Annotated in this window: 109 protein-coding genes and 1 riboswitch (2 of these 110 running past the window's edge); of the genes, 40 read left to right on the forward strand and 69 right to left on the reverse strand. The window is 66.9% G+C overall.

Annotation, left to right across the window (positions count from 1 at the left end):
- The 5 genes from CEY09_RS16795 to CEY09_RS16815 all read right to left on the reverse strand — a co-directional run.
- Positions 1–591, reverse strand: partial view of an AraC family ligand binding domain-containing protein gene (locus CEY09_RS16795; RefSeq protein ID WP_088589512.1) — the 5' portion only. It extends 213 nt beyond the left edge of the window; the window shows 591 of its 804 coding nt (coding positions 1–591); the start codon lies at positions 589–591; its stop codon lies beyond the left edge, outside the window.
- A 21-nt stretch (positions 592–612) separates the two neighbouring features.
- Positions 613–951, reverse strand: coding sequence for an EF-hand domain-containing protein (locus tag CEY09_RS16800; protein WP_167390095.1), 339 nt, complete (start codon positions 949–951; stop codon positions 613–615).
- A gap of 102 nt (positions 952–1,053) precedes the next feature.
- Positions 1,054–1,545, reverse strand: coding sequence for a hypothetical protein (locus tag CEY09_RS16805; RefSeq protein ID WP_006222582.1), 492 nt, complete (start codon positions 1,543–1,545; stop codon positions 1,054–1,056).
- On the reverse strand, positions 1,545–2,093 hold the full coding sequence (locus CEY09_RS16810; RefSeq protein WP_088589514.1) for a hypothetical protein: 549 nt from the start codon (positions 2,091–2,093) through the stop codon (positions 1,545–1,547). Before CEY09_RS16810 ends, CEY09_RS16805 begins: the two co-directional genes overlap by 1 nt.
- 109 nt (positions 2,094–2,202) lie before the next feature.
- Positions 2,203–3,171: a LysR substrate-binding domain-containing protein gene (locus CEY09_RS16815; protein ID WP_006222584.1), complete on the reverse strand. Its 969-nt coding sequence runs from the start codon at positions 3,169–3,171 to the stop codon at positions 2,203–2,205.
- 108 nt (positions 3,172–3,279) lie between these two features.
- Between CEY09_RS16815 and CEY09_RS16820 the strand changes: the two genes are divergently transcribed.
- A complete protein-coding gene (locus CEY09_RS16820) occupies positions 3,280–5,580 on the forward strand; it encodes an NADP-dependent malic enzyme (protein ID WP_088589515.1) in 2,301 nt (766 codons plus the stop codon).
- A 146-nt stretch (positions 5,581–5,726) separates the two neighbouring features.
- On the opposite strand, the gene CEY09_RS16825 is transcribed toward CEY09_RS16820, so the two are convergent.
- Both CEY09_RS16825 and CEY09_RS16830 read right to left on the reverse strand, forming a co-directional pair.
- Positions 5,727–6,107, reverse strand: a complete 381-nt coding sequence (locus tag CEY09_RS16825) for a hypothetical protein (protein ID WP_088589516.1) — start codon at positions 6,105–6,107, stop codon at positions 5,727–5,729.
- Positions 6,108–6,296: 189 nt separating this feature from the next.
- Positions 6,297–6,653 (reverse strand): DUF4148 domain-containing protein, encoded by a 357-nt coding sequence (locus tag CEY09_RS16830; RefSeq protein ID WP_088589517.1) that lies wholly within the window; start codon positions 6,651–6,653, stop codon positions 6,297–6,299.
- A gap of 222 nt (positions 6,654–6,875) precedes the next feature.
- On the opposite strand from CEY09_RS16830, the gene CEY09_RS16835 reads away from it, so the two are divergent.
- On the forward strand, positions 6,876–7,694 hold the full coding sequence (locus tag CEY09_RS16835; protein ID WP_088589518.1) for a class I SAM-dependent methyltransferase: 819 nt from the start codon (positions 6,876–6,878) through the stop codon (positions 7,692–7,694).
- A gap of 10 nt (positions 7,695–7,704) precedes the next feature.
- On the opposite strand, the gene CEY09_RS16840 is transcribed toward CEY09_RS16835, so the two are convergent.
- Complete coding sequence (locus CEY09_RS16840) at positions 7,705–7,920, reverse strand: SlyX family protein (protein WP_006222589.1); 216 nt, start codon at positions 7,918–7,920, stop codon at positions 7,705–7,707.
- Positions 7,921–7,995: 75 nt separating this feature from the next.
- On the opposite strand from CEY09_RS16840, the gene CEY09_RS16845 reads away from it, so the two are divergent.
- A complete protein-coding gene (locus CEY09_RS16845) occupies positions 7,996–10,149 on the forward strand; it encodes a TonB-dependent receptor (protein WP_088589519.1) in 2,154 nt (717 codons plus the stop codon).
- 13 nt (positions 10,150–10,162) lie between these two features.
- On the opposite strand, the gene CEY09_RS16850 is transcribed toward CEY09_RS16845, so the two are convergent.
- The gene (locus CEY09_RS16850) at positions 10,163–10,792 is read right to left on the reverse strand and encodes a nitrogen fixation protein NifQ (protein WP_088589520.1); all 630 of its coding nucleotides are present in this window, start codon (positions 10,790–10,792) and stop codon (positions 10,163–10,165) included.
- 211 nt (positions 10,793–11,003) lie between these two features.
- Between CEY09_RS16850 and CEY09_RS16855 the strand changes: the two genes are divergently transcribed.
- The gene (locus CEY09_RS16855) at positions 11,004–13,484 is read left to right on the forward strand and encodes an ankyrin repeat domain-containing protein (RefSeq protein WP_088589521.1); all 2,481 of its coding nucleotides are present in this window, start codon (positions 11,004–11,006) and stop codon (positions 13,482–13,484) included.
- 71 nt (positions 13,485–13,555) lie between these two features.
- Here the strand turns inward: CEY09_RS16855 and cyoD are convergent, their stop codons facing one another.
- From cyoD to CEY09_RS16915, 12 genes are all read right to left on the reverse strand, one after another.
- Entirely contained in the window at positions 13,556–13,906 is a 351-nt protein-coding gene (gene cyoD, locus CEY09_RS16860) for a cytochrome o ubiquinol oxidase subunit IV (protein ID WP_006222594.1), read from the reverse strand.
- A complete protein-coding gene (cyoC, locus tag CEY09_RS16865; RefSeq protein ID WP_006222595.1) occupies positions 13,906–14,520 on the reverse strand; it encodes a cytochrome o ubiquinol oxidase subunit III in 615 nt (204 codons plus the stop codon). The genes cyoD and cyoC overlap by 1 nt, the downstream gene beginning before the upstream one ends.
- Before the next feature lie 3 nt (positions 14,521–14,523).
- Positions 14,524–16,500: a cytochrome o ubiquinol oxidase subunit I gene (cyoB, locus tag CEY09_RS16870; RefSeq protein WP_088589522.1), complete on the reverse strand. Its 1,977-nt coding sequence runs from the start codon at positions 16,498–16,500 to the stop codon at positions 14,524–14,526.
- A gap of 2 nt (positions 16,501–16,502) precedes the next feature.
- A complete protein-coding gene (gene cyoA / locus CEY09_RS16875) occupies positions 16,503–17,411 on the reverse strand; it encodes a ubiquinol oxidase subunit II (RefSeq protein ID WP_088589523.1) in 909 nt (302 codons plus the stop codon).
- Between the two features lie 258 nt (positions 17,412–17,669).
- The gene (locus CEY09_RS16880; RefSeq protein WP_006221322.1) at positions 17,670–18,221 is read right to left on the reverse strand and encodes a response regulator transcription factor; all 552 of its coding nucleotides are present in this window, start codon (positions 18,219–18,221) and stop codon (positions 17,670–17,672) included.
- Positions 18,222–18,226: 5 nt separating this feature from the next.
- On the reverse strand, positions 18,227–19,429 hold the full coding sequence (locus CEY09_RS16885) for a HAMP domain-containing histidine kinase (RefSeq protein ID WP_088589524.1): 1,203 nt from the start codon (positions 19,427–19,429) through the stop codon (positions 18,227–18,229).
- A gap of 216 nt (positions 19,430–19,645) precedes the next feature.
- The gene (locus CEY09_RS16890) at positions 19,646–20,017 is read right to left on the reverse strand and encodes a DUF4148 domain-containing protein (protein ID WP_088589525.1); all 372 of its coding nucleotides are present in this window, start codon (positions 20,015–20,017) and stop codon (positions 19,646–19,648) included.
- Between the two features lie 282 nt (positions 20,018–20,299).
- Entirely contained in the window at positions 20,300–20,797 is a 498-nt protein-coding gene (locus tag CEY09_RS16895; protein ID WP_088589631.1) for a copper chaperone PCu(A)C, read from the reverse strand.
- 35 nt (positions 20,798–20,832) lie between these two features.
- Positions 20,833–21,456: an SCO family protein gene (locus CEY09_RS16900; protein ID WP_088589632.1), complete on the reverse strand. Its 624-nt coding sequence runs from the start codon at positions 21,454–21,456 to the stop codon at positions 20,833–20,835.
- A 76-nt stretch (positions 21,457–21,532) separates the two neighbouring features.
- Positions 21,533–21,964, reverse strand: coding sequence for a DUF2946 family protein (locus CEY09_RS16905; RefSeq protein ID WP_088589526.1), 432 nt, complete (start codon positions 21,962–21,964; stop codon positions 21,533–21,535).
- A gap of 26 nt (positions 21,965–21,990) precedes the next feature.
- A complete protein-coding gene (locus CEY09_RS16910) occupies positions 21,991–23,541 on the reverse strand; it encodes an acyl-CoA-binding protein (RefSeq protein WP_088589527.1) in 1,551 nt (516 codons plus the stop codon).
- Positions 23,528–24,820, reverse strand: coding sequence for an MASE1 domain-containing protein (locus CEY09_RS16915; protein WP_088589633.1), 1,293 nt, complete (start codon positions 24,818–24,820; stop codon positions 23,528–23,530). The genes CEY09_RS16910 and CEY09_RS16915 overlap by 14 nt, the downstream gene beginning before the upstream one ends.
- Positions 24,821–25,111: 291 nt before the next feature.
- Here CEY09_RS16915 and CEY09_RS16920 point away from each other — a divergent pair, with 291 nt between their 5' ends.
- On the forward strand, positions 25,112–25,795 hold the full coding sequence (locus CEY09_RS16920; protein WP_088589528.1) for a peptidoglycan DD-metalloendopeptidase family protein: 684 nt from the start codon (positions 25,112–25,114) through the stop codon (positions 25,793–25,795).
- A gap of 16 nt (positions 25,796–25,811) precedes the next feature.
- On the opposite strand, the gene CEY09_RS16925 is transcribed toward CEY09_RS16920, so the two are convergent.
- The 3 genes from CEY09_RS16925 to CEY09_RS16935 all read right to left on the reverse strand — a co-directional run bounded on the left by CEY09_RS16925 (position 25,812) and on the right by CEY09_RS16935 (position 28,111).
- Positions 25,812–26,567 carry an amino acid ABC transporter ATP-binding protein gene (locus CEY09_RS16925; protein ID WP_006222606.1) on the reverse strand — a complete coding sequence of 252 codons (756 nt, stop codon included), beginning with the start codon at positions 26,565–26,567 and terminating at the stop codon, positions 25,812–25,814.
- Positions 26,564–27,244: an ABC transporter permease subunit gene (locus CEY09_RS16930; RefSeq protein ID WP_088589634.1), complete on the reverse strand. Its 681-nt coding sequence runs from the start codon at positions 27,242–27,244 to the stop codon at positions 26,564–26,566. The genes CEY09_RS16925 and CEY09_RS16930 overlap by 4 nt, the downstream gene beginning before the upstream one ends.
- Positions 27,245–27,328: 84 nt before the next feature.
- Complete coding sequence (locus CEY09_RS16935; protein ID WP_088589529.1) at positions 27,329–28,111, reverse strand: amino acid ABC transporter substrate-binding protein; 783 nt, start codon at positions 28,109–28,111, stop codon at positions 27,329–27,331.
- 203 nt (positions 28,112–28,314) lie between these two features.
- Here CEY09_RS16935 and CEY09_RS16940 point away from each other — a divergent pair, with 203 nt between their 5' ends.
- Positions 28,315–29,391: a P1 family peptidase gene (locus tag CEY09_RS16940; RefSeq protein WP_234818331.1), complete on the forward strand. Its 1,077-nt coding sequence runs from the start codon at positions 28,315–28,317 to the stop codon at positions 29,389–29,391.
- Between the two features lie 67 nt (positions 29,392–29,458).
- Positions 29,459–30,091 (forward strand): PAQR family membrane homeostasis protein TrhA, encoded by a 633-nt coding sequence (gene trhA / locus CEY09_RS16945; RefSeq protein WP_006222610.1) that lies wholly within the window; start codon positions 29,459–29,461, stop codon positions 30,089–30,091.
- Positions 30,092–30,126: 35 nt separating this feature from the next.
- Here trhA and CEY09_RS16950 read toward each other — a convergent pair whose 3' ends face one another.
- Positions 30,127–30,600: an Lrp/AsnC family transcriptional regulator gene (locus tag CEY09_RS16950; RefSeq protein ID WP_006222611.1), complete on the reverse strand. Its 474-nt coding sequence runs from the start codon at positions 30,598–30,600 to the stop codon at positions 30,127–30,129.
- Between the two features lie 137 nt (positions 30,601–30,737).
- On the opposite strand from CEY09_RS16950, the gene kynU reads away from it, so the two are divergent.
- Together kynU and CEY09_RS16960 are read left to right on the forward strand one after the other, a co-directional pair.
- A complete protein-coding gene (kynU, locus tag CEY09_RS16955; protein ID WP_088589531.1) occupies positions 30,738–31,988 on the forward strand; it encodes a kynureninase in 1,251 nt (416 codons plus the stop codon).
- Positions 31,989–32,067: 79 nt separating this feature from the next.
- Positions 32,068–33,474, forward strand: a complete 1,407-nt coding sequence (locus CEY09_RS16960; RefSeq protein ID WP_006222613.1) for an amino acid permease — start codon at positions 32,068–32,070, stop codon at positions 33,472–33,474.
- A 19-nt stretch (positions 33,475–33,493) separates the two neighbouring features.
- Here CEY09_RS16960 and CEY09_RS16965 read toward each other — a convergent pair whose 3' ends face one another.
- Positions 33,494–34,405 carry a LysR family transcriptional regulator gene (locus CEY09_RS16965; RefSeq protein ID WP_088589532.1) on the reverse strand — a complete coding sequence of 304 codons (912 nt, stop codon included), beginning with the start codon at positions 34,403–34,405 and terminating at the stop codon, positions 33,494–33,496.
- 97 nt (positions 34,406–34,502) lie between these two features.
- Here CEY09_RS16965 and CEY09_RS16970 point away from each other — a divergent pair, with 97 nt between their 5' ends.
- Positions 34,503–35,636: a threonine synthase gene (locus CEY09_RS16970; protein ID WP_088589533.1), complete on the forward strand. Its 1,134-nt coding sequence runs from the start codon at positions 34,503–34,505 to the stop codon at positions 35,634–35,636.
- A 66-nt stretch (positions 35,637–35,702) separates the two neighbouring features.
- On the opposite strand, the gene CEY09_RS16975 is transcribed toward CEY09_RS16970, so the two are convergent.
- From CEY09_RS16975 to CEY09_RS16995, 4 genes are all read right to left on the reverse strand, one after another.
- Positions 35,703–36,122 (reverse strand): VOC family protein, encoded by a 420-nt coding sequence (locus tag CEY09_RS16975; protein WP_088589534.1) that lies wholly within the window; start codon positions 36,120–36,122, stop codon positions 35,703–35,705.
- Between the two features lie 69 nt (positions 36,123–36,191).
- Positions 36,192–36,881: a helix-turn-helix transcriptional regulator gene (locus tag CEY09_RS16980; RefSeq protein WP_088589535.1), complete on the reverse strand. Its 690-nt coding sequence runs from the start codon at positions 36,879–36,881 to the stop codon at positions 36,192–36,194.
- 249 nt (positions 36,882–37,130) lie between these two features.
- Positions 37,131–37,991, reverse strand: coding sequence for a hypothetical protein (locus tag CEY09_RS16990; RefSeq protein ID WP_088589537.1), 861 nt, complete (start codon positions 37,989–37,991; stop codon positions 37,131–37,133).
- Positions 37,992–38,177: 186 nt separating this feature from the next.
- Positions 38,178–38,645: a CopD family protein gene (locus tag CEY09_RS16995; protein WP_006222623.1), complete on the reverse strand. Its 468-nt coding sequence runs from the start codon at positions 38,643–38,645 to the stop codon at positions 38,178–38,180.
- A gap of 156 nt (positions 38,646–38,801) precedes the next feature.
- On the opposite strand from CEY09_RS16995, the gene CEY09_RS17000 reads away from it, so the two are divergent.
- From CEY09_RS17000 to CEY09_RS17040, 9 genes are all read left to right on the forward strand, one after another.
- Positions 38,802–39,311, forward strand: a complete 510-nt coding sequence (locus CEY09_RS17000; RefSeq protein WP_006222624.1) for a sigma-70 family RNA polymerase sigma factor — start codon at positions 38,802–38,804, stop codon at positions 39,309–39,311.
- Complete coding sequence (locus CEY09_RS17005; RefSeq protein WP_088589538.1) at positions 39,290–40,291, forward strand: FecR domain-containing protein; 1,002 nt, start codon at positions 39,290–39,292, stop codon at positions 40,289–40,291. Before CEY09_RS17000 ends, CEY09_RS17005 begins: the two co-directional genes overlap by 22 nt.
- Positions 40,292–40,403: 112 nt before the next feature.
- Positions 40,404–43,034, forward strand: coding sequence for a TonB-dependent receptor (locus tag CEY09_RS17010; RefSeq protein WP_088589539.1), 2,631 nt, complete (start codon positions 40,404–40,406; stop codon positions 43,032–43,034).
- A gap of 75 nt (positions 43,035–43,109) precedes the next feature.
- Positions 43,110–44,156 carry a hemin-degrading factor gene (locus tag CEY09_RS17015; protein ID WP_088589540.1) on the forward strand — a complete coding sequence of 349 codons (1,047 nt, stop codon included), beginning with the start codon at positions 43,110–43,112 and terminating at the stop codon, positions 44,154–44,156.
- Between the two features lie 10 nt (positions 44,157–44,166).
- Positions 44,167–45,000: a heme/hemin ABC transporter substrate-binding protein gene (locus CEY09_RS17020; RefSeq protein ID WP_088589541.1), complete on the forward strand. Its 834-nt coding sequence runs from the start codon at positions 44,167–44,169 to the stop codon at positions 44,998–45,000.
- Positions 44,984–45,982 carry a FecCD family ABC transporter permease gene (locus CEY09_RS17025; RefSeq protein ID WP_088589542.1) on the forward strand — a complete coding sequence of 333 codons (999 nt, stop codon included), beginning with the start codon at positions 44,984–44,986 and terminating at the stop codon, positions 45,980–45,982. The genes CEY09_RS17020 and CEY09_RS17025 overlap by 17 nt, the downstream gene beginning before the upstream one ends.
- Positions 45,979–46,767: a heme ABC transporter ATP-binding protein gene (locus tag CEY09_RS17030; protein WP_088589543.1), complete on the forward strand. Its 789-nt coding sequence runs from the start codon at positions 45,979–45,981 to the stop codon at positions 46,765–46,767. Before CEY09_RS17025 ends, CEY09_RS17030 begins: the two co-directional genes overlap by 4 nt.
- A gap of 84 nt (positions 46,768–46,851) precedes the next feature.
- On the forward strand, positions 46,852–47,334 hold the full coding sequence (locus tag CEY09_RS17035) for a YajQ family cyclic di-GMP-binding protein (protein WP_006222631.1): 483 nt from the start codon (positions 46,852–46,854) through the stop codon (positions 47,332–47,334).
- A gap of 12 nt (positions 47,335–47,346) precedes the next feature.
- Positions 47,347–48,252 carry a LysR family transcriptional regulator gene (locus CEY09_RS17040; RefSeq protein WP_088589544.1) on the forward strand — a complete coding sequence of 302 codons (906 nt, stop codon included), beginning with the start codon at positions 47,347–47,349 and terminating at the stop codon, positions 48,250–48,252.
- Positions 48,253–48,272: 20 nt separating this feature from the next.
- On the opposite strand, the gene mntP is transcribed toward CEY09_RS17040, so the two are convergent.
- Positions 48,273–48,848 carry a manganese efflux pump MntP gene (mntP, locus tag CEY09_RS17045; RefSeq protein ID WP_088589545.1) on the reverse strand — a complete coding sequence of 192 codons (576 nt, stop codon included), beginning with the start codon at positions 48,846–48,848 and terminating at the stop codon, positions 48,273–48,275.
- 9 nt (positions 48,849–48,857) lie between these two features.
- Positions 48,858–49,030, reverse strand: a riboswitch (yybP-ykoY riboswitch).
- A 160-nt stretch (positions 49,031–49,190) separates the two neighbouring features.
- On the opposite strand from mntP, the gene CEY09_RS17050 reads away from it, so the two are divergent.
- Together CEY09_RS17050 and CEY09_RS17055 are read left to right on the forward strand one after the other, a co-directional pair.
- Positions 49,191–49,613, forward strand: coding sequence for a CopG family transcriptional regulator (locus CEY09_RS17050; protein WP_088589546.1), 423 nt, complete (start codon positions 49,191–49,193; stop codon positions 49,611–49,613).
- Positions 49,614–49,641: 28 nt separating this feature from the next.
- Positions 49,642–50,766 (forward strand): extracellular catalytic domain type 1 short-chain-length polyhydroxyalkanoate depolymerase, encoded by a 1,125-nt coding sequence (locus CEY09_RS17055; RefSeq protein WP_088589547.1) that lies wholly within the window; start codon positions 49,642–49,644, stop codon positions 50,764–50,766.
- A gap of 19 nt (positions 50,767–50,785) precedes the next feature.
- Here CEY09_RS17055 and CEY09_RS17060 read toward each other — a convergent pair whose 3' ends face one another.
- Entirely contained in the window at positions 50,786–52,231 is a 1,446-nt protein-coding gene (locus CEY09_RS17060; RefSeq protein ID WP_088589548.1) for an AlkA N-terminal domain-containing protein, read from the reverse strand.
- Between the two features lie 145 nt (positions 52,232–52,376).
- On the opposite strand from CEY09_RS17060, the gene ogt reads away from it, so the two are divergent.
- From ogt to CEY09_RS17075, 3 genes are all read left to right on the forward strand, one after another.
- Positions 52,377–52,901: a methylated-DNA--[protein]-cysteine S-methyltransferase gene (gene ogt, locus CEY09_RS17065; RefSeq protein WP_088589549.1), complete on the forward strand. Its 525-nt coding sequence runs from the start codon at positions 52,377–52,379 to the stop codon at positions 52,899–52,901.
- A gap of 110 nt (positions 52,902–53,011) precedes the next feature.
- The gene (locus CEY09_RS17070) at positions 53,012–54,097 is read left to right on the forward strand and encodes a tartrate dehydrogenase (RefSeq protein ID WP_088589550.1); all 1,086 of its coding nucleotides are present in this window, start codon (positions 53,012–53,014) and stop codon (positions 54,095–54,097) included.
- Positions 54,098–54,199: 102 nt separating this feature from the next.
- On the forward strand, positions 54,200–55,183 hold the full coding sequence (locus tag CEY09_RS17075) for a Bug family tripartite tricarboxylate transporter substrate binding protein (protein ID WP_088589551.1): 984 nt from the start codon (positions 54,200–54,202) through the stop codon (positions 55,181–55,183).
- A 9-nt stretch (positions 55,184–55,192) separates the two neighbouring features.
- Here the strand turns inward: CEY09_RS17075 and CEY09_RS17080 are convergent, their stop codons facing one another.
- The 10 genes from CEY09_RS17080 to urtA all read right to left on the reverse strand — a co-directional run bounded on the left by CEY09_RS17080 (position 55,193) and on the right by urtA (position 66,389).
- Positions 55,193–55,798 carry a phosphatase PAP2 family protein gene (locus CEY09_RS17080; RefSeq protein WP_088589552.1) on the reverse strand — a complete coding sequence of 202 codons (606 nt, stop codon included), beginning with the start codon at positions 55,796–55,798 and terminating at the stop codon, positions 55,193–55,195.
- 90 nt (positions 55,799–55,888) lie between these two features.
- The gene (gene arsC, locus CEY09_RS17085; protein ID WP_088589553.1) at positions 55,889–56,317 is read right to left on the reverse strand and encodes an arsenate reductase (glutaredoxin); all 429 of its coding nucleotides are present in this window, start codon (positions 56,315–56,317) and stop codon (positions 55,889–55,891) included.
- Positions 56,318–56,381: 64 nt separating this feature from the next.
- Positions 56,382–57,920 (reverse strand): PepSY-associated TM helix domain-containing protein, encoded by a 1,539-nt coding sequence (locus CEY09_RS17090; RefSeq protein WP_088589554.1) that lies wholly within the window; start codon positions 57,918–57,920, stop codon positions 56,382–56,384.
- A 20-nt stretch (positions 57,921–57,940) separates the two neighbouring features.
- A complete protein-coding gene (locus CEY09_RS17095; protein WP_088589555.1) occupies positions 57,941–60,142 on the reverse strand; it encodes a TonB-dependent receptor in 2,202 nt (733 codons plus the stop codon).
- 197 nt (positions 60,143–60,339) lie between these two features.
- The gene (locus tag CEY09_RS17100; RefSeq protein ID WP_088589556.1) at positions 60,340–60,753 is read right to left on the reverse strand and encodes a DUF2946 domain-containing protein; all 414 of its coding nucleotides are present in this window, start codon (positions 60,751–60,753) and stop codon (positions 60,340–60,342) included.
- A 76-nt stretch (positions 60,754–60,829) separates the two neighbouring features.
- A complete protein-coding gene (urtE, locus tag CEY09_RS17105; RefSeq protein WP_088589557.1) occupies positions 60,830–61,528 on the reverse strand; it encodes an urea ABC transporter ATP-binding subunit UrtE in 699 nt (232 codons plus the stop codon).
- Position 61,529: 1 nt separating this feature from the next.
- Complete coding sequence (gene urtD / locus CEY09_RS17110) at positions 61,530–62,369, reverse strand: urea ABC transporter ATP-binding protein UrtD (RefSeq protein WP_088589558.1); 840 nt, start codon at positions 62,367–62,369, stop codon at positions 61,530–61,532.
- Positions 62,366–63,493, reverse strand: coding sequence for an urea ABC transporter permease subunit UrtC (urtC, locus tag CEY09_RS17115; protein WP_006222649.1), 1,128 nt, complete (start codon positions 63,491–63,493; stop codon positions 62,366–62,368). The genes urtD and urtC overlap by 4 nt, the downstream gene beginning before the upstream one ends.
- Complete coding sequence (gene urtB / locus CEY09_RS17120; RefSeq protein WP_088589559.1) at positions 63,490–65,121, reverse strand: urea ABC transporter permease subunit UrtB; 1,632 nt, start codon at positions 65,119–65,121, stop codon at positions 63,490–63,492. The genes urtC and urtB overlap by 4 nt, the downstream gene beginning before the upstream one ends.
- 14 nt (positions 65,122–65,135) lie before the next feature.
- A complete protein-coding gene (gene urtA, locus CEY09_RS17125; protein WP_088589560.1) occupies positions 65,136–66,389 on the reverse strand; it encodes an urea ABC transporter substrate-binding protein in 1,254 nt (417 codons plus the stop codon).
- Positions 66,390–66,761: 372 nt separating this feature from the next.
- On the opposite strand from urtA, the gene atzF reads away from it, so the two are divergent.
- Genes atzF through CEY09_RS17140 form a run of 3 tightly spaced genes read left to right on the forward strand, consistent with a single transcriptional unit; the run spans position 66,762 to position 73,014 of the window.
- Entirely contained in the window at positions 66,762–68,597 is a 1,836-nt protein-coding gene (gene atzF / locus CEY09_RS17130) for an allophanate hydrolase (protein ID WP_088589561.1), read from the forward strand.
- Between the two features lie 26 nt (positions 68,598–68,623).
- Positions 68,624–72,256, forward strand: coding sequence for an urea carboxylase (gene uca, locus CEY09_RS17135; protein ID WP_088589562.1), 3,633 nt, complete (start codon positions 68,624–68,626; stop codon positions 72,254–72,256).
- Positions 72,253–73,014, forward strand: coding sequence for a GntR family transcriptional regulator (locus CEY09_RS17140; protein WP_088589563.1), 762 nt, complete (start codon positions 72,253–72,255; stop codon positions 73,012–73,014). Before uca ends, CEY09_RS17140 begins: the two co-directional genes overlap by 4 nt.
- On the opposite strand, the gene CEY09_RS17145 is transcribed toward CEY09_RS17140, so the two are convergent.
- From CEY09_RS17145 to CEY09_RS17165, 5 genes are all read right to left on the reverse strand, one after another.
- Complete coding sequence (locus CEY09_RS17145; RefSeq protein ID WP_088589564.1) at positions 72,993–73,808, reverse strand: anti-sigma factor family protein; 816 nt, start codon at positions 73,806–73,808, stop codon at positions 72,993–72,995. The genes CEY09_RS17140 and CEY09_RS17145 overlap by 22 nt on opposite strands.
- 1 nt (position 73,809) lies before the next feature.
- Entirely contained in the window at positions 73,810–74,322 is a 513-nt protein-coding gene (locus CEY09_RS17150; protein ID WP_088589565.1) for an RNA polymerase sigma factor, read from the reverse strand.
- A 33-nt stretch (positions 74,323–74,355) separates the two neighbouring features.
- Positions 74,356–74,724, reverse strand: a complete 369-nt coding sequence (locus tag CEY09_RS17155) for a COG4315 family predicted lipoprotein (RefSeq protein WP_006222657.1) — start codon at positions 74,722–74,724, stop codon at positions 74,356–74,358.
- A gap of 94 nt (positions 74,725–74,818) precedes the next feature.
- Positions 74,819–75,283: a GNAT family N-acetyltransferase gene (locus tag CEY09_RS17160; RefSeq protein WP_088589566.1), complete on the reverse strand. Its 465-nt coding sequence runs from the start codon at positions 75,281–75,283 to the stop codon at positions 74,819–74,821.
- Positions 75,280–76,215: a LysR family transcriptional regulator gene (locus tag CEY09_RS17165; protein WP_088589567.1), complete on the reverse strand. Its 936-nt coding sequence runs from the start codon at positions 76,213–76,215 to the stop codon at positions 75,280–75,282. Before CEY09_RS17165 ends, CEY09_RS17160 begins: the two co-directional genes overlap by 4 nt.
- 61 nt (positions 76,216–76,276) lie before the next feature.
- Here CEY09_RS17165 and CEY09_RS17170 point away from each other — a divergent pair, with 61 nt between their 5' ends.
- Positions 76,277–77,401 (forward strand): 4-oxalomesaconate tautomerase, encoded by a 1,125-nt coding sequence (locus CEY09_RS17170; protein WP_088589635.1) that lies wholly within the window; start codon positions 76,277–76,279, stop codon positions 77,399–77,401.
- Positions 77,402–77,497: 96 nt separating this feature from the next.
- Positions 77,498–78,466, forward strand: a complete 969-nt coding sequence (locus CEY09_RS17175) for a tripartite tricarboxylate transporter substrate binding protein (protein WP_088589568.1) — start codon at positions 77,498–77,500, stop codon at positions 78,464–78,466.
- Positions 78,467–78,515: 49 nt separating this feature from the next.
- On the opposite strand, the gene CEY09_RS17180 is transcribed toward CEY09_RS17175, so the two are convergent.
- From CEY09_RS17180 to CEY09_RS17205, 6 genes are all read right to left on the reverse strand, one after another.
- Positions 78,516–79,895 (reverse strand): DUF1501 domain-containing protein, encoded by a 1,380-nt coding sequence (locus tag CEY09_RS17180; RefSeq protein WP_088589569.1) that lies wholly within the window; start codon positions 79,893–79,895, stop codon positions 78,516–78,518.
- Positions 79,892–81,406 (reverse strand): DUF1800 domain-containing protein, encoded by a 1,515-nt coding sequence (locus tag CEY09_RS17185; protein ID WP_088589570.1) that lies wholly within the window; start codon positions 81,404–81,406, stop codon positions 79,892–79,894. Before CEY09_RS17185 ends, CEY09_RS17180 begins: the two co-directional genes overlap by 4 nt.
- A 101-nt stretch (positions 81,407–81,507) precedes the next feature.
- Positions 81,508–82,212, reverse strand: a complete 705-nt coding sequence (locus CEY09_RS17190; protein WP_088589571.1) for an SDR family oxidoreductase — start codon at positions 82,210–82,212, stop codon at positions 81,508–81,510.
- A gap of 200 nt (positions 82,213–82,412) precedes the next feature.
- Positions 82,413–82,862: an azurin gene (gene azu / locus CEY09_RS17195; protein WP_088589636.1), complete on the reverse strand. Its 450-nt coding sequence runs from the start codon at positions 82,860–82,862 to the stop codon at positions 82,413–82,415.
- Between the two features lie 178 nt (positions 82,863–83,040).
- Complete coding sequence (locus tag CEY09_RS17200) at positions 83,041–84,357, reverse strand: PQQ-dependent sugar dehydrogenase (RefSeq protein WP_088589572.1); 1,317 nt, start codon at positions 84,355–84,357, stop codon at positions 83,041–83,043.
- Positions 84,358–84,423: 66 nt separating this feature from the next.
- A complete protein-coding gene (locus CEY09_RS17205) occupies positions 84,424–84,738 on the reverse strand; it encodes a PepSY domain-containing protein (protein WP_088589573.1) in 315 nt (104 codons plus the stop codon).
- A 170-nt stretch (positions 84,739–84,908) separates the two neighbouring features.
- On the opposite strand from CEY09_RS17205, the gene CEY09_RS17210 reads away from it, so the two are divergent.
- From CEY09_RS17210 to CEY09_RS17220, 3 genes are read left to right on the forward strand one after another with little or no spacing between them, the layout of a single operon-like run.
- Entirely contained in the window at positions 84,909–85,271 is a 363-nt protein-coding gene (locus tag CEY09_RS17210; RefSeq protein WP_006222668.1) for a PepSY domain-containing protein, read from the forward strand.
- Positions 85,271–85,933 (forward strand): response regulator transcription factor, encoded by a 663-nt coding sequence (locus CEY09_RS17215; protein ID WP_088589574.1) that lies wholly within the window; start codon positions 85,271–85,273, stop codon positions 85,931–85,933. The genes CEY09_RS17210 and CEY09_RS17215 overlap by 1 nt, the downstream gene beginning before the upstream one ends.
- The gene (locus tag CEY09_RS17220) at positions 85,930–87,321 is read left to right on the forward strand and encodes a sensor histidine kinase (RefSeq protein ID WP_088589575.1); all 1,392 of its coding nucleotides are present in this window, start codon (positions 85,930–85,932) and stop codon (positions 87,319–87,321) included. The genes CEY09_RS17215 and CEY09_RS17220 overlap by 4 nt, the downstream gene beginning before the upstream one ends.
- A gap of 15 nt (positions 87,322–87,336) precedes the next feature.
- On the opposite strand, the gene CEY09_RS17225 is transcribed toward CEY09_RS17220, so the two are convergent.
- The 4 genes from CEY09_RS17225 to CEY09_RS17240 form a co-directional block, all read right to left on the reverse strand.
- Positions 87,337–87,765 carry a universal stress protein gene (locus CEY09_RS17225; RefSeq protein WP_006222671.1) on the reverse strand — a complete coding sequence of 143 codons (429 nt, stop codon included), beginning with the start codon at positions 87,763–87,765 and terminating at the stop codon, positions 87,337–87,339.
- A 17-nt stretch (positions 87,766–87,782) separates the two neighbouring features.
- A complete protein-coding gene (locus tag CEY09_RS17230; protein WP_088589576.1) occupies positions 87,783–88,208 on the reverse strand; it encodes a universal stress protein in 426 nt (141 codons plus the stop codon).
- Positions 88,209–88,332: 124 nt separating this feature from the next.
- Positions 88,333–89,136 (reverse strand): glutamate racemase, encoded by an 804-nt coding sequence (murI, locus tag CEY09_RS17235; protein ID WP_088589577.1) that lies wholly within the window; start codon positions 89,134–89,136, stop codon positions 88,333–88,335.
- Between the two features lie 45 nt (positions 89,137–89,181).
- Positions 89,182–90,102 carry a LysR family transcriptional regulator gene (locus CEY09_RS17240; RefSeq protein WP_088589578.1) on the reverse strand — a complete coding sequence of 307 codons (921 nt, stop codon included), beginning with the start codon at positions 90,100–90,102 and terminating at the stop codon, positions 89,182–89,184.
- Between the two features lie 140 nt (positions 90,103–90,242).
- Here CEY09_RS17240 and CEY09_RS17245 point away from each other — a divergent pair, with 140 nt between their 5' ends.
- Genes CEY09_RS17245 through CEY09_RS17255 form a run of 3 tightly spaced genes read left to right on the forward strand, consistent with a single transcriptional unit; the run spans position 90,243 to position 92,061 of the window.
- A complete protein-coding gene (locus CEY09_RS17245; RefSeq protein WP_088589579.1) occupies positions 90,243–90,818 on the forward strand; it encodes a chromate transporter in 576 nt (191 codons plus the stop codon).
- On the forward strand, positions 90,815–91,339 hold the full coding sequence (locus tag CEY09_RS17250) for a chromate transporter (protein ID WP_006222676.1): 525 nt from the start codon (positions 90,815–90,817) through the stop codon (positions 91,337–91,339). The genes CEY09_RS17245 and CEY09_RS17250 overlap by 4 nt, the downstream gene beginning before the upstream one ends.
- A 29-nt stretch (positions 91,340–91,368) precedes the next feature.
- Positions 91,369–92,061 carry a DUF1345 domain-containing protein gene (locus CEY09_RS17255; RefSeq protein ID WP_006222677.1) on the forward strand — a complete coding sequence of 231 codons (693 nt, stop codon included), beginning with the start codon at positions 91,369–91,371 and terminating at the stop codon, positions 92,059–92,061.
- Positions 92,062–92,210: 149 nt separating this feature from the next.
- Here the strand turns inward: CEY09_RS17255 and CEY09_RS17260 are convergent, their stop codons facing one another.
- The 7 genes from CEY09_RS17260 to CEY09_RS17290 form a co-directional block, all read right to left on the reverse strand.
- Positions 92,211–93,332: a methyltransferase gene (locus tag CEY09_RS17260; protein WP_006222678.1), complete on the reverse strand. Its 1,122-nt coding sequence runs from the start codon at positions 93,330–93,332 to the stop codon at positions 92,211–92,213.
- 154 nt (positions 93,333–93,486) lie between these two features.
- Positions 93,487–95,154, reverse strand: a complete 1,668-nt coding sequence (locus CEY09_RS17265) for an OFA family MFS transporter (protein ID WP_088589580.1) — start codon at positions 95,152–95,154, stop codon at positions 93,487–93,489.
- 116 nt (positions 95,155–95,270) lie between these two features.
- A complete protein-coding gene (locus CEY09_RS17270; RefSeq protein ID WP_006222680.1) occupies positions 95,271–95,528 on the reverse strand; it encodes a formate dehydrogenase subunit delta in 258 nt (85 codons plus the stop codon).
- 18 nt (positions 95,529–95,546) lie between these two features.
- Positions 95,547–96,368, reverse strand: a complete 822-nt coding sequence (gene fdhD / locus CEY09_RS17275; protein WP_088589581.1) for a formate dehydrogenase accessory sulfurtransferase FdhD — start codon at positions 96,366–96,368, stop codon at positions 95,547–95,549.
- Positions 96,369–96,399: 31 nt separating this feature from the next.
- Complete coding sequence (gene fdhF, locus CEY09_RS17280) at positions 96,400–99,276, reverse strand: formate dehydrogenase subunit alpha (protein ID WP_088589582.1); 2,877 nt, start codon at positions 99,274–99,276, stop codon at positions 96,400–96,402.
- Positions 99,277–99,291: 15 nt separating this feature from the next.
- Positions 99,292–100,872, reverse strand: coding sequence for a formate dehydrogenase beta subunit (locus CEY09_RS17285; RefSeq protein WP_088589583.1), 1,581 nt, complete (start codon positions 100,870–100,872; stop codon positions 99,292–99,294).
- A complete protein-coding gene (locus CEY09_RS17290) occupies positions 100,869–101,426 on the reverse strand; it encodes a formate dehydrogenase subunit gamma (RefSeq protein WP_088589584.1) in 558 nt (185 codons plus the stop codon). Before CEY09_RS17290 ends, CEY09_RS17285 begins: the two co-directional genes overlap by 4 nt.
- 158 nt (positions 101,427–101,584) lie before the next feature.
- Here CEY09_RS17290 and CEY09_RS17295 point away from each other — a divergent pair, with 158 nt between their 5' ends.
- From CEY09_RS17295 to mobA, 3 genes are read left to right on the forward strand one after another with little or no spacing between them, the layout of a single operon-like run.
- Positions 101,585–102,664, forward strand: coding sequence for a substrate-binding domain-containing protein (locus tag CEY09_RS17295; RefSeq protein ID WP_006222685.1), 1,080 nt, complete (start codon positions 101,585–101,587; stop codon positions 102,662–102,664).
- A gap of 34 nt (positions 102,665–102,698) precedes the next feature.
- Positions 102,699–103,814, forward strand: coding sequence for a GTP 3',8-cyclase MoaA (gene moaA / locus CEY09_RS17300; protein ID WP_088589585.1), 1,116 nt, complete (start codon positions 102,699–102,701; stop codon positions 103,812–103,814).
- Positions 103,807–104,421, forward strand: coding sequence for a molybdenum cofactor guanylyltransferase MobA (mobA, locus tag CEY09_RS17305; protein ID WP_272938463.1), 615 nt, complete (start codon positions 103,807–103,809; stop codon positions 104,419–104,421). The genes moaA and mobA overlap by 8 nt, the downstream gene beginning before the upstream one ends.
- Here the strand turns inward: mobA and CEY09_RS17310 are convergent.
- From CEY09_RS17310 to moaC, 5 genes are read right to left on the reverse strand one after another with little or no spacing between them, the layout of a single operon-like run.
- Entirely contained in the window at positions 104,406–105,611 is a 1,206-nt protein-coding gene (locus CEY09_RS17310) for a molybdopterin molybdotransferase MoeA (RefSeq protein WP_088589586.1), read from the reverse strand. The two genes, mobA and CEY09_RS17310, sit on opposite strands and share 16 nt — an antisense overlap.
- A 3-nt stretch (positions 105,612–105,614) precedes the next feature.
- Positions 105,615–106,142, reverse strand: a complete 528-nt coding sequence (gene moaB / locus CEY09_RS17315; protein ID WP_006222689.1) for a molybdenum cofactor biosynthesis protein B — start codon at positions 106,140–106,142, stop codon at positions 105,615–105,617.
- Positions 106,139–106,621: a molybdenum cofactor biosynthesis protein MoaE gene (locus CEY09_RS17320; protein WP_006222690.1), complete on the reverse strand. Its 483-nt coding sequence runs from the start codon at positions 106,619–106,621 to the stop codon at positions 106,139–106,141. Before CEY09_RS17320 ends, moaB begins: the two co-directional genes overlap by 4 nt.
- 5 nt (positions 106,622–106,626) lie before the next feature.
- Positions 106,627–106,878 carry a MoaD/ThiS family protein gene (locus CEY09_RS17325; protein WP_006222691.1) on the reverse strand — a complete coding sequence of 84 codons (252 nt, stop codon included), beginning with the start codon at positions 106,876–106,878 and terminating at the stop codon, positions 106,627–106,629.
- On the reverse strand, positions 106,859–107,347 hold the full coding sequence (moaC, locus tag CEY09_RS17330) for a cyclic pyranopterin monophosphate synthase MoaC (RefSeq protein ID WP_088589587.1): 489 nt from the start codon (positions 107,345–107,347) through the stop codon (positions 106,859–106,861). The genes CEY09_RS17325 and moaC overlap by 20 nt, the downstream gene beginning before the upstream one ends.
- A gap of 137 nt (positions 107,348–107,484) precedes the next feature.
- Here moaC and CEY09_RS17335 point away from each other — a divergent pair, with 137 nt between their 5' ends.
- Positions 107,485–111,051, forward strand: coding sequence for a DUF748 domain-containing protein (locus CEY09_RS17335; RefSeq protein WP_088589588.1), 3,567 nt, complete (start codon positions 107,485–107,487; stop codon positions 111,049–111,051).
- A gap of 64 nt (positions 111,052–111,115) precedes the next feature.
- Positions 111,116–111,987 carry the 5' portion of a dienelactone hydrolase family protein gene (locus tag CEY09_RS17340; protein WP_088589589.1) on the forward strand. 10 nt of this gene lie beyond the right edge of the window, so the window shows 872 of its 882 coding nt (coding positions 1–872); it begins with the start codon at positions 111,116–111,118; its stop codon lies beyond the right edge, outside the window.

Consider the following 111,987-nt stretch of genomic DNA (forward strand, 5'->3'; position numbering starts at 1 on the left):
TTGGTAGCGGCTCAGGCCGCTGACCGCTGCCAGGTCGGCCAGCGACAGCGCGGCGGCAGGGTCGTCGTCGATCAGGGCGCGGGCGTGGCGTATCGCGGCAGGGATCGCGCGGGAGGGCGCCTGCGGCGCATAGGGGCTGTGCGCGGCGGCCACGATGCGCAATAGCAGGGTGTCGCACGCCAACGCGTCGGGCGCCTTGTCCGTGACGTGGGCATAAAGCGCCAGCACGTCGCGCGCCAGGCCTGGCTTGTCCTGCGCGGGATGTTCGAATTCGTAGCGGTGTCCGTCAGCGACCAGCTCGGCCGCGTTGCGCGCAATCACGCCAGGGTCCAGATACAGCATCTGCCAGGCGCGCATGCCGTCGCCGATGGGGGCGCCGTCATGGACTTCGCCCGGATTGACGGTAATGACGTGGCCGGGGCCGGCCTCTACCCGGCCGCGTCCGCTATGCGAGACCTGCGCGCCCGCGCGGATCACGCCGATGCCGAACTGGTCATGCGTGTGGCGCGAAAAGGCGTGCCCGCTGCACGCAGCCACGGCCTGCACGCCGGGGAGCGCGCTGCGCGGCATGATGAATTGGCCTGGCTGCATCAGCGGGCCGATCGCAAGGGCTTAGCCCTTGTATTCCTTCATGACCTGCTGGATGAACTCGGCGCGGCTGATTTTGCCGTCCTTGTTGGTGTCCATGGCGGCGAAGTGTTCCGCGGTCAGATCCTTCGGCAACTCGCTCTTGCTCAGGTAACCGTCGCCATTGGTGTCCAGCTTGGCGAACGATTCTTCCATGAAGGCCTGATATTCGCTTTGGCTGACGACGCCGTTCTTGTCGGTATCCAAACGCTGCATCTGCGCGGGCGACAGGCGGATATTGCCCTGGGAAGACTGTGCCGCGGCGAAGGGCGCCGCGAGAGCCAGCGCCGTGAGTGCGGCGCTCAAGGTAAGCATCTTCTTCATGTCTTTCATTCCCTTGCCGGCCAAGGCCGTGATGATTGCAGCGTAGCCGAAAACCCCTCAACGCGCTGCAACGGAATGCCTGGCTGCCTTTTCCCCGTAGGCCTATTGCAGCCCGTTCCAGCGCGCCACCGAGGGCTCGGCCGCCGCCCACTTCCATTGCCCGCCGGGTTGCCGGCAGATCGTGCTGGTGTAGGCGGGGGCGGGCGCGTCGTCCTGCTCCACGGTGAACAGCACCTCGCGGCAGCGCGCCAGGGGGGTATCGATATCGCGTACCACCTGGATGCCGCCGCGTTCGTTGCCGACGGGCAACGCGTGGCGGATCTGCCATTGCCGCACCTGGCCGATGGGCAATTCGCCTGCCGCGTTGGCCATGACGTTCTGCTGGTCGTTCTTCCATTCGCGCAGCACGTATTTCACGGTGGCGTCGACCGCGGCCTGCACCGTGACGCCGATGGCGTAACCGGCCACCGGATTTGCCGTGGCCGCGCCGCTGACGGTACCGACCACGGCGCCCGTCGCCCCGCCGATGGAGGAGCTTTGGCAGCCGCTCAGGCCCAGGGCCGCCGCCAGCGCCAGCAGGCATGCGCGGCGCATCACTGCAACGATCCCCAGCGCGCGGTGGCCGGTTCGGCATTCGCCCAGCGCCAATGCGCGCCGTCGCGGCAGACCGTCGTGACGAAGAATTCGCGCAGCGGTTCGTCGCCGGCCTTGCTGGCGGGCGTATCGATCGAGAAGACCACTTCTTTGCATTCCAGGCCCGCGCCACCGAAGGCGCGGCTGACGGCGACCTGCCCTTGGGCGTCGCTTTCGATGGGCAGCTGGTGCTTCACGCGCCACGGCGCCACGGAGCCCACGTCGAGCGGTCCGGCAGCGGTGGCAATGGCGTCTTGTTCTTCGCCCCGGGTCTTGCGCTGGGCATAGGCCAGCGCGGCCTTGGCGCCGGCCTGCACGCCCAGGCCGATGCCGGTGGCGACGGTGGCGTTGTCGGTGACTTTGTTGGCGATGGCGGTGCCGGCGATACCGGCCGCGGCGCCGGTGCCTTCGCTAAGCAGCGAGCTGCAGCCGGACAACATGGCCAGCGCCGCAAGGGCAATCAGGGCAAGCGCGCGGCGGCTCGCGTGGGGTGGCGAGATGGTGAACAAACGGCGTGCCCTCCTGCGTGTTGCTTGGCGCCGCAAGTATAGGAGGCGCGGCCACGGCGCGGGCGCGGCCTTTACATTTCTTGGCATTCCGACGCACGCGCGGCAAGGTTCAGGCGCCGGGCCGCGCGCCTTTGGTATAGACCTCGCGCAACGCGGAGGCGAACAAGGCGTCCACGTTGCGGCGCAATCCATCCGCCCGCGTGAACAGCGAGATCGGCGGCAGCGTCCAGTCGAAGGAGTAGGGCACGATGGCCGCGCCAGCGATGCGCACCAGTTCGTCCGCGATGTCGGCGGGCAGGATGGATACGGCGCGGTCGCTTGCCACGATCATTTCCCCGATCAGCTTGGAGGAATCGCTTTGCACCGACGGCGGCGGCGGCGGCAGGCCGGCGCGCAGGAAAATGTCGGCCACCTGTTCCCGGATGGGGCTGCCGGGGGTGCCCAGGATCCAGTCCAGGTCGGCCAGCCGGTTCCACTCCAGCCGCGACCGGCCCAGCCTTGCGGCCAGGCGGCGGCTGGCGATCAGGCGCGGTTGCTGGTGGTACAGCACTTCAAAATCGATATTGCTCAGGTCCACGGACGGCGTGGCCCAACCCACTACGATGTCCAGGGTGTGGTCGCGCAGTTGGCGCAGCAGGGCGGGGCCCTGGCCTTCGTGGATGGTGGCGGTGATCCGGCGGCCTTGCGGCAAGGTGCGGCTGATGGCGGCCGACAACATCTGCCCCGACACGAACGGGATGACCCCGATCTGCAGGTGGGCGGCGTGCCCGGCCGCCACAGCCTCCATTTCCTGCACCAGATGGCCCAGGTCATGGACCAGCCCCCGGGCGCGCGTCAGCACCACGGCGCCCAGCGCGGTGGGCGTCATGCCCCGAACCGACCGGTCAAAGAGCGGCACGTCGAACATGCTTTCCAGTTCGGCCAGGGCGTTCGTCACCGCCGGCTGGCTGGTGGCCATGTGTTCGGCCACCCGGGTTAGCGACCCGTGCTGCTCGATCTGCAGCAGCAGCATCAGATGGCGCATCTTCAGCCGCGAGGTCAGTTTCCGGATGACGGCATCCGGGTCAAAGGCTGTCATAGACAGACCATAAGGTAAAGGTAATGGGACAATATTAAATCCGAATGATCGTCTTATGTCTTGGGGCCTAGAATTTTTGCATATTCAAGACAGCGAGGCTACAGCCCCATGAACAACCCTTCCGACCGCCAGGCAGCCCTGGACTATCACGAGTTCCCCACCCCGGGAAAGATTTCTGTGGTGGCGTCCAAGCCGCTCGTCAACCAGCGCGACCTGGCGCTGGCGTACTCGCCGGGCGTGGCGGCGGCGTGTGAAGAGATCGTGGCCGACCCGGCCAATGTCTACCGTTACACCGCCCGCGGCAACCTGGTCGGCGTGATCTCCAACGGTACCGCGGTGCTGGGCCTGGGCAACATCGGCGCGCTGGCTTCCAAGCCGGTCATGGAAGGTAAGGCGGTGCTGTTCAAGAAGTTCGCCGGCCTGGATGTCTTCGACATCGAAATCAACGAAACCGACCCGGACAAGCTGGTCGAGATCATCGCCGGCCTGGAAGCCACCTTCGGCGGCATCAACCTGGAAGACATCAAGGCCCCGGAATGCTTCACCGTCGAGCGCAAGCTCCGTGAACGCATGAAGATCCCGGTTTTCCATGACGACCAGCACGGCACGGCCATCACGGTTTCGGCCGCCTTCATCAACGGCCTGAAGGTCGTGGGCAAGGACATCAAGTCGGTCAAGGTCGTGACCTCGGGCGCCGGCGCTGCCGCGCTGGCCTGCCTGGACCTGATGGTGGACCTGGGTCTGCCGCTGGAAAACATCTGGGTGACGGACCTGGAAGGCGTGGTCTTTGAAGGCCGCACCGTGCTGATGGACCCGGACAAGGAGCGTTTCGCGCAAAAGACGGAAGCCCGCAAGCTGGCCGAAGTGATCCAGGATGCCGACGTGTTCCTGGGCCTGTCGGCGGGTGGCGTCCTCAAGCCCGAAATGGTTGCGACGATGGGCCCGCGCCCGCTGATCCTGGCGCTGGCCAATCCCACGCCGGAAATCCTGCCGGAAGTGGCGCACGGCGTGCGCGACGACGTGGTCATGGCTACGGGCCGTTCGGATTACCCGAACCAGGTCAACAACGTGCTGTGCTTCCCGTACATCTTCCGCGGCGCGCTGGATGTGGGCGCGACCACCATCACGCGTGAAATGGAAATGGCGGCGGTGTACGCCATCGCCGAATTGGCCGAAGAAGAGCAAAACGAAATCGTGGCCGCCGCCTACGGCACCTACGACATCTCGTTCGGGCCTGAATACCTGATCCCCAAGCCGTTCGATCCGCGTCTGATCGTGCGCATCGCGCCGGCTGTGGCCAAGGCGGCGATGGACGGCGGCGTGGCCACGCGCCCGCTGGCTGACCTGGAAGCCTACGAAGAGCAGCTGCAGCAGTTCGTGTATCACTCGGGCGCGTTCATGAAGCCGCTGTTCTCGGCGGCCAAGCGCATCGTGCGTGGCGGCGGCAAGTCGCGCATCGTGTTCACGGAAGGCGAAGACGAACGCGTGCTGCGCGCCGTGCAAGTGATCGTCGACGAAGGCCTGGCGCGTCCCATCCTGGTGGGCCGTCCCGCCGTGTTGCTGTCGCGCATCGAGAAATTCGGCCTGCGCCTGCGCCTGGGCGAAGACGTCGAAGTGACCAACCCGGAATACGACGAACGCTTCCACCAGTACTGGACCACGTACTGGGAATTGATGTGCCGCCGTGGCATCACCAAGGAGATGGCGCGCGTGGAAATGCGCCGCCGCCTGACCTTGATCGGCGCGATGATGGTGCACCTGGGAGACGCCGACGGCATGGTCTGCGGCACGGTCGGCGCCTATCACGACCACCTGCGTTTCGTGGACGAGGTGATCGGCCGCCGTCCGGGCCACAACGTGTACGCCGCCATGAACATCCTGCTGCTCAACGAGCGCACGGTGGTGCTGGTGGACACGCATGTGAACGACGAGCCCACGGCAGAGCAGATCGCCGAATTCACGGTGATGGCGGCGCAGGAAATGGCTCGCATGAACCTGGCGCCGAAGGTGGCGCTGCTGTCGCGGTCGAACTTTGGGTCGGGCAGTTCGGCTTCGGGCGCCAAGATGCGCCGCGCCCTGGAAATCGTGCGCGAACAGGCACCCGAGCTTGAGGTCGATGGCGAAATGCACGGCGACTGCGCGCTGGACGAAGCGTTGCGCATGCGCATCCTGCCGTCGTCCACCTTGAAGGGCGAAGCGAACCTGCTGGTGTGCCCGAACGTGGACGCTGGCAACATCGCCTACAACCTGCTCAAAACCGCAGCCGGCGGTAACGTGGCGGTGGGTCCGTTCCTGCTGGGCGCGAATGCACCGGTGCACATTCTGACCTCCAGCTCGACCGTGCGCCGCATCATCAATATGACGGCCATGACCGTGCTGGACGCCAACCGGGTGGAAACCTCGGCCTGAAAGGGTAGGGGCCTCCACGCCGCGCACGTTTCGCGTGCTTGCTGCCCCCGAGGGGGCGCTTTTTGCCTTGGGCAGTGCCAAGGCAAAAAAGATGCCCCGTAAGGGGCATTATTTTTGGCTGGGTGGCTGGCTAGCTCGCGAGCAGCTCAGTTGCTGCTGGCCTTCCAGGTGCCGTCGGGCTGCTTGCAGAACCAGAACTGCCATTTCTCGGTGGTGCTGGTGCGTGCGAAGTCGGCGACCAGGAAGCGGCAGACGCGGTCGTCCTTGACCTTGCTGGTTTGCGTGGGCGTCAGTTGCACGGTGATCGGCGCGGCCCTTTTGGGCTGCGCCTTGCTGGTCCATTCGGTGCGCTGGCCATCGGTCGAGCTGTTCAGCGCTTGCGCGATCGCCTCGTGGAACGACGTCAGGTCGCCCTTCGGAATCTGCGTGATGAGCGAGTTGTTCAGCATTACCGGCGGCGCGGCGACCGCCGCAGTCGTCATGCCGGCTGCGACGAGCAATGCGGCGAGAAGGCGGGTGGATTTCAAGATGGGCTCCCTGTCTGATGGATCAGATTATCGTGCTTGTACCTGAGCCGATAGTACGCGAACCCGTTCCTTTTTCAATCCACCCGCCTGCGTGTTCGTTGACCTGAGGCGACCTGCGCCAAAAAAAGCCGCCTGATTGCAGGCGGCCAAGGTACAACAAGGGGAGGGAGTCAAGCGTTGCCGGGCAGATCAGTTGCCGTGGTAGACGCCCGCGAAGGGCATGTCGTTGGGCTCGACGTTGCTCACCAGGCCGGCGGCCTTGGCGGCGGCCAGTTCGGCTTGCACGTCAGCGCGGGTCTTGCCCGACTGGGGGGCGCCGTAGACGCCTTGGAACGGCACGTTGTTCGGTTCGACGTTGGTCACCAGGCCGGCAGCCTTGGCGGCAGCCAGTTCGGCTTGCACCTGGGCGCGGGTCGGGCCTTCATACGGAGTGCCGTAAACGCCTTGGAACGGCACGTTGTTGGGTTCGATGTTTTGCGATGCGTAGGCGCCAGCGCTCAGGGCGGCCAAGGACAACATCAAAGCGGTAGCGAGGGTCTTCTTCATGGTAAATCTCCGATTTCAAGAGCCTAGGGGGCGAATCAGGCGGCCTATCCGTCGTGGTTCGTTGCTGTTTCCCGATGACTGAATTCTGCGCCGATTAGAGATAGGGATAAACCCGTATATCGGTAAAAGATATTTCCATAAATGGGATGAAGATGTTCGATTTATTAGATAGTCACCAATTATGGAATCGATAGCGCAAGAATCGGCCCCTTGGGAGCCCGCATGGAAAAGGTCCATCTAACGCGTGAAAAAGCCACGCTGCTGATCACGCTGTACGCCAAGGCAGAAGAAAGCCGCTTGCCCGGATCTTTGCTGCAGGACCACTACGCCGCCTGTGCCGTGGCACGCATCGACCACGATTTCGCGGCCCTGGGCATGCGCCGCGACGAGATGATCGGATTGGCGATGCGGGCCTACACGCTGGACGCGTGGGTGCGCGAATTCCTGGCCGCGCACCGCGGCGCTACCGTGTTGCATCTGGGCTGCGGCCTGGACAGCCGGGTGTTCCGGGTGGACCCGGCGCCGGACGTCAACTGGTTTGACGTGGATTTCCCCGAGGTCATCGACCTGCGGCGCGCGCTGTATCCGGCGCGACCGGGCTATCAGATGCTGGGTTCACCGATGTCGGATCTGGGGTGGCTGTCGCGGATTCCTACCGACAGGCCGGCCTTGGTGGTGGCGGAAGGGTTATTCCTGTACATGCCCGAGGACGAAGTGCTGCAGTTACTGCGCACTGTTGCCACGCAGTTTCCCTCGGGTGAGATCGCCTTCGATGCCTATAGCCGGATGGGGCTGGCGCTGGCGTCGCGCAATCGCATGTTCCGGGCGACCGGCGCGGTGATGTGCTGGAGCCTGGGCGATCCGCTGGACCTTGAGGCTCAGGTGCCCGGGCTGCGGTTGCGCAGCGAGCAATGGCTGTATGAGGAAAGCGACGCGACGCAGTGGGCCCGGTATTCCTGGCCCGCCCGGGCGGCCATCTGGCTGATGCGGCGGATTGCGCCGTTGCGGCGCCTGGGCAGGTTGCTGCGCTACCGGTACTAGGGGTGCGGCGTCAGTAGTGCGGCGGCAGTTCGTCGCGCAGGCTGCGGAAGGGCGCGGCGCCTTCGGGGGCCTGCTGGCGCAGGTCCGCCACTTCACGCAGCAGCCGGTCTATCTGCTGTTGCTGCCGGACGATGATCTGGTTCAGTTGCTCCAGCAGGTCGTCCGCGAAGCTGGACTTGACCTCCAGTTCGAGCAGGCGGCGTTCGATGTCTTGCGATGGTTCCATAGCGGCTATTAGAACCTATTCCCGCTTTGCGTTTCCAATGGCAATTGCGGGTCCATGGCTCTACGGGAGACGAATTTGACGAAGCAGGTCAGACGGCGCGGCGTGGCGGCGCATCTTGGGGCGCACTGGAGCCTGCGCTGGGCCGCGCGCGGTTCGCTGGCGGCGGGGTTGGCGCAAGGGCTGGCCAACGTCGCGTGGGCGCAGGAAACCGGCCCCACGCTGGCCCCCGTGGTCGTCACGGGGACGCGCCTGGGCTCCGCCGTGCTGGACACGCCCGCGTCGGTGGACGTGGTCGATGGCGCGGCCATGCGCCGCGGGCAGCCCGGGATCAACCTGTCCGAAGGGCTGGCGGGCGTGCCGGGCCTGCAGATCCAGAACCGCCAGAACTATGCGCAGGACCTGCAGATATCCAGCCGCGGGTTTGGGGCGCGATCCACCTTCGGCGTGCGCGGCGTGCGGCTCTACGTGGACGGCATTCCGGCCACCATGCCGGATGGGCAGGGGCAGACGTCCAACATCGACATCGGTTCGATCGACCGCGTCGAGGTGCTGCGAGGGCCGTTTTCCGCGCTGTATGGCAATTCCTCGGGCGGCGTGATCCAGGTCTACACGGAAGACGGCACGCCGCCGCCCACCCTGTCCGCAAGCGGTTGGGGCGGCAGCGACGGCACGTGGCGCTACGGCGTAAAGGCCAGCGGCGGCGAGCCGGACGGGCTGGACTATGTGCTGGACGCCAGCCGCTTCACCACTGACGGCTACCGCGATCACAGCGCGGCGCGCAAGAACCTGGCCAACGCCAAGCTGGGCCTGCAGCTGGATGACGCCAGCCGCCTGACCATCGTGGTCAACAGCGTGGACCTGAAGGCGCAGGATCCCCTGGGCCTGACCTACCAGCAGTTTCGGGACGACCCGCGCGCGGCGCCTTTGGCCGAGCAGTACGACACGCGCAAGACCGTGCGGCAGACGCAGGGCGGCGTCGTGTACGAGCGGCACGTGGACAGCCGCAACACGTGGCGCGTGATGGCCTACTACGGCCAGCGCGACACGACCCAGTACCAGTCGATCCCGCCGGCGGCACAAATGGCGTCCACGCAGGCGGGCGGGGTCATCGACCTGGCGCGCCGGTATGGCGGCGCGGATCTGCGCTGGACCTCCGAGCTGGACCTGGCTGGCCGGCCGCTTACGCTGATCGGCGGTTTTTCCTACGATTCGATGCGCGAAGAGCGCAAGGGTTATCAGAATTTCATTGGTACGGGCGCCGATCAGCAGTTGGGGGTGCAGGGCGCGCTGCGGCGCGACGAGACCAACACCGTGTACAACGCCGACCCCTACGTGCAGGCATCGTGGAAGGTGTCTGAGCGTTGGACGGTGGATGCCGGCCTGCGCTACAGCACGGTCGCCTTCGACTCCAACGACCACTACGTCACGGCAGGCAATGGCGACGACAGCGGCGACGCACGCTATCGCAAGGCGCTGCCAGTGGCCGCGCTGCGCTACGCGGTCAGCCCGGATGTCAGCGTGTATGCCTCCTATGGACGCGGGTTCGAGACCCCCACGCTAAACGAAATCTCGTATCGGCCGGGCGGCCAGCCAGGGTTGAATTTTGGCTTGGCGCCGTCGCTCAGCACCAATCTGGAAGCCGGCGTGAAGGCGCGCATGGCCGGGGGGCTGGCGACGGCCGCCGTCTTCCACACCGGCACCGACAACGAGATCGTGTCGGCCGGCAGTTCAGGCGGGCGCACCAGTTACCAGAACGCGGGCCGCACGCGACGCGACGGGGTGGAGCTGGGCTGGTCGGGCGAGGTTGCGCGCCATTGGCGCACGCAGTTCGCCTATACGTGGCTGAATGCGCGATACGCGGACGACAGTTCCGGCGACATCCGCGCCGGCAACAAGATTCCCGGCATCGCGCGCCAGGCGGTGTACGCGTCGCTGGCCTGGGCGCCGCCCGAAGGCTGGCAGGCGTCGGTGGAAGGGCGCTACCTGAGCAAGATCTACGTGAACGACGCGAACGATCAGGACGCGCCCGGCTACTTCGTGGCGGCGGTGAGCGCCGGCTATGTGAAGCGCCTGGGCGCGTGGGAATTGAATGCCTACGCGCGCGTGGACAATCTGTTCGACAGGCGCTATGCAGGTTCGGTGATCGTCAACGAAAGCAATGGCCGCTATTACGAGCCCGCCGCTGGACGCAGCCTGGGCGTGGGCGCGGGCGTGGCGTACCGGTTCTAGCGGGGGGCGGCTGTCAGTCGGGCGCCTCCGGATAGCAGACGCCGTAGTCTTCGCAAGCCGGGCAGCCGGGCGCGGCGGAAGGCGGCAGCCCGGCGTGTTCACAGGCCGAATACGCCAGGAATTTCTTCCAGCGCAGATTGCGCACGTTGCGTATCACCAGGCCCGGGTAGTGGCGCGCCAGCAGGAAGGTCACGTCTTCGCGGCCGGACAGGCCCAGGTCGCGCCACAGGTGGTCGGGCCGCAGGCAGGCGTGCACCAGCACGCCGGTGACCCAGGGCGTGGTCTCGTGTTCGGGCGCGCGGTAGGCGTCCAGCAGCACGCGCAGCAGCAGGGTGAAGCCGGGTTGCGGATCGCCCCGGCCTTGCAGCGCGTAAACGTCGGCCTGTTCGCGCAAGATGGCCAGCCGCGCGTCATCCGATGCCAGGGCGCCCGGAAACAAATGATCAAGCATCTGCTGCAGTTCGTCGGGGCACAGGCCGCTGCGTGCCAGGTCCTGGTGCGCCAGGCTGGTGCCGATCACGGTGGCGAAAAAGCCGGCGTCGGGATGGCCGGGCGGCGCGTGATGCAACAGGGCGCGGGCAAACCGCTGGGCAGACGGGGGAACGTCGGCCAGGGTGGGGGTGGGGGTCAGCACGGCGTCCATAGGGGGGCGATCGCTAAATTCGTTCAACTGTTAATGAAATCGTTATGTTGCGGAATATATAACGAAAGATCCCCGCGATTCCGTGATGTGGGGCAAATGCGACTCGGGACTTACCCGCGAGACGGGCGTGGCCCGGGGGTATGATCGGTGTCCCTGATTTCCTGGTTTTGTCCTTCGCATGCCGCGCAGCTTCCGTCCCGCAGTCTCCCGTATGTCCGGTGCCCTCCTGTTGGCGTTGGCAGGCCTGGCGGCGCTGCCGCAGCCGGCCGTGGCATCCGATATCGGCGCCACCATCGAATCTATCCGCCTGTCGCGCTACCCGCTGCGCGAGCCCGAGCGGCGCGTCTGGGGCACCGAGAACGTCCGCGATGCGGTGCTGGTCGGCCAGATGGAGAACCGCCTGTACCTGTACCGGTACGTGCGGGGAACGGGCCAGGAGTTCCACCTGGACTTCCGTTCCCAGCCCCTGGCAATCGACCCTGCGGCGTGGAAGGCGTCGCGCGAAGAGAACGTGGCGGTCAGGGCGCCGCGCAACGACGAGACCCTTTATTGGGTGGGCTACACCTACAACGATGCCGATGACACGCGGTCCGATGGATTCCTGGTGGATGCGGCGGGCAACGCGGCGACGGTTCGCGCGGACGCCTACCTGGCCGTCGTGACCGCCAACCAGCCGTGGGACGAGGCCCGCAAGGCACAGGCCCTGGCCACGCTGCGGCAAGTGCTCACGAGCTACCCCGGCCGCCTGAGGGCGTTCCCTGCCACGGTGCGTTTCGAGCATCAGGCGCCGGTGGATGTGACGGCCACGTTCCGCACGCTGCATCAGGTCGCGCGCAGCATCCCGCGCGCCAAGACCGCGGAGTTCGCCCGCGCGCTGGCGGACCTGCGCCGCTTCGTGATGGAGCGGGACTTTCGAGAGATCGATCCGGGCGGCAAGGATCCCGAGATATTGACGGCGCTGAACGACTACGGCTTCTGGCTGGCCGAATCGGGCGACGCCGTGCAGGCCGACCGCGTCTTGAGCGACGTGCTGCGGCGCGACCCGGCGCGCACGGCGGCGTACCTGAACCGTGCGGACGCACGCTGGGCGCAGAGCGCGAAGGCCGGCGACAGGCGCAGCTACTTCGAGACGCTGGCGCGCGAGGACTACCGCCTGTATTGCGCCCAGCGCCTGGCGGCCAAGGAGCCGATCCCCGGCAATATCGCCAGCCGCATCAGCGCCGCCTTGAATGAAAAGACGCTGGATCCGGCGGTCTGCCGGCCTCGGCTGGCCATCTTCAAGGCGATCCGGGCGGATGACGTGGACGCGGTGCGCGCCGAGTTGGCGCGCGGGCAAGACCCGAACGGCGTGAACGAGAACGGCACGTCGGCGCTGGCCGTGGCGGTGTCCGGCAAGCAGCTGGAAACGGTACGGGTCCTGCTGGCAGCCGGTGCCCGCGCCGACGGCCCCAACAACGGCTTCGTGCTGCTGGCCAGCGCCTTGCCCGACGCCAAGGACACGCGACCGGCGGCGGAGCGCTACGCCCTGGCCGACGCCTTGATCGCGGCGGGTGCGCCGCTGGATGCCGGCGACTACAACGGCACGCCGTTGCTGGTGCGGCGCATTTCGTACTACAGCGAAGATAAGGACAGCCTGACCTACCTGCTGGCCAAGGGCGCCAACCCGAACGCGCGTGAAAAGAACGGCCGGTCCGCGCTACACGCCGCCATGGGCTCGCCCAGCCGGTTCTGGTTCGCCGAGCAACTGCTGGCCAAGGGCGCGGACATCAACGCGGCCTATGTCCGGATGTATTACGGTAACCGCGGCATGTGGGAAACGCCTTTGCTGGAAGCGCTGCGCGAATCGAATAGCGGCGAGTTGACGCCGACGGCGGTGTTTCCGGTCTCGGAGCGGGTGACCTTCGCCCTGGCGCACGGGGCGGACGCGGCGGTGGGCGGCTACAGCGCCAGCAAGACGCCCGAACGCAACGGCCTGAACGAAGCCTTCAGCCTGGCGGCGCGCACCCTCCAGCCTGCGCTGGTGGATCAGTTGGCGCAAGCCGCTGGCCAGCCGCGTTTGCCGCTGACGCCGGAATCGCTGTCCAGCTTGCTCAGCGTGTGGAACCAGGTGGAGATCCGCGCGACCATCAAGCAGAACGGCCCTGAATGGGACGGCCAGCGCGCCAAGCTGCGCGCCACCGCCGACCGCCTGCTCGCGGCCGGCGTGCCGTTGACGCGCGCGGACGACGCCACGGGCGTCACCAACAACAACATCGCGCCGCTCAGTTTGCCGTGGCTGCCCGATGACCTGTATCGGGAGTGGCTGGAGAAGGGCGCCGACGCCTCGGACCGGACCGACAAGAGCGTGCGCATCGACGGGGTGGCCGATGCCGACGCCTTGCCGCTGGTGATCATGCTGCGCCTGGGCAAGGAAGCCAAAGCGAAGATGCTGCTGGAGCATGACGCCGGGCTGTACCGCACGCCGTGGCGTTGCGGCATGGCGGTGGCCGATGTGCTGGCGTGGCAGCTGGACGACGGCGGGCCGCTCAGCCCGACGGGCGCGCGTGCCGTGAAACAGGTGCTGGACGGCGCGGCCGGGGCCGCCAGTTGCGATCTGAACCAGGTCTCGCGCGTGCAGCCGCACGTCGGCGTGTCGGCCAACGATTTGATCAGGCAGGTGGGCGTGGCCTTGACGGTGACCGCGCCGAAGTAGGCCTGCAGGCCCCGCAATGCAAAACAGGCGCCCGAAGGCGCCTGTTTTTTTGCTTCAACGGCAAGCCGTCATTACATGGCGTGACCCATGTTGACGTTCATGTTGTACAGCACCCATGCCGAACCGCCGACGATGATGGCGATGATCAGCACGGTGAAGACGAACGCGGCCAGGTTGTCGCGGGCCGACTTCGACGCGCCCATGTGCAGGAAGTACACCAGTTGCACCAGCAACTGGAGCACGCACAGGGCCACCACGCCGATGATGGTGACGGTGTGGGACAGCGCGCCGTGCATCACCAGGCCGAACGAGCCGAAGGTGAGCAGCAGCGAGAGCACGAAACCGATGATGTAGGACTTCAGGCTGCCGTGGTCGGCGGCGTGATCGTCGTGGCCGTGTGCGGCCGCAGCGGAGTGCGACATCAGATGGCTCCCATAAGATAGACGAAGGTGAAGACGCAGATCCAGACGATGTCCAGGAAGTGCCAGAACAGGCTCAGGCACGCCAGGCGACGCTTGTTGATCGAGTCCAGGCCATGGCGGCGGATCATGTCCAAGAGGACGATGATCCAGATCAGGCCGAAGGTGACGTGCAGGCCGTGCGTACCGATCAGCGTGAAGAACGCGGACAGGTAAGCGCTGCGGCCGGGGCCGGCGCCTTCCGTGATCAGGTGATGGAATTCCCAGACTTCCATCGCGATGAAGCCTGCGCCGAACAGGAACGTCACCATCAACCAGCCCATGGCGCGGGACTTGTTGTTGGCGTGCACGTTCAGGTTGGCCATCCCGAAGGTGAAGCTCGAGAACAGCAGCAACAGCGTTTCGACCAGGACGAACTTCAGGTCGAACAGTTCCTTGCCCGTGGGGCCGCCCGCGGTGGCGTTGGACAACACCGCGAACGTGGCGAACAGCACCGAAAAGATCAGCAAGTCGCTCATCAGATAGACCCAGAAACCGAAAACGGTCTTGGATCCATCGTCATGATGCGCGTGATCGTCGTGACCCGCGTGGGGGTGAGTGGCTACGGCTTGAATCATGGCTCAGGCGGCCTTCTGCATTTTTTCAAAGTGGGCGTTTTCGATGCGTTCGACTTCCGCGGCCGGGACCCAGTAATCGACGTCGCGGTCGTAGGCGCGGGCGATGAACGAACCGATCATGCCGACGAAACCGGCGATGGCGAGCCACCAGATGTGCCAGATCAGCGCAAAGCACATCACCAGGCCGAACAGGCCGATGTACACACCGGCGCCGGTGTTCTTCGGCATGTGGATGTCTTCGTACTTGGCCGGGCGCTTGTAGGCCTTGCCGCTTTGCTTGTCTTCCCAGAACTGGTCCAGCTCTTCAACGTGAGGAACGTGGGCGAAGTTGTAGAAAGGAGCCGGCGACGAGATCGCCCATTCCAGGGTGCGGCCATCCCAGGGATCGCCGGTGACGTCCTGGTTTTGCTTGCGCTGGCGGACCGACACGAACACTTGTTGCAGCAGGAACCAGATGCCCAGCATGATCAGCGCGGCGCCAGCCAGCGCGACCAGCAGGTACGGCTGCCACTCGGGGTTGTCGTAGTGGTTCAGGCGACGCGTCATGCCCTTGAAGCCCAGGATGTACAGGGGCATGAAGGCCATGAAGAAGCCGACGAACCAGCAGTAGAACGAGTAGCGGCCCAGGCGCTCATTCAGCGTGAAGCCGAAGGCCTTGGGGAACCAGTAGGTCATGCCCGCGATACAACCGAACACCACGCCACCGATGATGGTGTTGTGGAAGTGGGCGATCAGGAACAAGCTGTTGTGCAGCACGAACGACACGCCGGGGATGGCCAGCATCACGCCGGTCATGCCGCCGATGACGAAGACGATCATGAAGCCCAGCGTCCACAGCACCGGCGTCGTGATGCGCAGGCGGCCGCGGTAGATGGTGAACAGCCAGTTGAAGATCTTGGCGCCGGTCGGGATCGAGATGATCATTGTCGCAATGCCGAAGAAGGCATTGACGTTGGCCCCCGCACCCATCGTGAAGAAGTGGTGCAGCCAGACCAGGAACGACAGCACGCCGATGGCGGCCGTGGCGTAGACCATGGACTTGTAGCCGAACAGCGTCTTGCGGGCGAAGGTGGCAACCACTTCCGAATACACGCCAAACGCCGGCAGCACCAGGATGTAGACCTCGGGGTGGCCCCAGATCCAGATCAGGTTCACGTACATCATGACGTTGCCGCCCATGTCGTTCGTGAAGAAGTGCGTGCCCAGGTAGCGGTCGGCGGTCAGGAGCGCCAGCGTTGCGGCCAGGACGGGGAAGGCCGCGACGATCAGCACGTTGGTGACCAGCGAGGTCCACGTGAAAATCGGCATCTTCATCAGGCTCATGCCCGGTGCGCGCATGCGCAGGATGGTCACGATGAAGTTGATGCCGCTGAGCGTTGTGCCCAACCCGGATATCTGGAGCGCCCAGATGTAGTAGTCCACCCCGACGCTTGGGCTGTAATCCAACCCGGACAGCGGCGGATAGGCGAGCCAGCCGGTCGCGGCGAATTCGCCCACGAACAGCGAGATCATCATCAGCGCGACGCCGGCGCCGAACAGCCAGAAGCTCAGCGAGTTCAGGAACGGGTAGGCCACGTCGCGGGCGCCGATCTGCAGCGGCACCACGATGTTCATCAGCCCGGTGATGAAGGGCATCGCCATGAAGAAAATCATGATGACGCCGTGGGCGGTGAAGATCTGGTCGTAGTGATGGGGAGGCAGGAAGCCCGCGGAGTCGGCGGACGCGACCGCCAACTGGGTACGCATCATGATGGCGTCGGCAAAGCCGCGCAGCAGCATGATCAGCGCGACGATGATGTACATCACGCCGATGCGCTTGTGGTCGACGGAGGTCAGCCATTCCGTCCACAGGTACTTCCACTTGCCGAAGTAGGTGATGGCGCCGAAGACCGCTAGGCCTCCCAGGCACACGGCGGCCAGCGTAACCATGACGATAGGTTCATGGTACGGAATGGCCTCGAGGGTGAGTTTCCCGAGCATTGTTAGTTAATTCCTGCGATCAGATTGTTCGACGTGGAGGTGCACGTGGCGGAGTCCACGCCGGCCATCTTGGACATGGTGCTGCCCAAGACGAAATCAAACATGGCGGGAGGCGCCGAGGAGTACTTGACGACCGGGTTGCGCTCGCTGCGCTTGGTCAGTTCGGCATACACCTCGGGGGTCAGCGCCGTGGGCGAAGCCTTGGCTTCCTTGACCCAGTTGTCGAACCCTTCCTGCGACGTCGCGATGGCCTTGAAGCGCATGCCGGAGAAACCGGCGCCGCTGTAGTTGGCCGAGATGCCGGCATAGGTGCCAGCTTCCGTCGCATTCAGGTGCAACTTCGTTTCCATGCCGGCCATCGAGTAGATCTGGCTACCCAGCTGGGGGATGAAGAACGAATTCATGACCGAAGCCGACGTGATCCGGAAGTTGACCGGGACGTCCACGGGGAACGCAATTTCGTTCACCGTGGCGATGTCGTACTCGGGGTAGATGAACAGCCATTTCCAATCCAGCGACACCACCTCGATGGTGACGGGCTTGTGTTCGGAAACAAGCGGCTTGTAGGGATCCAGCGCGTGCGTGGAGCGCCAGGTGATCACGGCAAGAATCGCCACGATGATACAAGGAACGGTCCAGACCACGACTTCGATCGCCGTGGAGTGGGCCCACTTGGGCTGGTAGTCGGCTTTGGTATTGGACGCGCGGTATTTCCACGCAAACGACACGATCATGAACAGTACTGGAATCACAACGATGAGCATCAGCCCCGTCGCCGTGAACAGCAAAGTCTTTTCCTGAGCGCCAATGTCTCCCTTGGGGGAGAGGATTTCCATGTTGCAGCCGCCAAGCAGCATGACCGCGCCGACGCCAAAAATGCGCGTTAGGGTCGCAAGGAGGGGGTGTTTCACGTACAGCCTTGGATGGATGGTTGGAAATGCTGCAGGGCAGCAGACTGGAATGCTGCCAAGCAGCAACGTCCATCCTATCGGCTTGATATCGGTCAAGCCTGCGACACATGGTCGCATTGCCTGGGAGGATTCTGCCCCCAGCGGGGCACATTCAGGGTTTTCCTAGGGAGCAGATGCCCTAGGGAGCAGAACGGGGGTGCGACGATATGTCGCAGGTGCACATGAGGGTGTTGTAAAGATGTGTCGCAACTGCACAAGTCAGTCGACGAGTACCTCGCGTTCCGGCCCCGGTTTTTTTGCCAGCTTGCGCTGCAGGGAACGGCGGTGCATGCCCAACAGGCGCGCCGCCGCCGAAACGTTGCCGCCAGTCTCGTGCAGGGCCTGATGGATGTGCTCCCATTCTAGGCGGTGCAACGGCGTCATGGTCGTTTCGATCGTAACGGATTCTGGCTTTACCAGGCCCAGCGTGCGCAGGATCATCGGCGCGGTGGCCGGCTTGGGCAGGTAGTCGTCCGCGCCGCGCTTGATGGCTTCCACCGCAGTCGCCACGCTGGCGTAGCCCGTGACCAGCAGGATCCGCATGTCCGCACGCAGGGCGCGAAGCGGGCGGATGAGCGTCAGGCCGGAGTCCTCGCCCAGGCGCAGGTCCACCAGGGCGAAGGCCGGCCGGATCTCCTCGGCCACGCGCAGCGCTTCCGCGATGCCGGTGGCGGTGCGGGTTTCCAGGCCACGGCGCGACAGGCTGCGCTGCAAAGTGCGCACATACAGTTCGTCGTCGTCGATCAACAGGCCAAGGTCGGTAGGATTCATCACTGTCAGGTTCCGGGGTTGCCCAGGGGCAGGTAAAAGCGGATGCGGGTGCCTCCCCCTGAGGCGGCGGTCATGGTCATTTCACCGCCCAGCTGTTCCACGGTGGCGTGCGAGAGCGCCAGGCCAACGCCCAACCCTCCCGGCTTGCCGCTGTTGAACAGGCTGGTCGCGGGCAGCAGGGTCTGGTCGGGGTCGAAACCGCGCCCGTAGTCCCGCACTTCGCCGCGCAGGGCGCCATAGCCATATTCCAGATGCAGGTCCACGCGGGGGGCCTCGGCGGCCTCGCCGGCGTCCGCCGCGTTGTTCAAGAGCGCTTGCAGCAGGTGCGCGATCGCCGGGTCCACCCGCAGGCTGGTCGGCAGGACGCCCGAGCGTTGCAGGTCGATCGTTGGCCGGATCAGGCGCCATTGCCCCACCACACGCACCAGGTCCACTGCGGTTGGGACCGCCAGATTGCGGATGCGTTCCCGGCACAGGGCCAGCAATTGGCTCAAGGTGGCCACGTCGTCGCGCAGGTCGTCGTCCTTGACCTCGGCGGCGATCTCGTCGGCCAGGAGCGTCATGGTGGCAAGCGGCGTGTTCAGTTCATGCGCCATGGCCGCCGCGTGCGTGGCCAGGGCGACGATGCCCTCGTTGCGGGTGAAGCGTTCGCGCAGCCGGGCCAGTTCGCGCTCGCGGTCGCGCAGGTCCGACGCCAGCCGGGTGGAAAACACCAGCACGACCACTACGGAAATCAGGAAGTTCACGCCCAGGCCCCAGAGCAGCAGGGAATGGGTGTCGACGTCGCCGCGCAGGGGCTGGCCGAAGATGGCCGCCGCCGCATAGCCGGAAATGCCCGCCACCGCCGCCGCCAGCGCCCAGTTGCGCGGCAGCGCCAGGGCCGCCAGTGCGGTCAGGATCAGGAACATCGTGCCGAACGGATTGCTGATGCCGCCGCTCCAGCCCACCATCCACGACAACACCGCCATGTCGACGAACAGGTGGCCGAAGGCGGTGGCGTGGGACAGGTCTCGGGGGCGGCGCAGGCGCAGGCTGGCGTAGGCGTTGAATCCGATCAGCACGCCCACGCCGATCCACAAGGGCTCAAGCGGCAGGGCAAGGCCCAGCACGCTGCTGGCCAGCAGGATGGTGGCGGCTTGGCCCGCGATGGCGAGCCAGCGCAGGCTGCATAAGGTACGCAGGAATGAAAAGGCGGAACTACCGGGCATATCCAGACACAGAGGTGCCGGCGGGCCCGCCGGCGGGTCAAGCGCCCGGCGGCGCGGAACGCAGGCATCCGGCGCGCGGCGCAAGCGGCCGGCTGCCGTCGGGCCTGATTACGGCGACGACGGCGGATGTGCTGGCATTGTATGGCGATTCAGCCTGACACGCTGACGGGGGCGTCAGATGGTGCGTCCCCGATATTCGCCAAGCGGTCCTGCGCGTCAATGGATATCGGACATGCCGCTGTGGGCCATGGCCGCGGGCGGGTAGTCTTCCTGGTCGGACGCCATCTGGCCTTGGACCTGGGCCTGCTGCAATTCCTGCTCGACCTGGGCGCGGCTTTCGGATTGGGTGGACGCGACGGGGGGCGGGTAGTCTTCCTGGCCGAACGAATACGTGCCGTTGGCCTTGGCCTGGGCCAGTTCGGCGGCCACCTGGGCGGAGGTCTTGGCGGTGGGGGCCGGGTAGCCGACGCGCCAGTCGCCGTACAGATCGCGCTTGTACTGGGTGGTGGGGGCCGCGGTTTGGGCCTGGGCAGCTCCCGCGACAGCCAAGCCGGCGCAAAGCAACAACGTGGTGGTGAAGGTCTTCATGAAACGCTCCTGGCAAACAAAGCCTGCGGCCGGTCTGGCCGCGCCGTCGTCCGCGATGTTGCCGACGGACGATTTCCTGGATGCGGGAATGCCTGGCCGGGTGCGTGAAAACGGCGCGCATCCGGTCTTTTCAATTCGACAGGGCGAGCGCCGTGGTGTTGCAGGGAAATCGGCGGCGGGACGCGAAAGGTATTTCAAGCCTGAAGTACAGGTGTCATTCGGCTTTCATGGGGTCGTTCCCCATTGGCCGCGGCCGCCGCCAGCTTGCTCTCTATATATAGCTCAGTGGCCGTGCTGCGTCGCCGGGGCGGAGCCGGCCTTGGCGTTCAACGCGCGGGCCTCGGCCTGCACCGGCACGCGGCGCTGCTGTTGCTTGGCATCTTCCACCACCAGCGTCAGCGGGATGCGGTCGCCCGGATTGATCTGCCGGGCCAGGTCGATCAGCATCACGTGATAACCGCCGGGTTTCAGCTCCACCGGCTGGCCGGCGGGCAGGTCGATGCCGGGCACCTGGCGCATTTTCATGACGTTGTCCTGCATGGCCATCTCGTGCACTTCCACGTGCTTGGCGGCATCGGACTCCACGGCCACCAGGCGGCCGGGTACGGCCGAGGTCAGGCGCATGAAGGCGCCGGTGGCATGCTGGCTGGGCACGGTGGCGCGCACCCAGGCGTCGTCCACCTTCAAGGCGGCGTCCTGCGCCAGGGCGGTGGGCGCAACCCCCGCCAGCGCGCACAGGGAAAGGGCGGCGGCCAGGGACTTGAGCGAAATTTTCTTCATCATGGTGGCTTCTCTATCGGGTTGGCGGCGTGGAGTCACAGCACGGTGCGCAGGTCTTGCACGCATTCTTCGGCGGTCTGCTGGTGGCGCAAGGCCAGCCGCAGCTTGCCCTGGGCGTCGATGATGTAGGTGAGCGCGGTGTGATCCATCGTGTAGGACGAGCCGGTGGCGACCTTTTGATAGAACACCTTGAAGGACTGGGCGGCTGCGCGGGTCTGCTCCGCATCGCCGCGCAGCCCGACGAACGCCGGATCGAAGGCCTGGGTATAGGCGCTGAGGATCTCGGGCGTGTCGCGCTCCGGGTCGACGGTGATGAACAGGACTTTCAATTTGTCGGCATCGGCGCCCAGCAGGCCCTTGATCTCGATGGCGCGGGTCAGCGCCGTCGGGCAGATATCCGGGCATTGCGTGAAACCGAAGAACAGCATGACGGGATGGCCGCGGTAGTCGGCCAGGCGGCGCGTCTGGCCGCTCGTGTCCTGCAATTGGAAATCGCCGGTCGGCATGCCGGACAAATCCATGCCGTGCAGCTTGGGGGCCTCGGGCCCGCAGCCGGCCAGGGCCACCAGGGCGAAGGAGGACAGGAGCAGGCGGCGCCGGGGATCGGGCGCATGGGCGAGCGCCGCGCCGGCGCGCGCGCGCAGGGCGGGGAAATGCATGAAGGGGGAAGGCATGAAAACCTCTTTGGTCGACGGATCGGCAAGGCGCGCGGCGGGGCCGCGCTGTCAGGCGGAGTCAGGCCAAAGCAGGTGGGGCGCGGGAACCCAGGGGCGGGCCATGGGCGGCCAGCGCGGGCAGCGCCCGGTAGGCGGGCGGGGGGGGCACGTACCGGCCCGCCGGCAGCAGGATGGGCGTTACCGCCGGAGTGGGCGCCGGCGCGACGTGCGCCAGCAGCCCGAACGGGCATTGCGCGCCCGTCTTGGCGGTGTCGTGCCCGGATGGGCGCTCGTCGCCGCCTGCGCGGGCCAGCGCCACGCTGAGCGTGGACAGGTCGCCCGCGGCGGAACAGAAGGTGACTTCCAAGCGGCCGTCATGCAACGCACGGGCATCGGGCATGTAGCCCGCCGGCACCAGGGCGCGCAAGGTCAGGGCCAGAAGCGCCAGCCACAGCACCCCGTGGGCGCGCGCGGCGCGTCCCAGGCGGTGGAGGCGGGTCAGGTCAGGCATCGCGCCATTTTAGTCATGCCGGCGGGTCAATCCCCTGCGTCCAGACGCCGCACCAGGGCGATATAGCGGCGTTGCGCCTGATCCGTCGGCAGCCCGGCCAAGAGGCGCCAGGCGGCGTGGCCGACCTGGTCTCGGGCATCGGCATCGGGCGGCGCGGCCAGCGGGGCGTCGCCGTGGCGCGCTTGCTGCTCGTAGGCGGCCAGGCGGATCGCCACGGCGGCCGACGGCGGCGCGGAGAGCGAGCGCAATTCGATGACCGCGGCTTCGAATGCGTCGGGCAGGGCGGCCGCGCCGAGCGCCAGCGTGGCGTCGTCCATGGCGTCGCCCTCGGGTTCGTGGCCGCCGGCGGCGGCCAGGCGGCGCCACAAGGCGTCTTCGCGTTCGGGCTCGTCGGCGCGCGCGGTCACCTTGCTGATGGCGTTGTTGCGCAGGCGCAGGGTATGCGTGGACGCCCCTTGATACAGGCTGGCGCCGTCCTGCACCTGAAAGCGCAACGGCAGGGCGATGGAGCGCCCCGCCAGCGCGGGCTGCCCCACGTCGCTGACCGCGAAGGTGTTGCGCGAATAGTCCATGAGCCGTGAGAACAGGTTGATCAGCGCGCCGCGGCCTTCGTAGACGCCGCTGATTGGGTTGTCGCCCTCTTCGGTCCAGACCACGTCTTCGGCAAACAGCGGGAACAGTGTCTCGAATTCGCCGGCCAGCAGGGAGTCGCGGTACGCGCCCAGGATGCGTTCGACATCCGCGGCGCCCATGGGGGCGCCGCGTGCGGCGGCGCGCGGGGACTGGGCGGCGGCAGGGTCGCGGTCCATGAATTGCAGCACGGTGGCGGCCACGAGGTCGCGGTCGTTGTCCACGCAGATCATGTGATAGCTGTTGTTCAACAGGACCAGCTGGCTGCCCGCGATGGCCTCATGCAACAGCTGCGCCGAGCGCACGGACGTGAGCTCGTCTTCGTGCGCGTGCATGATCAGCGTGGGGCAGCCAATACCGTCCAGCCCGCGCCTGACGGCGTCGCGCAGCCGGTCGACTTCACGCACGCAGGCCAGCGGCACCCAGCGGTAGTGGAAGTTCTCGCCCCGCTCAAACTTGGCCTTGACGATGGACCGGACCAGCTCGTTCTTGATGCCGTAGGGCTCTTCCTCTTCCACGCGCATGCGCGCGGCCAGGCCGGGAATGCGGTAGACCAGCTTGCGCAGGCCGCGGTACCAGGGCGTGCTCCAGCCATCGATGAAGACGGGGGCTGCCAGCGACACCAGCTTGCCCTGCTTGTGCCCGACCCGTTTGCATAGCTCGACCGCCAGCAGCGCGCCCAGGCACATGCCCATGACGTGCAGGGTGTCGTGGCGCGCGGCGACTTCGTGGTACTTCTGCGTCACGGCGTCCAGCCAGTCTTCCATGCGCACCGACAGCAGGTCCTCGGGCGAGGCGCCGTGCCCGGGCAGGGTCAGGCTGTACGTCTGGATGCCGGCGCGCTTCAGGACCTTGTGCATCGAGCCCAGGTCGTACTCCGTGCCACCCAATCCGTGGATCAGGAGGGCGCCCGTGCCGGACGGCGCGTCGGGGCTATTGGATGGCATCGGCGGGCTCGCGCTCGATCTCGCCCAGCCGCCACATGCCGGCGACGACGGCCACGCTGCCGTCGAAGTCCGACAACGGCGAGCCCCGGTCGCTGACCAGCCGCCAGCCGCCTGCCGTGTGCGCCACGCGGAACAGCAGGGGCGTGCGGTCCTGGGCGCCCGCGCGGCGGGCCGCCCAGTGCATCGCCAGGCGCGACCGGTCTTCCGGATGTGCATGAGCGGCCAGGGATTCCAGATCGGTGATGGCGCCGGCGGGCAGGCCGAAGGCGTCCTGCAGGTCGCCCGCCAGTTCCAGCTTGCCGTCATAGGGATTGAAGCGGTACATCAGCTGGTGGCTGCCGGCCAGCGCCAGGTCGAAGCGGCCGCGCCATTGTTCAGCGTTCTCAAGCGCCTGGGCGCGCGCGCCGCGCAGGGTGTTGACGAGCAGCAGCAGCAAGGCCGTGACGACCAGGTAGACCTGGGTGGCCAGCAGTACGTGCCAGGGGTCGTTGGCCTCGACGAAGGGACCTTCGCCCTGGGCGCTTTGGTACAACGCCATCAGCATCAGGGTCACCATTGCCAGCGTGCCGCCTGGCGTGCCCCAGACCAGCGCGATCAGCACCGCGAACACCAGCGGCAGATAGGTCAGCTCGAAGGACACGACATAGGGCAGGTTCTGGATCATGTCGCCGTCGAACGTCATGAAGGTCGACACGATCATCAAGGCGTACGCCACCGCGCCGATCAGCAGGTCCCGCATGCGCGGGCCGCCCGAGCGGCGGGGCCGGAACTGCGCCCAGCCGGTCAGCGCCGGCGCCAGGATCAGCACGCCCGCCAGATACGCCGTGACCCAGGTGCGCAGCCGCACCAGCGCGTGCGCTTCCTGCGTCAGCCACAGCCAGCCGCCGCCCATCAAGGCGCTGCTGGCGGCTCCCGCGACTGCACCGGCCAGCAACGCGGCTACGAAGCCGGGGCCCTCGGCGCGCGGCGACAGGCGCTGCACGGTCCACGCGGCCAGCAGCGAAGACAGGCTGCCCGTCAGCGCGAAGACGATGGCGGTGGCCGGCTGCCCGCGCGACACAAGCGTCAGGAGCAACTGGGCGCAGAAGAATCCCGCCACCAGCAGCAGCCAGTTGCGGCGGGCGGTCAGCAGGTAGGCGCCGACGGCCACCCCGGGCGGCAGCCAGACGAACAAGGCGTGGCTGACCGGGTCGCTGAGCAGGTGCGAAAACACCCCGCACAGCAGATAGGGGATGGTCCACAGCAGGCAAAGCGGATTCTTTCTAACCGTGTCGGTCATACCCATGTCGGTCCTTGCAAACGCATTGAGGCGTGGCGAAGCGCGTTCACCGTGATCAGCGGGTTATACACGGCCCGGACGCCGCTGCGAAGCACCCGCGCCACACTGGCACCCGAAAATCTTGGTACCCTTGAATGCACTTCCGTTTCCACCGCCATCTCAGTGCCCCAGGTTTCAGTGCTTTCCTTGTCCGCCCCGACCCTGTCCGTGCCCGCCTGCCCCCTCCCTTGCGCGGCGCCTGCCGGCCCGCCCCAGTTCGACAGACGGCCCCGCCTGCTCGGGCGGCTATGGATGTGCGCCTGCATCGTCGTGCTGCTGGCGCTGTTGTCCGCCTGCGGCACCACCAAGGTCCAGCCCGGCTACTACCGCGTGCAGTCCGGCGACACGCTGACGCAGATTGCGCGCAAGCAGGGCACCAGCGTCAGCAATCTGGTGCGGTGGAACGGCTTGTCGAATTCGAACGCGATCGAGGTCGGGCAGATGCTGCGGGTGCAAGCGCCGGGAGGCCAGGCCAGCACGTCCGGTTCCGGCAAGGCGCAGTCCAAGCCGACGACTTCTTCGCCACGGACCTCCACCTCCACGGCCAAGCGGCGCACCGCGCCGCCGGGCGCGATCTCGCTGGTGTGGCCGGCGCAGGGCAAGGTCACGCGCGGCTACGACGGCGGCGGTTCCAACGGCATCGTCATCTCCAATTCCTCGGGCACGCCGGTGGTGGCTGCGGCGGGCGGCACCGTCGCCTATTCGGGCAGCGGCCTACGGGGCTACGGCCACCTGGTCATCGTCAAGCACAACGCCAGCTTCCTCAGCATCTATGCGCACAACAGCAAGCTGCTGGTCAAGGAAGGCCAAAGCGTGAAGCAGGGGCAGAAGATCGCCGAAATGGGCAATAGCGACAGCAAGCAGGTCGGACTGTATTTCGAATTGCGCTATGACGGCCAGGCGGTCGACCCGGCGGGGAACCTGCCGCCCAAATAGTCGGGCGGCGCCCAGCCTATACCGCCGCGTCCTGCGTCAGGGTCGAGATGAACGTGGCGGTGCGCGGGTCCGCGGGGTGCGAGAAGATCGTCCGGGACTCGCCGGATTCCACGACGACGCCATCCAGCAGGAACACCACTTCGCGCGATACGCTGGCGGCCAGGCGTAGGTCGTGCGTGGCCATCAGCATGGTCATGCCTTCCGTGGCCAACTGGCGCAGTACATCCACCACTTCGGCCGCCAGGCCGGGATCCAGCGCGGAGGTCGGCTCGTCGCACAGCAGCACGCGCGGGGCGGGCGCCAGCGCGCGGGCAATGGCCACGCGCTGCTGCTGGCCGCCCGACAGGTTGGCAGGCCAGGCGTCGGCCTTTTCGGCCATGCCGACCTTCTTCAGCAATTCCTCGGCGCGCGCGCGGGCGCGGTCCAGGGGCCACTTCTGCACGGTCAGCAAACCTTCCATCACGTTGCCGATCACCGTTTGGTGCGGAAACAGCTGAAAGTTCTGGAACACCATGCCGGTCTGCTTGCGCACGCGCTGCACCTGTTCGCGCGCCAGCTTCCGTCCGGGCTCGAATTCAACGGTTTCCGGCCCGATGGATAGCGTGCCGCGGTCGGGCACCTCCAGCAGGTTCACGCAGCGCAGCAAGGTGCTCTTGCCGCTGCCCGACGGGCCGATCAAGGCGGTGACGCTGCCTTCGGCGATGCTCACGTCCACTTGCTTGAGCACCGGATTGCCGCCGAAGGACTTTTCGATTTTCTGCAGGCGGATCATCGGCTTTTCTCGGAGAACACGGCGTGCTGGCCAAAGCGCCTTTCCAGCCGGACTTGCGCGGCGGACAGGACGGAACTGAACACCAGGTAGATCAGCGCCGCCTCGGTGTAGAGGATCAGCGGCTCATAGGTGACGGCCGCGATGCGTTGCGCAGCCTGGAAGATTTCGGGCACGGTCAGCACGGCGGCCAGCGACGTGTCCTTGACCAGCGCGATGAACGAATTCGACAGGGGCGGCACCGCCACGCGGGCCGCTTGCGGCAGGATGGTGCGGCGCAGCGCCTGGCCGCGCGTCATGCTGAGCGAATACGCCGCTTCCCACTGGCCCTTGGTGATGGATTCGATGGCGCCGCGGATGACCTCCGAGTTGTAGGCGCCCACGTTCAACGTGAAGCCGATCAGCGCGGCGGGCAGCGGATCCAGCACGATGCCCACGCTGGGCAGGCCGTAGAAGATCACGAACAGCTGCACCAGCAGCGGCGTCCCGCGGATCAACCAGACATAGAAACGCACCACCGCTACCAGCGGCGCCGGGCCGAACAGGCGGATCAACGCCACCAGGAAAGCCAGCGCCAGCCCCAGCGCGAACGACATCAGCGTGAGCGGCACCGTGAAGACCAGCCCGGCGTGCAGCAACGGCCAGAACGAGTCGGCCATCAACTGCACCCAGGCCGGCACGGTCCACGACCCGATCTGCGCCAGCAGCCAATCGGGGATGACGGTTTGCAGCCAGGAGGGTAGCGTCATGTGCGTGCGTGCCGCTTACTGCGCCGACAGGTCCGTGCCGAAGTACTTGACCGAAATGGTCTTGTAGGTGCCGTCGGCCTTGATGTCGGCCAGCGCCTTGTTGATGGCGGCTTGCAGCTCGGGGTTGCCCTTGCGGATCAGCACGCCGGAGTTGCTGAATTCTGCGGTCTTGTCGGTGGCGGCGATCTTCACCTTGGCGTTGGGTTTTTGCTTCTTGAAGTCCAGGAACGACAGGTTGTCGTTGACCGTGGCTTCCACGCGGCCCGAGGTCAAGAGATCGATGGCTTCGTTGAAGCCCTGCACGGCGACGACTTCCGCCCCATGGCTTTGCGCCAGCTTGCCGAAGTTGCTGGTCAGCGTGTTGGCCGACTTCTTGCCCTTCAGGTCGGCAAACGACTTGATGGTGGTGTTGTCGTCGCGCACGATCAGCACGGCAGCCGATGAGATATAGGGATCGGAGAAATCGTATTTGGCTTTGCGCGCGTCGGTGATGCCGACCTGGTTGATCACGGCGTCGTAGCGCTTGGCGTCCAGCCCCGCGATGAGGCCGTCCCATTTGCCTTCGACGAATTGGGCCTTAACGCCCAGGCGTTCGGCGATGGCGCGCCCAATGTCCACGTCAAAACCGGTAAGCTGGCCCGATGTGTCGTGGAAGGTGAAGGGGGCGTAGGTGCCTTCGGTGCCGATCTTGAACGTGCCGGCGGATTTGATCTGGTCCAGGCCGGACTGGGCGTGGGCAGCGGTCAGGGCGGCGGCCTGGATAAGGCCGGCGATGAACAGCGAGCGGAAGAGTTTCATGGCAATGCTCCACGGATGAACGGTGTCATTCTGGAGAGCTTGCGGGTGTGCAATACCCTCCGGCGTAGCCGCACTCTAACAACGCGCCTATTTTTCCACAAAGCATAAGGAATAGTAAAAATATAGCTGCAAGTCATATGGTTACACCCGCCCGGCGCGACCTGCGCCGGGCGCAATCAATCTGCAAAGCGAGGGAGATCGGTGTGGAACAGCAATGGAACAGGCGGGCGTTCATGATGGCGGCTGCGGGCGCGGCGGCGGTTGCCGGGGTAATGCCCGCGCAGGGCGCCAACGGCTTGCGGCTGACGCCCGGGGGAGGCAGCATCACCCAGGTGTCCGGGTTGCGCGTGGGCCACTACACCGATACCCGCCGCCCTACCGGCTGCACGGTCATCATCGCCGAAGCGGGCGCCACGGGTGGGGTGGATGTGCGCGGTGCCGCGCCCGGCACCCGCGAGACCGATCTGCTGAATCCCGTGAACATGGTGGAAAAGGTGCACGCCATCGTGCTGTCTGGCGGCAGCGCGTTCGGCCTGGACACCGCTACGGGCGTCATGCGCTATCTGGAAGAAAAGAAGATCGGCTTCGATGTGGGCGTGGCGCACGTGCCCATCGTGCCGGCCGCCATCCTGTTCGACCTGGGCGTGGGCGACGCCTCCATCCGGCCGGATGCGGCGGCCGGTTACCAGGCCTGCAAGTCGGCCACCACCGCAGCGCCGCAGGAAGGCAACGTCGGCGCTGGGGCAGGCGCTACCGTGGGCAAGCTCTACGGCGCCAAGCGCGCCATGAAGGGCGGCATCGGCAGCGCCTCGTTGACGGTGGCGGGCGTGACCGTGGGTGCGATCGTGGCCGTGAACGCGGTGGGCGACGTGCTGGACCCCGCTACCGGGCGCATCCTGGCCGGCGCGCGCACGCCGGACGGCAAGCATCTGCTGGATACGCGGGCGGCCATCCTGGCGGGCGACCTGCCCAATTCCATGCGCCCCGGCACCGCGACCACCATCGGCTTGGTCGCCACCGATGCCACGCTGACCAAGGCGCAGGCGCAGAAAATCGCCGGCATGGCCCACGACGGGCTGGCTCGCACCATCAACCCCATCCACACGATGATGGACGGCGACACGATCTTCGCGCTGGGCACCGGCACCTCCGGCAAGCCGGGCAATGTGATGCTGCTGGGCGTCATGGCGGCGGAAGCCATGGCGATCGCGGTGCAGCGCGCCATCCTGGCCGCGCGCGCGGTGGAAGGCTTTCCCGCCGCCGTGGACTTCATTGCCTGACCTCAGATTGTCACAGGACGGGAACATCATGGGGGACACCGGGCATCCGGTGTCCTGGGGGCTCTCTATGTACGAAGGCGAACGATTCAACGGCGCCACGCACCTGGCCGGCCTGGCGCTGGCCGTGGGCGCGTCCGGTTGGCTGATCTCGCGCGCGGCCGAACTGAAGGTGGACACGAAACAGATCGTCAGCTGCGCGGTGTTCGCGGCGTCGATGATCGCCGTCTATGCCTCGTCGGTGCTGTACCACTGCACCCGCGGCCGCAACAAGGCCCGCTGGGCCAAGGCGGACCATTGCGCCATCTACCTGCTGATCGCCGGGACCTATACGCCGCTGGCGTTCGGGCCGGTGGAGCACGGGTGGGGCGCCGCGATGGGCGTGGCGATCTGGTTGCTGGCCGCCATCGGCATCAGCCGCGAACTCTGGTGGGCGCGCGGCGCGGCGCCAGCCTTGCCGCTGTACCTGGCGATGGGCTGGCTGGGGGTGATGTTCGCCGCCCCGATCGCGGGCGCGCTGTCGTCCGCGGGCCTGGCTTGGCTGCTGGCGGGGGCGGCCGCGTACACGGTGGGCACGCTGTTCTACGTGAACGACAAGCGCTGGCGCCACGCCCACGGGATCTGGCACCTTTTCGTGATGGGCGGGTCGGCCTGCCATTTCGTCACCGTGTTCGGCTTCCTGCGCTACGGCACGCCCGCCTGAACGGGGGCGTGCCGACCGTCCGGGCGGGAGGGGGCTTAGCGCCAGCTGGCCAGCGGCAGCATGCCGCCCCGGTCTTTTACCTTTCTCATGACGATATGCGAACACAGGTCGCGCACCCCGGCGATCTTGCTGAGCTTGTCTTCGACGAACTGCGAAAACGCCGACAGGTTGCGCGTGCGCACCGTGAGGATGTAGTTGGAGGCGCCCGTCACGATGCTGGCTTCGGTGATTTCGTCGTGGGCGGCGATGCCCGCCAGGAACGCTTCGTGCCAGCCCGGGCGCGACTGGTCCAGCGACACGTGGACGATGGCCTCCAGCTCGAACCCCAGCTTTTCGGCGTCCAGCACGGCCCGGTATTGCCGGATCATGCCGCCTTCCTCCAGCGCCCGCACGCGGCGCAGGCAGGCCGAGGGCGACAGCGCCACCTGTTCGGCCAGGTCCTGGTTGCTGAGCTGGCCGTTCTCTTGCAGGCGGTACAGGATGCGCTGGTCGATCGCGTCTAGTTGCATGGGCAATCCAATTCTGAAAATTCGGGTTTCGTGCAATTTACTGCGGAATCTTAGGGTAAGCCACGCCCGGATTTGCAATATTTCGGCTCATCGGCGCTGCTATCCTGTTTGCAGGATATTGCCCGAAGGAGCATTGCATGACTACGCGTGAAGACTGCGTCGCCGCAGACCGGAAAGACCCCCTGGCCTCCCTGAAGGCGCGCTTCGAACTGCCGCCCGGCGTGCTGTATATGGACGGCAATTCGCTGGGCGTCAGCCCGAAGGCCGCCGCCGCCCGCGCCGCCGACGTCATCACGCAGGAATGGGCCACGGGCCTGATCCGCAGCTGGAACACCGCCGGCTGGTTCGAATTGCCCGCCCGCCTGGGCGACAAGCTGGGCAGCCTGCTGGGCGCGCGCGAGGGTGAACTGGTCGTCACCGACACCACGTCGCTGAATATCTTCAAGGCCTTGGCCGCCGGGCTGCGCATCCAGCAGGACAAGCAGCCGACGCGTCGCGTCATCCTGTCCGAACGCGACAACTTCCCGACCGATCTCTACATGATCCAGGGCATGATCGACCTGCTGCAGCAGGGCTACGAGATGCGCCTGATCGACGACGAGCTGCCGCTGGACAAGGCGCTGGACGACTCCGTCGCCGTGATGCTGCTGTCGCACGTGAACTACCGCAGCGGCCAGATGCACGACATGGCCGCCGTGACCGCGCTGGCGCACGAACGCGGCGCGCTGACCATCTGGGACCTGGCGCATGCCGCAGGCGCGGTGCCGGTGGACCTGAACGGCGCCAACGCCGACTTCGCCGTCGGCTGCACCTATAAATACCTGAACGGCGGCCCGGGTTCGCCCGCCTTCATCTGGGTGGCGCCGCGCCACACCAAGGACTTCTGGCAGCCGCTGTCGGGCTGGTGGGGCCACACGCGCCCGTTCGACATGGCCGTTGCCTACGAGCCGGCCGGCGGCATCCGCCGCTACCTGTGCGGCACCCAGCCCATCGTGTCGCTGTCGCTGGTGGAATGCGGCCTGGACGTGGCCCACGAGGCCGACATGGCCGAAGTGCGCAGCAAGTCGCTGGCCCTGGGCGACCTGTTCATCGCGCTGGTCGAGGAACGCTGCGAGGGCCATCCGCTTACGCTCGTCACGCCGCGCAAGCACGCCGACCGCGGCAGCCACGTGAGCTTCCGCCATCCCAATGGCTACGAGGTGATGCAGGCGCTGATCGCGCGTGGCCTGATCGGCGACTACCGCGAACCCGAAGTGCTGCGCTTCGGCCTGACGCCGCTGTACTTCGGCTATGCGGACGTGTGGGACGCGGTGGATATCCTGAAGGACGTGCTGGACAGCCGCGCCTGGGACAAGCCCGAATTCAAGCAACGGTCCGCCGTGACTTGAACGCCACGAAGCGTTGCCTTATCGCGCAGGCCAAACCGGCCTTACATCCATAAAGAGAGCGCAGTACAAGGAGGAGACAATGCGGCAACAACAAGGGTTCGGCGAAATCGCCGAACGTGAAAAGGGGCTCAAGCGCCGCTTGACCTCGGGCCAGATGAGCATGATCGCCATCGGCGGGGCCATCGGCACCGGCCTGTTCCTGGGCAGCAAATTCGCCATCGGATTCGCCGGCCCCAGCGTGATCATCAGCTACGCCATCGGCGGGCTGATCACGCTGCTGCTGATGGGCTGCCTGGCCGAAATGACGGTGGCGCATTCCACGTCCGGGTCTTTCGGCGCCTATGCCGAGCACTACGTCGGCCCGCTGGCGGGCTTCCTGGTGCGCTACGCGTACTGGTCCTGCGTCGTGCTGGCGGTAGGCACCGAAGTGACGGCCGTCGCCGAGTACATGAAGTACTGGTTCCCGGGAGTGCCCGGCTGGCAATGGGTCTGCGTGTTCTCGGCGGCGCTGATCTTCATCAACGCGATGAGCGTCAAGGCGTTCGGCACCATCGAATACTGGTTCTCGACGATCAAGATCACGGCGATCGTGGCCTTCATCATCCTGGGCGCTTACGTGGTCTGGGGCAATCCGCAGTACGGCACGGCGCTGTACACCTCGCATGGCGGGTTCTTCCCGAACGGCGTGTGGGGCATGTGGATCGCCGTGGTGATCTCGATCTTCAGCTACCTGAGCGTGGAGATGATCGCGGTGGCTGCCGGCGAAGCCGAGGACCCCGAACGCGCCGTCAAGAAGGCGTTTCGCGCCACCATCGTCCGGCTGGTCGTCTTCTACCTGCTGACCTTGGCGCTGATCCTGGCCATCGTGCCGTGGGATGAAGCGGGCAAGGGCGGCAGCCCGTTCGTGAAGGTGATGCAGGCGCTGGACATCCCAGGCGCGGCGGGCGTCATCAACTTCATCGTGCTGGTGGCGGCGTTGTCGGCCATGAACAGCCAGCTCTACATCACGACGCGCATGATGTTCAGCCTGTCGCGCGCCGGCCATGCGCCGTCCGTGCTGGGCCGGCTGACGCGCAGCGGCACGCCGCTCAACGCGCTGCTGCTGTCGACCAGTGGCATCGCCATCGCGGCCGTGCTCAACGCGCTGTACCCCGAGACCTCGTTCACGCTAATGATGGCCATCTCGATGTTCGGCGCGCTGTTCACCTGGATGATGATCTTCGTCACGCATTACTTCTTCCGCCGCCGCTGGGCGCGCGAAGGGGGGGCTGCGCTGTCGTTCCGGATGCCGGGGTTCCCCGTCCTGACGCTGCTGGGCGCGGTCGCGATGCTGGCAATCCTGATCACGACGGCGTTCACCGGCGTGTTCAAAATGACGCTGGCCTTTGGCGTGCCGTTCCTGCTGATCCTGGCGGCGCTCTACTTCCTGCTGTTCAAGAAGCGCGGCGAAACCGTCGTGCTGCAGACGCGCGGCCAGCGCGGGTAGTCAGCACGGCGACGGGGCGCTAGCGCCCCGGGCCGTTGCCGCATTGCCGGATCGCCGCCAGCATCGCGCGGGCGCGGGCCGGCAGCGAGCGCGACGCGTACACGGCGTGCATCTGCGGCGCGGCGCCTTGGGCGGAGGTCACGGTATAGGCCGGGCACACCCGTACCAGCGCGCCGCGTTCGATCTCCGGCTGCGCGGCCCAGTCCGCCAGCCGCGCGATCCCCATGCCTTGCAGGACCATCGCCATCAAGCCGCTGCCGCTGCTGACGCGCACGGCGGGTTCGGCGTGCAGCCGCACGATGCGCTTGTCTTGCCGAAGGTGCCAGTCCTTCAGCACGCGCGGCCCGGTGTGCATCACCAGGCGATGCGACCTCAGGTCTTCGGGTTCGCGGGGCAGGCCCATGCGGCGCACATAATCCGGGCTGGCGCACAGCAGCCGGTCGTATGGCCAGAGGCGCGCGCCCAGCAGGTCGCTGGACGCCGGAAAACCGCCTCGGATCGCGAAGTCCAGGCCTTCGGCGATCGGGTCCACCCATTTATCGGTGTACAGGATGTCCATGCTGACGCCGGGATGCGCGTCGGCATACTGGCGCAGCACGGCGGGTAGCAGCGCCACGCCCAGCAGATCCGGCGCCGAAAAGCGCAAGCGACCCTGCACGCCGCCTTGTGCGTCCTGCAAATCGTCGCGGGCCTGGGCCTCCAGGCGCAGCAGCTCGCGTGCCGACTGGAAATAGCTTTCACCCTGTGGGGTCAGCACGACGCTGCTCTTGCTGCGCAACAGCAATTGCGCGCCTACCTGGCGCTCCAAGGCTTGCACGGCCCGCGTCACGGCGCTGGGCGAGGCGCCCAGGGCGCGCGCGGCCAGCACGAAGCTCTGGCGTTCGGCCACGGCGCAGAACACCTGGTATTCCCATAGCGCGCCTCGTTCCATGCGGATTCTCCATTGCGTTTTCCGCAACATGATATTGCAACGCTGCGGCGCACGCCCAGCCTAGACTGGCGGCTTTCCTGACTTGCCTGCCTACCTCATGTCGCAACCCTGCTATGTGGACCCGCTTTCCGGCGAACGCTACCCGATCACCGATGCCCGCTGGTGTTCCGACGCGCAAACCCCGCTGATGATCTCGCCGTTGCCGGGGATATCCCGCGACGATATCGATACGCGCGACCGTTCCATCTGGCGCTATCGCGCCGCCTTGCCGCAGGACATCGCCCAGCCGGTTTCCCTGGGCGAGGGCGCCACGCCGATGGTCGAGCGTGCCTGGGGCGGCCTGCGGCCCCATTTCAAGCTGGAATGGTTCAACCCCACCTGCAGCTTCAAGGACCGGGGCGCGGCGGTCATGCTGTCATGGCTGCGCCAGATCGGCATCCCCGCTGTTGCCGAAGACAGTTCGGGCAACGGCGGCGCGGCCATCGCGGCCTTCGGTGCAGCGGCGGACATGGGGGTCACCATTTTTGCGCCCGCCTACACGTCTATCGCCAAGGTGGCGCAGATCCGCGCGTTCGGCGCCGACGTGCGCCTGGTGGAAGGCCCGCGCGAAAACTCGCAGACCGAAGCCATCCGCGCCTCGCGCGATATCTTCTACGCCAGCCACAACTGGCAGCCGTTCTTCCTGCAGGGGACGAAGGCCATCGCGTACGAGATGTGGGAAGACTTTGGCTTCCAGGCGCCCGACAACGTCGTGATCCCGGCGGGCGCCGGCAGCAATGTGCTGGGCTGCGCCATCGGGTTTGCCGAGTTGCTGGCGGCCGGACAGATCCGCCGGCGGCCCAAGCTCTTCGTGGCGCAGCCGCTGAATTGTTCGCCGGTGGACGCCAGCTTCCATGCGGGCGTGGACAGCGCCGTGCCGCGCGAGGCGCTGCCCACCGTGGCCGAAGGCACGGCCATCAAGCATCCGGTGCGCTTGCGCGAGGTATTGCAGGCCGTGCGCGCCAGCGGCGGCCAGACGGTGGCGGTGCCGGAAGCGGACATCGTGGCCGCGGTGAAACGGCTGGCGCTGTCGGGCCTGTACGCGGAGCCGACCAGCGCCACGGCGGCCGCGGCGCTTCAGGTATTGGAAGCGCGCGGCGCGATCCAGGCCAACGAACGCACCGTGGTCCTGCTGACCGGAACGGGCATCAAGTCCACCCAGTTCATGACGGACCTGTATTCGGCGGCGTGAGCGACGTGGCCCGCTTGACCGCATTGCTGTCGTTTGCGCTGCTGGTGCCGCTGGACTACCTGTGGTTCAGCTGGCTTGGGCTGCTGCGGCAATGACGGGTTCGGGCGCGGCCGTTGCCTGCGGCGCTGGCGAGAACACGCGCAGGCGGTGGCCGTCGGGATCCAGGGCAACGAAGGTGCGCCCGAAATCCATGTCGGTGGGCGCTTGCAGGATAGGCAGGCCGCGCAGGCTCCATTCCACATGGCGCTGGTTGACGACGTCCGCGTCGGCCACGGCAAACACCAGTTCGGACGCGCCGCCGCGACCGGCCGCGGGCGGTTCCACCGTATAGCGCGACCACAGGCCCAACTTCAGACCGGAGTCCAGCACGAAGAGGGCGAAGGTGGGGGAATTCTCGACCGGCTGGCGTTGCAGCAGCGCGCTGTAGAACGCCGCGCTGGCCTGGGGCTTTTCGACGTAGAAGAGGACGTAGTTGGTGTCGGACATGATGCGCTCCTGGTGGTTGATGCGCTCATGTTAGGCAGGGGTACTGTCAGTTTTTGGCAGTAGTGTGCATCAGGTGTTTTTGGGTTCCTGGTGGATCGCACGCCACTCTTTCAGCAAGGCGTGGCGCCGTCGCGGATAGCGGTCGCCGGCAGTCACGGCGGCGATGCGGTCGGTGCGGAAGTGCCGGAAATCCTGGCGCAGTTCGCACCAGGCCATGACCAGCCGCACGCTATCGAAAAAGCCCAGCGCAAAGGGCCAGATCACGCGGGCGGAATCCGACCCCTTGTCGTCGCGGTATTGGATTTCCAGTTTGCGTTCGCTGCGGATCGCCTGGCGGATCAGCGCCACGTCGACCCGGTCGACGACTGCGCTGGCGCTGGGGGCCACCAGCAACGGAATGGCGTCCAGCTCGTCGCGCAGTTCCTGCGGCAGCACCGCGCCGATCTTGGCCAGCGCATTGCGGGCAGCCAGCCCCAGGCGTTCGTCCGAGCGGCCCGCCACCCAGCGCGTGCCCAGCACCAGGGCTTCTATCTCTTCGGTGCTGAACATCAGGGGCGGCAGCATGAAGCCGGGGCGCAGCACGTAGCCCACGCCGGGCTCGCCTTCGATCTCGGCGCCCTGGCATTGCAGCGTCGCGATGTCCCGGTACAGCGTGCGCAGGCTGATGCCCATTTCAGCGGCCAGCCGGTGGCCGCTGACGGGCAGGCGGTGGCGGCGCAAGGTCTGGAGCAGCTCCAGCAGACGTTCGGTGCGGGACATGGGGCAGGGCGATGGAATCGGATGCCAATATGCTGCCATGAAATGGCAGTATTGGGTCAGCCCCGCGGCAGGTCCATCAGCCAGTCATGCACGCGCCCGGCCAGGTCCAGGCTGTTGCAGTCCATCATCAGACACGGACTACGCATACCACTATGCCCGCCAGCACACGTCGCCGCAGCAGGCGTGGCTGCGCGACCAGATCCGCGAGGTGCTGCAGGAGCGCGTGGGGGCTCCTGCAGCTCAGCCGGCTTAGGAGCCGACCTTCTTGCCCGTCGCCACGTCGATCACCGAGCCGTCTTCCAGGCTGACGCGATAGATCTCGCGCACGACGTTGCCGGCAAAGCCGATTTCGACGATGGACACGTCCTTGAACGTGGTGTTGATGCCGTCGGGCAGCACGGCGTTGAACTTGTCGGACTCCTGCTTCATGGCGTCCTGCAGGCGGGTGTCGTAGATCGCCATGCTGTAGACGAGCGTGGTGTGCGGGTTATGGGCGCGTACCTCTTTGCCGTCCTGCATGATGTTCACGCCGCTCACGCCCATCGTCTTGACCAGATCCTTGCCTGCGTCGCCCATCTTGGCGTAGACGGGGCCCGTCACGCGCGGCAGCGGGCCGTCGCGCAAGGGGGCCAGGGCGGCGGTCGTCACCGTGTTGTAGCGCATCATGTCTTCGAACCCCTGGCCGCTTTTGACGACGCCCAGGTCCAGCCACCAGGGGTGGCCCGCGCCCTTGGCGGCTTCGGTCGGGTAGAAGGTTTTCAGCGTGACTTGCAGGGGGGCGGGCGGCTTGGGCAGCGCGCGCAGCATGCGGGCAGGCGTCTCGGGGTCGGCGTTGTGGATATGGACCACGGTCACATGCGGCATGTTGGGTGTTTCGGCCTCGGTTTTCAGGCCCAGCGCCAGCAGGTCCTGCTTGAGCGTGCCGGTGATCTTGGCGTCCAGAACGGCGTTGACGTCCTGAGGCAGGCGGTAGACCACGCCGTAGGTCGCCTTGTGGGCGCGGAACTCCGGTTTGTCCAGGACGCTGTTGTCGATGGGCGCTGCGGCGTGGGCCGCAAACGAGGAGGCGAACAGGCCGAGGGCGGCCAGGTGGAATGCACGTTTGATCATGGGGAATCCCTTGTCGTTGTTGACGTGACCCGCGAGAGTCATCCGCAGTGTGGCCACTGCGGATGTACGGGGTATTGCACCAGCCGAAAGAATCCCGATACCAGTCGCTGCTTGGCCGATAGGTGGCGGCCGCGGATGGTATCCGCCTGGGGCCCGTCAATCCTGAAAGGGGGGCTCGCCCAGGCCTTAGACCAGGAAGACGATGGCCACGATGGCGATGCCCAGCACCAGGTTCACGCCGACCCAGCGGCGGATGCCCGCCATGGCCTGGCCGCCTTTGGGCCAATCGGACGCCGCCACGGCAGCGGCAAGGCGCTTGTAGAGCGCAAACCGGATATGGCCGAAGATGGCCATCATCACGATCCCGCCGCCGGCCATCAGCGTCCAGGCCAGCGGCATGAAGAAGGCGCCGCCCGTGCGCACGGCCTGGCTGGCTTCCTGCCCGATCATCGACACGCCCGTCAGCAGGATCAGCACGATCGCCGCCAGCACGGCGTTCAAGAAGGGGCCCAGCACCGACGCCATCAGCTTCAGGCGCGCGGGCGGTTCCAACTGCGCGGCCGCCGGCCGCAGGAAACAGTGCGCGAACAGCATGCCGCCGACCCACAGGATCACGGCGATCACGTGGATGAACTTCAAGACGCTATAGAACATGGGTGGCTGCCTGCAAGGGAAGGGCCGCGGGGTGCGGCCCGGTCTGTCCCCATCATATCGCCGCAACAGAATCTGGCGCGAACTTGACCAGAATCATGGTTTTGCATTTAGAATGAGATTGATTTTTATTTGTGTATAGCGTTCTGGGAGCCCGTCGTGCCGAACCCTGTGCTCGCTTCAGGCGACGCCGTTCAACTTTTGTACCGCACTCATCATGGATGGCTGCACAACTGGTTGCGCGCGAAATTGGGCAATACCTTCGATGCGGCCGATCTGGCCCAGGACACGTTCGTGCGGGTGCTGCGGCACCGCCACGAGCTGGACGCCCTGCGCGAACCCCGCGCCTACCTCACGACGATCGCCAAGCGCCTGCTGCTGAACCATCACCGGCGCCGTTCGGTGGAAGAGGCGTACCTCGAAGCGCTGGCGCTGATGCCGGAAGCGGTGGCGCCGTCCGCCGAGCATCGCCTGATCATCCTGGAAACGCTGCAAGAAATTGACGAAATGCTGTCCGGCCTGTCGCTGCCGGCGCGCCAGGCGTTCCTGATGGCGCAGCTGGAAGGGCTGAGCCACGGTGAAATCGCCGCGCGGCTGAACGTGTCGCTGCGGTCCGTGCACCGCTATATCGCCCGCGGGTTCGAGCAATGCATCATGGCGGTGATGTGAGCGCCCCGGCCGGAGAATTGCCCGCCGTCGAACGCAACGTGGCGCGCGAAGCGGCGCGATGGCTGCTGCGCCTGAGTTCGGGCCGCGCAACCGACGCGGACGTCCACGCCTGCGATCAATGGCGCGCCAGCAAGGCCGAACACGAATACGCCTGGCAGCGTGCGCAACGCGTGAACGAACGCTTTGGCCTGATCCCGGCGGCGCTCGGCATGGCGACCCTGAACCGGCCTGAATTGCAGCAGCGCCGCGCGGCCCTGAAGGCGCTGGTGGCGCTGGTGGTGGCCGGCCCCGTGGGCTGGGCCGCCTGGCGCGCCGATCCCCTGGACTGGACCGCCGACTACCGCAGCGGCCCGGGCGAGCGGCGCAACGTGGCGCTTGCCGACGGCTCCACCCTGCATCTGAATACGGCCAGTGCCGTGGACGTGGCGTTTGACGCCGCGACCCGCCTGGTGCGGCTGCGTTCGGGCGAGATCGCCGTGCACGCGGTGGCGGACGCCTCGCCCCACCCGCGCCCGTTCGTGGTGCGTACGAGCCTGGGCGATATCGAGGCGATGCCGTCGCGCTTCTGCGTGCGCCAGGATGGGGCGCAATGCCAGGTCAGCGTGCAGGAAGGGCAGGTCCGCGTCAGCAGCGGCGCGCATCCCGGCCGCATGCTGAGCCTGGTGGCGGGTGAGCAAGGCAGCCTTACCGAGGGCGGCGTGTCCGCGCCGTCGGCCGCCGATCCGCATGCCAGTGATTGGATGCGCGGCGTGCTGTACGCCAATCAGTTGCGCCTGGACGCCTTTGCTTCCGAACTGGGGCGATACCGCTCGGGCGTGCTGCGCTGCGATCCGGAGATCGCGCATCTGCGTATCTCCGGCGCCTTCCAGTTGAACGACACCGATGCCGTGCTGGCCGCCTTGCCCGCGACCTTGCCGGTGCAGGTGCGCTACCGCACGGCCTATTGGGTGACCATCGGGCCGCGGGAGGCAGCGGCGTGACGTTCCGTTGTTACAAAATACTGGCGCGCAAGCTGTCCGATTCGCGATTCACGAGGGTCATGGTCTGTATAGGCAAACGAATGCCGATACCCGTTGGATCGAAAGGACGACCATGGCTTATCTCCCCGCCGGCCGCGCAAGCGGCTCCCGAACCGCTCCGGACGCGCAGGTCCGGCTGACCCGCCTGACTTGCGCCATGCATGCCGCGCTGGCGTTCGCCGCCGTGCCCGGCGCCATGCTGCCGCTGGGCGCCGCGCAAGCGCAATCGACCGCGCAGGCCTCGGCCCAGGCTGCCGCGCGCGGCTATCGCATCCCGGCCGGCGCCCTGGCCGAGGCCCTGCCGCGCTTTGCAGACAGTGCCGGCGTGACGGTGCTGTTCGACGCGCAGCTGGTGGGGCAGCGCCGCACGGGGGGGCTGGCGGGTACGTATTCCGTGAATGAAGGCTTTGCACGGCTGCTGGCCGGCAGCGGCCTGGCCGTGCAGGAGCGCACCGCAGGCGTGTTCGTGCTGCTGCCCGCGCCGCAGCCTGGCGTGACGCTGCTGACGCCGGTCCAGGTGGAAGGCGAGGGCGCCGTCGTGACGCCCGCCTGGGAAACCAGCACCGATCGCAAGCGGATGGACGATCTTCAGATCAAGAACTGGAGCGACTTGGGCAAGCGCGCCGAAGCAGGCGTGAACTTCAATCGCACGACCAACAGCATCAACATCCGCGGCCTCGACCAGGACCGCGTGCTCACGCGCGTGGACGGCATCCGTCTGCCGTGGCTGGACGATGGCGCGCGCGGCGTGAAGGGCGGCCTGGAGGCCGTGGACTTCAACAGCCTGTCGCGGCTGGATATCGTGCGCGGCGCCGATGCGACTGGAGGCGGCTCTGGCGCCCTGTCCGCCACCGCTGACCTGTACACATTGGATCCGTCCGACCTGTTGACCGACGGCAAGACGTTTGGCGCCTTGGCCAAGACCGACTACGATTCCGCTGACGCCAGCTGGGGTGCCAACGCCGCGCTGGCGGGCCAGATCCACAGCAACACCTTCTGGCTGGTGCAGGCGGGCGTGCGCAACGGCCACGACATCGACAATCGCGGCGACGTCGGCGGCTATGGCCCCAAGCGCAGCCAGCCCAGCCCCGAAGACTACGACCAGCAAAGCTTCCTGATGAAGCTGCAGCAGCGCGTCGAAGGCGGCCACCGCTTCGGCCTGACGGGCGAGTACTTCAAGCGCCGCGCCGACATCGACAACATGTACGACCAGGGCGCCGGCACCAGCTACCTGTACGGCGAAAACAGCACAAAGAAGGAAACCGAGCGCGAGCGCGTGTCCTTCGACTATTCCTACAAGGCCCCCAGCGAAGGCAGCCTGATCGACACCGCCACCGCTGTCGTCTATTGGCAACGCGTGCGGCTGGACAATTCCCTGGACGGCGTGCGCAGCGTGGATTCCCGCGCGAACATCATCCCCGGCGATCCGTTTCGCTACGGCTTTCCCAGCGGCCCCTACGGCCGCAGCAACTCCATCCAGCAGACGCTGTTCGGCGTGAACGGCGAACTCACCAAACGGCTGGGCGGCGCGTCGGTGTCGCAGCTGTGGACGGTGGGCGGCGAGTGGTACGGCAACAAGACCGAGCAGAACTCCAGCGGCTACGACAATTGCCCCGTGCTGCCGCCGGGCACCCCGGCGCTATTCGGCCCGCGTTCGTGCGACATGCTGCACACCAACCAGGCCGACGTGCCGCAATCCAAGGGCAACCAGTGGGCCCTGTGGGTGCAGGACGAATTCACCTTCGGCGACGGCCGCTACACGGTCATGCCGGCCCTGCGCTACGACCACTACGAGCAAAAGCCGCAGTCCACCGCCAGCTACGAAAGCAATCCCAACGCCGGCGCCTTGCCGCCGTCCAACAGCGGCAGCCGCTTCTCGCCGAAGTTGCTGGGCACCTGGAAAGCGATGGAGCAGTTGAGCGTCTACGCCCAGTACGCCTACGGATTCAAGGCGCCCACCGTCAGCCAGCTCTACACCAACTACGGCGGGCCAGGAACCTATCTGCGCGTGGGCAATCCCTATCTGAAGCCCGAAACCAGCAAGGGTTGGGAGTTGGGCGCCAAGATGGGCACCGACGATCTGGGCGGTGCGGTATCGTTGTTTGATAATCGTTATCAGAACTTTATTGATGCGAATCAGCCGCTAAGCCCCGATTCGCCGCAGTGGCAGCCGGGCTGGGCCGGGCAGTACCCGCTGGGCATCACGGGTAACGTGAACCGCGCCAAGGTCCGCATCTACGGCGCCGAAGCCAGCGCGCATTGGAAGTTCGCGCCGGGTTGGCGCACCTGGGGCTCAGTGGCATGGACCGTGGGCAAGGACGAAGGCACGGGGCAGTACCTGAATTCGGTGGCGCCGCTGAAGGCCATCCTGGGCGTGGGCTACGGCCGTGACGTGTGGGGCGTGGATGCCTTGCTGACCACCGCGCTCAAGCGCGACAAGGTCGAGTATCCCGACAGCACGCCGACGGCGGCGACCGCCGACTTCCAGGCCCCGGGCTACGGCGTGGTGGACTTGATGGGTTATTGGCGCCCCGCGGCGGTGAAGGGGCTGCAGGTGCAGGCTGGCGTGTTCAACCTGTTCGACAAGAAATACTGGGAGGCCATCAACGTGCCGACCGCGGGTACCCAGGCGCTGCCGCGCACGGTGGATTGGTACACGGAACCGGGCCGCAGCGTGCGCGTGTCGCTGACCTACCAGTATTGATTTCGCGCCGCCGCCGCCCGCAGGTGGGCGGCGGCGGTTTTTCAAGAATGCTTTGCTCCGGCCGGAGGGCCCACGATGACGAATCAAGATTTCAACTCCCGCGCAGAAGCGCTGCGCGCCCGCAACGACGAATTGGCGGCCTCGCAACCCGGGCTGCGCGCCCGCAACCTGGCCCAGGCGCTGGGCGTGTCCGAAGCCGAATGGGTCGCTGCCGGCTGTGGCGGCGTGACGGCGACGGCGCTGCATGGCACGCCGCAAGCCATCTTTCGCGAACTGGGCACGCTGGGCGAAGTGATGGCGCTGACGCGCAACGACTGGTGCGTGCACGAACGCCACGGCGAATACCTGGACATCCAGGCCGACGGCCCGGTGGGCCTGGTGTTGGGGCCCGATATCGACCTGCGCGTGTTCTTCACGGCCTGGAAGTCCGCCTGGGCGGTCCAGCAGGACGGGCGCCATAGCTTGCAGTTCTTCGACGGCGCCGGCGTGGCCGTGCACAAGGTCTACCGTACCGACGCGACGGACGCCGCCGCCTACGACGCGCTGGTCGCCAAGTTCGCGGGCGAACCGCAGTGGCCGGAAACCACCGCCTATGCGCCCGTTACCGACGCCGAAGCAGTCGAGGACGCGGCGGGTTGGCGCGAGGCGTGGCTGGGCATGAAGGACACGCATGAGTTCTTTCCGCTGCTGCGTAAGTTCAAGGTCTCACGCCTGGCCGCGCTGGCCGCAGCCGGCGAAGACCTGGCGCAGCCCGTGCCCGCGGATTCCGTGGAACGCATGCTGCAGTCGGCCGCGGAATCCGGCCTGTCGATCATGTGCTTCGTGGGCAACCGCGGCATGATCCAGATTCACAGCGGCCCGGTCGAGCAGTTGCGCCGCACCGGCCCCTGGTACAACGTGCTGGACCCAAAGTTCAACCTGCACCTGGACACGACCGCCATCGCATCGGCCTGGGTAGTGAACAAGCCCACGTCCGACGGCTGGGTGACGTCGCTGGAGGTGTATGCCGCCAACGGCGACCTGATCGTGCAGTTCTTCGGCGAACGCAAACCGGGCAAGCCTGAACTGACCGGCTGGCGCGAATTGATGGTCAGCCTGTGCGGCGCGCCCTTGGCCGCCTGAGGATCCGTTGATGAAAAAGTGGCTGGCAATTGCATTGGGCTGGGTCGTGGCGGCAGCGGTTCATGCCGCCGAACCCAGCCGGGTGGTGACGCTGGGCGGCAGTGTGACGGAGATCGTCTATGGCCTGGGGCAGGGCGACCGGCTGGTGGGCGATGACCTGTCCAGCCTGTATCCCGAGGCTGCCACCAAGCTGCCGCGCGTGGGTTATTACCGCGCCGTGCCGGTGGAAGGCGTGCTGTCCTTGAAACCGGATCTTGTCCTGGCGTCCGAGCAGGCCGGCCCGCCGGATGCGCTCAAGCGCCTGGCCGGCGTGGGCGTGCGGGTCGTCACCGTGTCGGACGCGCCCTCGGTGGAGTCGCTGAAGGCGCGCATCCGCGGCGTGGCCGACGCGCTGGGCGTGGCGCCGGCTGGCGAACGCATGGTGGACGAGATCACGCGCGAGCTGGCCCGCGCCGAGGCCTTGCCTGCCACGAAGGCGCGCGCGCTGCTGCTGATCAACCGGACCGGGTCGCCGCAAGGCGCCGGCCGCGACACCGCCGCCAACGAAGTCATGCATCTTGCCGGCCTGGTCAACGTGCTGCATGACCGGCAGGGTTACAAGCCCTTGTCGGCCGAGGCCGTCGGCGCCCTGGCGCCCGATCTGATCGTGGTGACGCAAGCGTCGCTGGACGCGGGCGGCGGCATGGAGGCCTTCCTGCGCCTGCCGGGCATCGCTTCCACCCAAGCAGCGGCCAAGCGGCGGGTGGTGGTGATGGACGACTTGCTGATCCTGGGCATGGGGCCCCGTCTGCCCCTGGCGCTGACCCAGCTGAAAAAGGAGGTCGCGGATGTCATGGCGCGTTAGCGCGCCGTTGGCGTTGGGCCTCTTGACCGCGGCCCTGGTGTTGGCGGCGTTGGCCGCCACCGCCCATGGCGCGGTAGCAATTCCCCTGCGCGAACTGCCGTCCCTGCTGTGGGGCGCGCCCACGCCCGAAAACGCCTTGTGGCGCAATGTGCTGATCGACATCCGTTTGCCGCGCGTGCTGTTCGCAATGGTGACGGGGGCGGGTCTGGCGATATCGGGCGCCGCCATGCAGGCGCTGTTTCGCAATCCGCTGGCTGAACCCGGCCTGATCGGCATTTCAGCAGGCGGAGCGTTGGGGGCGGTGGCCGCCATCGTGCTGTTCTCGGGCGGGTTCTGGGTCACGGCGCCGATGGCGTTCGTGGGCAGCCTGCTGGCCACGCTCTGCGCCTACGCAGTGGGCCGGCGGGTGCCCGGCGTGGCGGGCCTGCTCTTGGCCGGCGTGGCGATCACCGCCATGGCGTTCAGCCTGATCGGCGTGCTGACCTTCATTGCCACCGACGCGCAACTGCGCGACCTGGCTTTCTGGAACATGGGCAGCCTGGGCGGCGCCAACTGGAAGCTGCTGGCGTTCCTGGGTCCCTGGGTCCTGCTTGTGAGCGCATGGCTGGTCAGCCAGTGGCGCGTCATGAACGCCTTGCTGCTGGGCGAACGCGAGGCCCAGCATCTGGGCTATGCGCTCAAACGCGTGCGGGCCAAGCTGGTGCTGGCCAGCGCGCTGATCGTCGGCCCGCTGGTCGCCGCCACGGGCACCATTGTGTTCGTCGGGCTGGTGGTGCCGCACCTGGTGCGCATCACGCTGGGCGCCAACCACCGCTGGCTGCTGCCGGCTACCGTCATCGCGGGCGCGCTGGCGCTGGTATTGGCGGACTGGGCGGCCCGCACGGTTGTCGTGCCGGCGGAATTGCCCATCGGCCTGGTGACGGGACTGGTGGGCGGGCCGTTCTTCCTGTGGCTGCTGGCGCGTGGAAGGAGGATCGGATGACGCTTGCCGCGCAAAACCTGACCTTGTCCCGCGGGGGCGCCCGCATCCTGACCGACGTGTCGCTGGACGTGCGCCCGGGCGAAGTGGTGGGCCTGCTGGGCGCCAACGGCGCGGGCAAGTCGACCCTGCTGGGCGCGCTGGCGTCCGAACTGACGCCCGACTCCGGCCACGCACGCCTGGACGGCGCCGCGCTGGCTGCAATGCCGCATCGGGAGCAGGCGCGCCGCCGCGCCGTGCTGCCGCAAAAACCCGGCCTGACCTTCGACCTGGACGTGCGCGAGGTGGTCGCCATGGGCGCCTACCCGTTTCCCGAACTGCCGCCCGGCCAGGTAGGTGCGCTGGTGACGCAGGCGTTGGAATTGGCCGACGTGGCGCACCTGGGCGGGCGCCGCTATCCCGAACTGTCCGGCGGCGAACAGCAGCGTGTGCAGTTCGCGCGGGTGCTGGTGCAGTGCCATGCCGCGCGGGCGCCGGGCGAAGCGCGCTACCTGCTGCTGGACGAGCCCACGGCCAGCCTGGACCCCAAGCATCAGGGCGACCTGCTTGGCCGCGCGTGGGAACTGGCGCATGCCGGCAATACGGGCGTACTGGTGATTCTGCACGACATGAACCTGGCTGCGCGCTGGTGCGACCGCCTGCTGCTGCTGAGCGGGGGCTGCGGCATCGCGCTGGGCACGCCAGCGCAGGTGCTGACGCCGGCCAACCTGTATCTGGCTTACGGGATCGACGCGCAAGTGATTGCACACCCGCTGCAAGCGGGGCGGCTGCTGGTGTTGACGGGGTGATGGGGACACGGGCCGTGGGGCCGGTAAAATAGGCGATACGCATGTATTCGCCTTTTTCACTTATCACCCAACAGGACCCGTGTCATGCCTACTTTTGACGTCGTCTCCGAAGTCGACAAACACGAACTCACCAACGCCATCGACCAGGCGAACCGCGAACTTTCCACCCGTTTCGACTTCAAGGGCACCGACGCCAAGTTCGAACTGGAAGGCTTCGTCGTGACCCAGGTCGCTTCCAGCGCGTTCCAGTTGAAGCAGATGCTCGACATCCTGCGCGGCCGCCTGTCGGCCCGCGGCATCGACGTGCGCTGCCTGGACGTGGCCGACCCCCTGGAGAACCTGGGCGGCGCGCGCCAGAAGGTCACGATCAAGCAGGGCATCGAACAGCCGGTGGCCAAGAAACTGATCGCCGCCATCAAGAACGCCAAGCTCAAAGTGGAATCCCAGATCAACGGCGACAAGCTGCGCATCACCGGCAAAAAGCGCGACGATCTGCAGACCGCTATCGCGCTGCTGAAGAAGACCGACGTCGACCTGCCCCTGCAGTTTGAGAACTTCCGCGATTGATGTCGCCGGCTCATGGGTCATTCCACGGAGCTGCAACTTGTCGTTGAACTCGCGCGCGCCGGCGGCATGTCGGCGGCCGCGCGGGAATTGGATGTCACGCCGGCTGCGGTCAGCAAGCGGCTGGCCCAGATCGAGGCGCGCCTGGGCGTGCGCCTGTTCAACCGCAGCACGCGGCGCCTGAGCCTCACGGCCGAAGGCGAGGTCTACCTGGAAAGCGCCCGCCGCATCCTGGGCGAAATCGACGACCTGGACGAACTGATCGCCAGCCGCCAGGCGAGCCCGCGCGGTTTGTTGAAGGTCAACGCGCCGCTAGGTTTCGGCCGCAGCTATATCGCGCCTGCCATCGCGGAATTCGCCGCGAAATATCCTGAAGTTTCGCTGCAACTGCAGCTGACCGACAGCCCTGCCGACTTCGTGCAGGACGCGTTCGACGTCGCGGTCCGTTTCGGCGACCTGCCCGACACCCGCCTTATTGCCCGCAAGATCGCGCCCAACCGGCGGCTGGTCTGCGCGTCCCCCGCCTACTTGAAAACGCACGGCGTGCCGGCCACACCGCATGACTTGACGAGGCACCAGTGCATCGTGCTGCGCCAGAACGAGGCCGCCTACGGACTGTGGCGGTTCACGAAAGGCCGCCGCAGCGAAACCGTGAAGGTGCGCGGCAACCTCAGCAGCAACGACGGGGAAGTCACGCTGACCTGGGGCCTGGCCGGCCTGGGCATCCTGCAACGCGCGGAGTGGGACCTGGCTCGCTACCTGCGCAGCGGCCGGCTGGTGCGCGTGCTGGAAGACTACGCCCTGCCGCAAGCGGACATCTACGCGGTGTTTCCGGAGCGGCACCACCTGTCAGCGAAGGTCCGCGTGTTTGTGGATTTCCTGGTGGGGTATTTCCAGAAAGGGTCGGACAGTACCTGGTGACGGCCCGAACTTTCTGGGCATCAGGCCGTGGCCGCTGCCGTCAGGTGCTCGTACAGGATCAGCGAGCCGATGCCGATCAGCGCGATGCCGCCCAGCACTTCGGCGCGCTTGCCCGCCACGCTGCCCAGCGCGCGGCCCAGCATCACGCCGATCGTCACCATCAAGGTGGTGGCCAGGCCAATCGCGATGGCGGCCACCACGATGTTCACGTCGACGAATGCCAGGCCGACGCCTACGGCCATCGCGTCGATGCTGGTGGCGAATCCGGTCGCGGCCAGGAGCCAGAAGGAATGGCGGGCGACCGGCGCGGCGTCTTCGTCCTCCTCCTTGAAGGCGTTGCGGATCATCAGCACCCCGAGAATACAGAGCATCCCGAACGCGATCCAATGATCCCAGTCGGCCACGAATTTTGCCGCGACGGAGCCCAGTCCCCAGCCGATCACAGGTGTGATTGCTTCGATTACTCCGAAGATCACACCGGTGCGCAGGGCTTCGGGCAGGCGGGGCTTGTGCAGGGCGGCGCCCTTGCTGATCGCGGCCGCGAACGCGTCCGTCGACATGGCGAACGCAAGAACAATGAGGGAGAGGGCATTCATGGAGAGAGGGGTCCAACCGGGCGAGAACGGCACAGACCCTTCACACCGCCCAGCGTCGTGTGAAAAGTCCGTGGTCTCGCCAAGCGCAATGCCGCTTACGCCATGGCCGGCTAGGGCCAAGAATGTTGACGTAAGCCCTTTCAGAACAGGCCGAAAGGCGGCTACTCCCCAAAGAGTGAACGCAGTCTAGCAGAGCTGGCCGTCGGGCGTATGACAGCCCGCAAGGCGCGCGGGGGAATGTCCGACCGGGTTGCGCACTGGCAAACCGCGGCGGCAAGGCCTCAAATATGGCAAGTTGAAACATCCATAGACCATCCAAGTGGATGTTTTTAATATTCCGTCATGCCTCCTCGTCCTCCCTCCCTCGCCTCCGTTCCCAAGCCCCCCGATGAGAAGATCACCATCAATCTCGGGTACGTCGACTTGGGCCATATCGATCTTCTTGTGCAGGAAGGGTTCTATGCGAACCGCACCGACCTGATACGGACAGCCATCCGCAATCAACTGGCCACGCACGGCGAAGCCGTTCGTCAGGCGGTCAGCCGAAAGACGCTGGTTCTGGGCATCCAGCACTACACCTCGCAGGACCTGCGTGCGGTTCAGGCGGCGGGGGAAATGCTGCAAATCCGGGTGCTGGGGCTGGCGACCATCGCGCCGGACGTCACCCCCGAACTGGCGCTTGCCACCATCGAATCCGTGACGGTCCTGGGCGCCTTGCATGCCAGCGCCGCCGTCAAAGCTGCCCTGCGTCAGCGCATCCGCTGACTTTCCCCCTAGCCGTCAAGGTAACGCCATGCACCCCGAATTCCAGCAACTCATGAACCAGGCCACCCGGCTCACACGTTCCGGCGATCTGGCCGCAGCGACTGCCGCCATCCAGGCCGCGTTGCGGGGCGGGGCAACTGCCGCGCCTGCTCGCGAGGACGATTCCGACGTCATCGATGTCGAGGCTTGGGAGGTCCCCGAACCCGCCGCCCCGTCGGCAAGGGCTACGGCCGCGGCTACGGCTACGGCTACGGCTACGGTCGACGGCGTTGCCCGGCCTGCGGACAAGCCGGCCACGGCAGGCGACACGTTCACCGTGGGATCCTTCCGCAACGCAGGGGGGCACCGCAGCTACAAGCTTTACGTGCCGCCCAACGCGGGCGCCGAGCCCCGTCCGCTGGTCGTCATGCTTCACGGTTGCACGCAGGACGCCGACGATTTCGCTGCCGGCACCGCCATGAACCAGGCCGCGCGAGCGCAGGGCTTCTATGTGCTGTATCCCGTGCAGTCGCGCGAGACCAATCCGCAGAAATGCTGGAACTGGTTCAAGCACAATCATCAGCAGCGGGGTCGGGGCGAACCTGAAATATTGGCCGGCATGACGCGCGCCGTCATCGACTCGCACGCGATCGACCCGCAGCGTGTCTACGTGGCAGGCTTGTCGGCGGGCGGCGCGATGGCCGCCATCCTGGCGGGCGCCTATCCCGACCTGTTCGCCGCCGCGGGCGTGCATTCGGGGCTGGCGGCCGGTGTGGCGACTGATCTGCCGTCCGCGCTCTCGGCCATGAAGGGCGCGGGCATCCACACAGCGGGGCAGGCCGCGAGCGGGGTGCCCACGATCGTCTTTCACGGGGACCGCGACGCAACGGTGCATCCGGGCAATGGCCAGGCAGTGGCTGCGGCCAGCGCTGGGGCAGCCGCACCGGTGGAGACCTGCCGCGTGCCGGGGGCTGGCGGCAAACGCCACAGCACCCGGTACCTGTACCGCAACCCCAAGGGCGACATCAGCGCCGAACGCTGGGAGATCCATGGCGCCGGTCATGCCTGGGCCGGCGGGTCGGCAAGCGGATCCTATACGGACCAATCCGGTCCGGATGCCACGGCCGAGATGCTGCGGTTCTTCTTCGAACGTTCGTTGGGCCACCAGCGCTAGCAGCGGCCCGCGCAAGCGCCTACGCGGTCCACAAATGCTGTGCCGCGTAGGCGCGCCACGGCCGCCACTGTTCGGATCGTGCCAATAGCTGCGCGGGCGTGACTTCCCGCGATTCCAGTTTTTCCAGCGCGCGGATCAGGCCGATGTCCGCCGACGGGAAGGCGTCGGGTTCACGCAGCTGGCGCAGGGCAATGTACTGCGCCGTCCATTCCCCCACGCCTTTGATCTGGCGCAGACGCGCGACGGCTTCTTCCAGCCCGCTGCCGGCGTCGAACAGGTGCTCGTCCGCCACCGCTGCAGCGCCCACGGCGGAGAGCGTGGCGGCGCGGCTTCGGGGCATCCCCAACGTGGCCAGATCGGCCGCGGCGATGACCGCGGGCTCTGGAAAGACATGGGTCAGCGCGCCTTCGGGTTCGGCCATGGGCGCGCCATACGCCGCCACCAGCTTGCCGGCCAGGCGGATGGCCGCGACGACGGTGATCTGCTGCCCCAGGACGGCCCGCATCGCCAATTCGAATCCATCCCAGGCACCCGGCACGCGCAGGCCGGGCCGGGTCTGGATCAGCGAGGTCATGACTGGGTCGCCAGCGAATTGCGCGGCGATGGCGACCGGATCGCTGGCCAGGTCGAACACGCGCCGCACCCGCGCAATGATGGCGGGCAGCGCCTGCAGGCGAGGAAAGCGCACGGTGACCTGCAGCGCATTGCCGGTGCCGGGGCGCACGGTGAGGGTGCCCTGGTGGCCGTCCAGGCTGACCGTGCGCGCGTAGCTGTCCTCTGTCACGTGTTCAATGCCGGCAATGGCGCGCAACCGCAGGAAGGCCAGCATGGCCTCCCAGTCGTAGGGCGGGCGATAGCGCAGCAGCAGCTTGATCTCGCCGTGCCGGCCAGCGGACACCTCGGGTTTTTCCGAGCGGCGCAGCTCGCCCGGGGCACGGCCGAACAGGTCCAGGAAAATCTCGTTGAAGCGGCGGATGCTGCCAAAGCCCGAGGCGAAGGCGATTTCCGCGATGGGCAAATGGGTTTCGTGGATGAGCTGCTTGGCCAGCAGCACGCGGCGCGTCTGGGCCACCGCCACGGGCGAGGCGCCCAGATGCTGGCGAAACTGGCGGCGCAATTGGCGTTCCCCCACGCCCAGACGCTGGGCGAGCGTATCCACCCCGTCGTCGTCCAGCGCGCCCAGTTCAATCAGTTGCAAGGCGCGCGCCACGCTGTCGGGCAATTCGTGTCCGGGGCCAATTTCCGGCGCCGTCTCGGGCCGGCAGCGCAGGCAGGGGTGAAAGCCGGCCTCTTGCGCGGCGGCAGCCGTCGAGAAGAACGTGACGTTCTTCGACAGCGGCGTACGCGCCGGGCACACCGGGCGGCAATAGATGCCGGTTGTCTTGACGGCCGTGAAGAAGCGGCCGTCGTAACGGGCATCGCGCACTTGGATGGCGCTATAGCAGGCGTCGTGGTTCAGGTCCATGAACCGATACTACTGCCGCGCCCGGGCCGGGATCTAGCGGTTTTCGGACACGGTTGTGACGATCACACTGGTGTCCGAAAACCGCCAGCGGCACGCCCTGCACGGTTCTATATTGGCCTTGTTGCGACTTCACCGGGAGCCGGCCATGCCGATCCACTCATTCTCTTTGGAACGCGTTTCCACCCCGCTGGGCCAGATGCTGGTGCTGACGGATGCCCAGCAGCAGTTGCGCGCGGTCGATTGGCAAGACTACGAATCCCGCATGCATACGCTGCTGCGGCGCCAGTACGGCAAAGACGCCGTGCAGGTGCGGGACGCCGGCCAGCCCTCCGTGCCGCGCCGCGCGCTGGAAGCGTATTTCGACGGCGAAGTGACCGCCATCAACGATCTACCCGTGGCGCTGGGCGGCACCGACTTCCAGCGGCAGGTCTGGCAGGCGCTGCGCGGTATCGCGGGCGGGCAGACCGTCAGCTATGGCAGCCTGGCTGGGCGCATCGAACGGCCTACCGCCGTGCGCGCGGTCGGGCTGGCCAACGGCGCCAATCCGGTTGGCATCGTGATTCCTTGCCACCGGGTGATCGGCGCCAACGCGTCGTTGACCGGCTACGGCGGCGGGCTGCACCGCAAGCGCTGGCTGCTGGAACACGAAGCCCGGCATGCCGCGCACTGAGCGCCACTTTCAACTCCAGGTTAAAGATGTTGTGAATTCCGGCGCCGTCCGCGGCGCCGGCGCTCAGTAAAGTGCCGACAGACCCTTATCAGCAAGGAGGCCTGTCGGCCATGAAGACCTATCGCATCGCAACCATTCCCGGCGACGGCATCGGCAAGGAAGTGATTCCCGCCGGCCAGCGCATCCTGCAAGCGCTGGCCGTACAGGACGGCCTGCGTTTCGAATTCCAGGATTTCGACTGGGGCGGCGACTACTACCGCAAGCACGGGGTGATGATGCCGGCCGATGGGCTGGATGCCCTGCGCGACAAGGACGCGATCCTGTTTGGTTCGGCCGGCGACCCCGACATCGCCGATCACATCACGCTGTGGGGCCTGCGCCTGAAGATCTGCCAGGGCTTCGACCAGTACGCCAACGTGCGTCCCACGCGCATCCTGCCCGGCATTGACGCGCCGCTCAAGCGCTGCACGCCGGAACAACTGAACTGGGTGATCGTGCGCGAGAACTCGGAAGGCGAGTATTCGGGCGTGGGCGGCCGCGTGCATCAGGGGCACCCCATCGAAGCCGCCACCGACGTCTCGATCATGACGCGCGCGGGCGTGGAACGCATCCTGCGCTTTGCGTTCAAGCTGGCGCAGTCGCGTCCGCGCAAGCTGTTGACCGTCGTCACCAAATCGAACGCGCAACGCCATGCCATGGTGATGTGGGACGAGATCGCGCTGCAGGTCAGCCGCGAGTTCCCGGATGTGACGTGGGACAAGGAATTGGTCGATGCCGCCACCGCGCGCATGGTCAACCGTCCGGCGTCGCTGGACACCATCGTGGCCACCAACCTGCACGCCGACATCCTGAGCGACCTGGCGGCTGCGCTGGCCGGCAGCCTGGGCATCGCGCCCACGGGCAATATCGATCCGGAACGCCGCTATCCGTCCATGTTCGAACCGATCCATGGCTCGGCCTTCGACATCATGGGCAAGGGCCTCGCGAATCCGGTCGGCACGTTCTGGTCGGTGGTGATGCTGCTGGAACATCTGGGCGAACACGCAGCGGCCGCGCGGCTGATGCAGGCCATCGAAAGCGTGACGGCGAATCCGGCCTTGCACACGCGCGACCTGGGCGGCCAGGCCACGACGGAGCAGGTGACGGCCGCGGTATGCGCGCGCTTGGCCGCGGGCGGGCAGGCCCGGGCGGCGTAGGCACACGCACTACCCGAAAAACCGATCCTGGGCGACAGACCCGGGGCGGTTTCCGGCAATACAAAAAGAAGCGAAGTCCATTCGTATCCCAAGGAGACAAGCATGTCCAAGCAAGCCTTACGCACGCGCGCCCTGGCGTTCGCGTGCCTGTTGAGCCTGCCCCTGGCGGGTGGCGTTGCGGTGGCGCAGACGTATCCCGCGCGGCCGGTGAACCTGATCGTGCCGTTCCCGGCCGGCGGCACGACCGACGTGCTGGCGCGCGCGCTGGGGCAGGAACTGGCCAAGCGCCTGGGCCAGCCGGTGGTGGTGGAAAACAAGCCGGGCGCGGGGTCGACCCTGGGTGCGGACTATGTGGCCCGTGCGGCGCCGGACGGCTACACGCTGCTGATGGGCGCCGTGCATCACACCATCGCCACCAGCGTCTACAAGAGCCTGCATTACGACTTCCAGAAGGATTTCGCGCCGGTCACGACGGTGGCGCTGGTGCCCAATGTGCTGGTGGTCAATCCCAAGGTGGACGCCAAGGACGTGCAGGGGTTGTTGACCTTGGCGCGGGCCGCGCCGGGCAAGCTGACTTACGGGTCCAACGGCATGGGCACCGGCCAGCACCTGATCGGCGCGCAGTTCGAGCACGCCGGCCAGGTGCATTTGCTGCATGTGCCGTACAAGGGCAGCGGCCCGTTGACGACCGACCTGCTGGGCGGCCAGATCGATATGTCGTTCGACACCATCACGCCGGTGCTGGCGCATATCCAGAGCGGCAAACTGCGAGCGCTGGCCGTGACGACGAATCAGCGGTCGGCGGCGTTGCCCGACGTGCCCACGATGGAAGAGGCGGGGTTGAAGCCGTTCAACATGGGGACCTGGTTTGGCGTGCTGGCGCCGGCCGCCGTGCCCAAAGACATCGTCACGAAATTGAACGCCGAGATGGTGGCCATCATCCAGTCGCCGGATTTCTCGCACCGCATGGCCGAGATCGGCGCCGTGCCCATCGGCGATACGCCGGAGCAGATGCGGGCCCGCATCGGCGCCGACACCGAGAACTACGCCAAGCTCGTGAAGGACGCGAAGGTGGCGATTAACTGAGCGCTGCCGTCACGCGCGGATCCAGCCCCGCGCGATCGGCAGGGCCAGCAGCTTGCGGTAGATGCCCTGCACGATACGCGTCAGGGGCGCGCCGACGCGGTTCCATACCGGGACGGCCACGCCGGCCGCAAGCGGCGCCAGGATCAGGCCGCCTGCGATATCCAGCGGGAAATGCACGCCCAGGTAGACGCGCGAGGTGCCAACCACGGCGGCGGCCAGCAGCGTCGCCCAGCCCCATCCCGCCCAGCGCCGGTCAAAGATCAGCGCGCACGCGAAGGTGGCGATGATGATGGTGTGATTGCTGGGGAACGACGACGTCGCCTTGTGCGGGAAGAAAGCCTGCCCCAGGCCGATGGCGAAGGGGCGCGGATGCGGCCACAGCGCGCCGCAGATGTAGCTGGCGAACAGCGCCACGGCGATGCTCGCCAACACCTTCAGCGCCAGATTGCGTTGCGCTTCGCCGCCCCAGAGCCACAGCGCGGCCAGCGCTCCGGGCACCAGCAGGATGAGCTGGTTGGCCACCAGCATGGCGGCATGGATCCGCCAGATCGGGGTGGCCGGGTCGGCGTTGATCAGAAGAAAAAGGGACTGGTTCAGCGGTTCCAGGAAATCCATGACACGTCATCGCGGCGTAATAATCAATAGCCGCGATGGTAAAGAGGTTTCCCGTCAGTCCGCTTACAAAATGCGCCGGAGTACGCGCTTTTACTTCTGGATGCGTTTGCCGTCGGCGTTGATGACGAGTTCGCCGTCTTCCTTCGTGAATGCGCCTTGCTGGGGCGCTGGCAGGATGTCCAGCACCAGTTCGCTGGGGCGGCACAGGCGGGCGCCCAGCGGCGTGGTCACGAAGGGGCGGTTCAGCAGGATGGGGTGCTGCTCGATCGCGTCCAGGAGCGCGTCGTCCGATAGAGACGTATCGTCCAGGCCCAATTCCAGGTAGGGCGTGCCCTTTTCACGCAGCGCGTCGCGCACGCTGATGCCCGCCTGCTTGAACAGCGCCTTCAGCGTGGCGCGCGAGGGCGGCGTTTCGAGGTACAGCACCACCTGCGGCTCGATGCCCGCGTTGCGGATCATGGCCAGCGTATTGCGGGACGTGCCGCACTTGGGGTTGTGATAGATGGTTACATCGGACATGGGGGCTCCTTGGTGCGGGGTTTCGTCTGCAAGACGGTGAGCATAGTGCATCCGGCGCGCGCCTTCAGGCGCGCAGCTTCCTGCCCAGCCGGCGCCAGCCGATGACCACACCCGTGAGGCTCAACGCGGCGCCGCCCAGGCTCAGGAAGATCAGCAGCGCATCCCACAGCGGGCGGCGCGACAGCAGGCCCGTCCAGTCCCAGCTATGCAGGAAGGCGAACAGCCAGCGGCTTGCGCGGTTGCTGCGGTCCTGGCGGCCCTGGATCAGGCCGGTGTGCGGATCCAGGTAGACCCACGTGGCCTGCGGGTTGTCGTAGACCAGGCGCCAGACAGGCAGGGGTTTTTCGATATGGCCCAGCATGGCGTGTTCGTCGCGCGCGTAGTAATAGAGGTCATAGGCGCGCAACACCTGCACCTCGCGCAGCGCGGCGCCCGGCAGCAACTGCGCGGCCGCCTGGCGCAGGTCCGCCTCGTTGAAGGCATGGGGCGTTGCCTGGGTGGCCGACAGCACCTGCGGCGCACCCGCCGGGCCGCGCGCCAGCACCACGTCCTGCCCGGCGGCGCGGGTCCAGCTGAGTTCGCGCGGCGCGGCGGGCAAGGCGGCGATCAAGGCCTGGGGCGAGGCCAGCGGTGCGCCCGCCGCCGCGCCGGCGTAGGCCGCGCGGTCCAACGGCGCCGCGGTGCTGGTGAAGAGTTTCCACGGATTCATCGACATCAGCCCGCTGAAGATCCAGGTGATGGTGATGAGGGCGAACAGCAAGCCGCTGATGTGATGCCAGCGCATCATGCTCTCGCGGTAGGGCGAACGGCTGCCGCTGGCGTAGGGCCGTGAAAAACGCCAGCGCAGGATGCCCACGACGGTGCCCGTCAGCGCCACCAGCACGCCCGCCACCGACAGCCACACCACGATGTCGTGCCACCAAGGGTCCAGCGCATTGCCGCGAAACGGATACAACCAGTGGATCCACGCGCCCGCATAGTTCCAGGCGCGTTCGTTGAATGTGGCGTCCAGCACCACGGCACCCGTCGCCGACGAGATATACAACCGCGTCCGGTCTGGATCGTCCATGTCCACGCGATGCAGCGGCCGGTGCGGCTTGAGGGCGCCGGAGTGCGTGTACACGTCTTCCACCACGGTGCCCTGGTAGTGCGCGGCGTACTGGCCGCCGAACCAGGCCATGGCGGTGGCCCGCGCGACCTCGGCATCGGCCGGCGGCAGCAGGGCGCCCGTGGCGGCGTCCACGATCCGGGGCGCGTCGCGCATGCCACCGGCGACGGCGTAGACCGGCGCGCCGCCACGGGTGGCGGCCAGGCTCAGGCCGGAGGCGTTGTGGGCGTCGGCGCCTGCCGCCGCCAGCGCCTGGGCGGGCGTGACGGCGATGGCGGCGGCATCCAGCGGCGCCAGGTGCGTCAGGCGCTCCTGCGGCGTCAGTTTGGGATAACCCACGTACATCATCACCACGCCGCTTACGAACCACATGGCGAAGAACAGGCACAGCACGATGCCGGCCCAGCGGTGGATCAGGTACAGCCAGCGCTTGGCGCGGGCGGATAGCGGCGGGCTGGCGGGACGGCCGGGCGGACGGGTCAAGGTGGCGCGCATGGCATCTCCATTTCCGCGGGTCAGAATCGCGCCTGCAGCACCAGTTCCACCGAGCGCGGCGCGCCCAGGTAGAACATGGTGGGGGTCGCGTTCGCGGCGTAGACCTTGTCGGTCAGGTTGCGCACGCGGGCCGTCACGTTCAGGTTGCGGTTGATCCGGTGGGACAGCGCGGCGTCGAACACCGTGTAGGACGGCGCCCAGACCGTGTTCGCGGCGTCCGCGTAGGTGCGGCCCACGTAGCGCGCCGCCACGCTGGCGTTCCAGTCGGGCACGAAGGCGTAATCCAGCCAGACGTTGGCCAGGCGCCGGGGCGTGTTGGTCGGCACATTGCCATTGCGCGAGACCGCGACGCCGCCCACCGATTGCGAGAAATCGTCGTACTTCGGATCCACGAACGCCACGTTGCCTTGCAGGGATAGCTTGGGCGTCAACTGCAGGCCGCCGGCCAATTCGATGCCGCGCGCCGACTGCGCGCCGACGGGCACGCTGACGCCGGGGTTGTCCGGGTCGGACGTGGCCATGTTCTTGCGCTTGATCTCATAGACCGACACGGTGGCCGAACCGCGGCCGTCCCAGAAGTTGAACTTGCCGCCCACTTCGGCTTGCGTGCCCGTGGTGAGCTTGTCGTTGTTCAGCACGTCGGCGAATGACGCGGTGGCCAGCAGGCCCGACGGGGGATCCGCCGCCGTGGCGTATTGCGCGTACAGCGAGGCCTCGGGGGTGACCTCCCAGTTCACGCCCAGGCGCCCGGTCAGGGGCGAGTATCGGCGCGACGCGCTGGCGGGCGACGCTGCCGTGACGGCGCGGCGGTTGGTTAAATCCAGGTCGATGAAGTCCTTGCGCAGGGCCGACACGATCGCCACGCCGGGCAGCACTTCGGTGCGGTTCTCCAACGTGAGGGCGACTGTACGGATGCGGTTGTCGCGGTCGGCGCGGTGGCCACGCGTCATGCCGGGGATGTCGTAGAAATCACCGGGGGAAAAGTCGTACGGGTCCACGGCGTCCACCTGGCCGGGCAGGCTGGTGGGATAGCGGGTGATCTTGTTCTGGCTGATGTCGGCGCCGAACGACCAGTCGCTGGGCAGGCCGGCAAGCGTCGAACGGACGACGCCTTCCACGCGGTTGCCCACCAGGCTTTGCTCGTGGCGCTGCAACAGCGCGCCAGACCGCAGCACCAGGCTGTTGTCGCCATTGAAGCGATAGTTCTCCAGATTGCGGAAATCGCGCTCGGCGCGGTAGTAGTACAGCGTGTTCTTGAGCGTGAGGTTCGAGCCGGCGCGCCATTCGGTCATGGACCGCGCCCACAGCACGGACTGCTCGTACAGGCCGTCGTTGACGTTGTAGTTCTTGAACCGAGTGCCGTCCAGGATGCGGCCGGCGCCCTGCACTACGCCGCGGGCGTCGGCTTTCAGCGGCGTGCCCCAGTAGGGGCGGTCGACCTGTTCGCGCTGGTACTCGAAGGCGAAGGTCTGGGTCACGTCGTCGCCCAGGTCGGACAGCAGCGAGGCGGCGATCTGGCTGGCGCGGGAATGGTTGCCGTCGACCCAGCCGTGGCTCGATCCGGTGTTGGCGTCGATGCGCAGGTAGTGGCCGCGGCCGCCGGGGTCGCCAGCCAGTTGCTGGTTCAATCCCGCCGAGATCTGGCGGCTGTCGAACGAGCCCAGCCGGAACTGGCCGTCGTAGAAGGTGTCGCGCTGGGGCAGCTTGGTCACGTAGTTGATTGCGCCGCCGACCGCGCCCGCGCCGAACAGGAAGGTCGAGGGGCCGCCGATGGCTTCGACGCGATCGTAGATCCAGCTGTCCACCGGACGCCCGGCAACCGAGTCGTACTGCACCGAGATGCCGTTGAACAATTGCGTGACCTGGCCGCCGGAAAAGCCCCGGTAGCTGACGGCGCCGGCGTTGCCGGGGGGCGACGCGTTGTCCACGCCGGGGATGCCGCGCGCGATGTCCTGCGTGTTCAGCGATCCGCGCGCGTCGATCTGCTCGCGCGAGATCACCGTGACGCTGGCCGGCGTTTCGCGCAGGGTGAGCCCCAGGCGGCTGCCGGTGCTGTCGCGGACGTCCAGGTCGATCGGGCCGTTGGGGGCGGGGTCGGCCTGGCCGGCGCCGTAGACGGTGGTGGGGGCCAGCGTTTCCACGGCAGGTTCGGTGGTCAGGGCCTGGGCAGAGCCGCTGGCAAGCGCGCCGAGCAGCAGGGTGTAGCGAGTGGTCTTTTTCATGTCTGGAACCGGGGGACCGGCCAGGCGCCCGGTACGCCGCCTGGGACAGGCGGGGCACGACGGATCACAAGGCGGGTCGCAAGGGTCGGGGTGACGGCACGCGAGCGAGCGCGCAAAGCGCGCGGGGGCAACGTGCCGACGGCGAAGGCGGGCAGACGCGGACAGATACCGCCATCAGGCGGCAGAGCGGCGCCGGCTTAGTTCGCGGGCGGTGCGCGCGGCTGGGCCGCGCTCCAGGCATGAAGGGGATTGGCCGCCAGGAAGAACAGCGGCGGGTAGGTGATGGCGCGGCCGACGGGGGCGGGCACCACGGGCACGGGCGCGGGCAGGATGCCCACGTCGGCCTGAGGGTTGCGGCAAAGCGGGCAATGGTGGCCGTCGCCATGGGCGTCGGCCTGCGTGTCGCCGCTGCCGTCGTGCGGCACTTCCAGCGTCAGGGTGGACGGCGCTTCGCCTTCGCTGGCGCAGTAGTCGACGCTGATGCGGTGGGCGTGGTGGCCGCCCGGAGACAGGCTCAGGGCATGTGCAAGCGACGGCGCCAACGACGCCCACAGGATCGCGGCAAGCGCGATCCACAAGGTGGGGCGGGTCAGGAAGGAAGCGAAGCACATGGAGCCGGATTATATCGGAGCAGATCGGCGGTCCGCACGCGAAATCCCGGCCCGCCTGCGGCATTTCGCCGCAGGCTCAGACCGACAGGTGCCGCCGCACGTCTGCGCCGTCGATGGCGCTGCGGTCGCCGCTGGCCACCACTTCGCCGCGTGACAGGACGACGAACTGGTCCGCCAGCTCGCGGGCGAAATCGAAATATTGCTCGCACAGCAGGATGGCGATGTCGCCGCGTTGGCGCAGCATGTGGATCACCCGGGCGATGTCCTTGATGATGGACGGCTGGATGCCTTCGGTGGGTTCGTCCAGGATGATGAGCTTGGGTTCGGCCACCAGCGCCCGCGCGATCGCCAGCTGTTGCTGCTGCCCGCCGGACAGGTCGCCGCCGCGCCGCGACAGCATGCTTTTCAGCACCGGAAAGAGCTCGAACACTTCTTCCTTGATGCGGCGCGCCCGCGACGCCGGCCGGGTCGCCATGCCCATCAGGATGTTTTCCTCGACGGTCAGCCGGGCGAAGATGTCGCGGCCCTGCGGCACATAGGCCATGCCGCGCGCGGCGCGCTGGTGGGGCGCCAGGCGCGTGATGTCCGCGCCGTCGAACGCGATGCCGCCGCTGGCGACCGGCAGCACCCCCATCACGCATTTCAGCAGCGTGGTCTTGCCCACGCCATTGCGGCCCAGCAATGCCAGGCACTCGCCCTGGCGTACCGACAGCGATACGCCGCGCAGCGTGTGGCTGCCGCCGTAGTATTGGTTGATCGTGCTTACGTCCAGCATCTCAGCGCCCCAGATAGACTTCGATCACGCGCGGGTCGGCCTGCACCTTGCTCATCGGCCCTTCGGCCAGCACCGAGCCTTCATGCAGCACCGTCACTTTGCCGTCGCCCGCGATCTGGTTGACGAAATCCATATCGTGTTCGACCACCATCAGCGAATGCCGTCCGCGCAATTCGTTCAGCAGTTCGCCGGTGCGTTCGGTCTCGGCGTCGGTCATGCCCGCCACGGGTTCGTCCAGCAGCAGCAACTGGGGTTCCTGCATCAGCAGCATGCCGATCTCCAGCCATTGCTTCTGGCCATGCGACAGCAGGCCGGCGGGCCGCCACACCTCGGGCCGCAGCCGGATCAGGTCCAGCGTTTCGCCGATCTTGTCGGCCTGTTCGCCGGTCAGCCGCGAGAACAGCGTGGGCCGCACGCGCTTGTCGGTTTTCATCGCCAGTTCCAGGTTTTCGAACACGGTGTGCTGTTCGAACACCGTGGGCCGCTGGAACTTGCGGCCGATGCCCGCATGCGCGATCTGCGCCTCGTTCAAGGTCGCAAGGTCGATGCTCTGGCCGAAGAAGGCGGTGCCCGCCGTTGGCCGCGTCTTGCCGGTGATGACGTCCATCATCGTGGTCTTGCCCGCGCCGTTGGGGCCGATGATGCAGCGCAGTTCGCCCACGCCGATGTCCAGCGTCAGGTCGTTCAGCGCCTTGAATCCGTCGAAGCTGACGGTGATGCCTTCCAGGTACAGGATGGCGCCGTGGCTGGTATCCAGGCCTTTGGGGCTGACGCGGCCGTATCCGGCTTCGCCGCTGGGGCCGCCGTCCAGCATGGCGGATTCGGTGTGCGTGCTGGTCATGCCTTGTTCTCCTGGAAGCGGGCCGCCACGCGGCGGGCCAGGCCGACGATGCCGGTGGGCAGGAACAGCGTCACCAGCACGAAGATCAGGCCCAGCGCGTACAGCCAGTACTCGGGCAGCACGCTGGTGAACCAGGTCTTCAAGCCATTGACCGCGCCCGCGCCGATGATGGGGCCGATCAAGGTGCCGCGCCCGCCGGTGGCCACCCAGATCACCATTTCGATGGAGGTCTCGGTGGACATCTCGCTGGGGTTGATGATGCCCACCTGGGGCACGTACAAGGCCCCCGCGATGCCGCACAGCACGGCCGACAAGGTCCAGACGAAGAGCTTGAATCCCAGCGGGTCGTAACCGATGAAGCGCAGCCGGCTTTCGGCGTCGCGCACGGCGGTCAGCACGCGGCCCAGCTTGGATTGCGTGACCATGCGTGCCACGACCAAGGCGCCTGCCAGCGCCGCCAGCGTGATCCAGTACAGCGTGGCACGCGTGCCGGGCGCCGTGATGTCGAAGCCCAGGATGCGCTTGAAGTCGGTAAAGCCATTGTTGCCGCCGAAGCCCGTGTCGTTGCGGAAGAACAGCAGCATGGCGGCGAACGTCAGCGCCTGCGTGATGATCGAGAAATACACGCCCTTGATGCGCGAGCGGAAGGCGAAGTAGCCGAAGACGAACGCCAGCACGCCCGGCACCAGCACCACCAGCAGCATGGCGTACCAGAAGTGCTCGGTGAAGGACCAGTACCAGGGGTAGCGCTTCCAGTCCAGGAACACCATGAAGTCGGGCAGGTTGCTTTGGTAGACGCCGTCGCGGCCGATGGCGCGCATCAGGTACATGCCGTGCGCATAGCCGCCCAGCGCGAAGAACAGGCCGTGGCCCAGCGACAGGATGCCGGCGTAGCCCCACACCAGGTCCAACGCCAGCGCGGCCATCGCGTAGCACATGAACTTGCCCAGCAGCGCCACGGCATAGGCTGACACGTGCAACGCGTGTCCGGGCGGGAAGACGAGGTTCAAGAGGGGCAGCAACGCAAGCAGCGCCACGGCCACGGCCAGCGCCGTCCAGACGCGGCCCGAGAACAGGGGGCGTCGGGCCAGCAGGTTCAGATCGGTCAGCGCGGTCTGTTTCATTCAACGCTCCGGCCGCGGGGGGCGAACAGGCCTTGCGGCCGTTTTTGGACAAACAGCACGATGAGCACCAGGATGGTGATCTTGGCCATGACGGCGCCCGCGTAGGGCTCCAGGAATTTGTTGACGCCGCCCAGGCCCATCGCGGCGATGACGGTGCCGGCCAGCTGGCCCACGCCGCCCAGCACCACCACCATGAAGGAATCGACGATGTAGCCGCGGCCCAGGTCGGGGCCCACGTTGCCCAGCTGCGACAGGGCCACGCCGGCCAGTCCCGCGATGCCCGAGCCCAGCCCGAAGGCAAGCATGTCCACGCGCCCGGTCGGCACGCCCACGCAGTCGGCCATGCGCCGGTTCTGCGTGATGGCCCGCACGAAGAGACCCAGCCGCGTGTGGTTTAACAGCACCCACACCAGGAACACGACGAAGAATGCGAAGCCGATGATCACCAAGCGGTTGTAGGTCAGCACCAGGCCGCCCAGCACCGTGATCCCGCCCGACATCCAGCTGGGGTTGCCCACCTCCACGTTCTGCGCGCCGAACAGCGTACGTACGCCCTGCATCAGCATCAGGCTGATGCCCCAAGTGGCCAGCAGCGTTTCCAGCGGGCGGCCATAGAGCCAGCGGATGACGGTGCGTTCCAGCGCCATGCCGACCAGCGCCGTCACGACGAAGGCCAGCGGCAACGCCGCCACCACATACCAGTCCAGCCAGCCCGGCAGCCAGGCGCGGAACAGCGTCTGCACTACATACGTCACATAGGCGCCGATCATCAGCAGTTCGCCGTGCGCCATGTTGATGACGCCCATCAGGCCGAAGGTGATGGCCAGGCCCAGCGCGGCCAGCAGCAGCACGCTGCCCAGGCTGATGCCGTAGAAAAGGTTGCCCGCCCATTCGATGGTGGCCAGGTGCCGGTCGATCCGCTTCAATGCATTGGCGGCAGCCTCGCGCACGCCGGCATCGGGTTCGGCAAAGGCGCCGCCTTGTTCCTGCGTCAGCGCGGCAAGCGTGGGGCGGAAGGCGGCGTTGCTGGTGGCGCCCAGCAATTCGACGGCATGGCGCCGCTTGGCCGGGTCAGTGCTCTTCAATTCCAGATTGGCCTGCGCGATCAGGAGCGCGTCGCGCACGGCCTCGTTCTTTTCGGACGCCAGCGCTTTTTCCAGCATGGGCAGGCGGGCGGGGTCGCCAGTCTGCTGCAGGCGTCGGGCGGCGTCCAGGCGTTCATTGGGCTTGTCGGAGAACAAGCGGGAACCCGCCAGCGCGGCCTCGATGGCGCGACGCAGGCGGTTGTTGATGGTGACGGTGCTGGCGCCTGCGGGCAGGTCGACGGCCGCGCCGGTGGCGGGATCGGTGGCGCGCGTGCCGCCCGCACCGATCAGCACGCGGCCGTCGGCCGTCGCATACAGCTGGTCGTTGCCCAGCGCTTGCAGGACCGCTGCCGCACCGGGCTCGGGCAGTTGGCCCAACGCGGCAATCGCTTGCAGCTTGGCGTCGGTGTCGTCGCCGGCCAGCGGCGCAAGCAGGGCGGGATCCACGCCGGCCGCCGCCGCGGGGGCGGCCAGCAGCGGCATGGCAAGCAGCCATGCAAGAAAAGAACGACGCAAGAAGCGTGTGATTGCCGCGATGAGCATGGCTGCTGGTTCCCTTAGAGGCCTTGCTTGCTTTCGTTACCCGGGATGTACGGGCTCCAGGGTTGGGCGCGGATCGGGCCCTTGCTCTTCCACACCACGTTGAACTGACCGTCCGCCTTGATCTCGCCGATGTAGACCGGCTTGTGCAGGTGGTGGTTGGTCTTGTCCATTTCGATGGTGTAGCCGTCAGGGGCGTTGAACTTCTGGCCGCCCATGGCCGCAATTACCTTGTCCACGTCGGTGGTCTTGGCTTGCTCGACGGCCTGCTTCCACATGTGGATGCCGACGTAGGTGGCCTCCATCGGATCGTTCGTCACGACCGTGCTGGAATTGGGCAAGTTCTTGGCCTTTGCGTAGGCCTTCCACTTCTTGATGAACTCCTCGTTGACCGGGTTCTTGACCGATTCGAAGTAGTTCCAGGCGGCCAGGTGGCCGACCAGCGGCTTGGTATCCACGCCGCGCAGTTCTTCTTCACCCACCGAGAACGCCACGACCGGCACGTCGGTGGCCTTCAGGCCGGCGTTGCCCAGTTCTTTGTAGAAGGGCACGTTCGAGTCGCCGTTGATGGTGGAGATGACGGCCGTCTTGCCGCCCGTGGCGAACTTCTTGATGTTGGCCACGATGGTCTGATAGTCGGAATGGCCGAAGGGGGTGTAGACCTCGTCGATGTCGCTGTCCTTGACGCCCTTGGAATGCAGGAAGGCGCGCAGGATCTTGTTGGTGGTGCGCGGGTAGACGTAATCGGTGCCCAGCAGCACGAAGCGCTTGGCGCCGCCGCCGTCTTCGCTCATCAGGTATTCCACGGCGGGAATCGCTTGCTGGTTGGGCGCGGCGCCCGTGTAGAACACGTTCTTCTCCAGCTCTTCGCCTTCATACTGCACGGGATAGAACAGCAGCCCGTTCAATTCCTTGAACACCGGCAGCACCGACTTGCGCGACACCGAAGTCCAGCAACCGAAGACGACCGCCACCTTGTCCTGCGACAGCAGTTGGCGCGATTTCTCGGCGAACAGCGGCCAGTTCGACGCGGGGTCCACGACCACGGCTTCCAGCTTCTTGCCCATCACGCCGCCTGCGGCGTTGATTTCGTCGATGGTCATCAGCGCAACGTCCTTGAGCGACGTCTCCGAGATGGCCATCGTGCCCGACAGGGAATGCAGGATGCCGACCTTGATGGTGTCTTCGGCGGCGAGTACCTGCGGCATCCACCCGGACATGGCCAACAGGCTCACGGCGGTCAGTTGCTTTAAGGCTAGTCTGCGTTTCATGGTGACTCCTGGATGGAATGTGCCGGCCTGGCCGGCAGGAACGATCTGAACAACACCCGACAACCTGGACTTCAAAGCAAAAGGCGTGCCAAGTGCGCAGGCAGGGTCATGCCGCTGTATGAAGAGGGGGTGTTTACGCGAAGGCGCAGCGCGGCCGCGGGGCGGGTGCGCCCGGATCAAAACAGTGCCGCATGCACAAAACAGGTGCGGCGCCTGCCCGCTTGCGGTGCGTGCGAGAACGCACTGATCCAGCCCGAAAACCGCGGTTGACCCGTTATCCGGGGCGGCCTCAGAGGGGAAACGGAAAAGCCGGCCAACATGGCACGGCGATTGCTTGGGAATCCGTACTTGTATACAAGAAAGGATTCCAGCATGAATGCCGCAGCATCGCAGAAGCACCCCGTCGGTTGGACGATTGCGCAATGGCAGGCCGCCTACCGCGAAGGCGGGGCGCAGCCCGAAACGCTGTTGGCGGAGTACGCCGCCACGCCCGACGGCCCGGCGGACAACGCCTGGATACGGCGGGTGGACCGCGCCACGCTGGACGAGCAACTGGACGGGCTGCGGCTGTTGCGGCAAGCCGTGGGCGATGACCTGGCGCGATTGCCCCTGTATGGCGTGCCGTTCGCCATCAAGGACAACATCGACGCCGCGGGCTGGCCGACGACGGCTGCGTGCCCGGAGTTCGCCTACACGCCGGGCGAGGACGCGACCGTGGTGCAGCGGCTGCGCGCCGCCGGGGCCATCCTGGTCGGCAAGACCAACCTGGACCAATTCGCCACCGGCCTCGTGGGCACGCGTTCGCCGCACGGCGCCGTAGCCAATACCTTCAACCCCGACTACGTCAGCGGCGGTTCCAGCTCCGGGTCGGCGTCGGTGGTGGCGCGCGGCTTGGCGGCGTTCTCGCTGGGAACGGACACCGCGGGCTCGGGCCGCGTGCCGGCGGGGTTCAACAACATCGTCGGCTTGAAGCCGACCAAGGGCTGGTTCAGCACGGCAGGCGTGGTGCCCGCCTGCCGCACGCTGGATTGCGTGTCGATCTTCGCGTTGACCGTGGCCGACGCCGCGCTCGTGGCGGAAGTGGCCGGCGGCTTTGACGAGCGCGACCCGTATTCGCGCGCCATGCCAGCTGGCGCGTCGCTGCCGTGGCCCACGGCGCCCCGAATCGCGATCCCCGCCACGCTGGAATTCTTTGGCGACGCGCAGGCCGCCGCGGTCTTCGACGATGCCGTGCACGCATTGCAGGCTGCCGGCGCGGAAGTGGCCCCCATCGACTTCGCGCCGTTCAACGAGCTGGCCGCGCTGCTGTATCAAGGGCCGTGGGTGGCCGAGCGTTTCGCCGCCGTGGAAGCGTTGTGGAAGGACAGCCCGGACGTCATCAACCCCGTGGTGCGCGGCATCGTGGAGCAGGCGGCGAACTACAGCGCGCTGGACGCCTTCAAGGCCGAGTACCGCCGCGCCGAACTGACGCGCCAGATCCATCAGACCCTGGCGGGGTTCGACGCGTTGGTCGTGCCGACCTCCCCCTCCATCTACACGATCGCCCAACTGGAGGCCGATCCGGTCACCTTGAATTCGCGGCTGGGCGTCTACACCAACTTTGCCAACCTGGCCGACCTGTCGGCGCTGGCGGTGCCGGCGGGCATGCGCGCCGACGGCTTGCCGTCCGGCATCACGCTGATCGGCCTGGCCTGGCAGGACCGCGCGCTGGCGCAGTTCGGCAAGCTTTGGCAAGCGCAGCGCGGTCTGCCGTTGGGCGCCACCGGCGCACCGTTGCCTGCCGGCATCGCCGCCAGCCAGGCGCCGGCGGACACGATACGCGTGGCCGTGGTGGGCGCCCACTTGACGGGCATGCCGCTGAACCACCAGCTGACGTCGCGCCATGCGGTATTGGCCGAGAAGACCCGCACGGCCGCCGACTACCGCCTGTACGCGCTGGCCAACACGACGCCGCCCAAGCCCGGCCTGGTCAAGTCCGAATCCGGCGCGCCCATCGAGGTCGAGCTGTGGGATGTGCCGGTGACGGCGTTCGGCGCCTTCGTCGCCGAGATTCCCGCGCCCCTGGGCATCGGCACGCTGGAGCTGGAAGACGGCCGCCTGGTCAAGGGATTCATCTGCGAACCGCGCGGCCTGGCGGGTGCGCGGGACATCACCGCCTTTGGCGGCTGGCGCGCCTACCTGGCCAGCCTGAACGCCACCCCCCGATAACTGCCAGACCCTAAGGGAGTCGCATCGTGTTCGATACCGTTCTGATTGCCAACCGCGGCGAAATCGCCGTCCGCGCCATCCGCACCCTGAAGCGGCTGGGCATCCGCAGCGTGGCGGTGTATTCCGACCCCGACCGCAACGCGGCGCATGTGCGCGAAGCCGATGTGGCCGTTGCGCTGGGCGGCGAGAAAGCCGCCGACAGCTATCTGCGCATGGACCTGCTGCTGGCCGCGGCCCGCGAGCACGGCGCGCAGGCCATCTATCCCGGGTACGGGTTCCTGTCTGAAAGCGCGGAGTTCGCTGACGCTTGCGAAGCCGCGGGCATCGCCTTCGTGGGCCCTACGCCGTTGCAGATCCGCGAGTTCGGCCTGAAGCACCGGTCGCGTGAATTGGCGGCACAAGCAGGCGTGCCGATGACACCCGGCACGGGCCTCTTGGCCAGCCTGGGCGAAGCGCTGACGCAGGCCGAGCGCATCGGCTATCCGGTGATGCTCAAGAGCACCGCGGGCGGCGGCGGCATCGGCCTGTCGCGCTGCGAGAACGAAGCCGAGCTGACGGTGGCGTTCGACAGCGTGCAACGCATGGGCGAACACTTCTTTCGCGACGGCGGCGCGTTCATCGAACGCTATGTGGATAACGCGAGGCACGTGGAAGTGCAGATCTTCGGCGACGGCGCCGGACGCGTGCTGGCGCTGGGCGAGCGCGACTGCTCGGTGCAGCGGCGCAACCAGAAGGTCATCGAGGAAACGCCGGCGCCGCTGCTGCCTGCGGCGACCCGCAAGGCGCTGCTGGCGGCGGCCGTACAGCTGGGTGAGTCCGTGAACTACCGGTCGGCCGGCACGGTGGAATTCATCTACGACCCGGCGCGCGACAGCTTCTATTTCCTGGAGGTCAACACGCGGCTGCAGGTGGAGCACCCGGTGACGGAAGCCGTGACGGGCCTGGACCTGGTGGAATGCATGCTGCGCGTGGCCGCAGGCGAACCGCTGGACCTCGCCGCCATGTCGCGCGCGCCGCAAGGCGCGTCGATCGAAGTGCGGCTGTACGCCGAAGACCCGTTGCGCCAGTTCCAGCCATCGCCGGGCGTGCTGACCGAGGTGTCCTTTCCCAACGGCGTGCGGGTGGATGGCTGGGTCGCCACCGGCACCGAGGTGCCGGCCTTCTATGACCCCATGCTGGCCAAGCTGATCGTGCATGCGGAATCGCGCGAGGCTGCGCTGGACAAGCTGGCGGATGCGCTGGCCCGCACCCGGCTGCACGGCATCGCCACCAACCTGGACTACCTGCGCCAGATCGTGGCCGACGAACGCTTCCGCGCGGGCAAGCTGTCCACGCGGTTCCTGGAAAGCTTTGCCTACCGGCCGGCCGCCATCGAAGTGCTGGAGGCCGGCACCTACACCAGCGTGCAGGACTACCCGGGCCGCGTCGGCTATTGGGATATCGGCGTGCCGCCTTCCGGCCCGATGGACGACTACGCGTTTCGCATGGCCAACCGCATCGTCGGCAACGCGCCGGACGCCGCGGGCATCGAGGCCACGCTGGTCGGCCCCACGCTGCGCTTTCATGGCGACACCATCGTGGCGCTGACGGGCGCCGAGTGCGCTGCCACGCTGGACGGCGAGCCGGTGCCGATGTGGCAGCCCATCGCCGTGCGCTCGGGCCAGGTGCTGGCCACCGGCCGCGCGCTGTCGGGGTGCCGCAGCTATCTTGCCGTGCGCAACGGCCTGGACGTGCCGGTCTACCTGGGCAGCCGATCGACGTTCGCGCTGGGCCAGTTCGGCGGCCACGCCGGGCGCACGCTGCGCGTGGGTGACATGCTGCCGGTGGTGCGGCCGGAACTGAGCGACGGGAAAACGCCCGCGGCTGCGCCGCAGGCAGCGCCGGCCGACATGATTCCCGTCTACGGCAACACGTGGCAGATCGGCGTGCTGTACGGCCCGCACGGTGCACCGGACTTCTTCCAGCCCGAAGCCATCGAGACCTTCTTCGCCGCCGATTGGGAGGTGCACTACAACTCCAATCGGCTGGGCGTGCGACTGATCGGTCCCAAGCCCACCTGGGCCCGCGAGAACGGCGGCGAGGCCGGCCTGCATCCCTCCAACATCCACGATTGTGAATACGCCATCGGCAGCATCAATTTCACGGGCGACAGCCCCGTCATCCTGACGCGCGACGGCCCCAGCCTGGGCGGCTTCGTCTGCCCCGTCACCATTGCGCGGGCCGAACTCTGGAAGGTCGGGCAGGTCAAGCCGGGCGACCGTATCCGCTTCGTCCGCATCGACTACCCGCAGGCCGTGGCGCTGGAAGCGGCGCAGGATCAGAGCGTGGCCGCGCTGTCGGCGGCGGCGCCTGCTGTGACCGAGCCGTCGCCGGTTCCGGCGACGGTATCCGAGACCATCGTCGCGGCGTTGCCGGCGGCCGGTTCGCGCCCCTCCGTGTCGTACCGCCAGGCGGGCGACGGTTACCTGCTGCTGGAGTACGGTGACAACGTGCTCGATCTGGCGCTGCGCATGCGCATCCACCTGCTGATGGAAGCGCTTAACGCCGACCCGATCGCGGGCGTGCTGGAACTGTCGCCTGGCGTACGGTCATTGCAGATCCGCTACGACAGCCGGTTGATCCTGCAAGGCGCGCTGATTACGCGCCTGCTGGAGATCGAGGAAGGCCTGGCCGACGTGGCCACGCTGAAAGTGCCCACGCGCGTGGTCTACCTGCCGATGGCCTTCGAGGATTCGGCCACCCTGGGCGCGGTGCAGCGCTATCAGGAAACCGTGCGCGCCAGCGCGCCCTGGCTGCCGAACAATGTGGACTTCATCCAGCGCATCAATGGCCTGGCCAGCCGCGATGATGTCCGCGACATCGTGTTCGACGCCAGCTATCTGATCATGGGCCTGGGCGACGTGTACCTGGGCGCGCCTTGCGCCGTGCCGATCGACCCGCGCCACCGCTTGCTGACGTCCAAGTACAACCCCGCCCGCACCTTCACGGCCGAGGGCACCGTGGGTATCGGCGGCGTGTACATGTGCATCTACGGCATGGACTCGCCCGGCGGCTATCAACTGGTGGGCCGCACCCTGCCCATCTGGAACAAGTTCCTGAAGAACCCCGTGTTCCTGGACGGCAAGCCCTGGCTGCTGCGCTTTTTCGATCAGGTGCGCTTCTATCCGGTGACGGAGGCCGAACTGGACGTGTTGCGCGAAGACTTCCGTGAAGGCCGGGCCACGGTGCGCATCGAGGAGGAAGTGTTCGACTTCGCCGCGCACCAGCGCTTCCTGGCGGACCAGGCCGATAGCATCGCCGTGTTCCAGACGCGCCAGAAGAGCGCCTTCGACGCCGAAGTGGCGCTGTGGAAAACCGAGGATGCGGTGGTGGAGCTCGCCGTCGCCGAACCCGAGGCCGAGACAGCGCTGCGCGACGGCGAACGGCTGGTCAGCGCCGACATGTGCGGCAACATCTGGAAGATCCCCGTCCAGGTGGGCCAAAGCGTATCCGCGGGGGACACGCTGGTCGTCGTCGAGGCGATGAAGATGGAGCTATCCGTCATCGCCCCGGCCTCGGGCACCGTCACGGCCATCCGCTGCGTGCCGGGCAAGCCCGTGAATGCGGGCGATCCGCTGATCGTGCTGGCCGAAGACGCCACCTGCACCGTGGCCGGATGATGCGCCTGGAATCCGTTCAGGTCAGCCCGGCCATCCGGCAGGCGCCGGCGCTGGCCGGGTCGCTGGCCGACCAGGTCTACCAGCGCATCAAGGATGACCTGTTCGACTTCCGCATGCTGCCGGGCGAACGCTTCACCGAGGCCGATCTGGTGGCGCGGCTGGGCGTCAGCCGCACGCCGGTGCGGCTGGGCCTGGTCCGGCTGGAACGCGAAGGCTTCGTGTTGGCGCGCCCGCGCAGCGGCTGGCAAGTTCGGCCGTTCGACTTCGAACGTTTCGAAGCGCTCTACGACGTGCGCGTGGTGCTGGAGCAGGCGGCGGTCGACAAGCTGTGCGCGCGGGAAAACATGGACGACGCCGGCATCCTGGGCGCCTTGACCGACGTGTGGCTGGTGCCGCCGCCGCAACGCATCCTGGATGGCAGGCTGGTGGCGCAGCTGGACGAGGCGTTCCATTGTTCGCTGGTAGCCGCCGCCGGCAACCCCGAGATGGCGCAGATCCACCGCGACGTCACCGAAAAGATCCGCATCGTGCGGCGGCTGGACTTCACCAAGGATTTCCGCGTGGACGCCACCTACGACGAACACGCCGCCATCCTGCGCGCCGTGTTGGCGCGCCGCGCGGACGAGGCCACGCGCATGCTGCGTTCGCATATTGAAATGAGCAAGGCCGAAGTGCGCAAGATCACGCTGCACATGCTGCACGAGGCCAGGGAAAACGGGGGTGGGGGGATGACCCGTCACCCTTGCAACTGCTTATAGACCTCTTGCGACACGCGTTGCAGTTCATCCCGGCTGACGGCGCCCGATAGCGCATAGCCGAACTGTCCTTCCACCCAATAGAACACCCGCACCGGGCCTTCCTGCGTGAATTGGAAGGCGGTCTGTCCGCCTGCGGCTTCACGGGTCACGTAGAGCGTCAGGCGCTGGCCGTCGGCCGCGCCATACATGAACAGGGCCACGGGCCCGGCGCCGCCGGGAAGCAACCGGCCGCCAACCAGTTCATAACCCGCTTGCGACAGCGACGGCGCACGCATCGGCGCACCCATGCGCTTGGTCAGCCATGTCACCAGGCCTTTTTCGTTTTCGGCGCTGACTTCCACGGGGCGGCCCATGTCGGGCGCATACACCGCGTGCGCGATGGCGGCGCGTTGGGCATAGCCGCCGGCGGCGCGTTCCGGGCTGGCGGTGGCCAGCACGGTCTGCAGGTGGCGTGCGTCCATCGCGCCCCGCGTGATCCAGGCCGCGCTGGCGCTGACGGCGGCGATCGCCACGCTGGCAGCCAGGGCGCGCCACGGGAAATGGCGCGCGGGCGCTTTCAGCGGCAGCCGCAACGGCAGGGGTTCGTCCAGGACCGGGTCTAACAGGGCATGCAGCGCGCGGCGTTGCGCCTGCCAGTCGTCCACGCGGGTCTGATCCTGCGGGTGGGCCGCCAGGAAGGCGTCGACTTCCGCGCGCCGGGCAGGGGGCAACTGGCCGTCCGCATAGGCATGCAGATCGGCTTCGGTGATGGGGGTGCCCGTGCCGGGGACGGGATGAAGGTGTTTGTCGTTCATGTCATTTCACGCGATGCAGCCGGCTGACGGTGTCGCGCCCCTGCATCAGTGCGCCCAGTTTTTCACGGGCGCGCGACAGCCGGGACATGACCGTGCCGATGGGCACGTCCAAGACCTGGGCGGTCTCCTGATAGGACAGGTCTTCCACGCAAATCAGCAACAGCACTTCCCGCTGCTCGGCCGGCAGGGCTTGCAGGCAGCGGTCCAGGTCGCGCACCTCCAGGTGGTCGGTCTGCGTGGCGCGCACCGGGACGTCGGGCAGGTCGCCCGGAGCAGTCTGATCCGCCCGCCGGTTGCTGGCGCGCACGCCGTCGATGAAATGGTTATGCATGATGCCGAACATCCAGGCGCGGAGTTCTCCGCGCCGTTGCCATCGCGAATAGCGGCTCCATGCGCGCTCGAGCGTGTCCTGGACCAGGTCGTCGGCCCGGTGAAGGTCGCCCGTCAGCCCGCGGGCGTAACGCCGCAGGCTGGGGATGCAAGCCAGGATCAGGGCTTCGTCTTCGGCGCGCATGGTCTCTGGGACAACGGGGCGGGGCAGGCCGGCTCAGGGCTTGATGACGTGCCAGACTTCCTTGAAGTTGTCGCCGGTCTTGTCGCCCGGCTTGGCGTCCTTGGCATAAAGGTAGATGGGCTTGCCCTTATGGGCCCACTGCTTGGAGCCGTCGTCACGGGTAATGACGGTCAGGTCGCCCATGGGTTTGGCGTCGGCGGCGGCGGTGACGGGGGGCCAGATCTTGGCGCACTGGTCGTTGCAGGCGCTTTTGCCTCCGGCGTCCTTATCGAAGGTGTAGAGCGTCATGCCCGCGCTGTTGACCAGGATGCCATCCTGGGTCTTGACGGCCTGGGCGTGGGCGCCGGCCGAGAACAGGGCGGCGGAACCGAGAACCAGGGCGGCGGCGATGTGATTGCGCATGTTGTGCCTCGTAGATAGGAAAGTGGGGGACTGCCCTCTACAGACGCCGGCCGGCGCGGTGTTATTCCGCCCTGGCCAAAAGAATTTGCAAAGGTCAGCCGGCCGGCCGGACAGCGCCGGGTTCGTAACGCATTTCAAATTCCAGCGGGGTCTCCTCGACGGGGGTGAAGCCCAGCGACTCGTAAAGGCGTTGGGCGGGGTTGCCTTTCAACACGCTCAGGGTGACGGGCGCGCCTTCCGCGTCCGCCTGGTCCAGCACGCCTTCCAGCAGACGGCGGCCCAAGCCTTGGCCTTGAAATGCCGGGTCGATCTGGATCTGCACGATGCGCCAGCCCGCCGGATCGCGGTAGTGCTTGAACAAGCCGGCGGGCCGGCCGTCCAGCCAGACGATCTGGGCGTCGTCGAAGTGGTAACGGATGCGGGCCAGATGGTGCTCATCATCCAGCGGCGCGCCGGCGCGGTGCAAGTGTTCCTGCATGGTGGCTTTGCGCAGCGCCAGCAGAAAAGGCAGATCGTCGTCGGAGGCGGGTTGCAACGCCAGGGAGTGGGTCAAGGTCATGGGACTAGGGGGGCGGGGGAGGGTTTGCGTTTGGCCGACTTGCCGGCTTGATGTATCAGGTTATAGAGCTGTTGGGCGGCGGGCGCCAGGGGGCGGCCGCGGCGGGCGATCAGCCCGAGCGTGCGCGTGACGCGCGGATGTTCCAGCTTGACGCTGGTCAGCGTGGCGTGGCCCGCTTGCGGCATGGCCAGTTGCGGTACGGCGGCCACGCCCAGACCGGCTTCCACCAGCCCCAGCAGCGTCATGATGTGGCTGACCTCGAATGCGCTGACCGTGCGTTTGCCGCTTTTGGCCAGTGCATCGTCGATCAGCAGGCGGTTTCCGCTTTCCTTGGCGACCGTCATGAAGCGTTCCTGCGAGAGCGCCTCCCACGACACGCTGCGACGGCTGGCCAGCGGATGGTCGCGGCGCACCGCCAGCACAAAGTCTTCGCGCAGCACCGCCTTGAAATCGACGTCCGGCTCCTGAGTGCCGAAAAAACTGATGCCAAAGTCGGCGCGGCCGGTCACCACGCTGTTCAGTACGGTATTGGCGGTTTCGTCGATGATGCGCACGCGGATGCGGGGAAAGCGTTCGGTGTAGGCGCGGATCACGGACGGCAGAAAGTAATAGGCAACGGACGGCACGCAGGCCACGGTCACCAGCCCGCCACGCTGCGCCGCCAGGTCGCCGATGCTGAGCACGGCGCTTTCCAATTCGTCGATGGCAGTACGGGCGCGTTCGAGGAAGACGCGTCCGACTTGCGTCAACGCCACGCGCCGCGTGGTGCGTTCCAAAAGACGCGCGCCCAGGATGCTCTCCAGCTTGTCGATACGGCGGCTGAGCGCAGGTTGCGACAGGTGCAGGTCGTCGGCGGCGGCGCGAAAGCTGGCGCGTTCCGCCACGGCCACGAAGGCCTGCAATTCCTGCAAATCAAAATTGATGCGTGCCATGCATTAATCCATCCGTAAGTTGCAATTCAAATAATAGCCGCACCGTCGCAGAATGGCGTCCATGGAAACCGTAATCCCTTGCGTACTGATGCGCGGCGGCACGTCGCGCGGCCCCTTTTTCTTGGGCGACTGGCTGCCGGCAGACCCCGTCCAGCGCGACCAGCTGCTGCTGAACGCCATGGGCTCGCCCCATGCCTTGCAGGTCGACGGCATCGGCGGCGGCAACACGCTGACCAGCAAAGTCGCGATCGTGTCGCGTTCGACGCGTCCCGATTGCGATATCGACTATCTGTTTGCGCAGGTGTCGGTAGACCGCGCCACCGTCGATACGCGGCCCAACTGCGGCAACATGCTGTCGGGCGCCGCGCCCTTTGCGATCGAAGAAGGGCTCATCGCGGCGTGTCACGGCGAGACCCCGGTTCGGGTGCACAACGTCAACACGGGCGCGGTCATCGAAGCGGTGGTGCAAACCCCGGGTGGCCGCCTGACCTACGAAGGTGACGCGCGTATCGACGGCGTGGCCGGCGCCGCGGCGCCCGTACGCTTGAATTTCCTGGATGCCTGGGGCGCGGTCACCGGCAAGCTGTTTCCCAGCGGATTGCGCCGCGAGACGGTAGACGGCGTTGTGGTCACGCTGATCGACGCCGCCATGCCCATGGTGTTGATGCGCGCCCAGGATTTCGGCCTGCGCGGCGATGAAACGCCCGCGCAACTGGATGCCGATGCCGCGCTGCTGCAACGCGTGGAGCGAATTCGCCTGGAGGCGGGCCGCCGGATGGGCCTGGGTGATGTTTCCCAAAGCGTCATCCCCAAACCCGTGTTGCTGGCGCCGTCGGATGCCTCCGGCGGGCTGGCGTTGCGTTCTCGGTATTTCACGCCGCATGCGTGCCATCGGTCGCATGCGGCGACGGGGGCCGTGGGGGTGGCAAGCGCGTTCCTCATGTCCGGTACGGTGGCGCATGATTGCGGCGGCCCGGCCATGCAGACGGGCTATCGCAGCGTGCGTATCGAACATCCGTCAGGCGTCATGGATATCGATGTAGAGCTGGACCCCGCAAGCGGCGTCGTGCGCGCGGCCGGCCTGGTGCGCACGGCCCGCAAGATTATGAAAGGCCTGTTGTACGTCCCGGGCCACTATGTTCTGGCTGGCGCGCAAGGCAGCCAGGAGGCGCGCGCCGCCGCCTAGTTGCGGGGGACGACGCAAGCGATACGTCTTGACCTTTGAAGCGGCCCGCAAAGAGGCCCCTTACACAAAAGCCGATGTTCCCTCTGGAGACAAATCATGAAATACCCTTCCCTGAAGACCGCCTGCGCCGCGGCGCTGCTGCTGGCGCTGAGCGCAACGGCGCATGCCGCTTATCCCGAACGCCCGATCACGTTGGTCGTGCCTACCGCCGCCGGCGGCGGCAATGATGTGTTGGCGCGCGTGGTGGGCCAGAAGGTGGGTGAGCTGCTGGGCCAGACCGTCATCGTCGTGAACAAGCCTGGGGCTCAGGGGGCAATCGCCTCCGACTACGTGGCGCGCCAGCCCGCCGACGGCTACACCTTGATACTCGGCTATATCGGCACGCACGGGATCAACCCGGCCCTGCAGAAGCTGAATTACGACCCGGTCAAGGACTTCACCCCCATCGGCATGGTGGCGGACTCCCCCACCATCATGGTCGTGACCAGCCGCCTGCCGGTGCACGACGTGGCGGGTCTGGTGAAGTACGGCCATGACCATCCCGAGGCGCTCAGCTTCGCGTCCGCCGGGCCTGGCACCGCGCCGGCGATCGCGGGTGAACTCTTCAACATGGCAACCGGCACGCAGATGCTGGACGTGCCGTACAAAGGCTCGGCGCCTGCCTTGACCGATACGCTTTCCGGCACCACGCAGGTAATGTTTCCCAGTTTGTTCAGCGTGTACCCGCACCTGAAGTCCGGCATGATCCAGGCGCTAGCGGTGGCGGGTTCCCGCCGCACGGCGGCGCTGCCTGACTTGCCCACGCTGGCTGAAGCCGGCGTGCCGGGGGTGGATGTGCCGCAGTGGTACGCGATCTTCGCGCCGGCCAAGGCGGATGCAGCGGTGGTCGTCACGTTGAACACCGCCTTGAATCAGGCCTTGGCGGATCCTGCAGTCGTGAAGAAGATCGGCGAACAAGGCGCCGAGGTGCGCCGCAGCACGCCCGCAGAATTGGGCGCCTTCGTCGAAAGCGAAGCCGTACGCTGGAAGCAATTGGCGGCCAGCCGGCAGTTGGCGGCCCGGTAGCCAGGCGTCGTCGTTGATGCGGTGGGCAGGGCGGCCAATGCCTTGCGCATCATGCGCTGGGCAGGAGGGCGAGTCCCTCCGCATCAAAATTCTTCAAATTCGGGAACACCAGCCGCAATTCCTCGCGGCCGGCGCCGAACCAGCGCCCGAGCGATGCGCCCAGCTGATCCACCGCCAGCGTCGGCAGCAGGCGGCCGTTGTCCACGAATCCGGGGCCGTCCAGGGCGATCTCGGGGTGCGTGCCGTAAGTGCGGCCACCATTGACCGCGCCGCCCAGCACCAGATGGTGCGAACCCCAGCCGTGGTCTGACCCATTGCCGTTGGACCCCAGCGTGCGGCCGAACTCGGACGCTGTGAAGGTGGTGACCTGATCCACCACGCCCAGTGTCGTCAACGCCTGTTGGAATACCGCCAAGGATTGCCCCAATTCCCGCAGCAAGGCCGGGTGCGTGTCATTCAACCCGGTGTGGTTGTCATAGCCGTTCTGCGATACGAAGAACACCTGTCGCCGTGCACCCAAGGCTTGGCGCGCGCCGATGATGCGCGCCACGATCTTTAACTGCTGCGCTAGCGGCGATCCGAAATCGCCTGGCACCGCCACATCGGCCAGCGCCGCGCGCAAGCGGGTGTCGGCATCAATGGATTGCGCGGCGATGCGGGAGAGCTCGCGTTCCATCAGGTGCTCGCGCGGCTGCGTGATCAGTTGTCGAAGCAGCGCCGTGCAGGCGCTGGAGCCGTACATGTCACGGTGCAGCAGTTCGATCGGCGTAGATCCGTTGATGCCCACGCGGTATCCGGCGACCTTGTGCCCGGCCAGCAGCACCGTGCTGCCGCCTGCCGTGATGCCGGTAAAGGTGCGCTGCGCGTTCGCGCTGGCGAACAAGTCCGTGAGCCGGCCGCCCCAGCCGGATGATGCGCCTTCGGGCGCCAGCGCCTGCCAATACGATTGCTGGTCGTTATGCGAAAACAGCTTGGGCGGCAATGGCACGCGGGCGCTGATGTACTCCGCCTTGGATGTGGGGACCACCAGTGGCCCCACATTCAACAGCACTGCCATCTGGCCGTTTTCGTACAGCGGCGCAAGTGGGGCCAGCGCGGGCGCCAGCGCAAACTGCGCACCGCCCGGCGCGGCCGCCTTGCCGCGCAGCGCGGTGGCGCGCAGCGTGTCGCGCCGCAAGGCAATGTCAGTGCGCGCGGCGGCGTAGGCGCGGTACGCGGCATCGTCAAAGGGTACCAGCGTATTGAAGGGGTCGTTGCCGCCGTACAGGAATACGCATACCAGCGCCTTGTAAGCGGGCGGGGCGGACTGCGCGGCGGCTGCGCCCAGCGCGGCAAGGTTCAGCGCCAGGGGCGCGGCCGCGCCCGTCGCGCCCAAGGCGCAGGCGCGCAACAGAAAGGCGCGGCGGTCGGCATCGTGGGGCTGCGTCATTTCTGCACCAGGTATTCAGGGGTGGACGCCACCAGCAATATCGCGGCGCGCACGCGGTCGCGCGGCCGGCTGGCGGGCAGGCTGCCGACGGCGTCGGCAATGGCCCGTGCCGTCTGCGCGCTGAACGCATCGCCCGCCAACAGCAGCACGACGCGCGCCACCAGCGCCTGCGGGTCATTGGCCAGCGCGACTTCCGGCGCATAGGACGTCTGCAAGTCTTCCCACCCCCGGTCGGCGTAGATGGCCAAAAAATTCAGATAACCGGCAATGCTGGTCTCGTCCGTGATCTGCATTTCGGGCGCCACCAGATGCCGTCTGGCCAGTTCCGTGACGGGCGGCGTATAGCGGGGGCGGAAGAAATTGAACACCGTGGCCGACCGCATCGGGCTTTGCGCCAGCCGTATCGTGTTGTCCGTCGTGTCGGGCATGGCCCAGGCGCCGTTGGTGGAGGTCGCCCCGAAGGCGCGCGCCCAGCTTGAGAAGCGCAGGATGGGTTCGCGCACCTTGCCCCAGGCGGGGTCGTTCAGGTCAGGGTTGCGCGCTTCCGGGTCCAGCAGGATCGCGCGCACCACCGACTTGAGGTTGCCGCGCACGCCCTTGCCGTCGTCATTGAACGCGGCCGACACACGCGCCACATACGCGGGGCTGGGATTGCTGGTCACCAGCCGCTGGATCAGTTGCATGCCGATGAATGGGCCCACGTTCGGATGCGCGCAGATGACGTCCATGGCGCGCTTGAGCGACAGGTGCCCATCCGTACCCGGTGGGATCACTGCGCCCAGAAAGCGCTTTTCCGTCATCGAGTGCAGCGCGTTGTTCAAGGCCATCGGCCGCCGGTGGAATTCCACATCCGTCTCCGGCCCGTTGATGTCCCATCCCGTGAACACCTTGGCCAGCCCCTGGACATCGGCATTCGTGTACGTTTCGACCGGGGCGCCGTCCACCTTCCTGACCGTGCCGTCCGGGGCCAGTTCCAGCAGACCGATGCTGAACAGCTGCATGACCTCGCGCGCGTAGTTCTCGTCCGGGTGGCGCCCGGTCTTGGGATCTTCCTTGCGGTTGCCGCGATAGGTCAGCATGCAACCCATCGACAGGTTCTTGGTAACGGCGGTCAGCAAGTCCTGGTAATTGCCCAATGCGTGCTCGGCCAGCAGGTCCATGAAACCCGCCGCGCCGAACAGCGGCCACGACGCCGTGATGGATTGCACCCCAACGACGAAGATCTCGGACAGCGCGAACGCCACGCGCGTGCGCACCTGGTCTTGCGCGCTGATGAACTTGCGCCACAGCGTGGATTCCAGTGGGGCGTTGATACCGTTGCCCTTGAAAGCCTCGGTGTTCTTCCTCTGTTGCAGCAGCCAGTCGAAATGGGTCTGCGAAGGCGGCATCGCCAACTGCGCGTCCAGCCACGCGGCATACCCGTCGCGCACCACGGCGTCGATCTGGGACGGCGTGGGCCCGAAGGTGGCTTGCGCCAGAAAGCGCGACGCCTGGCCTGGGGTGACGGTCATCGCAAGCCTCTCGTCGAATGCGAAAACCTACGGTACTAAAAGCGCCGGGCGGCGTTCAATACCGTCATTCGGACGAGAGGCTTAATCCAAAAGCATGAGACTCAGACCGAGCGCGTGATGCCGCCGTCGATGCGGATGTTCTGGCCGGTGATGTAGGAAGACGCGTCGGACGCCAGGAAGGCGATCAGGTCGGCCACTTCCTCGGCGGTGCCGTAACGCCCCATCGGGATGCGCACGCGGCGGTCTTCCTTTTCCGGCAGGCTGTCGATAAAGCCCGGCAGCACATTGTTCATCCGCACATTGTGTTCGGCGTACTCGTCCGAGAACACTTTGGTGAACGCGGCCAGGCCGGCGCGGAACACGCCAGAGGTCGGAAACAGCGCTTCGGGTTCGAAGGTGGCGTAGGTCGAGATGTTGACGATGGCGCCCGATTTCTGCTGCTTCATTACCGGCGCGACCAGGCGCGTGATGCGCACCACGTTCAGCAGATAGAACTCCATGCCCAGATGCCAGTCGTCATCGCTGATTTCCAGCAGCGGGCCTTTCGGGCCGTGGCCGGCGCTGTTGACCACGGCGTCCACGCGGCCCCATTTCTGCAAGGTGGTTTCCACCAGGCGGGCCAGGTCTTCAGGCGAACGGTTGGAGCCGGTGACGCCCAGGCCGCCCAGTTCCTGCGCCAGGGTTTCGCCTTTGCCGGACGAAGACAAGATGGCCACGCGGTATCCGTCGGCCGCCAGCTTGCGCGCTGCCGCGGCGCCCATGCCGCTACCGCCCGCCGTCACGATTGCTACCTTTTCCGTGCTCATGCCTGCTCCTTTTCCGTGTTGTCGAGGAAGCGGCCATTGTAGGGGGGCGGATCGCGCCGCGGGCAGGTTCCCGCGTTGGCGGCAGGGGCGCGGCGATGTCGCCCGCGCGCCTCACGGAAACGGGCCCCGCAACCCTGGCGAACCAGGGGCGCGGGGCCCGTGCAGGCAACCGTCAGGGCGGCGTGCCGCCCCGGGGTGGGTCAGTCGACCAGCTTCAGCGTGCCCTTCATCAGCGCGAAGTGGCCGGGGAAGGAGCAGAAGTAGGTGTAGTCGGTGCCGGCGGCAAGCTTGCTGACGTCGAACGTGACGGAATCCGACTGGCCGCCGCCGATGACCTTGGTGTGGGCGATGACGCGGGCGTCGTCTTTCTTGACGTAGTCGTTGTCCAGGCCGGCAGCCATGCCGTCGTTCACCGCGCCTTGCATGTCGGCCGTGGTGGTCAGGACCCAGTTATGGCCCATGACGTTCTTGGCCAGGGTGCCGGGGTGCTTCAGGTTCACGGTGAACTGCTTGCAGCTCTTGCTGACCGTGATTTCCTTCTTGTCGAACTGCATCTGATCGTTGCCGGCGATATCGACCGAGCACTCGGCGGCCAGGACCGGGGCGGACGCGACGGCGAGGACCGCCGCGACGCAGAGTTTCTTGAACATCATATTCATGCCTCCAATGTTTCGAGGGGAGCGGAATTTCCGGCCAGCGCAAGCTGCGGCCGACCGGCGACACCACATTCTCGCCCCACTGTACGCCAGAACGCGCAACGCCACCCGCAAGGGGTTTGACCGAACGCAAGGGCGCCGGCATTGGCTTGCGCCGGCGGCTCCGAAAACGTCACAGTTTCGGGCTGACGCGCCAGATCACGTTGCCGACATCGTCGGCCACCAGCAGGTCACCCTGGCTGTCGATGATCACGCCCACGGGCCGGCCCTGCGCCTGCCCGCTTTCGTTCAAGAAGCCCGTCAGCACGTCGCGGGCCTCTCCTGCGGGCGCATTGCCGGCGAACGGCACGACGATGACCTTGTAGCCGCTACGCGGGTCGCGGTTCCACGACCCGTGCTGGCCCACGAACATGCCGTCCGTGTAGGGGGCGGGCAGCCGGGTGTTGCCCGACCAGGCCAGGCCCAGCGACGCGGTGTGCGGGCCCAGCGCGTAGTCGGGCACGATGGCGCGCGCCACCAGGTCCGGCCGCGGCGGCGTGACGCGGGTGTCCACGTGCTGCCCGAAATAGCTGTACGGCCAACCATAGAAGCCGCCGTCGCGCACCGACGTCATGTAGTCGGGCACCAGGTCGCTGCCCAGCTCGTCGCGTTCGTTCACGGCGGTCCACAAGGTCTGGCCGTCGGGCGCCCAGGCCATGCCGACCGGGTTGCGCAGGCCCGTGGCGTACAGGCGCTTCTCGCCGCTTGCCACGTCGATTTCCCAGATGGCGGCGCGGCCTTCCTCGATCTCCATGCCGTTTTCGGCGACGTTGCTGTTCGACCCCACCGAGACGTACAGCTTGCGCCCGTCAGGGCTGGCGATCAGGTTCTTGGTCCAGTGGTGGTTGATGCCGGCGGGCAGGTCCGTGACTTTCACGCCCGCGGCCGAGATCTGCGTCTGGCCGGTTTCGTACGGAAAGCGCAGGACGGTGTCGGCATTGGCCACATACAGCTGATTGTCGATCAGCGCCATGCCGAAGGGCGAGTTCAGGCCCTGCAGCAGCACGCTGCGCGTTTCCGCAACGCCGTCGTGGTCGGCATCGCGCAACAAGGTGATGCGGTTGGCGCTGGCGGTGCGGGCGCCGGCGCGTTTCATGACGAGGCCGGCCGCCCAGTCCTTCAGCCCACCGGAGGCTTCTTCGGGCTTGGGCGGCGCATTGGTCTCGGCGACCAGCACGTCGCCGTTGGGCAGCACGTAGAGCCAGCGGGGATGGTCCAGGCCACTGGCAAAGGCATTGACGGCCAGGCCGGCCGCCGCCACGGGTTGGGCGCCCGCGATCCAGCCGACGGCTTTGGCCGTATTGACGGTGGGGATCAGGGTGGTGTTGGGCGGGGGCAGCCTCGGCGTCGGGCCCATGCCGGCTTCGACGGGCAGGGTGGCGACTTCGCCGCAAGCGCTTAACGCGGCCAGGGCCAGGCTGGCCGCCGCCAGGATACGCAGGACAGGCATGATGCGACTCCAGGGCTATCTGTGCGTTCCATCATACTCACACGGCCCGCGTGCGGTACGCCGGATTCAGTCGTCGAAGCGGCTGCGCGTGACCGCGCCCGATTGCGGATCAACGTACAGCTTCACGCGCTGGCCTTGCGGGTCATACGCCTTGACCTCGTAACCGTGCTTGCTGGAGCGTTCGATCTCGGAGATATTGCGGTAGCCGGCGGCTTCCATCTTGTCGTACACCTGGCGGATCGTCAGCATCGGCGAGGCCGGGGTGACCGCGGCGGGGGCGGTGGCGGCCGGCGCAGCGGCCTGGGCGTGGACCGCGGTGCCCGCGACCAGGGAGGAAGCGCCGATTGCCAGGGCGGCCAAGGTTTTCTGAATACGCGTCATGATGGGTAGCTCCTAGGATGAAAGGGGAAAAAGCAGGCCGTTGTTGCGACCCTGTGCCCATTATTCGGGTTGGCGCATGAACCTTTTCTGAAGCCGCCGTTCATGTCAGGTTCATCCGCTGCGCGGTATAAAAGATGATCCACCCCCTAATTTTTCCAAGAGGTCCGGTATTGCGGCAGCCCCTTACGACCCGGCGCAAACGCGGCGGCATCCTGTTGTCCGCCTGCGTGCTGGCGCTTGCGCTGGCCGTGGGGCCGGTCAGCGGACTGGCCGGCGATAGCGACCACGAGCGCGCACGCCAGGCCCTGGAAGCCGGCAAGGTCTTGCCGCTGGGCGCGGTGCTGGATATCGTCGAACGCGATTTTCCCGGCCAGGTGGTCAAGGTCGAGTTCGAAGAGGACGACGACGAATTCATCTACGAGATCCGTGTGCTGCAAAGCGGCGGCGGCATCCTCAAGCTGAAGATCGACGCGCGCGACGGCGCCTTGCTGGCCGTCAAGGGCCGCGATATCAAATTCAAGGGCAAGGACTGATGCGCATACTCGTGGTGGAAGACGAACCCACGCTGGCCGGCCAGTTGGCCGACGCGCTGCGCGGCGCGGGCTACACCGTGGACGTGTCCGGCGACGGCGAGTCGGCGCGTTTCCTGGGCGACGTGGAAGCGTTCGATGCGGTGGTGCTGGACCTGGGGCTGCCCGTCATGGACGGCTTGACCGTGCTGAAGCAATGGCGCGCCGCCCAGCGCGACATGCCCGTGCTGATCCTGACCGCGCGCGACAACTGGCACGAAAAGGTCGCCGGCATCGACGCCGGCGCGGACGACTACCTGACTAAGCCCTTCCACATGGAAGAACTGCTGGCGCGGGTGCGCGCGCTATTGCGGCGCAGCACGTCGCATTCCAGCGCGCAATGGCGCTGCGGCCCGCTCATGCTGGACACGCGGCAGGCCAAGGTCACGATCGACGGCCAGGCGCTGACGCTCACCAGCCACGAATTCAAGGTGCTGTCGGTGCTGATGCAGCGCGCTGGCGAAGTCGTGTCGCGCACGGAACTGATTGAGCACATCTACGCGCAGGACTTCGACCGCGATTCCAACACGATTGAGGTCTTCATCGGCCGCCTGCGCAAGAAACTGCCGCCCGACACCATCGAAACCGTGCGCGGGCTGGGCTACCGGCTGGCGGCGCAGGGATGATGCCGGCACGCGAAGGCATGCTGGGCTCGCTGCGGCTGCGCCTGCTTGCCGGCACGCTGGCCTGGATTCTCGTGTCCGTGGCTCTGGCCGGCTGGGGGCTGGCCAGCCTGTTCCGACAACACATCACCCAGCAACTGCAGGCCGAACTGACCTTGCATCTGAATCAGCTGACCGCGGCGGTCAATGCCGGCTCGGACGGCCGCCCGGTGGTGGACCCGCCGCCGAACGATCCGCGTCTGGAGCAGCCGCTGTCCGGCCTGTACTGGCAAGTCGACCGGCTGGCCGACGGCGGCCGGCCAGCGATGACCGGCGCGGCGCGCTCGCGGTCCCTGTGGGACCAGACGCTTGAAGTGCCGCCCACGCCGCAACAGGGTGCCGCGGCGGGCGATCAGACTTATGACATCGCGGGGCCGGGCGGGCGCGGCCTGGAGGCGGTGGCGCGCATCCTGACTCCGGCGGAAGACGACGCCGCGCCGCTGCGGCTGGTGGTGGCAGCCGACCGCCGCGTGCTGGCCGAACCCATCAGCCGCTTCAACCATATGCTGGCCATCGCGCTGGGCGCGCTGGCCGCCGGACTGACGGCGGCGGCGGTGGTCCAGGTGGTGGTCGGGTTGCGGCCGCTGGCGCGCCTGCGGCGTCAACTGGCCAAGCAGAACGCCGGTGACAGCAGCCGCATCGAAGGCCGCTTTCCCAGCGAGATCCAGCCGCTGGTCGACGATTTCAACAAGGTGCTGGCGATGAACGCCGAGATCGTGCAGCGCGCGCGCACGCAGGCGGGCAATCTGGCGCATGCGGTCAAGACGCCGCTGACCATCCTGGCCAACGCGGCGACGCGCGACGGCAGCGTGCCGGCCTCGTTGGTGCAAGAGCAGGTGGGGATGGCGAATCGCCAGATCGACTATCACCTGGCGCGCGCCCGGGCCGCCGCGTCATCGGGCGCCGCCGACGGCCGCGCCCCGTTGCAGGATGCGGTGCAGGGGCTGGTGCGCGTCATGCAGCGCCTGTACGCGCAGCGCGGCCTGCGCATCGAGGCGGCGGGCATGTCCCCGGGGGTGGCTTTTCGCGGTGAACAGCAGGACTTGCAGGAGATGCTGGGCAATCTGCTGGACAACGCCTGCAAGTGGGCGGCCAGCCAGGTGCGGATCACGGCAGAGCCGGCCGCTGCCGGACGCTTGCTGCTGCACATCGACGACGATGGCCCGGGAATCGAAGACCACGAGCGCGAACGCATCTTCCTGCGCGGCGTGCGCATGGACGAACAGTTGCCGGGTTCGGGCCTGGGCCTGGATATCGTGCGCGATCTGGCCGGCACCTACGGCGGCGAGGTCCGTGCAGGACGCTCGCCGCTGGGCGGGTTGCGGGTGTCGTTGTGGCTGCCTGCGGCCTGAGCGCCCGCGCGGGCCTTACTTCACCAGCGTGACGGGCGCTTCCGCCAACTGCAGCACCTGATTGGCGACCGAGCCGATCAGGATGTTGGCCAGCGTGCCGTTACCGCGCGTGCCCATCACGATGCGGGCGCAACCGTGGTCGCGGGCGTAGCCAGCGATTTCGGTGGCGGCATGGCCGAACTCGACGTGGCTCGTGTAGTCCACGCCCGCCACGTCCAGCAACTGGCGCGCCTCGTTGGTCGCTTCCTGGCCTTCGCGGGCGTAGAACTCGTCGATCATGTCTTGCGTGATCAGCCGCGACAGGCCGGCGCGCCCTTGCGTGGGCGTCTGGACGTTCAGGAGGTGGATGCGTGCGGATGTGGCGCCGGCGGCCAATTGGCGGGCATGCAGCACGGCGCGGTTGGCATTGTCGGAGCCGTCGACAGGAACCAGGATATTCAGCATGGATGCTCCTTGATGCGTTACTTGACCAGCGTGACGGGCAATTCCGTCAGGTGCAGGACGCGGGTGGCGACGGATCCCATGAACAGCGACGAGACCGAACCGAGGCCGCGCGAGCCCATGTAGATCTCATCCGCGCCCGTTTCGTCGGCGATGCGGGCGATGGTGTCGGCGGCGGCGCCGACTTCTACGCGTGCCTCGAAGGGCACGCCGGCTTGCGACAACAGGCGGCTGGCTTCTTCCAGCGCGGCACGGCCCTCGTCCTGGTAATAGGCGTCGATCTCGGCTTGCGACAGGCCGCGGCCGATCTTGCCGGATTTCAGGGGGATCTGGACGCTGAGCAGGTCCACGCGTTCGACCGGGTCATAGGCGCGTGCCGTCAGCATGGCCTGGACGGCGTGGATGGCGGGTTGCGAGCCATCCACGGGAATCAGGATGCGTTTCATCGTCGTCTCCTTATTGTGTGCGAGCCGCGGGAGGCGGAGGCTTCTACTTTATTCGAATTATTCGCCTGTTTTGCCTGCCCGGACATGCGCAGGATCAACTCGCTCGCCTGTTGCCCGTGCCGGGTCAGCGCCAGCGCTCGGGCGTGGCCGCCGCCTCCAGCGTCGTGCCTAGCAGGCGGCTGGCCAGCGTCGCCAGCGCGGGGGCGCTGCCGGTGGTCTCCAGCCGCAGTTCGCCCGGGCCAGCCTCGCGCAGCAGGCCGCGTTCCTGCAACTGGTGCCGCAGCCAGCGCGCCACGGGGGTACCGGTTTCCAGTAAGGGAACGCCGGGGCCGGCGGCGGCCTGGATCGCGTCGCGCAAGAACGGGAAATGGGTGCAGCCCAGCACCAGCACATCGGCGCCAGCCGCGCGCAATTCCGCGACAGGGGCGCGCACGGCAGCCTCAACCCGAGGACCTGACAGTTCGCCTTGTTCGACCAGCGCGACCCATTCCGGGCAGGGCCGCAACAAAATGCGCACTTCAGGCGCTTCGCGTTGGACCAGCGTGGCGAATTTGGGGCTGGCCAGCGTGCCGGTGGTGGCGAACACGCCCACGACGCCGCTGTGCGTCAGGTGGGCGGCGGGCTTGATGGCGGGCTCCACGCCGATGATGATCAGGTCGGGATGGCGGCGCCGCAATGGCGCGATGGCGGCGGCAGTGGCGGTGTTGCACGCCACCACCACGGCCTTGGCCTGGCGCGACACGAAATAATCGGTCAGCGCCTGGGCGCGTTGCTCGACGAAGGCCTGCGTTTTTTCGCCATAGGGCACATGGGCCGAGTCGGCGACGTACAGCAGCGATTCATGGGGCAGCGCGTCGCGGATGGCGCGCAGCACGCTTAGGCCGCCAACGCCGGAGTCGTAGATGCCGATAGGGGATTCGGAGAACATGGTCGGAAGTGCGGGATGCGGATGCCGGGCAGTGTAGCGCCGGCCCTAGTTCGTCTGCTGTTCGCGGTGGCGGCGTACCTCTTCGATCAGCTTGCGGGTGGCGCCGGACTGCGGTGCGTCGCGCCAGATCAGGTTCAGCGGGGCGCGCAGCTCGACCGGATCGGTCACGCTGACGTACACCACGCCTTCGATGTTCACGCGGCGCAGCGATGCGGGCACCAGGGACACGCCCAGCCCGGCCGCCACCAGGCTCAGCGTGGACAGCATGCGCGGCGCCTCCTGCGCGATGCGGGGGCTGAAGCCGGATGCACTGCACGCCGTGATGATGGCGTCGTACAGCCCGGGGCCGCTGTGGCGGCGGTACAGGATCAGGGACTCCTCGGCCAGCTCGGACAGCGCGATGTGCCGCCGCGTGCGGCCCTTGACCGCGGGATGGTCCGCGGGAAACGCCGCCAGCATGGTTTCTTCCAGCACGGTTTCCTCGACTACGCCCGGGCCGGGTCCGTACGAGCCCCGGATGAACGCCACGTCTACCCGGCCTTCGCTGACGGCTTCGCGCAGTTCGCCGGTGCTGCTTTCCTCGAGCACCAGCCGCACGTTGGGCGCGCTTTCGCGGAATCGCCGAATGACCGTCGGCACGAAGGGATGGAACGCCGCCGATCCGGTGAAGCCAACCGTCAACCGGCCGGCTTCGCCTTGCGAGACGCGGCGCACCCCGTCCACTGCCTGGTCCACCAGCGCGATGATGTTGCGCGCGTCGTCGACCAGTGCCCGGCCGCTTTCGGTGAGCTCCATGCCGCGCGGCAGGCGGTGAAAGAGCGTCACGCCCAGTTCCTGCTCCAGCACGCGGATCTGCTGGCTGAGCGGCGGCTGGCGGATGCCCAGCCGGGCCGCGGCCTTGGTCAGATGGGATTCCTCGGCCACGGCCAGGAAGTAGCGCAGAAGACGCAGATCGACTGAAGCCATATGCAATGAATATGATTGGTTAAGTAGTCATATATTAGACATTATCTGAGGCGAAGAGTAGGCTGCCATCTCGTTATCTTTCCCTTGGCGCGGCGACGCGCCGGCCTTCGCCCACCGGTCTCCGGACCGGCCATCACAACATGAATGCAGCACTTTCCACCTCCGAGGCCGAACTGCGGCCTCCCCCCACTTGCGGGCAGTTGTTCTACGGTTTCCTGATGCTGGGGCTGACGGCGTTCGGCGGCGCGCTGCCCCTGGCGCGCCGCATGGTCGTCGAAAAACACCGCTGGCTGAGCGGGTCCGAATTCACCGATCTGCTGGGACTGTGCCAGTTCCTGCCGGGCGGCAACATCATCAACCTGTCGGTGGCGCTCGGCATGAAGTTCCGCGGCCCCCGGGGCGCGTTTGCGGCGCTGATGGGCTTGATCCTGGCGCCCTCCGCCATCGTCATCCTGCTGGGCATGGTGTACGACCGGTTCCAGAACGATCCCCACATCCAGCATTTGTTCGCCGGCCTGGCGGCGGCCGCCGCGGGCTTGCTGATTTCGATGGCGGTCAAGATCGGGGTGCCCGTGATCAAGCGCCGCGACTGGCTGGCCGGCGTGGTGGCCACGCTCTGTTTCGTGGCGATCGCCGTGCTGCGCATTCCGCTGCTGCCGACGATGGCGGTGCTGACGCCGCTGAGCATCCTGCTGGTCTGGAGGCAACGTCGATGATCCAGACCCTGATCTCGCTGGCCCTGATCTTCTCCCAGCTGTCGGTGCTGGCGTTCGGCGGCGGCAACACCATCCTGCCCGAAATGCAGCGCCAGGTCGTGGACGTGCACGGCTGGATGACGGCCGCGGACTTTTCCGCCCTGTTCGCCTTGGGCCAGGCCGCGCCCGGCCCCAACCTGATGGTGGTCACGCTGGTCGGCTGGCATGTGGCGGGCGGGTGGGGCATGCTGGTGACGACCATCGCCAAGTTCGGCCCGTCGTCCCTCATCACCATTCTGGCGCTGGGCTTGTGGGAACGGTTCAAGGACCGCCCGTGGCGGGGCGTCATCCAGGCGGGCATTTTCCCGATGACCGTCGGACTGGTTGCAGCCAGCGCCGCGTTGATCACCGAGGCTTCGGTGCACAGCTGGCTGCTGGGGGCGATCACCGCCGTGGTGGCGTTGCTGGGCAGCGCCACGCGCATTCATCCGCTGTGGCTGCTGTTCGGCGGCGCGCTGGTGGGTTTGCTGGCGATCGGTTAGCGTAGGGCTCTTGCCGCGTAGGAGTCCCCATGACAAAGCCCATTCCGGACGATCCGCAAGCCGAAGACCCCGCGGCGTCCGTCGAAAGCCTGCCCTTCTTCCATGCGCACCGGCGGCTGGTGCTGTGCGGCCTGCTGTTTGTGGTGGCAGGCGGCGTCGCCTACGTGCTGGGCCGTTCTCCCAGCCTGGCGCTGCTGCTGGGCTTCGATGCGGCTGCACTGGTGTTCCTGGTGGTGACGGCCCGCGCGTTCGGCCAGGCCAGCCCGGCGTCCATGCGCGTGCACGCCAAGCAGCAGGACGTGGGGCGCATGGGCGTGCTGTGGAGCAGCGTGGCGCTGTCCTGCATGGTGATGGTGGCGCTGTGGGTGGAACTGCGCGGCGAAAGCAATGCGGGCGGCGTGGTGGACATGCTGGCCGCGGCCGCCACCATCGTGCTGTCGTGGCTGTACATGAACATGATCTTCGCCCTGCATTACGCGCATGGCTATTACGGCCACCGCTCGGGCACGCACAAGGGCCTGGATTTTCCTGGCACGCAAGAACCCGACTACTGGGATTTCGCGTATTTCGCGCTGGTGCTGGGGATGACGTTCCAGGTGTCGGACGTGCAGATCGTCAACCGGCGCGTGCGCCGCATGGCGCTGATGCACAGCGTGATCGCATTCTTTTTCAACGTGTTCATCATCGCGATCAGCGTGAACGTGGCGGCCGGAAAAGCCTAAGAGGGGAGGCCCCCACGCCGCGCACGCTACGCGCGCTTGCTGCCCCCCGAGGGGGCGCTTTCCCCCTTGGGGCGGCCCGGCGGGGGAAAGGAGCCCCTACGCCGCGCACGCTACGCGCGCTTGCTGCCCCCTCGAAGAGACTGCGGCCTTTAGGCGGCGGCGCCCAATCTCCACAAGGACGTGACTTCCTTCGAGCGTGCCGCGTACAGCGGGTCACTCGGGTCCTTGGCGCGAGCGTGCGTGGGGCGGGTGTCGATGCGTTCGATGACGCGCAGCCCGGCCGTCTCGATCATTTCCATCAACTGTTCGCGGGTGCGCAGGCCCAGGTGCTCGGCCAGGTCCGACAGGATCAGCCAGCCTTCGCCGTTAGGCGTCAGGTGGGCGGTCAGGCCGTTCAGGAAACCGCGCAGCATGCGGCTGTCGGGGTCATAGACGGCATGCTCGACGGGCGAGCTGGGGCGGGCGGGCAACCACGGCGGGTTGCAGACGATCAGCGATACCCGGCCTTCGGGAAACAGGTCGGCTTCGACCACGTCGACCTGCTTGGCCAGGCCCAGGCGTTCCAGGTTTTCACGGGCGCAAGCCAGCGCGCGCGGATCCTGGTCGGTGGCGATGACGCGCTTGCCGCCGCGGCGCGCGATCACCGCGGCCAGCACGCCGGTGCCGGTGCCGATGTCGAAGGCGACGCCGCCGCGCGGCATTGGGGTGTTGGCCACCAGTTCCACGTATTCGCCGCGCAGCGGGGAGAACACGCCGTAGTGCGGGTGGATGCGGTTGTTCAGGGCGGGAATCTCCACGCCCTTCTTGCGCCATTCAAAGGCGCCGATCAGGCCCAGCAACTCGCGCAGCGACGCCACATAGGGTTCGTCAGCCGGGCCGTGGACTTCTTCGCAGGCTTGGCGGGCGTCAGGTGCGCGGCGCAGCGAAATGCCGTGGCCGGCGTCGAACGGAATCAGCAGCATGCCCAGGATGCGGGCGCGCTGCGACTGGATCTGGCGGTGCTGGTTGAATGCTTCCAGCAAGGTTTCCACGGGTTTGCGGGGACGCTTGTCCACGCGCCGGGTCATCGCCTGCAGCAGCAGGCGGGCGTTCTGGAAGTCGCCGCGCCACAGCAGGCCCACGCCTTCGCAGGCCTGGCGATAGGCCATGTCCGCGGTCAGCGTGTCGTCCACCACCACCACGCGCTTGGGCGGCGTCGCGCCGGTTTCAGAGCGCCAGCGGGCGGAATGGGGGACATTGTTTTCTTCCCAGTGCAATTCAGGGGCGGTCAATACGGCGCTCCGGTAAAGACGGGGGGACGGGGCAGGATCATGGGCAGAGGAGATAAAAAGAAAGGGCGCGGGCTGCCAATGTAGCAGTTTCGCGCCCTTGGACGTTGCCCGGCGCCTCAGGAGGCCCCAAGGCGCCGCGCGGTTAGACCGGCTGCTAGTGGAACAGGACGACCGCCTTTTGCAGTGTGATCCAGATGCCCCAGGCCAGCGGAATGCCTACGCAAGCCCAGGCGAACAGCACCAGGGCAACCGGCGTGCGGAACGTGGAGGTGCCGACCCCATGGGTTTCGGCGGCAGCCGCGCGTTCGTGCGCCAGCGCTTTTTCCTGCGCGAGTTCCTGGTCGGTCATGAAGTACTTCGGGTTCACCGGCCGGATCGCCAGGTTGCACAGGAAGCCCACGACCAGCATGCCCGCCAGGATGTACATGGTGATGTCGTAGACCTGCGCGCGCGGCACGCCGATCGACAGCTGATATTCGCGGATGTAGTTCACCAGCACGGGGCCGAAGATGCCCGCCGCCGACCATGCCGTCAGCAGGCGGCCGTGGATGGCGCCCACCATCTGCGTGCCGAACAGGTCGGCCAGGTAGGCCGGCACCGTGGCGAACCCGCCGCCGTACATGGACAGGATCACGCAGAACGCCGCCACGAACAGCGCCAGGGCGCCGATGTGCGCGGTCCACGGGATGGCGGAATACAGGACGAAGCCCAGGACCAGGAAGATCAGGTAGGTCGTCTTGCGCCCCAGCTTATCGGACAGGCTTGCCCAGAAGAAGCGGCCGCCGATGTTGAACAGGCTGAGCAGGCCGGTAAAGCCCGCCGCGATGGCGGCGATGGCGGCCAGCTGGTCCTTGTCCAATTGGGCGAAGCCCAGCTCCGGCTTGTTGATCAGGCCGCCGCCGAACACCTCTTGCAGCAAGGGCGACGCCATGCCCAGGATGCCGATGCCCGCCGTCACGTTCAGGCACAGCACCAGCCACACCAGCCAGAATTGCGGCACGCCCCAGACGCGCTTCACGTGGACGTGGCCCTTGGTGATCATCGCGTTGTTGGCCTGCTTGGCCGGGGCCGTCCAGCCTTCCGGCTTCCAGCCCGTGGGCGGCACGCGGTAACCCAGCGCGCCGGACATCATGAAGATGAAGTACACCACCGCCATCGTCAGGAAGGTCTGCCAGACCCCCGGCGAGGTCGGCGTGGCGAAGTGGCGCATCAGCAGGTCGGCAAGCGGAGCGCCGATCATCGCGCCGCCGCCGAAGCCCATGATGGCCATGCCGGTCGCCATGCCGCGCCGGTCCGGAAACCATTTGATGAGCGTGCTGACGGGCGAGATATAGCCCAGCCCCAGCCCGATACCGCCGATCACGCCGGACCCCAGCCACAGCATCCACATCTGGTGCAGATACACGCCGATCGCCGAGATGACCAGGCCGCCGCACCAGCATAGGGCCGACACCACGCCGGCCTTGCGGGGGCCAGCGCGTTCCAGCCAGCCGCCCCACAGCGCGGCCGAGCAACCCAGCAGCACGAAGAACAGGGTGTACATCCACCCCATGGTCGAAATCTTCCAGTCGCAGCTGGTCGTGAACAGCTCGGCGGCCAGGCTCATGTCGGCCGGGCAGGCCAGCGGCTTGGCGCCGCCCACCATCTTGGACAGCGGCAACCAGAAGACCGAAAAACCGTAGGCCATGCCGATGCACAGATGGATGGCCAGGGCGGCCGGCGGCACGAGCCAGCGCGAGAATCCCGGGCCGGCGATGGTGCGTTCTTTGTCAAAAAAACCCGGCCTTGAGCCGGGCAGGTCCAGGGTGGCGGTGCTTTCCATGTCGTCTCCTCAGGGGTGCGGTCTTATAGCGCGCGCCGACCGGAACTGAAACGGTGGCGCGGCCTCTTTTTGAATCCGTCACTGCTTGCTGACTGCGGTAAAGCGGTGGGTCCCGGCTATCCCACGCGGGGCGCGGGCGTCAGGCGCTGGCGGTTTTGCGTCACCGCGTCCAGCACCAGGGGATGCAACTGTTCTTCGCCAGCATCGCCGTCGGGGCGTTGCTCCAGAAACCCCAGCAGCTCGTTGCGCATGCGGGGTTCCCAGAACTTGTGGATATGGTTGGCCACGCCTTCCAGTGCTTCGTGCCGGTCCGGCATGGCGTCGAAGAACTGGCCGATGCGGTTGGCCATGCGGATGAGGTTGCCGATTTCCATTGCGTGTCGGGGTCCGGTTCAGGGGATGAGGCGGTCGGGGTGGGAATAGAGCGTGGCGTCGTCGTTGCGCAAAAAGCCCACCAGGCTGACATTGGCGTCGCGCGCCAGGCGGATGGCCAGCGCCGTGGGGGCGGATACCGCCGCCAGCACCGCCACGCCGGCGGCCGCCGTCTTCTGCACCATTTCAAAGCTGGCCCGGCTAGACACCAGCACGATGCCGTCGCCGGCATGCATGGCCTGGCGCGCCAGCGCGCCGATAAGCTTGTCCAGCGCGTTGTGCCGGCCCACGTCTTCGCGCACCAGCGCCACGGCGCCGTCGGCGCCGGCCCAGCCCGCCGCATGGGTGGCGCCCGTGATGTCATGCAGCGCCTGGCGGGCGCGCATGTCGCGCATGGCTGCCAGCACCGAGGCGATGCGCACCGGCGCTCCGTTCGTCACCGGCGCCACGGGGCGCAGCACTTCCGGCAGTGTTTCGACGCCGCACAAGCCGCAACCCGTGCGTCCGGCCATCGCGCGGCGCCGGGTCTTCAGCCGCACCTCGCAGGCGCTGGAGATTTCCAGCTGGATCACAATGCCGTCGCATTGCGGCAGCAGGTCGATGCCGCGCACGTCGCTGACGCCGTCGATGATGCCTTCCGACAGGGCGAAGCCCACGGCGAAGTCTTCCAGGTCGGCAGGCGTGGCCAGCATGGTGGCGTGGCTGATGCCGTTGAATTCCAATGCCACCGGGGTTTCCTCGGCGACGAAGTCGGTTTCGGCGGCGGGGGCGATGGCGCCGCCCCGCACGCGCTTGACCTGGGTCTGCGTGCAATCGGGGCGGGAAGACGGGGGCGTGGTCATGGCATCCAGGGCGGTCGTGGCCGGCAGGGGGTTACTTCCCGGTCAGCGCCGCTTCGCTTTCGCGCGATCGCTCGCGCAGCAGCTTTTGCTGGATGTCGGCAAAGCGCGACCATTGGCGCTGCCATTCCGAAGGCTGGGACACGCGCGTGACCTGCACGGCCGTCACCTTGTATTCGGGGCAGTTGGTCGCCCAGTCGGAGGCGTCCGTCGTGACGACGTTGGCGCCGGACTCGGGAAAGTGGAACGTGGTGTATACCACGCCCGGCTGCACCCGGTCGGTCAGCGTCGCGCGCAGCACGGTTTCGCCCGCGCGGCTCTGGATGCCCACCCAATCGCCTTCGGCTACGCCCCGGTCTTCGGCATCCTGCGGATGCAGTTCCAAGACGTCTTCGCCATGCCACATGACGTTTGGCGTGCGTCGGGTCTGCGCGCCCACGTTGTATTGCGACAGGATGCGGCCCGTGGTCAACAGCAGCGGGAAGCGCCGCGTGCTGCGTTCGTCGGTGGGCACGTACTTGGTGATCATGAACTTGCCCTTGCCACGCACGAAGGCGTCAATGTGCATGATGGGCGTGCCTTCCGGCGCATTGTCGTTGCAGGGCCACTGCAGGCTGCCCAGCTTGTCCAGCTTCTCGTAGCTGACGCCCGAGAACGTCGGCGTCAGCCGGGCGATCTCTTCCATGATCTCGCGCGGGTGCTTGTAGTTCATGGGGTAGCCCAGCGCGTTCGACAACGCTACCGTCACTTCCCAGTCCGACTTGCCGTTCTTGGGTTCCATCACCTTGCGCACGCGGGAGATGCGGCGTTCGGCATTGGTGAAGGTGCCGTCCTTTTCCAGGAACGACGAGCCCGGCAGGAACACGTGCGCGTACTTGGCGGTCTCGTTCAGGAACAGGTCCTGCACGACGATGCACTCCATCGCCGCCAGGGACGCCGCCACGTGCTGCGTGTTGGGGTCGGACTGCACGATGTCTTCGCCCTGGCAGTACAGGCCCTTGAACGAACCGCCCAGCGCGGCTTCGAACATGTTCGGAATGCGCAGGCCGGGTTCGGGCTGCAGCGTCACGCCCCAATCCTTTTCGAACTGGGCGCGCACCACGTTGTCAGAGATGTGCCGGTAGCCGGGCAGTTCATGCGGGAACGAACCCATGTCGCACGAGCCCTGCACGTTGTTCTGCCCGCGCAGCGGGTTCACGCCCACGCCCTCGCGGCCGATGTTGCCGGTGGCCATCGCCAGGTTGGCGATGCCCATCACGGTGGTGGACCCCTGGCTGTGTTCTGTCACGCCCAGGCCGTAGTAGATCGACCCGTTGCCGCCGGTGGCGAACAGGCGCGCCGCGCCGCGCACGGCCTGCGCCGGCACGCCGGTGATCTCTTCCATGGCTTCGGGCGAATTCTCGGGCAGCGAAACGAAGTCGCGCCATTCGTTGAACGCCTTGGTCTCGCAGCGTTCGGCCACGAAGGCCTCATCGATCAACCCTTCCGTGGCGATCACGTGCGCCAGCGACGACAGCAGCGCCGTGTTGGTGCCGGGGCGTACCTGCAGGTGGAAGTCGGCCTTGATGTGCGGCGAACTTACCAGTTCGATGCGGCGCGGATCGATCACGATCAGACGCGCACCCTGGCGCAGCCGGCGCTTCAGGCGCGATGCGAACACCGGGTGGCCGCTGCTGGGATTGGCGCCCATCACGATGACGACGTCGGTATGCATGACCGAATCGAAGGTCTGCGTGCCAGCGGATTCGCCCAGCGTCTGCTTCAGGCCGTAGCCGGTGGGCGAATGGCACACCCGCGCGCAGGTGTCGACGTTGTTGGTGCCGAACGCCGCCCGCACCAGCTTCTGCACCAGCCAGGTCTCTTCATTGGTGCAGCGCGACGACGTGATGCCGCCCACCGCATCGCGGCCGTACTGGCTTTGGATGCGGCGGAATTCGGACGCCGCGTAGTTGATCGCCTCGTCCCAGGACACTTCCTTCCAGGAATCGGTGATGTGCTTGCGGATCATGGGCTTCGTCACGCGTTCCTTGTGCGTCGCGTAGCCCCAGGCGAAGCGGCCCTTCACGCAGGAATGCCCGCGGTTGGCCTGACCGTCTTTCCACGGCACCATGCGCACGACTTCCTGGCCCTTCATTTCGGCCTTGAACCCGCAGCCCACGCCGCAATAGGCGCAGGTAGTCACGACCGAGTGCTCGGCCTGGCCCATCATGATGACGGTCTTTTCCTGCAGGGTAGAGGTCGGACAGGCCTGCACGCACGCGCCGCAGGACACGCATTCGCTGTCCAGGAACGGCTGGTCCTGCCCCGGCGACACGCGCGACTCAAAGCCTTTGCCCGAAATCGTCAGCGCAAACGTGCCCTGCGTTTCTTCGCAGGCGCGCACGCACCGGTTGCAGACGATGCACTTGGACGCGTCGTAGCTGAAATACGGGTTGGAGTCGTCGGTCTTGGCCTTCAGGTGGTTGGCGCCGTCGTAGCCGTAGCGCACGTTGCGCAGGCCCACCACGCCTGCCATGTCTTGCAGTTCGCAGTCGCCGTTGGCCGGGCAGGTCAGGCAATCCAGCGGATGGTCCGAGATGTACAGCTCCATGACGCCGCGGCGCAGGTCGTGCAGCTTGGGCGTTTCGGTGTACACCACCATGCCGTTTTCGGCCGGGGTGGTGCACGAGGCCGGATAGCCGCGGCGGCCTTCGATCTGCACCAGGCAAAGCCGGCAGGAACCGAACGGTTCCAGGCTGTCGGTGGCGCACAGCTTGGGGATGTTGATGCCGGCCTCGGCGGCGGCGCGCATCAGGGACGTGCCCTCGGCGACGCTGATTTCCTGGCCGTCGATGGTCAGGGTGACGGTTTTTTCCGAGACGCGTTCGGGCGTGCCCAGGTCGCGGTCGCGTTTGATGACGGTTTCTAGCATGTCGGTCTCTCGGGTTCAGGCCGCGTGCGCGGCAGACTGCGAGGACTCAATGCCGAAGTCCTGCGGAAAGTGGTTCAGCGCGGACAGCACCGGGTAGGGCGCCATGCCCCCCAGCGCGCACAGCGAACCGCCCATCATCGTGTCGCACAGATCGCGCAGCAGGTGGACCTGCTGTTCGCGCTGTTTCGTGTCGGCGCCGCCGGCCGCGATCTTGTCGATGGTTTCGACGCCGCGCGTGGAGCCGATGCGGCAGGGCGTGCATTTGCCGCATGATTCGATTGCACAGAATTCCATGGCATAGCGCGCCATGCGCGCCATGTCGACGGTGTCGTCGAACGCCACCAGCCCGCCGTGGCCGATCATGGCCGAAATCTGGATATAGGCTTCGTAGTCCAGCGGCACGTCCCATTGCGATTCCGGCAGATAGGCGCCCAAGGGGCCGCCCACCTGCACGGCGCGCAAGGGGCGCCCCGAGGCGCTGCCGCCACCGAATTCATAGAGCAGGTCGCGCAGGCTCAGCCCGAAAGCCTTTTCCACCAGCCCGCCTTGTTTCAAGTTGCCGGCCAGCTGGAAGGGCAGCGTGCCGTGCGAACGGCCCACGCCGTAGTCGCGGTAGTACGCCGCGCCCTTGGCCATGATGATGGGTACCGTGGCCAGCGAGATCACGTTATTGATGACGGTGGGCTTGCCGAACAGGCCGGAGATGGCGGGCAGCGGCGGTTTGGCGCGCACCACGCCGCGTTTGCCTTCCAGGCTTTCCAGCAGGGAGGTTTCCTCGCCGCAGATATAGGCGCCCGCGCCCGTGCGCACTTCCAGGTCGAACTGGCGTCCGCTGCCATGCACGTCGCGCCCCAGCCAGCCCACGCTGCGCGCCCGCGCGATGGCGGCTTCCAGCGTGGCGATGGCATGCGGATATTCCGATCGCACGTAGATATAGCCGTAGGTCGCGCCCACCGCCAGGCCGGCGATCGTCATGCCCTCGATCAGCACATAGGGGTCGCCTTCCATCAGCAGGCGATCGGCAAAGGTGCCCGAATCGCCTTCGTCGGCGTTGCAGACGATGTATTTCTGGTCGCTGGGCGACCCGGCCACCGTCTTCCACTTGATGCCGGTGGGAAACGCCGCGCCGCCTCGGCCGCGCAGGCCCGAGGTGACCATTTCCTCGACGATCTGCGCCGGTTCCATCGCCAGCGCCCGCTTCAGCCCCGCCAGGCCGCCGTGCGCGGCGTAATCCTGCAACGACAGGGGATCGATCACGCCGACGCGGGCGAAAGTCAGCCGTTCCTGGTGTTTCAGGTATGGGATGTCTTCGGTCAGGCCCAGGTGCAGCGCATGCGCGCCGCCCGTCAGCCAGCCGGCATCGAACAGCCCAGGCACGTCTTCGGGCGCGACCGGGCCGTAGGCCACGCGTCCGTCCGGCGTGGCGATCTCCACCAGGGGTTCCAGCCACAGCAGCCCGCGCGACCCATTGCGCACCACTTGCACGGACAGGCCGCGCTCATCGGCGATGCGTTCGATATCGCGCGCCACCACGTCGGCGTCCATGGCCAGCGCCGCGGCGTCGCGCGGCACGTAGATGATGACGGGGGCGCTCATGACGAAGCCTCCAGCGCGCGGGTCAGCAGCCGGTCCAGCTTGTCGGGCGTGACCCGGGCATGCGGCTGGCCGTCGATCATCACGGCGGGAGATTGCGCGCACAGGCCCAGGCAATACACCGGTTCCAGCGTGAAATTCCCGTCCGCAGTGCTGGCGTGGAAGTCGCAGCCCAGCTTGGTGCGCGCATGGGCAGCAAGGTGTTCGCCTCCCATGGCCTGACAGGATTCGGCGCGGCAGACTTCCAGCGTATGGCGCGCGGCTGGTTCGCTGCGGAAGTGGGGGTAGAAGGTGATGACGCCGTGGACTTCGGCGCGCGACAGGTTCAGGGCCTCGGCGATGGTTTGCACCGCCTCGGCCGGAATACAGCCCAATTCATGCTGGACCTCATGCAGGACCGGCAGCAAGGGGCCGGGCAGGTCTTTCAGTCGGGCCACGATGCGGGCGGTGGCCGCAATGGCGGGGGTGGGCGATGCCTGGGCCGCGTCCAGGGCCAGTTTGCCGCCCCGCGCTCCGCCGCTGGACGCCAAGTCGGATTTTGCCTCGCGCTGATGCACGGTGGTCTCCTCCAGTAGTGCTGGGCCCCTCGTCGGGGTCGTTGTGTCGGGTGGCGTTTTGTGAGTTTTAATATGCTTTTTAAAACATAAAAAGAACCCGTCCACCGCATTATTTGTGTACTCTAGCCTCGTACTTGATCGCCTTCAATAAGAAATAAATGACATATAAGTTCCGGATCGGCCTACGGGCGCAATGGACCTTGGGCGGCGACGACGATGCCGCGCCGGTGCCATTGCAAGACATGCTGGCCTTGCTGGCCGCGATCGACGCCACGGGCAACATCGCGGGCGCCTGTCGGGCCTGCGGCCTGTCTTACCGGCATGCCTGGGGCGTGCTGCGCCGTTTCGAAGGCATCTTCGGCACCCAGCTTCTGATCACCAACCGGCGTCAGGGAACGCAGTTGGCGCCGTTCGCGCAGCGCCTGCTGTGGGCCAACCGCCGCATCGAGGCGCGGCTGATGCCCACGCTGGACAGCATGGCCTCGGAATTGCAGGAAGAACTGGAGCGCTTGCTGCCCGAAAGCGGCCCGCACCTGCGGCTGCACGCCAGCCATGGCTTCGCCGTGGAATCGCTGATGCAGCACATGAGCGGCCGCAAGCCCGGGCTGGAACTGCGCTACCGCACCGCGATCGAGGCGCTGGCCTCGCTGGAGCGCCATGAGTGCGACCTGGCGGGGTTCCAGGTGCCGCTGGGCGACTTCGAATCGCCCATCATGGAGCGCTATGCGCAGTGGCTGCATGCGGACGAATACGTGCTCATCCATCTGGCCGTGCGCAATACGGGTCTCTTCGTCACTGCCGGCAACCCCAAGCAGATCCGCGGCATGGCGGACCTGGCGCGCCCGGACGTCCGTTTCGTGAACCGGCAGATCGGCTCCAGCACCCGCTATCTGGTGGGCCTGATGCTGCAGCGCGCCGGCGTGTCGATCGGCGAGGTCCAGGGCTACGAGACCAACGAGTTCACCCATATGGCCATTGCCGCGCACATCGCCAGCGGCATGGCGGACACGGGCGTGGGGGTGGAGACGGCCGCTTGCCGCTTCGGCCTGGATTTTATTCCCCTGGTGCGCGAGCGCTATTTCTTCGCCATCCGCAAGTCGTCGTTGGAGACGCCCGCCATGCAGGATCTGCTGTCCATCATGCGCAGCCCCGATTACGTGGGCTATGTCGGCCAGTTGGTCGGCTACGACGCCCGGGATACCGGGCGGTTACAAACCTTGGAAGAGGCGTTCGCGTAGGGGCTTCAAGCCGCTGTCGGGATATGATGACCCCATGAGCAAAGTGATTTTCCTTGCCGACCGCCGGTCCGACCGCGCGGCCTGGCCCGCACCCGGCGAATTGCCGCCGGCCGGGCAGCCCGCGCTGGACTTGCGCGCGCGTCCGCTGCGCGACCTGCGGATCTCGGTCACGGACCGCTGCAACTTCCGCTGCACCTACTGCATGCCGCGCGAAGTGTTCGACAGCAGCTACACCTTCATGCCGCATTCGGACTTGCTGTCGTTTGAAGAGATCAGCCGGCTGGCCGGCATCTTCACGAAGCTGGGCGTGGAAAAGATCCGCCTGACCGGCGGCGAGCCGCTGCTGCGCAAACACATCGAAAACCTCGTGGGCCAACTGGCCCAGTTGCGCACGCCCGACGGCCGTCCGCTGGACCTGACCCTGACGACCAACGGCAGCGTGCTGGCGCGCAAGGCCGCCGCCTTGAAGGCGGCGGGGCTGACGCGCGTCACCGTCAGCCTGGACGCGCTGGACGCCGCCATGTTCCAGGACATGAGCGACAGCGGCTTCACGCCGGACGACGTGCTGCACGGCATCAATGCTGCCGCCAGCGCGGGGCTGGCGCCCGTGAAGGTCAACATGGTGGTGCGACGCGGCCTGAACGACGGGCAGATCCTGCCCATGGCCGAACGGTTCCGCCACAGCGGCCATATCCTGCGTTTCATCGAGTACATGGACGTGGGCAACAGCAACGGCTGGAACCTCGCGGAAGTGGTGCCCAGCCAGGAAGTGCTGGACCGCATCGGCGCCGTGCATCCGCTGGAACCGGTGCAAAGCGTTGAAATGGGCCGCGTGGCCGAGCGCTGGCGCTACCGGGACGGCGGCGGCGAAATCGGCGTCATCTCCAGCGTCACCCACGCGTTCTGCGGCGGCTGTACCCGCGCGCGCCTGTCGCCGGAAGGCAAACTCTTCCTGTGCCTGTTCGCGCATGAAGGGCACGACTTGCGCGCGCCGCTGCGCGAGGGTGCAAGCGACGCGGAACTGGCCGGCATCGTGTCGGGCATCTGGGGCGCCCGCAATGACCACTACTCTGAACTGCGCGGCCGCAACGCGGCGGCTCCCCAGCCGGACCCGGGCCGCAAAGTCGAAATGAGCTATATCGGTGGTTGACGCCGCATCAACGCACGCAGTCGCCGGCCTGATCCTGGCGGGCGGCCAAGGCGCACGCATGAACCAGCAAGACAAGGGCCTGGTGCTGCTGCACGGGCAGCCGATGGTGGCTCACGTGGCGCGCCGTTTGGCCCCGCAGGTGGGCCGGCTGATCATCAGCGCCAACCGTCATCAGGCCCGGTACGCGCAATACGGACAGGTGGTCGAAGACGGCGAACCCGAGCTTGGGGCCTTCCAGGGGCCGCTGCTGGGCATCGCGGCGGGGCTTGCCGCTGCCGCCCAAGACGACTGGCTGGTGGTCGTGCCTTGCGATACGCCATTCCTGCCGGCTGATCTGGCCGCGCGGCTGATCGGCGCGGCCGAATCGGCCAGGGCGCCGCTGGCGTATGCCGCCGCCAACAGCCAGCGCCACAGCGCCTGCATGGCGGTGCGCACGGCGCTGCTATCGGATTTGCGGGCCTATCTGCTGGGGGGCGACCGCAAGGTGGGCCTGTGGCAGGCCCGGGCGGGCGGCGTCGAGGCACGCTTTGACGACGCGCCCGACGCTTTCATGAACGTCAATACGCCCGAAGAGCTGGCCGTGGCCGAACGCTACGCCAGCCAGTGACGCAGGTCGTAGTAGGGCACGCGGTCCATGTCGTTGACCTGCACATCGGCGGGCAGGCGGGCCAGGCCCGTCGCCCAGGGCATCGAACTGATCACGCCTGAGCCCTGATGGCCGTAGGCCACCAGTTCGCCACTGCCGTCGTCGGCCACGCGGCGCTGGACGCGCAGGAATTCCTCGCGGCTGTCCTGGCGCGGATGTTCCGTGCGCAGGGGCAGGAGGCTGATCGGCGGGAAGATCTCGTCGCGGCCCTGCATGCGCCGCACGAGCGGCGACACCAGCATCGCGAACACGGCATACGCCGACACCGGATTGCCCGGCAGGCTGACGACCGGCTTGCCGTCGATCTGCGCCAGCGCCACCGGCTTGCCCGGTTTCATGCGCACCTTCCATAGCGACAGTTCACCGCCCAGCGTAGCCAGGGCCGGCTTGACCAGATCGCGTTCGCCGACCGACACGCCGCCCACGCTCAGCACCAGGTCGCAATCGGCCAAGAGCGTCTTGAACGCCGCCAGCAGATCCGCTTCGGTATCGCGCGCATGCAGCACGTGCACGGGCAAGGCGCCCAGGCCGCGCGCGAGCGCCGCCAGCATCGGGCCGTTCGAGTTGTAGATCTGTTCGGGCGCGCGGGGCGTGCCCGGCGGCACCAGTTCGTCGCCGGTCGTCAGAATACCGACGCGCAACTGGGCCACCACGGACACGCGGGCAAGCCCTTGCGAGGCCAGCAGCGCCACATGCGCGGCTTGCAGCACCGTGCCGGCGGGCAACAGCGGCGTGCCGGTCATCGTGTCTTCGCCGCGGCGGCGGATGTGCTGGTTGGGCGCGGGCTGGCGGGTTATCTCCACCTGGTTGTCGGCTTCGACGGTGTCTTCCTGCATGACCACGGTGTCGGCGCCGTCCGGCAGCAGGCTGCCGGTGAACAGGCGGATCGCGTGGCCGGGCTTGAGCGGTTCGGGCACGTCGCCCGCATAGCACCGTTGCTGGATCGGCAGTCGGCCGCCCGCACGCCAGTCGGCCACGCGCAGGGCGTAGCCGTCCATGGCGCTGTTGTCGGCCGGCGGAATGTCCACGGTGGCGGTCAGGTCAGCCGCCAGCACGCGGCCGGCGGCGTCGTTCAGGCCGATGTCTTCATGGCGCTGCAACGGCCCTGCGGCATTGGCCAGCAGGGTCTGGGCTTGGTCAAAATCCAGCATGGGTCAGTGGTCTTCTTGTTTGGGCTTGAAATGCGTGGCGAAATTGCACGGCCGGTGGCCGCTGTCGAGCTGCTCGCGCAGGATCTGCGCCCAGGCCGTTTCGCAGGCATTGTTGGAACCGGGCAGGCAGAAGATCAGTGTCTGGTTGGCCGATCCCGCAAACGCGCGCGACTGGATGGTGGAGCTGCCGATCTCGGTGTAGGAAATCTGGCGGAACAACTCGCCGAAGCCGGGGATTTCGCGGTCCAGCAGCGGCAGGATGGCTTCCGGCGTATGGTCGCGATGCGAAAAGCCCGTGCCGCCCGTCGTCAGGATGATCTGCACTTCGGGGTCGGCAATCCAGTCGCTGATGACGCGGCGGATCTGATAGATGTCGTCGCGGACGATGTCGCGGCGCACGCACTGGTGGCCCGCGTGCGCCAGGCTATGGGCAAGCAGGTTGCCGGAGGTGTCGTCCCCGGCGCTGCGGGTGTCGCTGATGGTCAGTACAGCGCAGGCCAGCGACACGGGAACGGGGATTTCTTCGCTCATGGGTGTTCCTTCTTCGAAGCAGAGTCTTCATCCCAGGCATCCGTGCGGTCCTGGTCGGATTGGCGTTGTTCGACCCAGAAGCTGCTGCCGCCCGAGAGCGTTTCGCGCTTCCAGAAGGGCGCGCGGGTCTTGAGCGCGTCGATGATGTATTCGCAGCCGCGGAAAGCGTCGCCGCGGTGCGCGCTGGCCGCCGCCACAAACACGATCTGGGCGTTGCGGGACAAGGCGCCAACCCGGTGCACGATCACCGTGCCGTCCAGGTTCCAGCGCGCCCGCGCGGTTTCGGCGATGGTTTCAAGCTCGCGCTCGCACATGCCGGGGTAGTGCTCTAGAAAGAGCGTTTCCGTGGGCGAGTCGGGCGCATAGTCGCGCACATACCCCACGAAGGTGACGATGCCGCCCACGCCGGCCCCCGCGCGTTCGCGCAGCTCGGCGGTCAGCGCGGCGCCGTCGAAATCGGCTTCCTGGACGCTGATCATGGCGTTCACCCTCCGGTGACGGGTTCGAACACCGCGACCTCGTCGCCAGGGCGGATCGGGGCAGTCGGTTTGGAGTGGGTCTGGTTGATGGCCAGTTTCAGGCGGCTGGCGGGTTCCAGCTGGGGGTAGCGTTCACCCAGCGCGGCCAGCAGTTGCGCACCCGTGGACTCGCCGTCCAGGGGCCAGCTTTCCGCGCGCTTGCCGACCAGTTCGGCCACGCGGGCGAAGTACAGGAGATCAATCGTTGCGCCATTCACCGCTTTTTCCTCCCGCCTTGTACTTAAGGCGTACTTGTTCGACCACGATGCCTTTGTCCGCGGCCTTGCACATGTCGTAGATCGTCAGCGCGGCCACGCTGCACGCCATCATGGCTTCCATTTCGACGCCCGTTTTGTAGCTGGTGCGGCAGGTGGCCAGGATGTCGATGCGGTGGGCGGCGGCGTCCAGCGAGAAGTCGACGCCCACGAACGCCAGCGGCAGGCTGTGGCACAGCGGAATCAGCTCGGCGCAGCGCTTGGCGGCCAGGACGGCGGCGACGCGCGCGGTATTGAGCACTTCGCCCTTGCCCTGGCCCGGCTGGGTCAACAGGCCGTAGGCCACCGCATTCATACGCACGCTGGCGGTCGCGATCGCAACGCGTTCGGAATCCGTCTTGGCAATGACGTCGACCATGCGGACCTGGCCGGCTTCATCCAGGTGGCTCAAGGTGGGGGTGGAGGCTGGCATGGGATTCGGGATCGAGAATTGTTAATGTTTGAAAAGAGCGGTCCCGGCTGGCCGGGAGGGCCCGCTGTTACGCCTATGATAGACGAGCGCTAACCGGGGCGCGATAATCGCCTTCAACTCGTATCAGGAGACTCGCGATGCCCTTGCGGAGCCTAAAGCTTCGATTTACCCGGCGCGCCGGCAAGATTCTTCTGGGCATCGTTGCGGTTGTGCTGATCCTTTGCGGCATTGCCGCATGGCAAGTTCCCAAGGTGCTGCAAAACGCCCTGACCGGGGATGTGGCCAAGATGATCGGCCGCGAGGTCTCCGTCGGCAAGATCACCTTCAATCCGTTCACCCTGACCGTCCGCGCCCGCGACCTGGCGGTGGCCCAACCCGGGTCGCAGACGCCATTGCTGTCGCTGGCCGAACTGGATGTCAGCGCCGCCTGGAGCTCCCTGTTCTGGTTCGCGCCGGTTGTCGATCGTTTGACGCTGCGCCAGCCTAACATCGCCATCGTCCGTGAAGACGTCACGCGATTCAATTTCTCTGACATACAGCAACGCGTGGCCGAAATGTCGGCCGCCAAGCCCGACGAACCGCCCAAGCCGGACGAGGGCCTGCCGCGCTTTTCCCTGAACAACATGGTGATCGAGGGCGGCAGCATCACGCTGGACGACAAGGTCACCGGCCGCAAGCAGGTGGTGGACGAGCTGGGCGTCGGGGTGCCGTTCATCTCGAACTTCGGCTACGCCACCGATATCGATGTGCAGCCCCGGCTGCACCTGCGCATCAACGGCAGCCCGTTCGACCTGACCGGCGTGGCGCGCCCGTTCGACAAGGTGCCGTCGTCGACCTTGCGCGTCGCGTTCAACGGCCTGCAACTGGAAAAGTGGGCCGACGTCTGGCCGATGCCGCTGCCCTTCAAGCTGGAAAGCGCGCTGCTGGATTCCAACCTGCAAGTCGTGTTCGAGCAGCCCAAGGACGCCGCGCCCAAGATCCGCGTGGTGGGCGACCTGGGGCTGCGTCGCTTCGATCTGCGCGACACGGCAGGCGAAGGCCTGGCCGCCTGGAGCGCCCTGACCGTCACCCGGCTGGAACTTGAGCCGATCGCGCGCCAGGTATATGTGGGCGAAGTGGGCCTGTGGGCGCCGCAGATTCACGTGCGCCGCTACGCCAACCAGCACCTGAACTGGCAGGACGTGGTGGCCAAGCTGAAGGAACTGGGCGGCGTGGCGCCCAACGAGACGCCCGTGGCCGACAAGTTGAAGCGGGACGTCGGATTGAAGGTGGCGCCAAAGACCGAGGTCGCCCGCGCGGATGCCGCAAAGCCGGACCCTGCCAAGCCGGGTGCCGCGACGTCCGATCCGGCCAAACCCGACACCGCCACAACAGGCGCACCCGCCACGCCCGCCGCATCGGGCACGGACACCGCCGCCCCTCCGCCGCCCGCGGCGCCCGAGGAATGGAAGGTCACGCTGGATGCCTTCAACCTGCACGAGGGCGAGCTCTACATCACGGATGCGATCAGCAAGCTGGACTACGTCATGACCGGCATGGCCGTGACCGTCGAAGGCGTCGCGATCCCCGAGGTCAAGGACCAGCCCGTCAACCTGTGGCTGACGGTCGACAACAGTACCGATGGGGGCTGGATCCGCGCCAAGGGGCCGCTGGTCTTGAAGCCCTTGTCGCTGGAACTGGGCGTGCGGCTGGGCAATGTGGCCCTGGCGCCATTGGCGCCGGCCGTGCGCAATGCGGCCCCGATCGTGCTGCTGGACGGCCGCCTGGGCGCCTCCGCCCAGATGCACGTGCTGGAGAAGAACGGCGCGGTGGACGCCTCTGCCACGGCCGTGCAGGCCGACCTGACGCAGTTCAAGGCGCGCGACGACTCGCTCAAGCCTGCGCTGGACGTCGCGCTGCAGAGCCTGCACGTCACTGCCGACCGGCTGGCGATGGGGCCGGGGCAAAGCAACTTCACCCTGGCCGCTTCGGGCATCCAGGGCAACGGCAAGCTGGACCTGAAAGGCATGTTTACGCCGCAACCGCTGACGCTGAAATCGTCGGTGGACCTGTCCGAGCTCAATGTCGCGACGTTCGCGCCTTATGCGGCCTCCAGCCTGAACGCCACCGTGCGCGCCATTACGCTGGGCGCCAAGGGCGACGTGGCCTTCACCGCCGCAGCCGGCAGCGCGCCGATGAAGATCAACTGGAAGGGCGGTGTCGAGGTCACGGGCGTCGACCTGCAAGACAAGGTGAACAACGACGACTTCCTGAACTGGAAGCGGCTGGGTTTTTCCGGCATGGACATCTCGGTCGCGGGCGACAAGATCGGCGCCAAGCTGGGCGACATCGCGCTGGAAGACTTCTACGGCCGCATCCTGCTGAATGCGCAGGGCCGCCTGAACGTCATGGACCTGGTGGCCGCGCCCGGGCAGGCCGGCGGCTCCATTACGCAGGACACGCAGACGCCGGGCCGTCAGGCCGCGGCGCCCGCGCCGGCTCCTGCCGCGAAAGGCAGTGCAGGCGCGGGCATGCCGGATATCTCGGTCAACAGCGTCACCTTGTCGCGCGGCCGCATGACCTTCACCGACCGCTTCGTCAAACCCAATTACGTGGCCGAATTGTCGGCGATCGAAGGCGCGATCACGGCGGTGTCGTCCACCAATCCCCAACCGGCCAAGGTCAAGGTCACGGGCCGCGTCTACACCACGGCGCCGCTGTCCATCAGCGGCATCGTGCAGCCGTTCGCCAAGTTCCTGACGCTGGACCTGAAGGCCTCGGCCAAGGGCGTGGACCTGCCGCGCTTCAACACGTACTCAGCCAAGTACGTGGGTTATCCGATCAAGCGCGGCAAGCTCTCGGTGGACCTGGAATACAAGATCAAGGACCGCGCGCTGCAGGCGTCCAACCACGTGGTGCTGAACCAGCTGACCTTTGGCGACAAGACCAACAGCCCGGACGCCACCAAGTTGCCGGTGCTGCTGGCCGTGGCGCTGTTGAAGGACTCGCGCGGCAACATCGACATCAACCTGCCGATCTCGGGTTCGCTGGACGACCCTGAATTCTCGGTGGGCGGCATCGTCGTGCGCGTGCTGCTGAACCTGGTGGTCAAGGCCGTGACGTCGCCGTTCAGCCTGCTGGCCTCGGCCTTCGGCGGCGGCGAAGAACTGTCCTACGTCGAGTTCAAGCCGGGCAGTGCGGTGCTGACCGAAGATTCGCAGCAGCGCATCGACACGCTGACCAAAGCGTTGACGGACCGTCCGGCGCTGAAGATGGACATCAGCGGCCGCGCTGATCCCAAGACCGACATGGAAGGCCTGCGCCAAGCCTGGGTCGAAGGCCAGATCCGCGCCGCCAAGGCCGCGGCCACCACGCCGCGCGGCAAGAAGCCGGATACGGCGGGCGTGAAAGTGTCTGCCGCCGAGCGGGCCAAGTACCTGGAAGAGGTGTACGACGACGCCGACATCAAGGACAAGCCGCGCAATTTCATCGGCATGGCCAAGTCCGTGCCGGCGGATCAGATGGAAGCCATGCTGCGCAGCGTCGCGCCGGTGGGCGACGAGCAGTTACGCCAACTGGCCGATGCACGCGCGCAGGCGGTGTATGAGAAGTTGCAAGCCCAGGAAGGACTCGCGGACCGTGTGTTCATCGTTGCGCCGCAGCTGGACGCGGACGGCATCAAGGATGAGGGGCAACCCTCGCGCGTGGACTTCTCCCTGAAGTGAACCCGGCGGGCCGCCAGGGGTACGCGTGGGCGTCCCCGGCCCCGCTTTTGCCAGGAGATTTTCGATGAAAGACCAGGACGCGCACTTCGACAGCCTGTTGCCGCCGCTGCGGCTGGACCGTCGGGGCTTCATCGCGACGACGGTTGCAGCCGGCTTCTCGCTTGCTGCCGGGCCCGCCGTGGCCCAGACCGCCATCGCGACGGACACCAAGGGGCTTACCGCCGGCAAGATCGATATTCCCACGACGGACGGCAAAATGCCCGCCTATCGTGCGGCGCCGCAAGGCAAGAAGAATCTGCCGACCGTGATCGTGGTGTCCGAGATCTTCGGCGTGCACGAGTACATCCAGGACGTATGCCGCCGGCTGGCCCATCTGGGCTATCTGGCCATCGCGCCCGAATTGTTCGCGCGCCAGGGCGATCCGTCCAAGTACACCGAGATCCCCAAGCTGCAGGCCGAGATCATCGGCAAGGTGCCTGATGCGCAGGTCCAGGGCGACCTGGACGCCACCGCGAAATGGGCGGCGGCCAACGGCGGCGATGCGGACAAGCTGGGCATCGTAGGTTTCTGCTGGGGTGGGCGCCAGGTCTGGCTATACGCCGCCCACAACCCGAAACTCAAGGCCGGCGCGGCGTTCTACGGCCAATTGGGCGGCGAGCCCAGCGAGCTGAAGCCGAAGTCGGTGCTGAGCCTCGTGAATGACCTGAAGGCGCCGGTCTTGGGGGCGTACGGAGGCAAAGACGCCGGCATCCCGCTGACCGACGTGGACCGCATGCGGATCGAACTGGCGAAGGGGCCGGCGCCGGCGAAGGCGTCAAGAATCGACGTGTACCCGGAGGCGCCGCACGCATTCCATGCGGATTATCGGCCGTCTTATCGGAAGGCGGAAGCGGAGCAGGCGTGGACGCGGATGCTGGATTGGTTCAAGCAAAACGG

The sequence above is a fragment of the Achromobacter marplatensis genome (genome assembly GCF_002209535.1).
Lineage (GTDB): Bacteria > Pseudomonadota > Gammaproteobacteria > Burkholderiales > Burkholderiaceae_B > Achromobacter > Achromobacter marplatensis.

Bases quoted from the DNA above. Each gene is read 5' to 3' on its own strand.
- CEY09_RS17240 (WP_088589578.1), bottom strand. From the start codon at position 90,102: ATGGCTTCAGTCGATCTGCGTCTTCTGCGCTACTTCCTGGCCGTGGCC.
- fdhD (WP_088589581.1), bottom strand. From the start codon at position 96,368: ATGACCACGCCCCCGTCTTCCCGCCCCGATTGCACGCAGACCCAGGTC.
- trhA (WP_006222610.1), top strand. From the start codon at position 29,459: ATGTACGAAGGCGAACGATTCAACGGCGCCACGCACCTGGCCGGCCTG.
- CEY09_RS17335 (WP_088589588.1), top strand. From the start codon at position 107,485: ATGCCCTTGCGGAGCCTAAAGCTTCGATTTACCCGGCGCGCCGGCAAG.
- CEY09_RS16880 (WP_006221322.1), bottom strand. From the start codon at position 18,221: ATGAATCCTACCGACCTTGGCCTGTTGATCGACGACGACGAACTGTAT.
- urtD (WP_088589558.1), bottom strand. From the start codon at position 62,369: ATGACCAGCACGCACACCGAATCCGCCATGCTGGACGGCGGCCCCAGC.
- CEY09_RS17100 (WP_088589556.1), bottom strand. From the start codon at position 60,753: ATGTGCTTCGCTTCCTTCCTGACCCGCCCCACCTTGTGGATCGCGCTT.
- CEY09_RS17160 (WP_088589566.1), bottom strand. From the start codon at position 75,283: ATGACCTTGACCCACTCCCTGGCGTTGCAACCCGCCTCCGACGACGAT.
- CEY09_RS17010 (WP_088589539.1), top strand. From the start codon at position 40,404: ATGGCTTATCTCCCCGCCGGCCGCGCAAGCGGCTCCCGAACCGCTCCG.
- azu (WP_088589636.1), bottom strand. From the start codon at position 82,862: ATGTTCAAGAAACTCTGCGTCGCGGCGGTCCTCGCCGTCGCGTCCGCC.
- moaC (WP_088589587.1), bottom strand. From the start codon at position 107,347: ATGCCAGCCTCCACCCCCACCTTGAGCCACCTGGATGAAGCCGGCCAG.
- CEY09_RS16965 (WP_088589532.1), bottom strand. From the start codon at position 34,405: ATGGAACGAGGCGCGCTATGGGAATACCAGGTGTTCTGCGCCGTGGCC.
- CEY09_RS17070 (WP_088589550.1), top strand. From the start codon at position 53,012: ATGAAGACCTATCGCATCGCAACCATTCCCGGCGACGGCATCGGCAAG.
- CEY09_RS16990 (WP_088589537.1), bottom strand. From the start codon at position 37,991: ATGATCAAACGTGCATTCCACCTGGCCGCCCTCGGCCTGTTCGCCTCC.
- CEY09_RS16835 (WP_088589518.1), top strand. From the start codon at position 6,876: ATGGAAAAGGTCCATCTAACGCGTGAAAAAGCCACGCTGCTGATCACG.
- CEY09_RS17035 (WP_006222631.1), top strand. From the start codon at position 46,852: ATGCCTACTTTTGACGTCGTCTCCGAAGTCGACAAACACGAACTCACC.
- CEY09_RS17095 (WP_088589555.1), bottom strand. From the start codon at position 60,142: ATGAAAAAGACCACTCGCTACACCCTGCTGCTCGGCGCGCTTGCCAGC.
- CEY09_RS17155 (WP_006222657.1), bottom strand. From the start codon at position 74,724: ATGCGCAATCACATCGCCGCCGCCCTGGTTCTCGGTTCCGCCGCCCTG.
- CEY09_RS16915 (WP_088589633.1), bottom strand. From the start codon at position 24,820: ATGACCGACACGGTTAGAAAGAATCCGCTTTGCCTGCTGTGGACCATC.
- CEY09_RS16970 (WP_088589533.1), top strand. From the start codon at position 34,503: ATGTCGCAACCCTGCTATGTGGACCCGCTTTCCGGCGAACGCTACCCG.
- CEY09_RS17245 (WP_088589579.1), top strand. From the start codon at position 90,243: ATGAATGCAGCACTTTCCACCTCCGAGGCCGAACTGCGGCCTCCCCCC.
- CEY09_RS17225 (WP_006222671.1), bottom strand. From the start codon at position 87,765: ATGCTGAATATCCTGGTTCCTGTCGACGGCTCCGACAATGCCAACCGC.
- CEY09_RS17140 (WP_088589563.1), top strand. From the start codon at position 72,253: ATGATGCGCCTGGAATCCGTTCAGGTCAGCCCGGCCATCCGGCAGGCG.
- CEY09_RS16805 (WP_006222582.1), bottom strand. From the start codon at position 1,545: ATGCGCCGCGCATGCCTGCTGGCGCTGGCGGCGGCCCTGGGCCTGAGC.
- CEY09_RS16995 (WP_006222623.1), bottom strand. From the start codon at position 38,645: ATGTTCTATAGCGTCTTGAAGTTCATCCACGTGATCGCCGTGATCCTG.
- urtA (WP_088589560.1), bottom strand. From the start codon at position 66,389: ATGAAACGCAGACTAGCCTTAAAGCAACTGACCGCCGTGAGCCTGTTG.
- CEY09_RS17060 (WP_088589548.1), bottom strand. From the start codon at position 52,231: ATGGACCTGAACCACGACGCCTGCTATAGCGCCATCCAAGTGCGCGAT.
- CEY09_RS17220 (WP_088589575.1), top strand. From the start codon at position 85,930: ATGATGCCGGCACGCGAAGGCATGCTGGGCTCGCTGCGGCTGCGCCTG.
- arsC (WP_088589553.1), bottom strand. From the start codon at position 56,317: ATGTCCGATGTAACCATCTATCACAACCCCAAGTGCGGCACGTCCCGC.
- cyoB (WP_088589522.1), bottom strand. From the start codon at position 16,500: ATGCTCGGGAAACTCACCCTCGAGGCCATTCCGTACCATGAACCTATC.
- CEY09_RS17285 (WP_088589583.1), bottom strand. From the start codon at position 100,872: ATGAGCGCCCCCGTCATCATCTACGTGCCGCGCGACGCCGCGGCGCTG.
- CEY09_RS16900 (WP_088589632.1), bottom strand. From the start codon at position 21,456: ATGCATTTCCCCGCCCTGCGCGCGCGCGCCGGCGCGGCGCTCGCCCAT.
- ogt (WP_088589549.1), top strand. From the start codon at position 52,377: ATGCCGATCCACTCATTCTCTTTGGAACGCGTTTCCACCCCGCTGGGC.
- CEY09_RS17310 (WP_088589586.1), bottom strand. From the start codon at position 105,611: ATGCTGGATTTTGACCAAGCCCAGACCCTGCTGGCCAATGCCGCAGGG.
- CEY09_RS16905 (WP_088589526.1), bottom strand. From the start codon at position 21,964: ATGCCTGACCTGACCCGCCTCCACCGCCTGGGACGCGCCGCGCGCGCC.
- CEY09_RS16950 (WP_006222611.1), bottom strand. From the start codon at position 30,600: ATGCAACTAGACGCGATCGACCAGCGCATCCTGTACCGCCTGCAAGAG.
- CEY09_RS16855 (WP_088589521.1), top strand. From the start codon at position 11,004: ATGTCCGGTGCCCTCCTGTTGGCGTTGGCAGGCCTGGCGGCGCTGCCG.
- CEY09_RS16975 (WP_088589534.1), bottom strand. From the start codon at position 36,122: ATGTCCGACACCAACTACGTCCTCTTCTACGTCGAAAAGCCCCAGGCC.
- CEY09_RS17145 (WP_088589564.1), bottom strand. From the start codon at position 73,808: ATGAACGACAAACACCTTCATCCCGTCCCCGGCACGGGCACCCCCATC.
- CEY09_RS16850 (WP_088589520.1), bottom strand. From the start codon at position 10,792: ATGGACGCCGTGCTGACCCCCACCCCCACCCTGGCCGACGTTCCCCCG.
- CEY09_RS17255 (WP_006222677.1), top strand. From the start codon at position 91,369: ATGACAAAGCCCATTCCGGACGATCCGCAAGCCGAAGACCCCGCGGCG.
- CEY09_RS17250 (WP_006222676.1), top strand. From the start codon at position 90,815: ATGATCCAGACCCTGATCTCGCTGGCCCTGATCTTCTCCCAGCTGTCG.
- urtC (WP_006222649.1), bottom strand. From the start codon at position 63,493: ATGAAACAGACCGCGCTGACCGATCTGAACCTGCTGGCCCGACGCCCC.
- CEY09_RS16830 (WP_088589517.1), bottom strand. From the start codon at position 6,653: ATGAAGAAGACCCTCGCTACCGCTTTGATGTTGTCCTTGGCCGCCCTG.
- CEY09_RS16935 (WP_088589529.1), bottom strand. From the start codon at position 28,111: ATGAAACTCTTCCGCTCGCTGTTCATCGCCGGCCTTATCCAGGCCGCC.
- CEY09_RS17075 (WP_088589551.1), top strand. From the start codon at position 54,200: ATGTCCAAGCAAGCCTTACGCACGCGCGCCCTGGCGTTCGCGTGCCTG.
- CEY09_RS16920 (WP_088589528.1), top strand. From the start codon at position 25,112: ATGTGCGCCTGCATCGTCGTGCTGCTGGCGCTGTTGTCCGCCTGCGGC.
- CEY09_RS17185 (WP_088589570.1), bottom strand. From the start codon at position 81,406: ATGACCGTCACCCCAGGCCAGGCGTCGCGCTTTCTGGCGCAAGCCACC.
- CEY09_RS16840 (WP_006222589.1), bottom strand. From the start codon at position 7,920: ATGGAACCATCGCAAGACATCGAACGCCGCCTGCTCGAACTGGAGGTC.
- CEY09_RS17040 (WP_088589544.1), top strand. From the start codon at position 47,347: ATGGGTCATTCCACGGAGCTGCAACTTGTCGTTGAACTCGCGCGCGCC.
- CEY09_RS17080 (WP_088589552.1), bottom strand. From the start codon at position 55,798: ATGGATTTCCTGGAACCGCTGAACCAGTCCCTTTTTCTTCTGATCAAC.
- moaA (WP_088589585.1), top strand. From the start codon at position 102,699: ATGAGCAAAGTGATTTTCCTTGCCGACCGCCGGTCCGACCGCGCGGCC.
- CEY09_RS16815 (WP_006222584.1), bottom strand. From the start codon at position 3,171: ATGACAGCCTTTGACCCGGATGCCGTCATCCGGAAACTGACCTCGCGG.
- kynU (WP_088589531.1), top strand. From the start codon at position 30,738: ATGACTACGCGTGAAGACTGCGTCGCCGCAGACCGGAAAGACCCCCTG.
- CEY09_RS16895 (WP_088589631.1), bottom strand. From the start codon at position 20,797: ATGAAGAAAATTTCGCTCAAGTCCCTGGCCGCCGCCCTTTCCCTGTGC.
- CEY09_RS17030 (WP_088589543.1), top strand. From the start codon at position 45,979: ATGACGCTTGCCGCGCAAAACCTGACCTTGTCCCGCGGGGGCGCCCGC.
- CEY09_RS17265 (WP_088589580.1), bottom strand. From the start codon at position 95,154: ATGGAAAGCACCGCCACCCTGGACCTGCCCGGCTCAAGGCCGGGTTTT.
- CEY09_RS17150 (WP_088589565.1), bottom strand. From the start codon at position 74,322: ATGCGCGCCGAAGACGAAGCCCTGATCCTGGCTTGCATCCCCAGCCTG.
- CEY09_RS17215 (WP_088589574.1), top strand. From the start codon at position 85,271: ATGCGCATACTCGTGGTGGAAGACGAACCCACGCTGGCCGGCCAGTTG.
- CEY09_RS17175 (WP_088589568.1), top strand. From the start codon at position 77,498: ATGAAATACCCTTCCCTGAAGACCGCCTGCGCCGCGGCGCTGCTGCTG.
- urtB (WP_088589559.1), bottom strand. From the start codon at position 65,121: ATGCTCATCGCGGCAATCACACGCTTCTTGCGTCGTTCTTTTCTTGCA.
- mntP (WP_088589545.1), bottom strand. From the start codon at position 48,848: ATGAATGCCCTCTCCCTCATTGTTCTTGCGTTCGCCATGTCGACGGAC.
- atzF (WP_088589561.1), top strand. From the start codon at position 66,762: ATGAATGCCGCAGCATCGCAGAAGCACCCCGTCGGTTGGACGATTGCG.
- moaB (WP_006222689.1), bottom strand. From the start codon at position 106,142: ATGAGCGAAGAAATCCCCGTTCCCGTGTCGCTGGCCTGCGCTGTACTG.
- CEY09_RS17055 (WP_088589547.1), top strand. From the start codon at position 49,642: ATGCACCCCGAATTCCAGCAACTCATGAACCAGGCCACCCGGCTCACA.
- fdhF (WP_088589582.1), bottom strand. From the start codon at position 99,276: ATGCTAGAAACCGTCATCAAACGCGACCGCGACCTGGGCACGCCCGAA.
- CEY09_RS17165 (WP_088589567.1), bottom strand. From the start codon at position 76,215: ATGGCACGCATCAATTTTGATTTGCAGGAATTGCAGGCCTTCGTGGCC.
- CEY09_RS17270 (WP_006222680.1), bottom strand. From the start codon at position 95,528: ATGGAAATCGGCAACCTCATCCGCATGGCCAACCGCATCGGCCAGTTC.
- CEY09_RS17090 (WP_088589554.1), bottom strand. From the start codon at position 57,920: ATGCGCGCCACCTTGACCCGTCCGCCCGGCCGTCCCGCCAGCCCGCCG.
- CEY09_RS17050 (WP_088589546.1), top strand. From the start codon at position 49,191: ATGCCTCCTCGTCCTCCCTCCCTCGCCTCCGTTCCCAAGCCCCCCGAT.
- CEY09_RS17230 (WP_088589576.1), bottom strand. From the start codon at position 88,208: ATGAAACGCATCCTGATTCCCGTGGATGGCTCGCAACCCGCCATCCAC.
- CEY09_RS16820 (WP_088589515.1), top strand. From the start codon at position 3,280: ATGAACAACCCTTCCGACCGCCAGGCAGCCCTGGACTATCACGAGTTC.
- cyoD (WP_006222594.1), bottom strand. From the start codon at position 13,906: ATGTCGCACTCCGCTGCGGCCGCACACGGCCACGACGATCACGCCGCC.
- CEY09_RS17295 (WP_006222685.1), top strand. From the start codon at position 101,585: ATGACATATAAGTTCCGGATCGGCCTACGGGCGCAATGGACCTTGGGC.
- urtE (WP_088589557.1), bottom strand. From the start codon at position 61,528: ATGCTGGACGTAAGCACGATCAACCAATACTACGGCGGCAGCCACACG.
- CEY09_RS17005 (WP_088589538.1), top strand. From the start codon at position 39,290: ATGCATCATGGCGGTGATGTGAGCGCCCCGGCCGGAGAATTGCCCGCC.
- CEY09_RS17015 (WP_088589540.1), top strand. From the start codon at position 43,110: ATGACGAATCAAGATTTCAACTCCCGCGCAGAAGCGCTGCGCGCCCGC.
- CEY09_RS16910 (WP_088589527.1), bottom strand. From the start codon at position 23,541: ATGCCATCCAATAGCCCCGACGCGCCGTCCGGCACGGGCGCCCTCCTG.
- CEY09_RS17205 (WP_088589573.1), bottom strand. From the start codon at position 84,738: ATGACGCGTATTCAGAAAACCTTGGCCGCCCTGGCAATCGGCGCTTCC.
- CEY09_RS16925 (WP_006222606.1), bottom strand. From the start codon at position 26,567: ATGATCCGCCTGCAGAAAATCGAAAAGTCCTTCGGCGGCAATCCGGTG.
- CEY09_RS16980 (WP_088589535.1), bottom strand. From the start codon at position 36,881: ATGTCCCGCACCGAACGTCTGCTGGAGCTGCTCCAGACCTTGCGCCGC.
- CEY09_RS17190 (WP_088589571.1), bottom strand. From the start codon at position 82,212: ATGAGCACGGAAAAGGTAGCAATCGTGACGGCGGGCGGTAGCGGCATG.
- CEY09_RS16960 (WP_006222613.1), top strand. From the start codon at position 32,068: ATGCGGCAACAACAAGGGTTCGGCGAAATCGCCGAACGTGAAAAGGGG.
- CEY09_RS17200 (WP_088589572.1), bottom strand. From the start codon at position 84,357: ATGCCTGTCCTGCGTATCCTGGCGGCGGCCAGCCTGGCCCTGGCCGCG.
- CEY09_RS17180 (WP_088589569.1), bottom strand. From the start codon at position 79,895: ATGACGCAGCCCCACGATGCCGACCGCCGCGCCTTTCTGTTGCGCGCC.
- CEY09_RS17025 (WP_088589542.1), top strand. From the start codon at position 44,984: ATGTCATGGCGCGTTAGCGCGCCGTTGGCGTTGGGCCTCTTGACCGCG.
- CEY09_RS17170 (WP_088589635.1), top strand. From the start codon at position 76,277: ATGGAAACCGTAATCCCTTGCGTACTGATGCGCGGCGGCACGTCGCGC.
- CEY09_RS16800 (WP_167390095.1), bottom strand. From the start codon at position 951: ATGAAGAAGATGCTTACCTTGAGCGCCGCACTCACGGCGCTGGCTCTC.
- cyoC (WP_006222595.1), bottom strand. From the start codon at position 14,520: ATGATTCAAGCCGTAGCCACTCACCCCCACGCGGGTCACGACGATCAC.
- CEY09_RS16890 (WP_088589525.1), bottom strand. From the start codon at position 20,017: ATGAAGACCTTCACCACCACGTTGTTGCTTTGCGCCGGCTTGGCTGTC.
- CEY09_RS16885 (WP_088589524.1), bottom strand. From the start codon at position 19,429: ATGCCCGGTAGTTCCGCCTTTTCATTCCTGCGTACCTTATGCAGCCTG.
- CEY09_RS17320 (WP_006222690.1), bottom strand. From the start codon at position 106,621: ATGATCAGCGTCCAGGAAGCCGATTTCGACGGCGCCGCGCTGACCGCC.
- CEY09_RS17020 (WP_088589541.1), top strand. From the start codon at position 44,167: ATGAAAAAGTGGCTGGCAATTGCATTGGGCTGGGTCGTGGCGGCAGCG.
- murI (WP_088589577.1), bottom strand. From the start codon at position 89,136: ATGTTCTCCGAATCCCCTATCGGCATCTACGACTCCGGCGTTGGCGGC.